The organism is Fontibacter flavus, assembly GCF_042432905.1.
GTDB classification, from domain to species: Bacteria; Bacteroidota; Bacteroidia; order Cytophagales; family Cyclobacteriaceae; genus Fontibacter; species Fontibacter flavus.
Map to the genome: position 1 here is coordinate 1 of NZ_JBHLWI010000083.1, position 115,343 is coordinate 115,343.

Sequence of the window (115,343 nt, forward strand, 5' to 3'; positions counted from 1 at the left end):
GTAACGTTCTTACTCCTTCTGCTTTTGCCTGGTAGCAGCGCCCTGCTTACCTGACAAACCAAATAATATCCTGACAATTATGCAACAGTTTACATTTGCCAAACTTAGTATGACAAGGAAAAGCCTAATTAAGTAGCAAGCATTAATTTTTGCTTCAGCATTTTAGAAACAAAAAAACAGAAAATCATGACCTTCCAAGAACAATTATCCCAAGGCATACCCTCCACCTTACCTTCCAAAAAACAGCCGAACCCTGATTTTTCCCATGCTCCTAGGAGAAAGGATATTTTGAGCATAGAGGAGAAGAAGTTGGCGGTTAGGAATGCGCTGCGTTATTTCCCTAAGGCCTGGCATGCGGAATTGGCGAGAGAGTTTTTTGAAGAATTGCAGGAATACGGGAGGATTTACATGTATCGCTTTTTGCCGGATTATGCGATGTACGCCAGGCCGATTTCGGAATATCCTGCCAAAAGCCAACAGGCGGCGGCCATTATGCTCATGATCCAAAACAACCTGGACCCTGCCGTGGCTCAACATCCACAAGAGCTCATTACCTACGGTGGCAATGGCGCCGTTTTCCAAAACTGGGCCCAGTACCTGCTCACCATGCAATACTTATCCGAAATGACGGACGAACAAACCCTCCACATGTACTCCGGACATCCCATGGGGCTTTTCCCTTCCTCCAAGGATGCGCCTCGAGTTGTGGTTACTAACGGCATGATGATTCCCAACTATTCCAAGCCTGATGATTGGGAGAAATACAACGCACTAGGCGTCACCCAATACGGACAAATGACTGCAGGTTCCTACATGTACATCGGCCCACAGGGAATTGTTCACGGTACGACCATCACGGTGATGAATGCTTTCAGAAAAAAATTGGGTGCAGGTACCAATCCCAAAGGAAAGGTTTTCCTGACCGCTGGTTTGGGAGGCATGTCTGGCGCCCAACCAAAAGCCGGAAATATCGCAGGCTGCATCACTGTCTGTGCAGAGGTTAACCCCAAAGCCGCTCACAAAAGACATGAACAAGGTTGGGTTGATGAATTGGTAGAAGATTTGGATGCATTGGTCACAAGGGTAAGAAAAGCCCAGGAAAATCAAGAGATCGTATCCATCGCCTATTTAGGAAATATAGTGGATGTATGGGAGAAGTTTGACGAGGAAAATATCACCGTAGAACTCGGTTCGGATCAGACTTCCCTTCACAATCCATGGGCGGGCGGGTATTATCCTGTAGGTTTGAGTTTCGAGGAAGCCAATGAGCTCATGGCCAAGGATCCTGAAAATTTCAAAACCAAGGTTCAGGAATCCCTCCGTCGCCATGCAGCTGCAGTCAACCGCCACGCGGCCAAGGGTATGTATTTCTTTGACTATGGCAATGCTTTCCTTTTGGAAGCTTCCCGTGCCGGGGCCGAGGTAATGGCAGAAAACGGCATAGACTTCCGCTATCCTTCCTATGTGCAGGACATCTTAGGTCCCATGTGTTTTGATTATGGTTTTGGCCCATTCCGCTGGGTATGTACTTCGGGAAAGGCAGAAGACCTGGAAAAAACCGATCAGATTGCACTCGAAGTTATGAAAGAGATTAAAGCCACCGCTCCTACAGAAATCCAACAGCAGATGCAGGACAATATCCAATGGATAGAAGAAGCTGGCAAAAATAAACTGGTGGTGGGTTCACAGGCCCGTATCCTCTACGCTGATGCAGAAGGTCGGATCAAAATCGCTGAAGCCTTCAACAAAGCCGTCCAAGCAGGAGAAATCTCGGCAGCTGTTGTTTTGGGCAGGGATCATCATGATGTCAGCGGTACGGATTCGCCTTTCAGGGAAACCAGCAACATTTATGATGGCAGTAAGTTTACTGCAGACATGGCCATCCACAATGTGATCGGTGACAGTTTCCGTGGGGCTACTTGGGTTTCCATCCACAATGGCGGTGGCGTGGGCTGGGGTGAGGTGATCAATGGAGGTTTTGGCATGCTGCTCGATGGTACCGAAGAAGCCAATCGCAGACTCCAATCCATGTTATTCTATGATGTCAACAATGGCATTTCCCGAAGGGCTTGGGCCAGAAATGAGGAGGCTTTATTTGCGATAAAAAGGGAAATGGAGAGAACACCTGGACTGAAGGTGACAATTCCGGAGATGGTGGATGAGGATCTCTTGGAGTTTACGTAAGAAATTTTTAAATTTACACGTAAATTCTGATATCAAATGAACACCAAACTCACCTTAAGCCTGAATCAACAAATTATAGAAAAGGCCAAAGCATACGCCAAAAGCCAGGACATGAGCCTTTCTAACTTAATTGAAAATTATTTGCATAGCTTAACCCAAACAACGGAAAAAGAGCCCAAAATAAGTTCGCTGGTAGAGAGTTTAACAGGTGTTATACCCAGCCAGAGCGACGAGATGGATAAGAAGGAATACTATGATTATTTAGAAAAAAAATATTCCTGATGGAAAGGTTATTTGTAGATACCAACATTGTCCTTGATCTGATCCAGAAGAGAGAAGATTTTTACAAGGATGCTCAAACACTTTTTACTTTAGCAGATGAAAGGAAGGTGGAGTTGTTTATTTCTTCACTCTCTATCACAACCACTAACTACTTGTTGTCCAAATATTACAATCCTTCTCAAGCAAGGAAAATTCTATTAAAATTTAAGGTTTTGGTAAATGTACTCTCGATAGATGATAAAATCATTGAGCTTGCACTAAGCTCTGATTTCAATGATTTTGAAGATGCCATACAATACCACACTGCCCTACAAAATCACATTGGACTTATTATTACAAGGAACAAAAGAGATTTCCAAAAAGCTGAAATACCTGTTTTGACAGCTAAAGAATATATAAAAAGTCTGGATGCAACTTGACTACAAAACCCATCAGCCTTTTTTATTCTATTAAAAAGCAAGTAATTCCTACGAATCAATTAAATCAGCACTATTTCCTAAATCCTTTTTTTCGATCAGTGGCTCACCTTTAACCCTCTTTTAAAATTTTCCCAATCCTTGAATATCGCTATTGAAATAATTAAGGAAACAATAAGTATTAAAAACAAAATGGTTTTCTTTTTCATCATACAACAAGTTTGTTCACCAAGTTTTTTGTTACGGAATATATTCTTTAAACTTTAAAAACCCATGATTTTCAGAACCCTTCGGAATTAAATAGATCATCAAAATAATCACCAAGCGTAGTAAAATCCCCAAAACACTTCCTTCAGGACCTTGATCGCCTCCATTAAAAAACATGTCGGGAACAATCTCAAGCTTTAGCAGCCCCTCCTGTTCCGTTCCGGAAACAGGAAAACCAAATACAGGTCCTTCGATAAAATTCCAGAAAAAATGGGTGGCTATGGGTACCCATACCGTCTGGAATTTCAAAAAAGCATAGCCATACATAATCCCTCCAAGAAAGTAGCTAAGCACTTCTATGTAATTATCAGGAAAATGGGCAAAGGAGAAAGGCAATGCAGTCAGTACTAAAGCAGCTGTTTGTTTATTAGTAAAATACAATAGACTGGAAAAAATAAAAACCCTGAAAAAAAGCTCCTCAAAAATTACCGCTGACAATTCAGATGGAACAGTTTTCAGCAAAGCACTGAGATCAAAAGCCTTTTCAATTGAAATCAGATTCCATTTGACATTCAACCAGGTCAATCCTGCAAAAAGAACAAAAACAAGCATCAAGAAGGCAGCAATGACCTTCAGGTGATATTTGTCGATAAACAAGCCGACAAAACCCATCAGGTTTTTCCTATAGGCTACAAGCACTGAAATCCCATGGATACTAAAAACTAAGGCCACCAAAATACTGAGGCCAAAAATCAATTCGATCATATTTTTTTGAGGTCTCAAATTTTAGAAATAGCATTCACTTTGCCAGACACTTAAAATACAAAAAGATTAAAAAACTCTATCCATCCATACCTTAAAAAATGGCACCAAATTCCATAAGGCATGGAAAAAATAGCTGCCAAAATCCCTCCATTTCGGAAATACAGATAGGTCCAAATTACTCCTGAAAGGACATGGGGAAGAGAACTAAAAAACTATTGCTTTTTTTCTCGTATTCTTATGACAAAAACAGAGATTATAGTTCCTATCAAAACTTTTAAAAAAAGATATAAAAAATCTAATGGCCCTCGCTGCTTATAATGTTCAACATCACTTAGAATTAAAACCAACATCATTACAATAATGAAAACAAAGAGATTTTTTAATGTATTATTCATGATTTAATTTTTTTAAAAAATGGAGGCATTAAGCCTCCATAACTAACATTCAACTTATTCACAAGGTCTATTCAGTCCATCTACTACTCCATCTATACACTGTGTAATAAACCAAACAATTACACCTCTTGCTAACCAAGGATTACCCCCTGTGATATTCTTAAGATCGATATCATTCAGATCTTCAAAATATTTCTTATGAGAATTCGCTTTCAAATGCTTACTATTTTTTTTAGATTTCAGGTCGCTTTAAAAGATTTAGGCCCCAGAGTTGCTGAATTAGCAAAATCTGTTTTTGGCCAACTCCAACTCCAATTACAATTACATTTGAAATAATGTACAATATCAGAAACTAATCCTGCAAGTCCACCTTCCCCTCCAGTTACTTGGAACTTCTCCTCAAAACTCAATTCTTCAAACTTTTCCATAATTTTAAACAATTTTCATTTTTTCTCCCAGCCTTTCTCCGGCATCAGGAGCTATCAATCTCGTTCTACAATAATTAGTGAATGCTCACAGACTAAAAGGCGGAGTAACTTACTTCCATAAATGCACTTCATCTTTAAATTTTCTATTTTCAAACTTTAAGCAAACAAAAAAACAAATTACTGATCCAAGAAAACTTGCAATTAAATCTTTAAAATCAAATGTTTGAATAGAAATAAATCGCTGAAATACTATTTCATAAAAAATTAAGCCTAATAAAATACTTAAAATTAAGAAAATACTAGAACGATGATTAGCGAATCTCCATTTATGATAAAAAACATATACAAAAACTGATAAAAAATTAGGTGAAGTATCGGCAACATAAAAATCAAAGATACCTTCTGAATAAATAAATGTTCGATAAGGAAATCTGAATAGAACAAATATCAAGATTGAAAGCAAAAAAAGGCTTAAATAATTTTTTTTCATAGACTAATTAAAAGGAATAGGGGAAATATTTCCCCTATATTCGTTAGACCTAATTAATAATTTGGATAATAAAGACCAGTAGGGCCATATATACGACTACTGGTTGTTGAATTATTTTTTTTCTTACAACTACAAAAATAATCCCCTATTTTACCAATTAGCCATGACCCAAAATCGGAAGTTCCACCAAAAATTGATTTAGACTCTTTAAGATTTAGTTCTTTCATATCTTTGTTGTTAACAATTTTTTAATTTATTATTTAGTTGGTCACTGTAGCTTTTAAAATTAAGTATAATATCACCAGCTAATAAAGCACAGCCTGCACCAATTGCAGCGCCGCAGAGTTCAACTGCTCCTGCAAGCAAAAGTAATGGGACCGCCCCTCCATCTGCCTCCTGCATCTCCTCAAAACTCAATTCTCTAAACTTTTCCATAATTTAAACAATTTTCATTTTTTCCCCAACCTTTACCGGGCGCTGGGTTTTCCCAATCTCAGCCTACCGGATTCTTAGCTAGCATACTTCCCGTCAACTGATCATAGTCCTAAATTACCCTCACTCCGTGCATAAAAACAGCACAGAAAAAATATTTTAAAATTTTATGGTTCGTAAAAATAAATTGCTGGAATAAAAACCACAGCATTATATAGCCCATGGAAAATAATCGCCCATTTTATCCCATGGTTCAAGCGGATATAGCTTAAGACTAAACCTATGACAAACTGTGCCGAAACCAACAAAGGCACCAAATAAAAATAATTTCCATAATCAAAATCAGTAAAATTACCCATATGGACCAAGGCAAACATCGCCGCAGAAAAATATACTACAAACTTTAGATTAGGCGTCTGTCCTTGCTTGACTTTCACATAAAGGAAAATCAAATACATCCAAAATAGGACCAATGGGAACCATATACTGTTAATCAACAAAAGCGATAAACCCAAACTCCAAAGGATAGAGGATTTTTTCAGGTCCAAATGTAACATGTATACCGGTTCTTCCAGAATTGGAGCAAAAAATATAGCAAGCACCGCAACCAACCATTTATTCTTTTCCAAAATCTCCATGATTTTATGATCAAAGTGATCCATTCCAGCCCAATTTAAAATAAAGGCATAAGGTATCACCATCACAACGGCCAGCGTAATCAATAAAAGATAAAACAAATCATTGGTCTTTAAATGAGTATATGATGCTGCAGGGTAAGGTGTATTTAAGAAGATTAAAAGTTTTTCCAACGTCTTCATATATTTTAAAATTTAAGTTTTAGTAAAACAGTTTAAACATGAAATAATTTAAAACATGTCACAAAAGCTCTGTATTTATGCTACTTTCTGACTATAAAGGTGTTCATGAAATTCTATAAACAGTCTGGTTAGGTTCGACACGTCTCCCAAAATTTCATCATCTTCCAACCCTTCTACAGGCTTAGGACATCGCCTTTGTGGTAGGTGAGTTTATCGAAACTCATATAAATTCTAAAATAGAGTCCATAATATTCTGTACCGATGTTTTCTCCAATTTAGAAAACGTGAACCACCTTTTACCTAAGTCCTTTAACGAAGCGCCCAAGTGGTACACATCTTTTTCATCAATGATCAAAAAACGGTCATGGCTTTGGTTAAATCCCTTTGCCGTAAAATTGCCATATTGCTGGTTGGCTTTTCGTAAATCCAGTTCCAATTGTTTACTAATTGTTTTCGTAAGTAAAAGGGCTTTTACCTTACTGCCTTTTTTGGCTACATGAGTCAGGGTGGTTTCGTCTATATAATTATCTATAAGCACAATGCTTTCCTTTGCTGATCGGATAATTCGGGATGCTAATTCGTAGGCATCAAAAATTTGTCCGTCAAAGAAGATCCCTTGGGTGGGGATAAGGTGGGTATTTATTTGAAGTTCAATTTGATCAACCTTGCTTTTCAAGTTTTCAAAATTATCCTCTAATCGATTCATCCGGTTATTGATGGCATAACCTTTTAGGAGATAATCATTTAAAACACGGGTCGCCCAAATTCGGAACTGGGTACCCTGCTTGGAATTGACACGATAGCCAACAGATAAAATAGCGTCAAGATTATAAAACTTCACCTTTTTTGTCTGCGTTTTCCCCTTTATAGCGCCATGTTGAGTGGTTTGTGCAAAAAATGCACTGACCACTTTTTCATCCAATTCCTCTTCTTTAAAAATATTTTTTAGGTGTTTGGTGATAACGCTTCTATCCCTTCCAAACAGTTGAGCAATCTGATCTTGGGTTAGCCAAAGTGTTTCCTTATCTTCATCAATCCTTACTTCTATATGCTCGGCAACTTCATTGGGATGGTATAAAATAATTTCGTTTTTCATTTTTATAGAAGGCCCTTTATGCCTAAAAGATAAAACAAATCAATGGCCTTCAGATTAGTATATGATTCAGCACGGTAAGGTGCTTTTAAGAAGGTTAAAAGTTTTTCAAGTGTCATCATGTTTTAAAATTTAGTATTAGCAAAATAGTTAAAATTTGATACATAGTAAAAACCCCGCAACCATCAGTAATTTGAGAAAAATAAAACAGGGATAGCCGTTAAAAGCCTAGCCCCTCCCATTGCCTTTCTCATTTCAGCAGGTTCCAAAATTTCAAACCGCCAATCAATATAAACCTGCTTTTCACACGCAAATACAAAGCTGTTTAATCTCCTGGAAAATTGAATATCTACCCCCATATCCTTAAGGTACTCCAAATACACATACAATTGTCTTCTGCTCACCCCTAGCCTCTCTGCAAGATCTTCAGGACTTCCAGTCCTTTGTTCCCTTATAAGTTTGTTCATTAACTGTAGCCTTTCAATTTGTCTGATAAATTCCATAATAGTTTTAGTTATAAGTTAATGGTTAATTAAGTTTAATTGTAATTGGTTTATTGAGTTAGTTGTTGATTGGATCATTCTTTGTCCCTTGTACTAAGTACCTGGTACATAGTACTTGGTACAATACTAAAGCAAGACCAACTGCTTCCTGATCATCTCAAAATATTTCCCTTCCTGCGTCAATAACTCCGCATGGGTACCTTCTTCGATCAGTTTGCCTTTATCCAAAACATAGAGTCTGTCAAAGTCCTGTACAGCAGCTAACCGGTGTGTAATAAAAATGATCGTTTTTCCTTCGCTCGCCAATATCCTGATGGTCTGCTGCACAAAATGCTCCGAGTCAGGATCCAAAGAAGCAGTAGCCTCGTCCAAAATCAGGATTTCCGGATCACGGTAAAGTGCCCTGGCAATAGCTATCCGTTGTTTTTGGCCTCCAGAGAGAGATGCCCCATTTTCTCCCAAATAAGTCCCAAAACCATTGGGAAGGCTTTCGATAAAACCCATCATGCCCAATTTGTTGCAGACACCCACAATCTTCTGCATATCCGGTTGGTAATCTCCCAAAGCAATATTCTCCAATACATTCCCCGCAAAAAGATCAATACGCTGGGGAACTACCGATACGATTTGCCTCAAACTGGCATTATTGATAAACTTGATATCATGCTCTCCAATGTAAATGTTCCCAGACTGTAAGGGGTATAAGTTTTGAAGCAAGGAGACCAAGGTGCTTTTTCCCGAACCGCTTTCTCCCACTACGCCTGATATCTTCCCTTTTGGAAAAACCAAACTCAGGTTATCAAAGACATTTGCCCTGGAACCATATCGGAAGCTTACTTTTTTAAATTGGACATCACCCACAGCCTCCTTCTTTAAAGGAAATGTTTCGTCCGCACTTTCCACTTCCAAATCCATAATCTCAAATAACCTGTCTGCAGCAATCAAGGCATTCTGAATGGTTTTGTTCATGCCAATCAGACTGGAAACCGGCCCAGTGAGGTAACCTGTTAAAGCATAAAATGACATCAGTTCTCCTGGTGTAATTTCATTTTTTAACACGTAGCCCGCACCTACCCACAAAAGGATGATAGTGAACAACCTGGACACTGTTTCGGAGGAAGTTCCTGAAAATATATTGTTCATGCCAGACTGATAAACTGTCCTCAACAAGGACACGAACCTGATTTCGGTTTTGATATTGGCGTGATCCTCTGCAAAAAAGCGCTTGATGGTGCCCGCTGCGGTGATGGACTCAACCAATTGGGATTCCAATTCGGCAGATTCTTCCATCAACTTCCTTTCAATCTTTTTATTCAGGCGATTGGTGATCCAATAGATCAATGCATATAAAGGGACTACCAAAAGCATTACCAGAGCCAGTTTCCAATAAAAAGTGAACATCAATGCAAAAGAGAAAAGCACTATGAAAATATTCACCAAGAACCCTATGGACACATCATTGATAAATGCCCTGATTTTTACGGCATCATTGATCCTTGAAATAATTTCCCCTACCCGCATGGTATCAAAAAACTGCTGGGGTAAGGTCAATAGGTGCTTATAATAGCCCAAAATCAGACGTGCATCGATCCGCTGGCCTATTTTGATGATAAACAAGGTTTTAAAAACCCCAATGACAATCTGCAAAATCAGCAAAACGATCATGGCCACCGAAAGCAGGTTGAGGAGATTCACATTTCTACCTATAAATACATGGTCGATGATTTTTTGTACATAAATAGAAGTGGATAAACCCAAAATGGTGTAGATGATCGCACCTATCAAAGACTGAAACATGACGCCTCGGTGCGGACGGACTAAGTACCAAAACCTGCTCCATGTGCTCACCTTTTGGTTAATGGCCTTGAACTCATCATTAGGCATCAACAGCACCAATACTCCGGTCCACATTTCTTTGAATGTATCAGGACTAACGTTATGGATTTGCCCATCTCCAGGATCCATGTATTCTACTGCTTTGTCAGTCACTTTATACAGTACCACAAAGTGGTGCAGTACCTTCTTCACAATGACATGGGCAATTACCGGCATCGGCACCTCTTTCAATGCGTCAAATTCTCCCCTGACCCCTTTAGCAGAGAAACCCATTTTCGTAGCCGCTTCGATGAGCCCCAGAATATTCGTTCCTTTTTGATCTGTGGAAGCCATCTGCCTGATTTTAGCTAAAGGCATATGCAATTTATAATGTGCCGCAACTGATGCCAGGCATGCCGCCCCACAGTCGGTTATATCCCGTTGTTTGATTTTAATTCCCATGATGATAAAAATTAAGATGGTTGTTGAATTTGAGGGTTGAGCCAGTTATCTACCTTATCATAAAGCAACTGAAATAATGATCTTCTTGCCACCACAAATCGTGCATTGAAAGTCATCCCCTTTTTGATATATCCTTCCTGACCACTAGACAAAGTTAAAAATGGTGTATCCAGTGCGCAGGTCACCAAAAAACCTGCTTCCCGTTCATTAAGCAAAGTAAGGTCATCTGCAATATCTATGACCTTCCCCATCGCAAGCCCCCATTGATTGTAATTATACGCATCCACTTGAAATGCCACTTCCTGGCCTTTCTCTATAAAAGCAATATCCACTGGAGAAATATAGGTCACCGCAATTAAAGTGGTATCAGGAGAGATTTCAGCCAACTTTTGCTGAGGGTGTATAAAATCCCCCACATTCAGATTCAGGACATTGATCAAAGTACCATTGGTTCCGGCAATGATTTTATATTGGTCCATTTGCTCTGAGTAAACCTCCATTTGGTTTTTTAACCTTAGTTTTTCATTCTGATGGTTGATCAGCTCCTGTTCCCATTGGTTAACCTGCTGCTTTTTGAGTAATTCCAATTGAGTAAATGCCTGCTTGTATTGGACCTCTGTGTTATCGTAATCAGCAAATGCGATGGATTTACTATTGTAAAGTATTTGGGCACGGTCAAAATCACGTTCCAATTTTTCGAGCAATGCTGCTTGATTGTGGATTTTGGTCTGAAATTCTAAGAGTGAGGCCTGATAATATTTGGATTTGAGGGGTAATAAAGAAATCAATTGACCTTCTAAATTCAGATTGAGTAAGCTCCCTAAATCGGAAATAAAATCATCCAAAAGCGTCAATCTTTCGGCTACTCCATTTATCTCCAACTGAACCACTTCAGCCCTTACAATGGCTAAAACATCCCCTTTTTTGACCTTTTGGTTTTCAGCAAGGCTCCATTTCTCTAAGCGACCCCCCATCGAACTCATCAGGGAATTGCGCTGAAGCGCTGACTGAAAAGTACCTCTAGACTGAACAGCCACGTCGACATAGATTAAAGGCAAAGCTGCTACTGCAGCAACCAATCCGCCCAACAAAATCAGATAAATCAACCTGGATCTGACGCTGATTCTGGAATCATATACCTCAACAGTTTGCTGCGTAATAGCAGCAGGGAAAATTTTTGTTTCCATCATGAAAAATTTTAACATCAAAAACTCCGATAAAAATAAAACTGTAACTAGAAGAATTTATATCTGTATCATCAGTTAAACGGATAATTAATCGGATAAATAAGTTTCCTCAAATTTCAAAAAACATCCTTATCTTAAGAGTAAAACCAAATCCCACCTCATGAAGCCAGTTTTATTATTGATATTGATATTGACCATTTCACTTCTGTCTTGTTCGCAAAATAAAGGAGACCAAGAAGATACACCTTTTACCAAAGGCGTCTATGGCCATCCAGCCGCCTTACTGGATATGGGTTACCGGTTTGATTCTCTTGGGATCAATGCGGTTTTTGTCAGAAGCATTTCACTCAACCCAAATTTTTATGCTACTGCCAAAGAACAGGGCGCATCAGTGTACGTGGAATTCCCCACACTCAATGGCAAGGGCTATATCGAAGCACATCCAGATGCCTGGCCAATTGACGAAAAAGGACTGCCGGCTTCTCCGGCAGACTGGTTTATGGGGGTATGCCCTACCCATCCCGGTTTCAAGGAATTCCGCTCCCAACAGCTTCGGGGGATTTTGAAGGAGTATCCCGTTGACGGAATCTTTTTGGATTATGTCCATTGGCATGCACAGTTTGAAACCAAAGATCCGATATTACCCGAAACCTGTTTCTGCGAGCGCTGTACCGGTATTTTTGGCAAGGAAATCAACCAAGAAATTCCAGGGGAAAGTATAGGTGAAAAAGCAGATTGGATCCTTAGCCATGAAGACAAGGCCTGGAGAAAATGGAGGGCAGATATTTTAAATGGCTGGGTGGAAGATATGGGCAAGATTGTCAAAGCAGAACAGCCTCAGGTCAAGTTGGGTGTTTTTTATTGTTCTTGGTACCCCGCTGATTATGATTCGGCTTTGTACAAAACCTTAGGCATTGACCCTATGGCTTTTGCCCAAAGGGCTGATGTGCTATCTCCTATGCTTTTTCACAGCATGAAGGAAAGGCCAACATCCTGGGTGGGGGAATATGTGGCCTGGTTGGGGGAAAGTTTAGGGTCTAAAGACAGGTCTAAGTTTGAAGAATGGTTCAAGTCTGAAGGGTCCAAGTCTGAAGACTTGAACCAGCTCGTGGAAATCTGGCCCATAGTACAGGCCCATAACAATCCCGGAACGGTCAGTTCGAAGGAATTCCATCAGGTATTGATGGAAGGGTCCAAAAGCCCCGCTTCAGGAATCATGATGTTTTCTGCGGAGTCCATTGCCCAGGAACCAGCAAAAATCGAGGTGCTTAAGAAATTTTACCGTAATAAAAATTCAAAATGAAAGACCTCAAATACCTGCTCGCCTACTCCATACCGCTCTCAGCAGTACTGGCCCTGCTATGGCAGGGATGGTGGTCCTGGGCCACAGTGATTTTGGCCTTTGGCATATTCCCTCTGCTTGATGCTATCTTTCCGGCCTCCACGGCCAACTACTCCGAAAGTGAAGAAAAAAGCAGGTTGTCCAACCACTTTTTTGATATGCTCCTTTACCTCTGTGCGCCCATCTGTTTTGTATTGGTTTATTTCTATTTTAAAACCATACAAACCGGTGGTTTGGCCACTTACGAATGGCTTGGGCTGACTTTCAGTATAGGTGTAGTCTTAGGCGCACTGGGTATCAATGTGGCCCACGAATTAGGACATCGGGCCAATAAATGGGAGCAGTTTTGGGCAAAGGCGGGTTTACTGACCGTACTTTACCAACACTTTTTCATCGAACACAACAGGGGTCACCACAAACATGTTTCAACAGACAAGGACCCAGCCACTGCCAGAAAAAATGAATGGGTTTATGCTTTTTTCTTCCGTTCTATTGCTGGACAGTATATCAGTGCCTGGCAATTGGAAAATGATCGCTTGCGCAAAAAAGGGCTTTCTCTTTTCTCTTGGGAAAATGAAATGATCCGTTTCACAGTTTACCAAACAGCTTATCTGCTTGTTGTTGTCGGAATATTCGGTTGGGGCATGCTGCCCTATGCCTTGGCCATTGCTTTAATTGGGGTATTGCTATTGGAAACCATCAATTACATCGAGCACTATGGTTTAAGAAGGAAAATGCTGCCCAGCGGAAGGCCTGAACGGGTACTGCCTAAACATTCCTGGAATTCTGACCATGAAATGGGCAGGATTGTGCTTTTTGAACTGACCAGACACTCAGATCATCACTATTTGGCATCCAGAAAATATCAAATTCTCCGGCACATGGAGGAAAGTCCACAATTGCCCACCGGATATCCCGGCAGCATGCTGATGGCCTTGGCGCCTCCACTTTGGTTTTGGGTTATGAATAAAAGACTACCTTCTGCAGGTAATTAGTAGAGAGAGAGACTTATAGCAAAAAGTAATTGGTTTTATTTAGGGTTTTGTTTCTCCAAAAATGCAACCAATCCCTGCATTTGCGCTTTCAATTTTTCCAATGCTTCCAAATCCACTTCACCGGGGGTAACCGATTGCATCAAGGCTTCAGGAATTCCGGCGGCGGCTGCTTCCATTTCTTTGCCTTTTTGCGTCAATGTCACCAGCACCTTGCGTTCATCCTCTTTACTTTTTTCTCTTTGGATCAATCCCATAGTCTCCATACGTTTCAGTAAGGGCGTAACCGTATTGGTATTAAGAATAAGCTTCTGCGCAATATCATTCACGGGAAGTCTATCCTGTTCCCATAATACCAGCATTACCAAATACTGGGGATAGGTAATCCCCAATTTATCCAAATGCGGTTGATAAGCACGAATAATCAAGCGCGAAGCCGCATAAAATGGAAAACAAATCTGATTATCTAATTTTAATTGCTCCATGTGCATCATTACTTAATCCAATTTCGGGAGGTGGACCTGAACAAAGTTAACCAAAAGAAAACCTGTAAGATCCATCTCTTCTATTATAACTTCAATTCTAATTTGAATTCCTGCTTTCTTTCTTAGTGTAAAAAGGAAATCCTCATATCTTTTTCCTGAGCAATTTCACGATATCCTTTTCCAATGCTTCCGGCTTTGTTATTGGAGCAAATCTTTTTACAGGACGTCCTTGGTCATCAATTAAAAACTTGGTGAAATTCCATTTAATCTTTGAACCCAAAAGACCCCCAAGCTTACTCTTTAAGTACTTGAATAATGGATGAGCAGTATCCCCATTGACATCAACTTTGGAAAACATCGGAAAAGTTACCCCGTAGTTAACCAAACAGCCTTCAGAAATGGATTTCTCATCCCCCGGTTCCTGATTTCCAAATTGATTACAGGGAAAACCCAATATCACCAAGCCATCATCCTTGTATTTTTCATAGAGCTTTTCCAAACCCTCATATTGGGGAGTGAGACCGCATTGACTTGCTGTATTAACAACCAATACTGTTTTCCCCTTAAACTCTTCCATGGACATTTCTTTGCCCTGCAAAGTGTTGGCTTTGAAATTGTAAAATGTACTTGCCATAATTAAATCAAATTAATATTTACTTCCACATTTCCCTTTAAAGCCCTGGAATAAGGACATCCTTTATGAGCCATTTCCATAAGTTTGTTGGCCACTTCAGGCTCTACCCCATTGATCTCTACATCCAGGTTGACTGCTAAATCAAATCCACCATCTCCATTGATTAAAGCAACATGGGCGGTCACTTTGGAGGAAATCGGAAGCCTTTCCTGCTTGGCCATGTAGTTCAGGGCATTGTCAAAACATGCAGCATAACCGGCAGCAAATAATTGTTCCGGATTGGTATAGCCGGTAGCATTGCCTCCCATTGACTTGGGAAGCCTTACCTCTAAATCCAAAATTCCATCAGAGGTCTTCACTTTTCCATTTCTACCGCCTACTGCAGTGGCTGATGTTTCATATAAAGCTTTCATAGATTTTCTTTTTATATCGTTCGCGATACAAATGTAGGAAAAATAATTTATATCGTAAGCGATATATTAAAAAAATCTGAACTGAGATGGTTTTTAAAAGATGGCTTCTTTAAAATAAAATAGAAACAAAGTTGACCTACAGCAAATGGACAGCTACTCAAATAAGCTTCCCCTTGTCATTTTCCTGCCCGCCGTGGCGGGGACGACGAGGTACGAGGAGGAGAAATCTAACAGTTTTGTTACATGCTATTTAGATTTCTTCCCGCAATGCTGCGGGACAGGCTCCTGCGTTCGAAACAAGGTGAAGGCTTTGACAATAGTCCCCCATCTAAACGGGGATAACTTTTTTTCTTAATCAAAAAATCAATGCCTCCAATCATAACCATCCATATCTTCCAGGCAGGCTTTTAGCAAAAGTATACTGTTGGCAATATCTTCTTTATGCGCCATCTCAATCACCTGATGCAAATGCCTGGTGGGAATCGAAATTGCCCCGGCAATGGAACCGTTTTTACCATTTCTCTGCACACCGGCAGTGTCAGTACCTCCAGCAGTCAAAATTTCAGGCTGCCATTTGATCTGATGCTGATCTGCTGTCTTTTTCATAAAGGCCACCATCCTGTAATCACAGATAGTTGATGCATCCATAATTTTAATCGCTGTTCCTTTACCCAATTCGGTAATCCTTTCATGTGGCTGGGCACCAGGCACGTCAAACGAAATCGTGGTATCCAAGGCAATCCCAAAATCCGGATTGATACCATGTGCAGCAACATTGGCTCCTCTTATCCCAACTTCTTCCTGAACCGTAAAAGTAGCGTACACATCATAAGCAGGATTCTGCAACACCCTGAGTGTTTCCAATAAGATAAATACCGCAACACGGTTGTCTATGGACTTACAGTTGACACAATCTCCCATCTCGATCAATTCCCTGTCCCTCGTGATCGGATCGCCCACAGAAATGTACTTTTCAACTTCCTCCTTAGGCATTCCCAAGTCAATGAAATAGTCTGTAAGTTGTGGCAACTTATTCCTTTCTTCGGGACTCATCACGTGTATAGGCTTGCTCCCCATTACCCCAATCAAATCCTTCTTACCATGAATAATCACTCTTTGGGCAGTCAAGGTTTTCGGATCAAAGCCTCCCAGTGTGTGGAACCTGACAAATCCTTTATCATCAATGTGTGTAACTATAAATCCAATTTCATCCATATGGGCAGCCACCATCACTTTTTTACCATCTGGATTTATTTTAGATTTTTTAACAGCAATAACATTCCCCATATTGTCCGTTTTGACCTCATCCACCATTGGACTAACCAATTGAATAACCAAATCCCTGATTCTTTTCTCATATCCTGGCGCACCGGCTATTTCACATATCTGTTTCAGTAAAGGCACATTGATTTCCATAACTATTACTTGATTTATTATACTCAATTTTTCCCCAATTTGGGGAATTTTTCCCGATTTTAAGGCTTTTTGAAAGATTTACAAAAGGATTTGATCTTCGTTTTTGGCATGAATATTTCTTCAAAGAGGGCAAATCAAACAATAGTGAAATTCTTTTATGCAATTAATTCTTATTCTCATCGGTGCCTTCATCGTCTTTATATTAAGTACACTTACCGGCGGGGGCGCGAGCCTTTTATTAATGCCTTTAGTCGCTGCTGTGGTCGGTGTCAAAGCTGTAGCGCCCGTCATGGCAATCAGCATTGGCATGAGCAGCACCTCCAAAGTCTTTTTCTTTTATAAGTATATTGACTGGAAGCTTTTTGCCTGGCTCTTCCCTTCTACCATTATAGGATCTATACTGGGAGCCAAAATGTTTGCAGAACTCTCTTCTGACTATCTCCAAATTCTGATCGGAATCTTACTTATTTCAACTGTTTTCCAATTCAACAAAATCGAAAAAAGGACAGGTTATCAAGTCAAAGCTTGGCATTTTGCCCCTATGGGTCTTGTTGTAGCGTTTCTCTCCGGTTTGATTGGGGGTGTAGGCCCACTGATGAATTCTGCCTATCTCAATTATGGTATCAACAAAGAATCACTGCTAGGCACAAGAAGTGCCAATGCTATCTTACTCCATCTCACAAAAATCATCAGTTATGCCTATTTCGGCTATGTGACAGGTGAGGTGCTGAAATACGGTATCCTGATAGGTCTTTCATCTATGATTGCCGTCTATTTCGGAAAGTTGATACTTTCCAAAATGTCAGAGGTGTTCTTCCGGAAAATAGTAGTGGGAAGCATGGTTTTAAGTGGTGCCTTAATGCTTTGGAAAAACAGAGAATTCATCAGTGACCTTGTCGCTACAATCTAAGATGCTCATAATTCTATAAAAGTCTATTGAGGCAAAAATCCAACAGAAACAAACCGCATAGATCGTAAAATAATCTCTTTCAACAATTTAGAACTGAATAAAAAATCGATATTATGAAATTATCCATTTCAAAAAATGTGCATTTGGTAGAACCAGGTGATTTTGAACCCACAGATCATTGGTATCCCAGAGTACTGAATTCGAATATCCATCCATTGGTTGCCTATTTCCTCAACCTAAGTCATGATCAGATGGTGGAAAGGTACCACAGACTCCACCCTTCTTCAGATGCATCAGCCATTAAAGAAATCCTACAATATCAGCCTCAATACTTCAGATGGGCAGGCACAGACCTCATGCATGTCACCAACCATGAAGGAAACAGAAAATTGGCTGTAATTGAAACCAACAGTTGTCCTTCAGGCCAAAAATCCATGCCCCTGTTGGATCTCAATGTAGAACAGGGCGGATATCGCCGATTGATTGAAAAAACTTTCAAACCAATGGTAGATGCGCACAAAGAAGAAGGACGGCTTGCTGTTATTTATGACAAAAACCCTATGGAAAACATTGGTTATGCTGCTACCATAGCGGATGTGTTTGGGGAAAATGTATTGTTGGCAAAATTTGAAAAAGAAGATCAGGACCCGCCTGCTAAATTTGTAGACGGAAAACTTTTCATTAGAAATGAAAAAGAGGAATGGACTGAAATCAGAGCTGCTTTCCGGTATGTGACCCAAGAACCTTGGAACAGATTGCCGAAAGGTTCAAAAACCCTATTATTGAATCCAATAGAAGCTTGCTTGGCAGGAGGCCGAAACAAGGAAGTGGCAAGCAGGGCGTACGATTCCTTTAATGAAAAGTTTGCTGATAAAGGCATTGGAATTTTCACCCCAAAAACATTTACCAATGTCCCTTATCAAGAGCTGGAAAAATATTTCGATCTTTTGGGAGGAAGTATGGTCATCAAAGTTCCGGATTCCAATGCAGGACAGGGAGTGTACACGGTAATCAATCCTACAGAGTTGGATTACACCATGAGTAAGATCAGCCCTGATGACCTTTACCTCGTACAGCAACTAATCCATAGCAATTACAGCAAAGGACTTGATTCCAGCCAAGCGTGGTACCATGTTGGGACCATCCCGGATAACAAGGGCAGAAGCTATGCCTTCGATCTACGATTGATGATGCATGCTACTGAAGAAGGCCTGAGACCATTGGCTGTTTATTCACGAAGATCAGGTCATCCTTTGAACCAAGAGCTCTCTGAAAATATGAACTCCTGGGAAGTTTACGGCACCAACCTCTCTATCAAAGGTGAGGATGGCTGGACTTATGCTGACGAGAGACTGATGCTGTTTGACATCCGTAATTTCGGGCAATTGGGTCTTGGCATAGATGAGTTGATCAAAGGTTTCGTGCAGTCAGCCATGGCAGTTTTTGCCATTGATCAAAATGCTATCAAAACCTTTGGTGACAAAGTTGCTAATCTTTAATTTACCACTTTAACAGAAAAACCATGAATAAGAAAATATTGATAGTTGAGGATGATGTGGTCTTCTGCAAACTGCTCACAAGGTATCTGACAAAAAATAATTTTGAAGTAATGGATGCCCAAAACGGAAAGGATGCTTTAGAGCTGATCAACCTTAACAATTTTGAACTCGCTATTCTTGATTATAGATTACCGGATATCACAGGCATTGAGATTCTAGAAAAAGTTAAATCAAAAAACCCGCAAGCAAAGGTTATTTTAATTACCAGATATGGGGACCAGGATGTCGCTGTAAAAGCCATAGATTCAGGTGCTGATGCATTTATTTCGAAACCGATCAATCCTGACGAATTACTTGAAGTAATTCAGGGCTTTGAATAAAAAAACGCTCACGATTTGTGAGCGTTTTTTTTTAGAGTAGATCGGGGGGATATTAATATGCTCTAACAGATTTACCTTCCATATAGTTGACAAATGCATTATTGACCACCCTCATTCCTCCTGAAGTCGGGAAATCACCTGTAAAATACCAGTCACCTGAATGATCAGGAATACATTTATGGAGATTTTCGACTGTTTGATAGATTACTTTAACCTCAGCTTTGATTTCATCTGTGGTGATGATTTCAGCTATTTTGTCTGAAATTTCCTGATCGGAAAAAGGAGTATACAACTCTTTCACGTAGTTTTCTGTCAACACCTGTTGGGTAGTACATTTTTGATATACCTCATCCATCAAGTGAGACATTCCCCTCTCTTTCAACAATTCAACAGTAGCCCTGAAGGCTATGAATTCTTTCATTTTGGACATGTCAATACCATAACAATCCGGAAACCTGATCTGTGGCGCAGATGATACGATCACAATTTTTTTCGGCTTCAGCCTGTCCAAGGTAGTCAGGATACTTTTCTCTAAAGTAGTGCCCCTGACTATACTGTCATCAATGACTACTAAGGTATCAATGCCTGCTCTGACTACTTCATAGGTGGTATCGTAAACATTGGCCACCATCGCATCACGGTCCGAATCGTTGGTGATAAAGGTTCTTAACTTCACATCCTTACTGACCAATTTTTCAACCCTAGGTCTGAAGCTTAGCAAAGCTTCAAGGTCCTCCAAATGAGGTTTGCCTTCCAGCAATACTTCTTTTCTCTTGGCAAAAAGATAATCCTCCAACCCTTCAATCAAACCCAAAAATGCTGTTTCTGCAGTATTAGGAATATAAGAAAAAACTGTATTTTTAAGATCAAAATCAATAGCCTTAAGAATCTGTGGGATAAGCGCCTTTCCTAAAAGTTTCCTCTCTCTATAAATATCAGGATCTGTTCCCCTTGAGAAGTAAATTCTCTCAAAGCTGCAGGATTTCTTTTCCCTGGCTGGAAGGATTTCATGTTCTCCATATGAGCCATCCTTGTTGATTACCAAGGCATGGCCAGGCTGTATTTCCTTGATCTCTTTGAATTCGATATTGAAAGCTGATTTAATCGCTGGTTTTTCGGATGCCACCACTACAATCTCATCATCTGCATAATAATAAGCAGGCCTGATACCAGAAGGATCACGAACTACAAAACTAGAGCCATTCCCAATGATTCCGGCCATAGCGTAACCGCCATCAAAATCACGGCAAGATCTTCTCAATATTCTGGCAACATCAAGTTCATTCTCTATGACAGCAGTAATCTGTTCATTGGAATATTGATGCTTGTATTTGTCAAAAATGCGTTGATTTTCCTCATCTAAAAAATGTCCGATTTTCTCCATTACGGTCACAGTATCCGTCTTTTCCTTGGGATGTTGACCTAGTTCTACGAGTTTACCGAACAACTCTTCAACATTGGTCATGTTGAAGTTTCCTGCCATTACCAAATTCCGACTCCTCCAGTTATTCTGTTTCAGAAAAGGATGGCAGGTCTCAATAGAGTTTTCACCATGTGTCCCATACCTTAGGTGTCCCAGCCAAACTTCACCGGTAAAAGCAATATTTTCTTTCAACCATTCCGCATCAAGTACAGCCTTTTCACCTCCCAGCTTCTTGGCTTTTTTGTATTTTTTCTGAATCTTATCAAAGATAAAATTCACAGCTTGCGGTTCCACTGATCTATATCTACTGATATATCGGGTACCTGGCTTTGTATTGATTTTAATATTGGCCAATCCAGCACCATCCTGTCCTCTATTGATCTGCTTCTGCATCAATACATAGAGTCTATTAGGAATATAAAGGGGGGAACCGTATTTATCAATGTAGTACTGTGGCTCTTTCCTAAGCCTCACCATTGCAATACCACATTCATGTTTGATTTGGTCACTCATTGGGTTTGGGGTGAAATATTCTGACGCTGCAAAGTTAGCTCTTTTTTAGAAGTTTATAGAAGTAAATAAAATTTGGTTTACATTTTATTTCGATGTTCTAAAACACCAACTGCCTACTCCCCAAAAAACTTGACATTATCAAGTATAGATAAGATCTCAAATTCTGGGGAATTTTTCCACACCTGAGGAATTATTCCCCATCCCCCCCTTGAAAAAGAAGTTCTCAGGGCCATAAAACAGACATTTCCCATTTGGCACAGCAGATGCAATAGGACTAGCATGAGAAAAAACATCTTAATTATTTTGATGGGGATTTACCTGATAGTAATAGGAGCCAAGACTTATGAAAATTATCAGATCAACTCCACTTCCCATACAGAACAAAAAGTTCATCAGTTCTATGCTTTAGAATTAGAAAGAAAATTCTACACACCATAATCCATTTATAAACCTAAATACAAATTACCATGAAAAAGCAACTGTTCATCCCCGCAATTTTAGCCTTTGGAATATCCGTATCTCCATTGATGGCTTCATCTATGATTTCATTTTATGAAAGCACTGAGATGATCATAGATCAGGAAAAAGTCAAATTAGACCCCAACCATCTCCCTGATCCTGTGAAAAACGCCATTCAGAATGATGCCACGATCAAAGAGCTGACCATCACGGAAGCTTGGCAGATTATCGAAGAAGATGGGACTACCCACTTCAAAGTCAAATTCGATAAGGCAGGAGAAATTATAGCCAAAAAATACGACCCTGAAGGTAAAGAAATCAACGACTAAGCCAACCTGCTCTATTTTAAGGCATCGGGAATATCCCTTTGCCTTATTTTTTATTAGCTTAGTAGAAAATTTTGGAAGAGCAGATGGCTAAAATACTTTTAATAGAAGACGATATCAGTTATTCTAGAATCATCAGAAATTTTCTTGAAAAAAACGGTTATACTATCATCTCAACAAATAAAGTTGCTGAAGGTCTTTCTTTGCTCAAGTCCCATAATCCGGATTTGGTGATCACGGATTACAGATTGCCTGACGGCAACGGTATGCAGATACTGGAAGCTGCTTTACAAGACGCCAATAGTACAAAAACTATCCTGATTACCTCCTATTCAGATATAAGGATTGCAGTTAAATCCATTAAAATGGGAGCCGTAGACTATATCACCAAGCCTATCAATCCTGAAGAACTGCTGGAATCAGTCAAAGATGCATTGGAGACACCGGCCACAAAGCAGGAAAAATGGACAGTACAGCCTCCCATTTCCGCACAATATGTTGAAGGAAAAGGCCCTGCTTCCAAAGAAATGGAAGAATTGATCAAATTGGTGGCTCCAACTGATCTGAATGTGCTTATTCTCGGCGAGACAGGTTCGGGAAAAGAATTTGTAGCAAAGAAATTGCATTTACTTTCTAAGCGCCAGAACAATGTCTTTATTGCTATTGACTGTGGTGCTATCCCTAAGGAGCTGGCAGGAAGTGAGCTATTTGGCCATATAAAAGGATCATTTACAGGTGCAGTTGACAATAAAACCGGACATTTCGAAAGTGCAAAAGGAGGAACAATTTTCCTTGATGAAGTGGGAAATCTCAGCTCTGATGTACAGATGATGTTATTACGAGCTATACAGGAAAGAAAAATCAGAAAAATAGGCTCAAATACTGAAGTCCCTATTGATGTACGGATTATAGCAGCGACCAACGAGAAACTCAATTCTCCGGATAAAGACACCTCATTCAGAGAAGACCTGTACCATAGACTGAACGAATTTTCTATTCTTGTCCCCTCTCTAAAAGACCGAAAAGAAGACCTTGAACTGTTTATTCATCAGTTTATTCAATCGAGCAATATAAGATTGGGCAAAAACGTTGAAAACATTGATCAGGAAGTCCAGGATATTTTCAACCACTATTCCTGGCCAGGAAACCTGAGGGAATTGAAAAATGTAATCAGAAGGGCTGTTTTACTTTCAAAAGGGCCAGTCATCACAGCTGATTTACTACCACCGGAAATAAGAGAGAATTTGGATCCGACTGTGGAATCTAATGCTCCAGAGATCTTTAAAACCAGTCTTGAAAATCAGGAAAAAGAAATCATTCAAAAAGCCCTGTTGGAAACAAAATACAATAAGTCAAAAACAGCAAAACTTTTGGGAATAGACCGAAAAACACTGTATAATAAAATGGAAATATACGGCCTAAATTAAGCGATACTCAATTTGAAGTCCTCATCGATTTTTTTCAACAGAACTTTGGTATCTTCAATCAAAGCCAAAATCTCTTTTTCCAAACCTTCGGTCTTGCCTGCCTTGATGCTGAATTCAATATCTTTTGCCATTGCCCCTTCTTTGGCTTTTATTTGTGCCAGCCTGCTGGACAATTGGTGGGTTATTTCTCTGATTTTTGAAAAGTCCGTCAATCGCACCGCCTCTCCTAAGTCAGCAATATTACCTTGGGTCACCTGAATGATGTCAGCGATCACCTCGATCAGCATATCTTCGTCTCCCATACAAAATTTCTTTAAATCAGCTACATCATAACTAGAAACCTGTGGCTGAATATTATGTATGGTTTCAACATTTGAATCAATCTTTTTCTTCTTCAATTTTAGAAGATCGCCAATTTTAGAAATAAGCTGCTTATCACTGAAGGGTTTCAACAATAACCTGTCAAATCCCTGGTTCTTCAATTTATCTTGCTCATCGGCAAAAACATTGGCAGTCATGGCCATGACGGGTAAATTTTTATACAAATCTCTTGACCTCAACATTTTCAAAACCTCAATCCCACTTATATCCGGCATTTGGATATCAAGAATAGCCAGATCAAAAGATCCCTCTTTAAATGTATCCCTAAATTCAATTCCTCCATGGAAAACAGTCACATTTGCTCTTTCAGATTCCAGCAATAACTTGATCAATTTTAGCCCAATAGCGTCATCATCAACCACCAAGACATTCAAACCCGCTAGAGAATATTCAGCAGTTGCCCCCTCTTCTTCCTGCTCAGCAGAGACTGTAACATCCATGGGGAGTATCACTTCCATTTTAGTTCCCTTTCCAAGTGTACTTTCCGCAGAGATACTGCCTCCTTGAAGATCAATGAGTTTTTTGATGATGGCCAAACCCAGACCAGTGCCTCCAAACCTTCGGGTGATAGAGGTATCCCCTTGATTAAACTCTTCAAAAATCTGAACCAACATCTCCTTGGACATTCCGATACCTGTATCTTCAATGCTGATTTTAAGCGTCTGATCACTATACTGAATAGCTACATCTATGGTGCCTTGATGGGTGAATTTCATCGCGTTACTCAGCAGATTATTCAAAATCTGATTGATGCGAAGCTGATCACCTATCAACCATTTATCTTTGGGTAAATCTATATCCCAATTGAACCCAACACCTTTTTCCTCAGCTTTAAAGGAATAAAAACTCTTAATGGAAAGAAATAGTCTTAGTGGGTCAAAAGCCTCCTTTTCAATCTGAACTTTCCCAGCTTCCAGCTTAGAGAAATCCAAAATATCATTGACAATCCCGATTAAGGTTTCCGATGCAAATCCTATCATACCAACAAATTCTTTTTGCTCTGCATTGAGGTCTGATTTATTCAATGCCTGTTGATATCCCTGAATGGCATGAAGAGGGTTACGGATCTCATGACTCATATTGGCCAAAAAATCCTGCTTGGCTTTCGCTAATTTATCTGACTCTTTCTTGGCCTCTTCCAGTCGGCTTCTATAAAGGTTGGCTTTCTTGACCTCATTAAGAATGCTATTGACAAAACCCAATGATCCGACAACTCCTAAAAAAACCATTATCGCCAAAACAATCGACACATTATAGGTCAGTGCATATGCAGATTGGTTTTTCTCATCGTAATTTTCCAATAAGTTCCTTTGCATGCTGGAAATCAACCCTTGAATCTGTGAAAAGACTTCTTTGTTTTTGTCTATAAGCCTTGTTTCAAGATCGACAAAGTCCCTTTGCAGCCTCTGCTCGTCCTCAAACATTTCTGTCATAAAACTTTTCAGGGCTTCAAGAGCCCCTTCAGTTGTCTCTTGCTTCAAATCTGCTGAGCCACCCTGCAAATCTCCAATGTCCCTGAATATTTCCATCAGCTCTTCCCTGTAATCTATTTCACCTTGGGAGAGCAAGGTCTTTTCCCCTTCCAGTTCATCTACTCGAGACCCCCTATTATTACGGCCGGAAATTTCGGACATGATATCCCTATTTCTGATCTTTCCCAAAAATTGCATTTCACTGAGCTCCTGTTGCCGCTTGATTCTCGTCTCTATATTCTTGAGCGCTTCTTCACTAAAAGTCCTATTGGTCAAATTATACCTCACTTCTTCCAAACCCGCGAAAACAACCATCAATTCACTGATATTCAGGCTGATTTTTTCAAAACTTTCCTCTTCTTCTGAATCCTGTGAATGCATTTTCAGCCAATCCAAACGACCCTTTACTCTAGCTAAAGTTTCATCGAGCACCGAATCTTTGTCTGAAGTTCTTTCTGTTTTGGACATATCCAGGAGGTACACATCAGCCAATAAACCATTGAGTTGGGTCAGTTTTTCATTGGGTTCTGTTAAATTCTCAACAGTATCCAAAAGTTTGGAGATACTGAAATACGTCACCACACTCACCGTGACCACTAAAAATGCCGCAAGGATAAACCCAATGACTACTTTACTGCCTACCTGATATTTTTTTTTGCTTTTAAACAAGGTGCTTTGATCTTTAAATTTATGTAGACAATTATTGTTCCATTTGATAATCCTTTGGCAATGTTTATGCAGTTCTGAGATCTAGAAAAGGAATCCATTCTTCAGCATTCCTTTCTGCATACTCTGCAATAAAAAATCCCAAGGAGGGTTTAAAAGGCTTTGACTTTAATTGCATACCTGCCTGTTCCGGGGTCTTATCTCCTTTGTACACATTACACCGGTTACAGGCAGCTACGAGATTTAACCAGTTGGTTTTGCCTCCTTTTGATTTTGGCACCACATGATCAATGGTCAATTGCTTTTTGGAACCACAATACTGGCATTCATTTGAATCCCTCCTAAAAATATTGGCTCTATTGAGCATGACTCCTTTGTAAGGAATGTGTTTGTAATCATTTAGTCGGATTACTGCCGGATACCTAAACTCTCTATCTACAGTCCGGATTACTAATGATTCGTAGTGGGTCAAACAGCTCACTTTTTCCAGTATGGTCAATACAAGTGCTTTCTGAACAGTCACAATTGCCACCGGAGAATGATCCAAATTCAAAACCAAAACACGCTTTTCCATAATCCTCTAATATAAAATCTTTGGATGGAAAAACCTGTTGTTCAGACAGATTGTTTCTAAAATTTCATTCTGTCCAACTCCCTTTTGACATCTTTTTCCTTAATGTCCTGGCGCTTGTCATGAAGTTTCTTGCCTCTAGCAAGAGCGATTTCCATTTTGGCCAATCCTTTATCATTGATAAAAATCCTAACTGGAATGATCGATAATCCCTTCTCAGCAAACTTGGACTCAAGCTTTTCCAGTTCCTTTTTGTTTAAGAGCAATTTCCTCTCTCTGACAGCATCATGGTTGTAGCTAGCCGCCATTGAATAAGGCGCAATATGCATTTGCTTGATAAATAACTCCCCTCTCTTAAAGTAACAATACGCTTCAGTCAAAGACACTTTGCCTTCTCTGATGGACTTGATCTCTGTACCTGTAAGCATCAATCCAGCAATAAAAGTATCCAGGAATTCAAATTCAAAACCTGCCTTTTTATTACGGATATTGATGATTTTACTGAATCTATTGTTTTTATCTTTTGACATAAGTTATGAGTCTTCGCTTGTGTTAATTTCCCTTAGAATGGAATCAAAATTTCATTCTGGCCTCCGGGGTCACATCAAGCCCACAGAAATCCCCCTTCAGAAATTTAAAATGGGCTGCCATGGCAATCATTGCCGCATTATCCGTGCAGTATTCAAATTTAGGTATGAATACATTCCAACCATGCTTTGACGCCAAATCCTTCAATTCTTTTCTTAATCCTGAATTAGCTGACACACCTCCTGCAATGGCTATATTGTTGATTTTATATTCCTTGGCAGCTTTTTTCAATTTTAACATAAGCATTTTAATCAAGGTAAATTGCACTGATGCGCAAATATCCTTAAGATTTTCTTCTATAAAATTGGGACTATTTTTGAGATTGTCCCTCAAAAAATATAAGACAGCTGTCTTGATCCCAGAAAAAGAAAAATTCAATCCAGGAATATCAGAAATTGGGAATTGGAAGGCGCTGGGATCACCTTCTTTGGCATATCTATCAATCAAAGGACCTCCAGGATAAGGCAATCCAAGCAGTTTGGCCGTCTTATCAAAGGCCTCCCCAACTGCATCGTCAGTTGTCTCCCCTATTACACTCATATCCAAATAATCCTTCACCAATACCAATTGTGTATGCCCTCCACTTACAGTCAGACAGATAAAAGGAAAATTAGGTTTCGGATCTTCTATAAAATGCGCCAGAATATGGGCCTGCATATGATTGACATCAATCAAAGGAATCCCCAAAGCATAGGCAAAAGATTTGGCAAAAGAAACACCTACCATCAATGAACCCATCAAACCTGGTCCTCTTGTGAATGCCACAGCGGAAAGTTCCTTTTTATCTATACCAGAAGTCAGTATGGCTTCGTTTATAACAGGAATCAGATGCTGCTGATGTGCCCTAGAAGCAAGTTCAGGAACGACCCCGCCATATTTTTCGTGTACTGATTGTGTGGCGATTATATTATTAAGTATTTTGCCGTCAGAAATTACTGCTGCAGAAGTTTCATCGCAGGATGACTCTATGGCTAGAATATTGATCTTCATTTCGCTTATTCCTTGGAAAAGAACCCGAAAGTTACGGAAAAATTACTGAAAGCCTTTAAGGTTATCTTCAGGCTTGTGCTTTTCCTTTTCCTTGGGGTTTTGCTAATTGCTGTTTTATTACAAATACCGGCTATCCAAACATTAGTAACCAATGGACTGACCAGCTATATTTCTAAAAATACCGGCTTCAAAACTGATATCTCAAAAGTTAGAATCAGATGGTGGGACGCCATCAGTCTCAATGACCTCATTATTTATGATCTGAATGATAGCCTTATGGTCGATTTGGAAGAAGTTTATATAGACTTCTCCATACAAGGGCTGTTTGATAAGGCTAACCCTTCGATTGATCAGATCAAAATGGAACATGGAAATGTAAGGTTGATTTTCCATGAAGACCAAACCAACCTCAATATCACTGATTTTTTTTCAGGTATCAACAAAATTCTTCCCGGCAAAAAGGACCCCAATAAACCTTCCGGTAAATTTTCCATCAATAATATCTATTTCAAAGAAACTTCACTGGACATCCTGAACTACCAAGGAGTACCTGTAGAGTCTGGATTTGATTTCAACCACCTTAGATTCAGAGAACTGATTGCAGATGCTGACAACTTCTACACCGAGGGACCCAAATTAGGTTTACAAGTGAATTACTTGAGGGGAATTGAATCTACTTCGGGTATGGTATTCCAGCAGCTGAAAACAAATTTTACTTACTCTCCAAAATTCATGGAGTTTGATGAACTGTTTGTCCGCTCCAATAAAACTGAAATCAAGGATTACCTCCGCTTTGATTTTGATTCTACGAAGTCTCTGTCCAACTTTACTGAAGAAGTTAGGATTTTAGCAAGACTCGACGAAGCCGCACTTGACATTCAAGACCTTGCCTACTTTACTGATCAATTTCCGAACATTGAAGACAGGATTTTCCTCAGTGGTGAAATAAGAGGAACTGTTGCGGATTTCTCATCAGAACAGTTATTGATCAGATTTGGACAAAGAAGTGCACTTTTCGGAAAGTTTCAGATTGATGGCTTACCTAGTCTGGACAATACCTTTTTCCAGATGTCCTTACAAAATTCCGTCCTGAATAGTAATGACTTATCCCCTTATATCTCAAATGAAGCAAGAAGGGAGATCAACAAATTCCGTGACATCCGGTTTGACACCGATTTCTCAGGATACCTCCATTTTTTTACTGCAAATGGAAATTTTAGAACTGGAATAGGCAACTTAATCGGCAGGCTCAGCTATAAATCCGAAGGGGAAACACCCACTTATTCCGGAAAGCTGGAACTTCAAAACCTGGATTTAGGGATTTTATTGGAAGACAAAGAAAGGTTCCAAAAAGTCACCATGTCAGGAAATATCAGAGGCACGGGATTAACTCTACAAACAGCGCTTTTAGAGATTGACGCGGATATCAAAAGCGCCGGTGTAAATGGATACAATTACACCAATATTATCACAGACGCTACTTATGGAAAGGATTTGTTCAGAGGCAAATTGATTATCCATGATCCAAACCTCACCGGGGAAGCTCAAGGGGTTTTAGATGTCAGAGACGGTAAAGATTCTATTCGGTTGAATGTTCAATTGGATACTGCTTATCTCCATCAACTGGGATTTTTGGAAAAAGAAACATTTGTGAGCGGTAAAATTGCTATGGACACCAAAGGAGTGACGCTTGATGATATTGAGGGAATAGCAAGATTCAGTGATGTCAACTTAAGTTATGAAGGAAGAAACCTTTTCGTTGACAATTTCTTTTTCCAATCCCTATTCACAGATGAATCCAGGTTAATTTCTTTAAATTCAGATTTATTGGTTGCTGGAATTTCGGGAAAATTCAAGGTTAACCAATTGCTCAATGATGTTGAAACCCTCAGCAAAGAATACCTTGCCATCCTCACCAACTCTGAAAAGCCGGAACCCCTTAAAATCGGCAATGACCATGAGCCCTACAATATCGATATAAACCTAAATTTTATTGATATCAACCCCATCATCAACCTCTTTGAACCCCAGGCTTCCATTTCTAAAAACACTATCATTGAAGGTGCTTTTTACCAAACTCCCGACAATACCATTTTGAACTTTTTCTCCAGTATAGATTCAATTTACTATAAGGGAAGCTTTTTGTTTAACACAAACTTGGATTTCAACACCTCTAAACTTACAGCTAATGATGATGTACTGGCGTCATTCTATGTGTTTTCCAAAAAGCAGGTGTTGAATTCAGGACTAACCTTCAATAACTTGGCCATGGAGGCCATTTGGGATGAATCCAACATTGACCTCACCTATGAACAGGATCAGCTTGAAACAGGAAGTTTCATCAGGATCAAAAACGAAATCACCATTTATCCTGATCATACTACGATAGTATTTGACCCTTCAGCATTGAAAATACTGGATAAAACCTGGCAATTTGACCCTGAAAACCAAATCTATATTACCGGCAAATCATTTCTATTTGACAATGTCAAACTCTTTAATGAAAACCAATTCATCGCTTTTAATGGCAGCATTACTGAAGACCCTAATGACGTACTTGGACTGGAGATCCATGAATTAAACCTCGATTTCTTCAACACCTTAAGCATGAAGGAGTTTGAAGGGTCTGCCAATGGGCAGTTTGGCTTGAATAATTTTTACGACAAACTAGGTATTAATGGCCAATTGAACATCAGCGATCTCTATATTAACAATTTCCTAATTGGTGATATAGATGCTGCTACTTACTTTTCCAACCGACTGATCAACGTGGAACTGAACAATGAGAGGGAGGGTAAAAAAGTCATTGCTGTAAAAGGTTTTTTGGACAGCGATGATGATGAGCTTGCCCTGAAAGCTGAATTAAATGATGCGGACTTATCCATTCTGGAACCCTTCCTGTCAGACTATCTTACCCGCATGGGAGGAACGGTTTCAGGAGATTTGATTATTGAGGGAACAGTGAATTTCCCTGTAGTTTTGGGTACTGGGAAGGTTAGCGGAGGGAGAGTCCTGATCAACTACCTCAACACTTTCTATACCATAGACGGAAATCTGATTTTTGAGCCAAATGAAATCAATTTCCGAGAACTGACCCTTAGAGATGTGAATGGCAATCTTGCCAGAATGAGGGGCGGTATTGTCCATGATTATTTTAGAGATTTCATTTTGGATATATCTACCAACCTGGATAACTTTCAGGTACTGAATACCTCCATCAGGGATAATGACCTCTTCTACGGATCTGCTTTTGTGACGGGCAGTTTAAATATTTTCGGAGCAGCTAATAATCTGGACATTACAGCCAGAGCGACTTCCCAGCCCAACACCCGGATTTATATCCCATTTGGAAGCAGCAATGTGCAAGCACAGGAAGATTTCATCAATATCATCAACGTCAGGGATACCAGTAGGGTGGTGAGTTTTGAGGAATCAATTGAAAAATTGGCAATCAATAATGTCCGGATGAACTTTAATTTGGATGTAACGCCTGATGCCTATGTCGAAATCCAGATTGATCCAAGAACAGGCGAGAACATTCAGGGAAGAGGAAGAGGTGTCTTAAACCTCAACATTGATACTCAGGGAAACTTTTCGATGTTGGGTAATTATGAGATTTCTGAAGCGAAATACAACTTCTCATTATACAATGTAATAAGGCGCGAGTTTTCGGTGCAACCGGGCGGAAGAATCTCCTGGTTTGGCGATCCTTATGAGGGCATAATGGATATTCGTGCTTATTATCAGGAAAGTGTCTCGCTCCAAAACCTGCAAAACACACAAGTTGGAGGAATAGATGACCCTCAATTACGAAGACGCTATCCACTTAAAGTCATCATGGATTTGAAAGGAAACCTCCTTTCCCCTGATATCACTTTCAATTTTGATTTTGCCGAGTTTCCAACCGAAGGAAATGTCCAAACCTATATTTCTGCATTTCAAAATAGGATCGCCAATGACGAACAAGAGAAAAACCGACAGGTTTTCTCTGTCATTATGATGCGCTCCCTTTCTCCTGAAGGCCAGTTCAGTGGTGTCAGCAATATCGCCACCTCTAATCTGAGCCAGCTTCTCTCTTCTCAGCTGAACAGTTTCATCGCTCAGGTGGACCAAAATTTGGAAGTGGACATTGACCTGGCTAATTTAGATCAAAATGCGCTGGAAACTTTTCAGTTGAGGGTTGCATATACTTTTTTGGACGGGAGATTAAGAGTAACCAGAGATGGCGGCTTTACAGACTTACAAGGAAATGCTGATCTAAACAGTATTGCAGGTGACTGGAATGCGGAATACCTGATTACGGAAGATGGCAGATATAGGCTTCGTATATACAACCGTAATAATTTCAATACCTTTACCTCGCTTTCCCTTGCTAGAAATGTCGCTACTTATGGCGTTTCTGTTTCCCAAAACCTTTCCTTCAATTCTTTTGGGGAACTATGGGATAAAATCAGAAGAAAAGAAAAAGAAAAACTACGCATTAATGACACCGATGATTTTTTGAGGTACCAATTTGAAGAAAATATCGAACAAAACTGGCAACGTATCCCTTTGGACAATCTAGACAAAAGAGTAAGCCCATTGGATTATCAAATGGATGCACCTATTAAAAATTTCAGAAAAGAGGACGAAGATTGAAACAATTCCCTCTTGGGTGAATTTTTAAAGAAAAATGAAACAATATGAATAAAGTTAGCATCTTTTGGTTCAGAAGAGACCTCCGGCTGGAAGACAACACGGGATTATATTATGCCTACAATCAGGAAAAAGACGTTTTGCCTCTTTTTATTTTCGATAAAAATATTTTAGACGCTCTGGAAGACAGACATGATGCCAGGGTATCATTCATCCATGAGCAAATCAAACAACTAAGCGAAAAATTAAAAGGGTTTGAATCCAGTATCCTCGTCAAATACGGCAAACCATTAGAAGTCTGGAAAGAGCTTCTAGACACCTACAATATTCAAAACGTATATACTAATAGAGATTACGAGCCCCATGCCCATGAAAGGGACAGAGAAGTAAAAAAACTTTTGAATGCGAATGGAATTCAGTTTTTGGATTTCAAGGACCAGGTAATCTTTGAGAAGGGAGAAATCGTCAATGGAAGCGGAGACTTTTATAAAGTATTTACCCCTTATAGCAAAGTATGGCTGGAGAAATTCAAAAATTCCAATATCCAAACAGTCACTTTGGACCGAAAAAAAAACAACTTCTTCAAAACAAGCCCCTTACCTGTCCCTTCATTAGAACAAATGGGTTTTTCACCATCTGAGATTAAAATCCCGGCACTTGAGATCGACCGAAAAATCATTCAGGGATATGACAAAACCAGAAATTTTCCTGCTGTAAAAGGAACCACTAGACTGGGAGTACACCTACGCTTTGGAACGATTAGTGTCCGTCAACTGGCTTTAGAAGCCGCCAAACTGAATGGCACCTACCTAAACGAACTTATCTGGCGGGAATTTTACATGATGATTCTATATCACAATCCTCATGTGGTCAATAAAGCCTTCAAACCACAATACGACCAAATCCGCTGGAGAACAGATGAAGAAGACTTTAAAAAATGGTGTGAAGGAAAAACCGGTTATCCCATAGTGGATGCTGGGATGCGTGAACTCAACAGCACCGGCTACATGCATAATAGGGTAAGAATGATAGTTGCAAGTTTCCTTACCAAACACCTTTTAATTGACTGGAGATGGGGAGAAGCTTATTTTGCAAAAAAATTACTGGACTTTGAACTGTCTTCCAATAATGGTGGTTGGCAATGGGCGGCAGGAACCGGAACTGATGCTCAGCCCTATTTCAGGGTTTTCAATCCGGAATCCCAAACCGAAAAGTTTGACAAAGAATTAAAATATATCAAAAAATGGGTTCCTGAATTTGGCACTCCTGCTTACCCTAAACCCATGGTAGACCATAAATTTGCCAGAGAAAGAGCCATTAACACATACAAAACAGCATTGAATTCATGAATATAGGAGACAAAGTACGATTACTTCACGGCAACGAAGAGGGTGTCATTACAAAAATTTCACCAGGCGGTCGTGTGGAAATTGAAATTGAAGATGGATTCCGAATTCCGGCTATGAAGAATGAAGTGGTGGTCATCTCTTCGGTAGAGAGGCAACATTTCGGTGAAAACAGGCATGATATTGAACATTTCCCGATAACGGGCCCAATAAAGGAAAGTGAAAGCGATCTTAAGGCTGTTTTTATCGCCTACATTCCACTCAATGACAAGGATCACAGCATTTACCTTTGTAACAATTCGCAAAGAGATTATATGGTCATGGCCTCAGAGGTCTACGGGGAAAACAGTCAGACCATTCTAGCCGAAAGACTCAACGCTAAATCAAGCAAAAAACTGGGGGAAAAATCCATCCAAAATTTTGAGGATTGGCCAGCACTTCTGGTTCAGTTTTTCCCAGTTCATCCTAAAATTGAGAAAACCCAAAGCTCTTTTGAACGAAAACTGAAATTCAAAGCTTCTTCTTTTTTCAAAAGTAAAGGACTCGCTCCTGTTTTGAACAAAAAAGGATATGTGTTCAAGTTATCTGAACAGACCAAGGAAATAGATATCCAACAATTGAATGAACAGCTTAATGGAGATAAGCCTACTGCTATCACCCCAAAGCAATTTCAACGACCTCCAAAAGAAATTGATCTTCATATTGAAAAGCTTACAAAAGACTATCCTTTCATGAGTAATTCTGAAATGCTCAGATTACAAATGGATACCTTTGAAAAAAATCTCAATTATGCTATTGCATCGGGAATGGATGAAATCACTTTTATCCATGGAATAGGAAATGGTGTATTGAAAAAAGAAATCCACAAGTATCTAAGTCATTTGGGAAATATTAAGTATTTTCAAGACACACAGAAGAGCCGTTTTGGATACGGTGCCACTTTGGTTAGAATTTCTTAAGCCATGCAAAGCAAAATATCTCCGATTTTTCGGCTTTTTCAACAGCACTTTGATGGTGCGAAATCCGCCTATTCCTCATTAAGCAAGCAGTATAGAGGGAAAAAGGCCATAGAACTGGAAACCCGTTTTATTTTCCTGGAAATTTACATTGACCTGCTTTCCAGAATTCACTTCAAAGAAGATGAACTCAAGTTCCGTTTATTTTCACCCTTTAAGAAAATTTTCAAAGGGCTCAAAAAAACGAAACATATCAAAATGATTATGGGACAGGTGGAAGCAATCAAGCTAAAGGATAACGTTGTTTTCAACGCCTATACCAAATCACTGGAAGCTGAAAAAAACAACCTTTACGCTGAAGTTTATGACCTGATTGTATCAGCACCACTTCAGGTTTGGGACAACCTCTACGAAGAGGCCTTCCAATACAGCAAAGGACTCAAACCGCTGATGATCAATACAGCCACTACACAGATCATCAATGAAGAGTTGGTTTTTTTTAATCTTGACAACGGTAAGCTTGACAGTAAGTCGCTAAAGGATATTTATGAAGGGATACGGGTGATCACCGCACTCGAAAACCTGAGGATTGAATCAGGCTTCAATCCTATTTTTGTGGAGGAAGTTCACGAAAGGATGAAAGAACTTCAAAAATCCATGCTCCTTTGGTATGAGAACCATTTGTTCATGCAGCATCTAACAGGTTTTTTAGCTGAAAAACCTGAGGTATCAAAAAAATATCTGGACCTTTTGGCTTCCTTACATGCCAACAAAAAGCTGCATACCAAAAAAGTGGAAGTTCAGGTCAAGGAATTATTTGACAGAATTTTAGAATAAAAAAACCTCTCTAAATTAGGCTATTTCAAAGGCCGGTAACTTTTATAAGATGCTACACTGACCACGGAATAACCTACCGCAAGCATCAAGTGAAAGACAATCATGCCATAAGTTTCAGTGAAAATGGAAATCGTTGTCATAAAAATAAATACCAGAGCCAATAAACCTTCAAAGTAGGTAGTTACCGGTATTTTAAACTGATTGTATATATTTTTCGTCCAAGTTTCCTCCCTTTGAAGGTTATACTTTGGGGTACGGATAAAAGGTGATTTTTTCCCTGTTAATCCTTCCCAAACTGCCTGGGTATTGTGCAAGGCCAAGCCCATTGAAACTGATAGAAACAGTGGCAATTCCCAAATAAAACGGCCAATTCCTTTCCAGGAATATTCTACCAAACTCAAATTAGCGAAGAAATAGACCAATCCGATCACTATAAATCCCACAAAAAAAACTACCGCAGCCTGAAAGTAAAAATCAGGCATCCAACCATTGTGAAATGCCCACCAAACGGGTATGCTGCACAAACTGACAATAAACACGGCGATGAAAATGACCGAATTGAGCAAGTGTGCAGAAGCATGGATTTTTTTTCGCAGCGAAAAGGGCTTGCGCAATACATCCCCAAGATGTTTGGATGCACACTCCGCACCACCTTTGGTCCACCTAAACTGTTGGGATTTGATCGCTGACATGACAGGAGGTAATTCAGCGGGTGATTCGATGTCCGGTCTGTAGATAAACTTCCATCCTTTTTGTTGTGCCCGATAACTCAGGTCCAAATCTTCCGTCAGGGTATCATCCTGCCAGTTGCCTGCATCCAAAATACAGTCTTTTCTCCATACCCCTCCAGTTCCATTAAAGTTAATGAAGGCTCCCTGCTCATTTCTGCCGATTTGTTCTACCATAAAATGAGCATCTAGGGCAAAAGCCTGCAAACGGGTTAAAATAGAAAAATTCTCATTCAGATGTGTCCACCTGCTTTGGACCATTCCTACTTGATCATCCTTGAAGTGTCCCATTATTTTGAGCAGAAAATCAGGATCAGGAACAAAGTCTGCGTCAAAAATTGCAATAAAATCCCCTTCTGCTACCATGAGGCCTTCTCGAAGTGCCCCAGCTTTGAAACCTTGCCTATCGGTTCTGTGAAGGTACCTGAAATTAATTTCAGGATATTTCAGAATATGATTTTTGATGATGGTTGAAGTCTGATCAGTACTGTCATCCAATACCTGTATTTCAAGTCTGTCTAATGGATAATGGAATTTTGCCACTGCATCAAGTAGTCTTTCTACCACATACAATTCATTGAATATCGGCAGCTGCACAGTCACTTTCGGTAATTCTTTCCAATCTGGAACCGAAACTGTTTTTACATTTTTCTTAAACTTTAAAAAGTGAAATAGAAGATCTGCCTGCGCAAAACTGTAAAACAGGATGAATAGCATGGCAAAGACATAAATACCCAAAAAGAAATAGATCAGGAACATTACGGTTTAACGCTAATTGATTTATTACCGATTATAATTGGCAATTCATTGATTCTTCCTGACTCTTCCCCATTTTCCAACTTCAATACTCCTCTTGGGCATACCGCAGAACACACTCCACAACCCACACAGGAAGATCGAACAATATTCTGTCCCCGCTGCGCGTACCACCTGACATCAATCCCCATTTCACAATAAGTGGAACAGTTCCCACAGGAGATACATTGACCGCCATTGGTGGTGATTCGAAATCGTGATTTAAATCGTTGCACTATCCCCAAATATGCTGCCAAAGGACATCCAAACCTACACCAGACCCTGTTACCCATAAAAGGGTAAAACCCTGTCCCGATCACTCCTGCGAAAGCAGAACCTATGGCAAATCCATAAATAGCATGTAACTGATCTGTAGCCTGACCAAGCAGGCCAAATTCCATGAAGTAATTGATAATCGTCAATAAAGTCATCACCACTGCAAAGACCAAAACACCATGAATCATGTAACGTTCAATTTTCCAAGATTTGAGCGACTTATCCGAAAGCTGCCGATAAGGGTCTCCCAAAGTTTCTGCAAGCCCACCGCAGCCACAAACCCAAGAGCAATACCACCTTTTCCCATAAAAATACGTAATGATCGGCACCGCCAAAACGATCAATAAGATTCCCCAGACCAGCATAAACATACCAATCGCCCCGGAGCTTAACATCCCGTCAATCCTGTAATCAAAAAAGAAAGAATAATCTAATGGCCAGATATTTTTGAAGTCATACCAAGGTTTGTTCAGCAACACCAGGATTTCAGGAATCAAGAATGCAAAGGCCACCTGAAAAAACATGACTGAAGCAGTACGGACGGTTTGATATGCATTTCCTTGATATTTCCTAAACATCCTGATTCCCATCACCAAGATGGCAAGGGTATACACCAATCCGTATAAAAACCATTGGCTGGCTTCTCCTCCTGACAAAAACTTACTGATTGGATCCACCATGATGACCAAGTTGGTCATGTATTCGGGATACCAGTATAAGATGATATAGAAAAGGATAAGATAGGTACCCGTAAGGATTCCCAACAATCCCCTTGACTTCATCGAAGAAAAAAAGATTCCATTGTTTTTTATTCCTTCAGGCTCTTTTCTATAAAGAGGTAGGATATACATCAAGCCACCAACCACCGCCACCAGGATTGACGCGGCCAAATACAGATATGGATAATCATTGACTTCTCCTGTTGACGAAGCTTTTGTCAAACTGAATGCGTAATTGTCCCAGATGACCAAATCCCATTCTTGCCGGGTCTTCAAATCATCATTGTATTCATTAAAAATTCCCTTGAAATCCCTAATAAAAGCGAAATTTGTTGTATAAACCTTATCCATCATAGGCTGCAGAATCCTGAGCATTACCTCTTGATGCTCAGGCTTCACTTTCTCCTCGACAATCTCCCCGCTTAACTGGTAAGTACCTATGAAAGGAATATAGGTAAATATCAATAGGCCCAGAACGAAAAGTGCCAACCCGAATTTTTGAATGCTTTTCATGATCTTGATCCGATTAATCTTTTTAAGAAAGAAACCTTTTGAACACGGATTTCTTTCCCCGTCAATTGCTGATAATGGTCCAAAACAGCCCTATGGTAAGGTTTGTAAAATTCAGGGTTGAAATTCGCCTGATCGAGTTTGGACAATACCTTCTCCAAGGTCCAAGATTCATTAATGGCCTTATCGAAAAACTCATGCCTCAATCTCCAACCAAAAGCGTTCACCCCAAGGATTTTCTGATCTACTTTGCTGTAAACAATTCTCAAACATACTTTTCCTCCTTCATGCTCCCAATAGAAACTCTCTATTTCTTCACTGAAATTTGGTGGGACTTGTCCATAAGTTTGGTATTCTATATCAAAGAATTTGGCGGAATTAAACCAAATTCCAGGTCTATATGGAACAGGATTTTCTGATGTCAGGTTATGGGCAAGCGTTTCCCCATGCATCCTTCCTGTATACCAAACTTGCTCAATTTTTCTTCTGTCTGCTGCCGGTGCCTGTTTGAATTCCGCACAGTCTCCAATGGCATACATACCAGGAAAGTTTGTCCTGAAATATTCATCGACCACAATCCCGATATTGGTTTCAAGAGGGGTCTCCTTCAAGAATTTTATGTTTGGGCTCACTCCTACAGTCAAGCCTACAAACTGACAGTCAATCACTTCCCCGGACTTAGTTTTAACAGCACGTACTCTTCCTTCTTCATTTCCAATAATCTGCTCCAGTTCGGTTTCTAACCTGAGGTCTATATGATGCTCCAGAATATGGCGGTTGATCATCTGCGCTTCGTCTAGAGGAAGCACATTGTCCCAAAAATTCTTTTCCCTCACTAAAAAGGTAACCGGAATTTTTCGACTGGCAAGCATTTCCGCCATCTCAATACCAATCAATCCCCCTCCCACAACCACTGCATGCTTGACGTCCAAGGTGTTTTGTTCCATCAATTCGAGATCTTGTTTGGAATAAAGACCTTGAACACCCATTAAATCCTGACCCGGCCAACCAAACTTATTGGGCCTTGACCCAGTGGCGAAAATCAAAACATCAAACCTGATGCCTTTTCCATTGCTGCAAAAGATTTTTTTCTGCTCAAAATCCACAATTTCGACCCACAGCTTTTTGAGCTTTATCCTATTTTTCTCCCAGAACCAGTCTTCATAAGGCTTGGTGTGTTCATACTTCATATGCCCCATATAGATATACATCAGGGCAGTTCTGGAAAAAAAATGAGTGGATTCTCCTGAAATCACCAAAACATCTGCCTCAGCATCTTTTTTCCTGATGTTTCTGGCACAGGTAATTCCAGAGATCCCATTACCTATGATGACAATTTTTCTTTTGGATTTACTCATTGAGTGACCAATCGTAGTTAAGGTAGGTTACCTTCGCGTTGGGGATGATTTTAGTTTTAGAATATCGGTTAAGATAATCAATTAAAGATCCTTTTTTAGTAAAATCCTCTTTGAACCAAGAAAAAATCTGTGAAATTTCAATTTTATCCTTTTGGATTTTATTCCTGACAGGGTCATTGATGAAATTTCTTGTCACACTTTCCAGTTGATCTTCAATCTTTTCGGCAACAAATGCTTCATTTAGTAAAGGCGGACAGGAAAAAGAAGCACAGTTTATCGCAAAATGGATTCTGGGTTCATTGAACTCTTTCCTTAAGATCTTGTGCTCAATTTCATCCAAAGAAGCATCCTTTCCTCCTATTTGAAAAAATTTCACCTGCCAAATGGTATTCACTAGCGGAAGACTCAGTTTGGGATTCAGGTCTTTGATACTTTTGACAGGATAATGATCAATAATCAGCTTCAGGGTAAAAGCATTATAGGCATTGATCCAATAAGCCAACTGTTCGTCTCTAGACCAGGTTGATCTATCTGGTGGGTTTTGATCCAACAGCTTCAGGTATGCTTCTAATTTTGTTTTATCCTTAATCAGGCCTGGATAATCTACTTTCCCTTTTTCATCTACATATTTGATCAGCAGCTCATGAAAAAGTTGATGTGAAGGCGGCGATGAACCTATTTGTCCCAAATCAGAATTCCCGCAGGAAAAATTAAACAGAAATACTGAAACAATCAGCCAATGCAAATACATAGATCGAAGATGTTTAAAGAATTTTGGTGGGTTATCAATACACTTTTTGGCCCTTTCTCAGCCACACTCCCCATTTCCGGTCAAATGCATGGACTTTTTCTGTATGGACATCCCCAACAAAGACCTTGTGATCTTCATTCACCCAGTGAAATATACCTCCATATAAATTATATACTTCCTTAAAACCGGCATCTTTTAATTTTTTTCCAATATCCTGACTTCTTGCACCGATAGAACAATACACAACTATCTTTTGCTCCTTAGGTATGTCATCCAGACTTTTGATATCGAAAGTTTCATAGCCAACCCATTTGGCACCAGCTAGGTGACTTACTTCAAATTCTTCTCTCTCTCTTGTATCTAGAAAAAGCGCTTGGTTCAAGATATTTTGCTGTTCCGGATAAACCAACGGGAAATCATTGTCATATATCCCATTCAACAGGCTTTTAAATGCCAGACTTTGGGCATCTGTCTCACAGCTGAACTGGATTAAAGAAATAAAAAGAAGAATTGTGAATTTTAACCTCATTAGATGATTCCCGGCATTCTAAACTAATCCTAGGAATGACAAATCAACTCCAATAAAACACAAAGTAAAACTGATCAAACCTGATACGATCCGATAACCCCATTTCGAATTCAAATGTTCATTACTGAACCCAAGAAATCCGATTTTAACTTAAGATTTAAATCCTTGCTCTTTCAATTTAGGATAGTATCTTACCCGTAAAAGTCAGATAGGCGTGCTAACCCCTTTTTATCTAAAACAATGATCTTTTTACCCTCAAAATCGATCAATTCATCTTTTTTGAATTCTGACAATAAACGAATCACTGTTTCCGTAGCAGTTCCCACAAGACCAGCAATCTCCTCTCTGGTCAATACGATATCAATCTTATCCCCCTCTTTCCCATCTATGCCATATGTCTCACTTAACTTCAGTAAAGTAAAAGCCAATCGCTCCCGGATAGATTTCTGTGTGGCATCAGTAAGCTTACTTTCCATCACCCCAAGGTCATGACAAAGTGCTTTGGTTACCCTTCGGTGAAACTCTGTATCTTCCGCCAATACTTTCAAAAATGCCTCTCTAGGGATAAAACAAATATTCGCATCTTCTACAATAGTCGCTGAATTTGAATAGGCTTCCTCTCCCAATAAAGAGACATAACCTAAAAAATCCCCTTTTTTGGCTAATCGGATAATTTGTTCTTTCCCGTTTGAGGCTGTTTTGTAAACTTTTACAATACCATCACTGATACAGAATATACCGAGAGGTTTAGTCCCTTCGTAAAAAAGTATTTGACCCTTTTTATGGGTTATGTAATTTTTACTGTCAGATAATTGACATAGATGTGGCTCTGACACATCTGAAAATAATGAAAATTTTCTGCTCATACATAACTCGCAAGGCGTGTTTTTCTGCTGAACTTTCATATTTGATAGTGGATTTAATTTATTCTACCTAATTCTTAAAGATACACAAAAACATGATAAAAATCATAATGTCAATTATGGAAATTTTGGAAGCGCTCCTACCTGAACATATTGATCAATTACATTATCGAAAGTTAAAAACAAATGTTTCAAACCATTGGTAATGCCGATGTGGGGCGCTTGGATACTTTTGTTGTAAACACAAACCTGTTCTACTGTTTTTTGTGAAAGTATAATATCTGGCGCCTTACATTCAATCAACAAAAATGGAGAGCCTGTCCTATTCAATACTAGAATATCAGACCTTTTCTGTACCTGATTATACACCAATCCTTTTTCCAAAGAGAACAAACTCTTTGGATATCCCTCATAATGGATTAAAAAAAGAATCATGTGCTGCCTCACCCACTCCTCTGGAGTCAATATCAGAAACTTCTTTCTCAGCGAATCGAAAATGCTTAATTTTCCCGCATCTTCCTGAATCCTAAAGTCAAACTCGGGAAAATTGAGACTTGTCTGCAAATAGGCATATCGGTCCGCTATCATGACACAAATATGAAGGCTTTTCCTTAACAAACATCAAGATAATCTGCTAAAATGAAGAAAATAATTCTTTTAAATCTCCTTGTTGTCTATACCGGTCTTCTGAATTCCTGTGGGAATGGAAAGGAACAAGTGGATCTTATTGTCCACAATGCCATTGTTTATACTGTAAATGCAGATTTTACCATTACTCAGGCATTGGCCATAAAAGACGGACTGTTTGTGGAAATCGGTTCTAACTCAAAAATTCTTTCAAAATACAAGGCCGATGAAGTCCTTGATCTTAAAGGTGCTGCAGTTTACCCTGGCCTAATTGATGCCCATGCGCACTTTTTCAGATATGGCCTAGGGCTTCAAACAGCTGACTTATTGGGCGCTGAATCTGAAGAAGAACTGGTACAAAGAGTTAAAGAGCATTACAGAAGAAATCCTGAAGTAACATGGATTTTGGGAAAAGGATGGGATCAAAACCTTTGGGAAGACAAGGAATTCCCTACAAAAGACGCATTGGACGAATTCTTTCCGGACATACCAGTTTTATTGACCAGAATAGATGGCCATGCTGCACTTGCCAATCAAAAAGCATTGGATCTTGGTGGAATTACTGCCAGAACAGAAATGGTCGGAGGAAAAGTCATTCTCATTGATGGTAAGCCTTCTGGCGTATTGATTGATAATGCCATCAAGCTGGTTTCTTCAAAAATTCCTGCCCCAAGCGAAGAGGAAGCGCGATCAGCATTAATCGCTGCTCAGGAAAACTGTTTTGCAGTCGGCCTAACCTCAATTGTGGATGCTGGATTGGAAAAAGAAATGATCCACCTGATCACCAAAATGCATACGGATGGCTCACTTAAAATGAGAATTTATGCAATGGTTAATCCTACAGAGGCCAATATGAAGCATTATTTTGAAGTGGGACCATATCAGGACGATTTCCTGACAGTTCGAAGTTTCAAAATCTATGGAGACGGAGCATTGGGTTCCAGAGGGGCTGCATTACTTAAGCCTTACCATGACCATGCGGACAATTATGGTTTCCTGCTCAAAACCCCGGAAGAATTTGATAGACTGGCAAAAATGATGTACGAACATGGGTTTCAAATGAATACACACTGTATCGGAGACTCTGCAAACAGAACCTTATTGGACATCTATGCCAAATATCTGAAGGGGAAAAACGATTTAAGATGGAGGATTGAACACGCTCAAATTGTCAGCAAAGAGGATATGCCAAAGTTTGCTGAATACAGCATCATTCCTTCCATTCAGCCAACACATGCTACTTCTGACATGAATTGGGCAGGTCAGCGACTTGGCCCCTTTAGAATTAAGACGGCTTATGCCTATAAGGATCTTTTGGACCAGAATGGCCTGATAGCTTTGGGCTCTGACTTCCCGGTCGAACACATTAATCCAATGTATGGATTTCATGCCGCAGTAGTCAGGAAAGATGCCAAAAACTTACCTGAAAGTGGCTTCCAGCCCGAAAACAAAATCACAAGGGAGCAGGCACTGAAAGGAATGACCATATGGGCAGCATATGCAAACTTTGAAGAAAACAAAAAAGGCAGCATAGAAAAGGGAAAACTTGCCGATTTTATTGTCCTGGAGAAAGATATGATGACTGCTCCTGAAACCGAACTTAGAAACCTTAAGGTATTGCACACTTATCTTGGAGGACATAAAGTATATTAAACACGATCAGTGACTTAACTACCTAAGATTGATTACCAGGTAGGCAGTTTTTGTATTCTCTTTTTTCCAGTAAAAGTTCTAATGTTAATTCTAAAACTGTAAATAAGGCTTAAGTCTTTCCACCCATTCTTCGTTGAAAATCTTGATTTTCAGGAGGTCTTCAGCTGAAGCATAAGGACCATGCTGCTCCCTATATGCCACAATGACTTTTGCGGCTCCATAGTTGATGTAGGGATGTTTTGCCAAGGCTTGCACATCAAGAGCATTTACCTCTAACTTTCTGAAGATTCCCGGACTGAATTCAAAATAATCAAAGACCCTTTCCATCAGTTCTTCATTCATTCCAAAGACATCCAAAAGCTGCTCCATTTGATGAAGTCCACCGATATTTTCACGGAATTTAACCACTCTTCCTGCCATTGCCGAACCAATACCCGGAACAATTTGTAATACGACAGAGTCCGCTTCATTAAAAGCCAAACGGTTTAACTGAGGGGAACCTCTCCTTTGGGTAGTGGAACGGCGCCGAGTAGAATCTGCAGCTACAAATCCTACAGGAGAAGAGTTGGGCTGATACGCTTCCCAACCGGCATTGATCAGACTGTCTACCCGCTCCAAATAAGCATCATAAACAGGCGCATGCTTTCTTTCTAGCATCCAACTGTAAACTGATGGAATGAAATAAAGGAGGCTCAATGCGGGAATGACAAAAACAAATCCCCTGGATTCTCTGGCCGTAAAACCAAAATAGGTCTTCAATAAATAGAAAAGTCTGGACTTCATAAAAAAACAGTTTAAAAGCTTAATCCAAAATCATAGATCATATCTATGAAAGATAAATTTATACAATTGGGTTTATTCCTCCAAATTAATCAAATTTGCAGCCGATCCACCCAATGCCACAGAACAAAGTTATTTAGATTAAATATAAATTATAGTCACGGTAAGGAAAATTTTCTTTTGACCCACAAAGAAGATTAAATTTGGATGTTAAAAGTATCAGTAATGGAAAACAAGTTTAGAGCTATAAGTTTATCCTACAAAAACGCCCCTGTGGAAATCAGGGAAGTAATTGCCTTGGATGAAGGTTCTATTCATTCATTATTAGTGAAATTAAAGGATTTTTTTAGCGTAACTGACACTTTAATACTTTCTACCTGCAATAGAACGGAGGTTTATTATTCCCATGATCTTGACATCAGTGCAGAAATCATCAAATTAATAGGCCTGGAAAAAGGTCTTCCAAATGTGGTGGATTTCATGGAGTATTTCAGTATCCTCAATGATGACAGATCAGCTATTGACCATCTTTTCAAAGTAGCTGTAGGATTAGAGGCTCAGGTGGTGGGTGATATGCAAATCGCCAACCAGGTAAAAAGAGCTTACCAAGCTTCTGCTGATTTGGATATGGCAGGTCCATTCCTGCACAGGTTGATGCATACGGTATTCTACACCAATAAAAGAGTGGTACAAGAAACAGCCTTTAGAGATGGTGCAGCTTCTGTGTCCTACGCAGCGGTGGAATTGATCGAAGAGCTGACTTCCAATACTTACCAGCCAAGAGTTCTGCTCATCGGTGTAGGGGAAATCGGAGAGGATGTAGCCAAAAACATGGTACATGTACCTGATGCCAAGGTAACCATTACCAACAGAACTTTCGACAGGGCCAAAGCTTTGGCTGATGAACTCGGTTTTGACGTAATTCCTTTTGAACAATGCTTTGAGGCCATGAAAGAAGCTGACGTGGTAGTTTCTTCTATCATGAAGTCTGAGCCTTTTATTACCAAGGGCCTTGTACAGTCTATGGAAATTCCTAGCTATAAGTTGTTTATCGACTTATCAGTACCGAGAAGCATAGAAACGACCATTGAAGAAGTACCAGGTGTCCTGCTTTACAATGTGGACAATATCCGCAGTAAAGCAACAGAAACGCTGGAAAGAAGATTAGCCTCTATCCCTCAGGTTGAAAACATCATTGCTGAAACCATCGATGAGTTTTATAACTGGAAAAAGGAAATGATGGTATCACCTACCATCAACAAATTGAAGAATGCACTGGAACAAATCCGTCAAGAGGAAATGTCCAGATTTTTGAAAAATGCTGACGACAAGCAAATTGCGATGATTGACAAAATCACCAAGAGCATGATGCAAAAGATCTTGAAAGTTCCGGTAGTTCAACTGCGTGCTGCCTGCCAAAGAGATGATGCAGATAAAATGATCGACATCATATCCGATCTATTCGATCTGGAGAAAGTGAGTGAAAATAAAGAGCAGTAAAATCAATAGTTAAGGTTCAGCTCTTTCCTTAGAAATTCATCCTCTACGCGGTTTCTTTTCCAATAATCCACTATTTTCAAACCTTTCCGTTTGGCAGAAGTAATTTCCTTATTGCCATCCGGGCGGACATGAATTTCTTCCCAGGCCAATATTTGGTAAGGGAATTCCTTCTCAAAATTTATAGTCAGCACCCTTTTTCCTGAACTATAGCTCAGTTCAAGCTGCTTTCTATTATCACTCAGGTCCTGAATCCGGATAAATGCCTCCTCCGCAACAAATTCCCGATGACTCAGCCTTTGGTACAACAAGGATGGCAAGATATTGACACTACCTAAAGGCACTTGATTGGGATTGATCCGTATCAAATTCCACAGGTCGTCTTCCATTATTCCAGAAACTGAGAAAGATTCATCCCCCTCTTTCTCAAAATAGGAGAAAAGTTTGCCGCTGTATTTATCCCCGCTGTTGAGATTCATTTGGGTAAAAGTCTGACCGCACCATTCCTGGGAGCTTGCTGTAAACTTCAAACCGTTAGATTTTTCTTTTGTAGGTGTAAAGGCAGAAAGCATCATGTGATAAGGATAAATTCCAGTCACAAAATCCCTGGTCTGATTCATCTTCAAAATACTCACCTTATCACTTCCGGCTTTATCAGGCTCATCAAGTTTCACATGCCTTTTCCTTGAAAAATCTTCCGTGACAAAAATCAGGACTGCTTCACCTGAGCGCTCTTCTCCATATCGGTTTTGGATCAGTTCGAAGCTGCTGATTTCCGCTTGACCTTGAAACCAATAATCCCCCCATTTATCAAAATCAATTTCTTCTCTTTCAGCTTTTCCACAGGAAAAAATAATAAGTGATAGGAAGGTCAGTAATATCCAGTTATTCTTCATGAGATTATTGCTTTAAATATCTACACTTACAGGATTGAGATTGGAGATAGTGAGCCATGTCTTTGTCATGCAGACACTAGAAGCCTTTCATTTCAAACTTACTCCTGATTTCTTAAAGATACTGATTTTTATACTTACAAATCACCTCCCTCCAAGTTGGAAGTGAACAGGCTGAGTCCATGGTAATGTTGTAGGGTGTTTGTTTTTTTATTTAGTATACGGCCATATCCAAATCGGCAAAATCCTTAATTTCTGATAGTTTAATAAGTACATTTAAAGGTATCTCTTTCCAAGTTTCTTTAAATATTTCTTGGCCCTCTGCTGCTACTTTTATTATTTCTTTTTATATTTTCCGTGAAATGGACATCTCATTCCATGTAAATCACAATTAGTCTCGGATACTGTCAATTCATTGGTTGAAATTATCAATCCCAATAAAATCAACTTTATGTACCTCATTGTCTGTAGTGTCTTTTAGGGTGGGGCATAACTTGTAAATAAACGAAGTTGACCCCCAAAATATTTAAATCCTTTTAAAAAAGCTCTTAACTACCAGTACTTCCAGATAGTCCACAGAATCTTATAACCTGCACCGAATACGCCTTTTACTGTGCCGCTCACCTTGGATACACCTATCCGCTTCCGGTAATCCACAGGCACTTCTGTGGTTTTCAAACCGGATTTTGCTGCTTTGATCTGCATTTCGATCGTCCAGCCATAATTCTGGTCAACCATTCCTAAGCCGACCAATTTATCCCACTTAATCGCCCTAAAGGGACCCAGATCAGAATAATTGACGTTATAAATCCATCCCATTAGAGTAGTGGAAAGCCAATTCCCAAAAACCTGTGGCAAGGTCATAGAGCCACGCTCTCTGTTCCCCAATGCTCTAGAACCGATGACCATATCAAAATCATCTTTGAGAATCGGTGCTATGACATCTAAAAGTTGTCCGGGATAATCACTGTAATCCCCATCTAAAAATACCAAAATCTGAGGCGGCGTTGACAGGGATGACAAATAAGCCATCCCCGTCAAACATGCTTTTCCATAACCCATCTGAGGTTCATCCAAGACAATCGCCCCCGCTTCCTGAGCCACTTTGGCGGTATTGTCTGTGGAATTATTGTTCACCACTACTACATTTCGGACAACAGATGGGATATCCTTGACCACCTTCCCTATAGAACCTTCTTCGTTATAGGCGGGTATCAGGACATCAATAATGATATTTTTGGACATATAGCTCAAACCTTTGACAAGGCTGCATCCAGATCGCCTTTGAGATCCTCCACATCTTCTATCCCAACACTGAGACGGATCAAAGAATCCAAAAGTCCAACTTTTTCCCTTTCTTCTTTAGGAATACTGGCATGGGTCATGCTGGCCGGATGACCACATAATGATTCTACGCCGCCTAATGATTCCGCAAGTGAGAAATAATGCAGATTTTCCAATACCGTTTTGGCATCTTCCACTTTATTGCCCTTGATAGTGAAGGATATCATGCCACCAAAATCCCTCATTTGCTTTTTGGCTATAGCATGGTTGGGATGGCTTTCGAATCCCGGCCAGTAGACTTTATCCACTTTTGGATGTGATTTAAGAAAATGGGCTATTTCCCTACCGTTTTGACAATGTCTTTCCATCCTGATATGCAAGGTCTTGATTCCCCTCAATACCAGGAAACAGTCCTGAGGTCCTGGAGTGGCGCCACAGGCATTCTGAATAAAGGCTAATTTTTCGGCAAGTTGGTCATCATTGACAATAATGGCGCCCATGACCACATCGGAATGACCCCCAAGGTATTTTGTAACAGAGTGCATGACAATATCAGCTCCCAGATCCAAAGGATTTTGAAGAAAAGGAGTGGCAAAAGTATTGTCTACAGCAAATAGCAGATGATGCTTCTTCGCTACTTTTCCGATTTCTTCTATGTCGATGATATTCATCATCGGATTGGTCGGCGTTTCTGCCCAGATCAATTTTGTACGTTCATTGATATAGTTTTCGATCACCTGAGGCTCTTCCATGGAAATGAAATGAAATTTGATCCCATATCTTTCGAATACCTTGGTGAAAATCCTGTAGGAACCACCATAAAGATCATTCGTACTGATTACCTCATCACCAGGGTTCAACAATTTGATAATCGCGTCAATTGCTCCCAAGCCAGAAGAAAAACACAAACCATGCTTGCCGTTTTCCAGTGCGGCAAGGTTATTTTGAAGTGCAGTCCTTGTAGGATTATGGGTTCTGGAGTATTCATATCCCAAATGATCACCTGGTGAACGCTGTACATAGGTTGAAGTCTGAAAAATAGGGGTCATGATAGCACCTGTAGATGGATCTGGCTCAACCCCTGCATGAATTGCTTTGGTTCCGAATTTCATATTTTAAAATTTATTGGATTTATATTCTGGTTAAATTCATTTCCTTTGCGACTAAGCAACCCAAAGATGGAAAAAAAGCGAAGTATTTTCAAGGAATTCAAGGATACAAGTAGGAATAATCCCCTTATTGCCTTCGCTGTCTTATGGGTCAGCCTGATGCCATCCATTGGAAGTCTGGTATTCGTGCCATGGGCATTACATCAATCCAATTGGATATCAAGCCTCGATTTTTCCTCCCCATTAATTGCTTTTACAGCAATGTTTATTGCCGTACTACTTATGGGCTTAGCATTAATCCCCACCACACTTATTGCTGCTTTATCAGGCTTTTTACTGGGGTGGAAAGCCTTTATCTGGCTCGTTATTGCTTATTCCATTGCTACCTTACTCGGATATGCCTGGGGCAAAAAACTTGGGGGAAGCAGCTTGGAATACCTTCTAGGCAAATATCCCAAGGCCAAAAACCTCTTAGAAGAGAAGAAAGAAAAGATTGGAGAATTGATCTTTTTCGTCCGGTTAAGCCCTGTCATTCCATTTGCCCTTTCCAATTTACTGTTTGCCCTTCTCAAATCGGGATGGATAAAACTCCTGGTTTTTGGTACAATTGGAATGCTTCCCAGAACTACGCTCGTTTTTCTGTCAGGGACACTGGTTTCTGACATTTATGCAGCCATCAGCACAGATGGCATTTCAGGAAAAGGATGGATTTTCATCGCATTTTTAGCTTTGAGCATATGGGGAATCTTGAAATATTTCAAACCCAAAAAGCTAACCAACCCAAATTAACCTTGTTTTTAACACTTTTCTATCAAAAAATGTATTTACCTACCATACCATTAATGAAACAAGTCAAGCGATGTAAATATCGTAAATAATTGGCACGGTTTTTATGCTATAAATATTTGTCCACGTGACATTAAACACATCTAAATCATGAAAAAAAGCATCTTTGCATTGATGATTGCCGCTACAGCCTTTTTGGCATCTTGCGAATCCAAAACTTCAGAAGAAGTATCTACTGAAGAAATTGAAACAGCAGTAGAAGAAACTGAAGTAGAAGAAGTTCCTCAACTCGAAGAAATCGAAGAGGAAGCTGTAGATTCTACAGAAGTAACTGAAACCAATCAATAAGAATTTGAAATGGCTTTGAAAATTCAATTTCCCAAAGCCATTTCTGCTGATTCTTAAAACTAAATACCCTGGAAAAAAAGATTCCGGGGTATTTTTATTTTTTTTCTATTTGTATTTCAAAAAGCTTCAAAGGTCTCTCCTGACCTGGAAAAAGTTGCAAACCCAAATCCTTCATCCCCAATTTTTCCAAAAGCTGAATGGATTTTTTGTTTTCTTCCATGACAATAGCCTGAATGCGGTCAATACCTATATACTTCATTGCATAGTGAAGTACAGCAGAAGCACTTTCAAAAGCAAAACCTTTTCCTTCATATTCGGGCAACAAGGCGAAACCTATATCCGGATAACCTAAATAATCTCTTTTTATAAGTCCAGATATACCGATTTTCTGACCGGATTTGAGCTGCACCAAAAATAGTCCGTACCCATGGAGGACATAACTCCTCATTGGGCCCTCCTTAAGATAATGAATTGCATCATGAACTGAATGAACACCTCTATCACCTATATATTTTTTCCACCCTGGAGATTGCTGCAATTGGTACACAAACTCGGCATCATCAAAAGTCAGCTTCCTGATCAGTGTTCTTTCAGTTTGGATCAAAAATGGTTCGCCCATGGATTTTTCTCTTTTCCCCTGGTATAAAACTACCGTAGCAGATACATCTTCCCATACCCTTGTTTGAAGGCTTTATCCCCTGCTGTGGCCCTTGGTTCCACAAAAGCTCCATTTTTCCTGACCAAAACCCTGTAGATATAAACCCCATTAGCCAATTGATCTCCAAATTCATCCTTGCCATCCCAAGCATATTCGGAAAGGTTATTTCCGATTCTGATCGGACCAAGTTCATCCTGCAGGATCTCTTTGACTACCCTACCTGTCACTGTCATGATCTGAATTTTAATCTGATCGGGTACTTCAGACCCGGTAACTGTAAATACAAACCTGACAGAACTACTGAAAGGATTGGGGTATGGATAGAAATTGGAAATAGTAGCCTCATTAATCACCTCAAAATTGATTTCATAAGGTTTCTCAACCCCCAATTCTTCTGTCACCACCCTGAAAGTATACATACCATCCTCCAATGGCCCAGGGCGTAGTTCTACTTTAAAACTACTGTTTTCTGTAGCTTCTGACCAGGAAATCTTTGGACTTGAGAAACTCATCCGTTCAAACTGACAGCCATCACATTGCTTTTTAAGGTATAATTCAAGGCCTAATGTGTCTTTTTTCAGAATTAGGGATTTTTCGTTCTTCAGCATAGTGTTGATCATTACCGTTGGAGAAACAATATCCCCATCCATAATATACACTCCGTCAAAATTTACATCCAAAATAGAGGAGGTATTATCAGGATTGACTACAAAATAGATCCCCAGGTCTATAATGTTATTTCTGAAAGTCTGCTCCATGATGATGCGTGGATTGGCAAAAACCTCTACATCAATATTCCCCCCTCTTCCGATTGAATTAAAAGGAATAACAAATTCCTGGCTTTCCCCGGCCTTTACCGCGGGGATTTTTTTGTTGAATTTTTCCACTGTTCTTTTTGTCGTGTTGACAAATGTCCATTCCACCAAAATCGAATCAAGGAAGTCAAATTTGGAAATATTCATGAATTCAAAATTCATAGCCGACTGCTCTCCCTCCTGTAAGTTGATCTGTTCTTCCTTGTTTTTGAAAATCAGAACCCCTTCTGGAACCCCTGTATAATTCACCTGCCACTTATTCAATTGTGATGGTGCCGTTGATTCCGGGTCATCCATCGCATATCTCAATCTCAAAAATGGGAATTGAACGGGATTGACTTGTGAAAGATCTAATTGACCTGCTTGTACCGATGAAAATAAGACCTGCTCATCTCCTGCCAGATTCACACCAAAAACATCAAAATGGGAAAACTCCTCATTGAACCAATCCCGTTGCTTGATTTCATTAAAAAACTGCTTCCATTCAGAGGCTGGTCCTATTCTAGGAGTCAAAATGCTTCCAGAGGTGAAATAACCTTCTAGCGTGGTTTCAAAATCAATCACCTGTTGATTGGATTCCAATTCAAAGTCGGCTTTGGCTACTACTTCAACAGATTCCCCTGGTCTCATTCCTTTACGTCCAAAAAGAATGTATGGATCACCATTCTTTAGATTCCTTAAAACAGCCTCATTCGCGCCCAATTCTTTCATTTTCTCAATGACGTTATCCGACCATTGTTGAAAATTCACACTTCCAATAGAAAATATTACTACATAATCTCCTTCTTTCACCCCATCCACATAATCCGGAATCCCAAAACCTGGCCTCTCAATCCAGGCATTTCGGATACTTTGAATAATCTGAGGCACTTTCCCACAGCTCCTGCCATCCAAAATATCAAAACCTGGTACAGGTATAGCCAAATATGGCGTCAATGACTTTTGATCAAATGCTACTAAACCAAGGGAACCATTCACACATAACCTGGCACTTCCATCCACAAAGTTGTCTATAATCTGAGGAACCCCATCGACTACAAATTGGGCATTTCTAAAGGTGAGACTGTCTGCCTCATTACCAAAAGTAAATACTTCGATATCCAGGTTAATATCCGGGTATTTCCAAATCCTTTGAACAGGATCAATTTCCAGGTTAGTCAACAAATTGCTTTCCATTTGAGGCATTACGCGCTGCGTCCAACCCTCAGGTCCTTCTTGGATAAAACTGAAGCTACTTACCGTCCAATCATTACTTTCCCCCTCCCTTGGTTCTAAAAAGCGCGTTCTCCAATAAAACGTAACGGAATCATCTTTTGTGAAATTCTGAAAAAGATCAACTTCCCACTTGGCTATATTGCTGGTTGTAACCCGCAATTCTCTTCTCCTTGCTGAAGAAAATTTTGAATCGGTGTCAATCTGAATAACAAGGTTTCTAGGTTCTAACGATTTTCCTGGAATTTGGGTCACCAACTCCACCTTTTCCTCATTGACTATGGCAAAATTATAGGGAAGCAAATTGATGGTACCACTTAACGGAATGAATTTACCCACTGTGACCACGTTATTGGCATAAGTCATTTCCGGGATTGTTCTTCCAGGGTTGATCTCAATAGTAAAGAAATTTTCCCCGAATGCATTGACTCCTGTATTAGGTACTAAAAACTCAATGGTATCCCTTCGGTAAACAGGTGCAATTAATTTATTCGGGTAATTGACCACAGAACCATCCGGCAATCTTCTACTTACTTTGAATTCCACTGAATCCAGATCTACTCTTCCAAGGTTTCTAAGCACAAATGAAAGGTTCAATGTTTCTGAAGACGCATTAAAAGGTTCTCCCTCTAGACCTCCCAGTTCAACATCAGATTCCCTAATAGCGTAATCTGCTTTGTTGGCAGGGAATATCCTCAAAGCAGGATCTCCCAGCATGACCAACTGTTCAGCATGAGAGCGGTTTACCACAGAAGTGCCGTACCTAAGATAAAAAAGCTTTTCCGCTTCCCTTCTGACCAAACCAACGGGTTGGTAAATCATGGAAGAATCGGCAAAAGCCTTAGCATAAAATGATTCAGAATACCTTCGGAGATAAACATCAACTCCAATATTGGCGTGCGCCATGAAATTTGCTGCACCTTTTGAAGGTGTCAAAATCCAATCCTCCCCAAAAGTATAGACTCCTCCATATGAATTCCCTGCATCACAGCCATTCATCAAAACCATAGGATACTTCCCCCTATTGTTATATCCCATGGAAGGATCCGAAGCTAAGCCAATTTCAATATCGATCACAGTCGGAGCGGCATGACCGAAAAAAGTCAGTAAACTTACGCCATTATTAACGTCTGAGGAAACGTCAATCAGCTCAACTGTTGAATTGGAACGTTTTCTATAGGTCTTCACATTCCCCCCAAGAAACGGTCCCTCTGCAATATTTTTAAAACCATTCAGGAAATTGAAAAACCTTTCTAATTCAAAGGCACTGATCCCTCCACTCAGATGGACAATTTCTTTCTGCCAATCCTCTGTTGCCCCCAAAGCATCTTTTTCCCTTGCCTTTTCCAGATAATTGCTCACATCCTGTGGCGTTCTCGCAGGAATACGACCTATCGCCAAGGCGGGGACAAGAGGATTTGCCGGATCTAACCCTATTGCATAATTATTGTCCGCATAAGGATAACCCGCAGGTGGAATCAAGTCCTGAAAAACAAATGCTGAAGGATTATGACGGTAGAAATATGTCACATTATTCAGTCTCGTCGTACTGTACATCCCCATAGCCCTACCGATCAAGAAAAGATATTCGGGCCTATGTCTTGGATAATATTCCTTCAAAAAATCGTAAATTCCCAAAGGCGTTTTCTCACCAAACGAAAATTGATCATACAGTTCGTCAATATTGATGGAAAGGGTATCATAAGCCCCTCCATCATTAGATGCCCTATATTCAGCATAAGCTTTCACAGGATCGGGGTGTATATTGGATTGCCTTCTAAGGTTCCTATGGGTAAGGATAAGGTAGTCAGCAGGAATATTAAGCAGATTCCTAAATCTAACGGACTGAATCCCTGTGACCTCTTTGATGTTCAAGCGGTTTTCAAACCAAACTTTGCTATTCCCAGACCCAACACCAGCCTTGAATCGTACCCTATTCCCTGTTTTTTCAACTGGTATTCGAATGGGGTTAGCCGGGTCAGTAATTTCATAAGCCACATAGTTGGACAGCATATTATCCATCTGAATGGTTGATTCCCCCTGATCAATCATGAAGATTTCTGAATCTATGTCTCCATTACTCACTTTCCTTGGATAAGTGATCCTGACGTAAGCTACAGAAATATTATCAACATTCTCGGGCCCCACAGAAGATACCCTTACACTGATACTGCCCTGAGGATTAAAATCAGTTAAATCAATCAGAATCTCCTCATCCAAAACCTCATAGTTACGGTATTCATATCGCGCGACCTCCCGCAAACTTCCGATGGTAGCACCCACTGAAACCACGGTCACATGCGGGTTTTCAGACCTTCCCGTCAAACCTATTTCCAGTTTGGCTTGCCCTGTATTCGAGATTTCTCCCAAAGAAGTGAAAGGGACTGTTCTAGGGGAAGCTTTGGTAACTGGTGGACTCATCCAACCCTGCCCCTGCTCAAACTCTGCCAGCCTTACCCCAGGGAAATATACCATTCCAAGGTTGTACTGATCTGAAAATACGGTCAATCTTTCAGTTTGGTAATTTTCAACGACTGGGTCATTTTCTAAAGAACTCCCTCTTGCTGCCATCCTCTTTCCATTCACACCAGGGGTAATCGTCAGAAAAAATGCAGTAGTGTCATTGTGTTGGTTGTACATTTTATTGCCAACATGCGAGGGGTTCCTGAATAATTTGGAATCTAGTGTCCCATCATTTCTCTTTCCATAGAAATCAATGAAGTCATTGACATCAAACTTCCCATCTTGTTCGCCTTCTACATGAATGGCAACTTCCTCTCCCCTATGATACATCCGGATATTTCTTGGATCCAAGGTGTTTGGATTGATGCCAGCAGATGACAATGCCGCAAAATTAATCCTATGAACACCATCTGTCGCTGTTGGAATTTTATAATAAGTGCGGCTATAATCTATCCATCCTGCCTGTCCATAAGCAAGAAACCCTATAAGGCTTAGCACTAACGATATGGTAAGTTTTTTTCCCATTTAATACTCCCAACCTTTGTTCAATCTAAACTTTGCATCATTTTCCTGTAGACTCACTTTCACACTGATCACGTGAGAATAAGGTGTCTGGGACACGCCACCGATATCAGATAAAGCATAATCAATATGAAATTTTTCATTCAGGAAAACCCCTACCCCAAAACTTGGTTTCCAAGCCATCTGAAAGGTATTATCAAAATCCCTAATTCTTTGAACATTACTACCCCCAGCTCTTAAAAACACTAAATTTTTATATCCTGCCTCCAATCCCAGCCGGGGATCAAAACTGACTATATTGGTTCTTAAGATTGTATTTCTTTTCCCATCAAATGTGAAATCAAGATCCAACACACCCTGCACCCTTATATTCTCCCCGAACTCCACATCTCTTGTAACGCTGAAGATGGCCCTTGGCAATGTGAGCTCAATAGAATTGACCGGGATTTGATTATTGGTCTGGGCATAAATATCCCTTACCATCTCCGCATTATGAAACCAGGCATTGAAAGTACTGGTCACATCTCTCAACATAAACCCAAACCTCCATTCGTCCAATAGGTAAATGCCACCCAAATCTAATCCAAATCCCCAAGCTTGGGCAAATTTACCCACGTTCCTGTGTATGATTTTTGCATTGCCACCGATCTTAAAGTTATCACTGACGTCTTTTGCGTAGGAAAGCAATAAGGCATAATCTGCTGCATTGAAAAACTGAATATTATTATAATTCAAAGCGCCATTCGCATCATAAAGAAACCTTGTGTCCGGAATATCATCTACCCCAAATCGGATCAAGGAAACCCCAATCTGATTATCCGCATCAATACTGGTTGTGTACCCCAGATAATCAAACTTGGCAATTCCGGCAAAATACTCGGCATGCATCAGGGAGAATTCATGTTTGTGCTTGACTGCTAAAAGTCCTGCCGGATTCCAATAGGCTGCGGTCACATCCTTTACTGAGGAAACCTGCGCACCACCCATAGCCAAAGCCCGCGCTCCGATTCCAATATTGAGAAATTCATTGGAATACTTGGGCGCAATGGTTTGGGCACTAAGACCAAAACTTAGTGAGAAAAAAATAAAACCGACAAAAACCCTGAAAATGAACATGTACTATGCTTAATTCACCAATGCAAAGTAAAAATAATTACTTAAGTATTTACCAGATTTTCTAAAAAATGAGGAGTTAAATACTGTACTCCTATGTACACTTCCGAACAGTTATCTGTCCATTCGGATCACATATCACATTTCCAAAAAGGTTAAATGCATGTTGGTTTTAAAAAAAATCCTTTTGCCACAAAATCTTGTAAAATGGCTTTATTTGAAAAAAAACAAAGATTTTAAAAAAAAATCATCAGATTAAGGTACCTTTTTATATCTACAATGCTTGTAATACAAGGTAGCTTTTTAGACTTTGGTATAGTTTTTCTTTAAATCTGGTATAACAGGGTCTGGATTTAGACCTGAAGAAGTAGCAGAAACAAGATAAACACTAAAAAATATGAATGCTTCAAACACCCAAGTGCAGATGCGGAAAGGCCTTTTGGAATTTTGCATTTTGCACATCATCGCCAGAGGAGAAGTGTATGCCTCTGACATGATCGATGAACTGACCGAAGCCAAAATGATTGTTGTAGAGGGAACTCTATATCCCTTATTGCAAAGGTTGAAAAATGCCTCTTTGGTTTCTTATAGATGGGCCGAATCAGAATCCGGTCCTCCTAGAAAGTACTACACTATCACAGAGGAAGGGAAAGAATTCCTGAACACGTTGAACGAAACATGGGAATCTCTTGTGAAATCCACCCAATTGATCACCTCTAAGAAATAAAAACATGAAAAAGACCATCAGTATCAATATCAGCGGCATCCTTTTTCACATTGAAGAGGATGGCTACGCTACCCTGAAAAAATACCTTGAATCTATCAACAGGCATTTTTCACATTATGAAGATAACCAGGAGATCATTTCTGATATAGAAAATAGAATTGCTGAAATATTCCTCAGCAACCTTAAAAACAATAAGCAGGTAATCACTGCCGAAAACGTCAACAGCCTGATAGAGAAAATGGGCACCATTGCAGATTTCAAAGCTGTTGAGCAGGATGATGAGCCAATTCAGGAAGAAAATGCAGGAAAAGACCCTGACTATTATAAATACATAACCCCTCCTGGACAAGATATCAAAGGCTACAAAAAGCTGACAAGACTGGAGAGCAGAAAAATCTTAGGAGGTGTTTGCGCGGGTCTGGCACATTACCTAGCTATTGACCCTCTGTGGACAAGGCTTGTTGCTTTGTTACTCCTTTTCAGTGGCAAATTGAATTTCGGAAAAGCGCCTTGGGAGTTTTTGCCTTGGAATTTGGATTTCTCTTTCTCTCTAGGTATCTGGGCATTGATTGCCTATATAGTGCTATGGGTAATTTTACCAGTCTCTTATGAGGAGCCTGAAGATAAAAACATCAAAAAGCTCTATAGAAACCCAGATGACAAGACCTTGGGAGGAGTTGCAAGCGGACTAGCTGCTTATTTTAATGTGGAAGTGATCTGGGTGAGGCTCTTGTTCATCGGGTTGATCTTCGCCGGCGGAGCAGGTTTTGTGATCTATCTTATCTTATGGATCATCACTCCTCAGGCAAAATCTATAACAGAAAGAATCCAAATGAAAGGTGGCGCAATCACTTTGGACAATATTGAAACCACTATAAAAGAAAACATGAACCCTTTACCTGCAAAGGAGGAAAGTCAGGCAAGGAAAATCTTATTGGCCCCTTTCAGATTTCTGGGAAAAGTCATTGACAGTTTGGGTACCGCATTAGGACCATTTGGGTTGTTCTTATTGGCAGTCATCCGGGTGTTCTTCGGTCTGATCGTTTCCTTGGTGGGCATGTCCCTCACCATAGCGCCTATACTTATGTTGGGGGTGTACTTCGGGATGTTACCATCCAATATGGGTGAAGCGGCTGTAGTATTTGACAATATCCCTGCTGATTGGATCAGTGATATCATGCCAAGTTGGTTGGCCATTGCTATAGCTGCCGCAATCATGATTCCCGGTTTGGTTATTCTCCTTTTGGGTATCAGTGTGATCATCAAAAAAAGTATCATTGACGGAAGATTCGGATTGGTCATTTTGGGCTTATGGTTACTGAGCATCGGTGTGGCAGCATTCCAAGTACCTAAAGTAGTCTCTCAATTCAAGACAGAAGCAGTTCATACAGTTGATGAAACGCTTGGCCTCTCTCAAGGAACCATGATATTGAAATCAGAAGCCAACATCCCCTCTAATCAAGGCGTGTTTGACATGGTAAGCCTGGAACTAACAGGTATTGACGGAGAAGAGGTTATCTTGGTCCAAAATTTCAAATCTAGAGGAAAAGGCCATGCAGAGGCCATGAAAAATGCACAGGGCATATCCTACAGTTATACAGTGACTGATTCCATCCTAACCTTCGACAGAAGTATTGACCTTAGCCAAATGGAAAAATTCAGGGGACAAAACCTTAACCTCAGCCTTGAAATTCCATACAACAGACCTTTCGTCTTGGACAAGTCAATTCTACCGATTATCCGAAATACCCTTTATAAAAACGGTTACAAAACCAGGGATGTTAACTCCAAAAACCACTGGGTATTCAATGAAGACGGCTTATTCTGTCTGACTTGTACCTCTTTGGAAGAGCTATCTAAAGCAGATAGCCTATCTAGGCAAATGTTCGAAACTTATTACTTCATGAAATAAGTAAGTCTCCTTTATACTCAATTCCAGGCAGGCATAGAAAATTATGCCTGCCTTCTTTTTTTATCCAAGACTAAAATATAATAGTATACAATTAAGTTGTATTTTTAATTAGAAATAAATCCAAAATGACATGCAAGTAAAAGTTAAATTTTTGGGAGGGGCTAAGACTGTAACAGGTTCCAGGTATTTATTGGAATTTGACCATCAAAAAATCCTGGTTGACTGTGGCCTTTTCCAAGGTTTGAAAGAGTATAGACTTCGAAATTGGGACAAATTCCCGATCGATCCATCAGAAATCGATCTCATCGTCCTCACCCACGCACATATCGACCATAGCGGATACTTACCCAAGTTGGTAAAAGAAGGATTCGATGGACCAATATATTGCACCTTCCCAACTGAAGAACTGGTCCGTATTTTATTATTGGATTCAGGAAAATTGCAGGAAGAAGAGGCTGCTTATGCCCAAAAGAAAGGTTATTCAAGACACGAAAAACCTTTGCCGCTTTACACTATTGAAGATGCAGAAAGGGTCTTTCCTCTCCTTAATCCTATCGAAATGGAGGAGGAATTCAAACTGAATGAAAACCTATCACTTACTTTCTACAATGCAGGCCATATTCTTGGGGCAGCAATTGCCAAAATCAAAGTAAAAGGACATAATCAGGAGAAGAAACTCATATTCTCTGGTGATTTGGGAAGATACAAAGACCCCATAATGCACGCTCCCGTCAGAATCCCATTTGCGGATGTACTGTTTATGGAATCTACTTATGGCAACAGGAAGCAAAGCCAACAAAATCCAATGGAAGAATTGGCACGAGCGATCAGGGAAACATTTCGCAATGGCGGTGTTTCTATCATCCCAGCATTTGCTGTGGGAAGAACCCAAATGATCCTGTATTACCTACACCTTTTACTCCAAAAAGGAAAAATTCCGGACATCCCTATTTACGTCGATAGCCCAATGGCCATAGATGTCACCAAACTTTACAAAAGATTCCACCCCTACCACAGGCTTGGACCTGTGATTGACGAGGAAGGCAGTAACCCATTCCAACATCCAAAACTGCACTATTACCAAACGCAGGAAGCTTCTATGTCCCTTAATGCTTTAAGAGGAGATGCCATCATCATTTCTGCAAGCGGCATGGCTACTGGGGGAAGGGTTTTGCACCATCTTTACAACCGACTACCCAATGAACAGGACAGCTTTATTTTTGTTGGTTACCAAGCTGAAGGGACAAGGGGACGAAAACTGATTGACGGCGATCCCATTTCAAGAATGTACGGCATCGATATTCAGGTCAAATCAAAAATCTATTATATAGAGGGCATGTCGGCCCATGCTGACCAGGATGAATTGATGGAATGGGCTGAAGGTTTCGCTTCCAAACCTAAATTAGCTTTCATGATACATGGAGAAAAGGAAGCATCAGAAGGCCTTTCTAACCGACTTGAGCAGGAGCTTGGTTGGCATACAATCATACCGGAATACCTAGAAAGCTTTGTACTTTTTGATGGTATTTAATCAAAAAACATCTTTCAAAAATGACGCGAAACATTCTCAAATTTAAAAGCTCCGTTAAGATTAAAACCTAAGTACCCAAAATAATCCTCCCTGATCTTGGATGGCTTCTGCCTTTTCAAAATCAGGGAGTTTCCTTAATATCTTAAACATTGATCACAATTTTCAGATAAGCGCATCCCACAATATCTCCACCGGATGCTTGGCTTTTTTACCTGTCCCGTCTGCTATTTGATGCCTGCAGGAAGTACCCGGAGCCGCGATGAGGCAACTTTCCTTAGCCTCTCTGACAGCTGGAAAAAGTACCATTTCCCCAATCTGCATACTCAGGTCATAATGCTCTTCTTCATATCCAAAAGATCCGGCCATTCCGCAACATCCGGATGGAATGATGTCAACTGAGTAATGCGCTGGCAGACTTAGCATTTTCTGTGTCCAAGTCAATGAAGAAAGTGCTTTCTGATGACAATGCCCATGAAGTTTAATATGTTTACTCTCTTTTGTAAAAGACTCAGGTGTAATATTGCCTGCAGCTATTTCTCTTCCAAGAAACTCATCAATCAAAAGTGTGTGAAATTTAAGCTTCTTCGCCGCATCAACAAGGTCTTGACTGACAAGTCGGGGGTATTCATCCCTGAAACTTAAGATTGCAGATGGTTCAATTCCTACAAGAGGAGTATTCCCATCGATGATATCCTTGAAAATCTTCACATTGGCATCCGCATGTTTCTTAGTTTTTTCCAATAGCCCTTTGGAAAGTGCAGATCTTCCACTCTCCTGATGGTCTACCAATTTCACCTCATAACCAAGCTTTCGGAGAAGCTTGATAGCTTTAATGCCGATTTCTGTGTCGTTAAAGTTGGTAAATTCATCCACAAAGAGATAGAGGCTTTTAATAACAGGCTTTTGAACCGGATATTTATCACTGTTCTTTTTAAACCATGACACCAAACTCTCTTTACTTACTTCAGGAAGATTTCTTTTTGAGGCAACACCTAAAACAGCCTTCATAAGACCACTTGTCAGGCTATTCCCCAAGGCAAAATTTGAAAGTCCCGGCGCCAAAGACGCAAGCTTATTCAGGTCATTGATATGGGCAAAAGCTTTGGATCTTAATGGAACACCATTCGTCTTCTGGTATTGGTAAAGAAACTCTGCCTTCATTGAGGCCATGTCAACATTTGAAGGGCACTCTGCAGTACAGCCTTTACAAGAAAGGCACAAATCCAGCGCTTCCTTGATTTCAGGATGGTCAAAGGCGTTTGGTTGTTGGTTTTTGGTCAAAAATTCCCTCAACACATTTGCCCTACCCCTAGTGGTATCCCTTTCATTTCTTGATGCCTGATAGCTGGGACACATCGTACCACCTGAGGCAGGTAATTTTCTACAATCTCCCGAACCATTGCATTTTTCCGCCAAACGGAGAATACCTCCTACATGTGAAAAATCCATCAGGGTGTCCTGTTCAGGGGTAACCATATCCGCTTCGTAACGAAGGGAAGAATTCATTGGAGCTGTGTCTACGATTTTTCCAGGATTAAAAATATTGTTGGGATCCCAGGTATATTTAATCCTTCGAAATAACTGATAATTCTCCTCTCCCACCATCAATGGAATAAACGGGGCACGCACACGCCCATCCCCATGTTCACCACTTAAAGACCCATTGTATTTCTTGACAAGTTTGGCCACATCTAGGGAAATCTTATAAAATTCTTCTTGATCTTCTTTCTTTTTCAAATCCAAAATAGGCCTTAGATGTATCTCTCCTGCACCGGCATGGGCATAATGAACAGGCTCCTGACCATAAGCCTCCATCATTTTATCAAATTCATCAATATAATCAGCCAAATCTTCAATATCCACAGCTGTATCTTCGATACAGGCCACTGCCTTTCTGTCTCCCGGAATATTGGCTAATAAACCTAATCCCGCGCTCCTTAAAGCCCAGGCAGATTTTGTCTTATCCGGTCCAATAACAGGATACGCATATCCCAATCCCGCCTCTTTTAGATCAGCTATTAACCTTTCCCCTTTTTCCCTTGCTATTGCTTCCGTTTTACCGGTAAACTCAATCATTAGCAAAGCCATAGGATCTCCTTCTACAAAATATCTGTTTTTGTTGTATTCCAGACTTTCTTTTGTACAGTCCAGAATTATTTTATCCATCAGCTCCACCGCAGTAGCAGGGTGCTTCATCGCAACCTGAGCTGCCTTCATGCTTTGGTGGATAGACTCAAAATGTGCTGCAACAACTATCTCTACCGGATCTGGGAGAGGATCAAGCGCTATTTTGATTTCAGTTGTAAATGCCAAAGTCCCTTCCGATCCTGACAAAAGCTTGCAAAAATTAAACTTCCCTCCCCCTTCTGTGAAAATTTCAGACTCCAGCATTGCATCTACAGCATATCCGGTATTCCTACGATGAATGGATTTCTTGGGGAAATTTTCACGGATCTGATCTTGGTTCTCCGGAACAGACAGCTCATTTTTCAGGTGACGGTAAACATTACCTTCTAAGGAGTCAAGCAAACATTTCTTCTCGAATTCTCTTTTTGTAAGCTCCCCAAATACCACTTCCGAGCCGTCGCTCAAAAAAGTTTTTAACTCTAGTACCTTATCCCTAGTCGTTCCATAAACTATAGATGTTGTTCCGGAAGAATTATTTCCTACCATCCCTCCGATCATAGCCCTGTTTGCAGTAGAGGTAATGGGACTAAAAAAAAGTCCATGAGGTTTCAAATACCTGTTGAGTTCATCCCGTATAACTCCTGGTTGCACCCTGACCCATCGCTCTTCCTTGTTGAATTCTATGATCTCCGTAAAAGATCTGGACACATCCACCACAATACCATTACCGACACACTGACCTGCCAAGGAGGTACCAGCTGTTCTGGGAATCAATGAAGTGCCATAATCTCTAGCGAAAAAAATCAGTTTTTGAATATCACGCCCATTTTTGGGGAAAGCAACCGCCAATGGCATTTCCCTGTAAACTGAAGCATCTGTAGCATATAGGGTTTTGGTGAGAGAATCATATTTTAATTCTCCTTCCAACTCTTTTGCTAAATTCTGCAAATAAGGCAATAGGTTAGGTTGAGTTGAGGTCATAAGACAAAAATAAAGATTAGAACCAAGCTTTGAACAGCATTGGAAAAATAATTAACAACTATGACCGCTTAAACCCAATTTGAGACTTTCGAAATCAAAAAGACTGTTATTCAATCGCATTTTAATAAAGTGTCGGTTTTGTTGATAAAAACGCAAATCAGAATACAAAATATTCACAAAGCCTATTATCACATCTCAGACTTTTTAAGTTGCACATAAGAAAATTATAATAACCATATTTTGTAATAAATATAATTATCGCTATTTTAGTTGTATGGCAGGTGGAACTTCAGGTTTTAATATGATTCAATCATCCAAAGACAATCGGAGCATCAGGACTAGCAGGTCCATGATGGCTGATAACCCCTATCTGACTCCAAATTCCCCTATATTAAATAGAAATCCAGAACATTACGATGAAATGATTGCCGAAAGATTCGATAGAAAAGAACAATACAACCAAAGCAATAAACTGGTTTTGTTTATTTTCGGCGTGATGGTGGTTTTGGCGATTTCATTATTTTTTATCTAATCCGAACTTTTCAAAAAAAAAATACAACCTGAAAGGTATTCCCTATATCGGTCACTTTTTCCTCTTATTCTTTCAATTCAAAAAATCATCCTAAGTTTCCTAAGCACTACTTAGAAGGCCAATCTCTCTGAAACATCCCAATTCATTATATTGCGGAAAATTTAAGTCCTATGTTCTTCTATCTCTCGCAATTTCTGAGTTTTTTGATGATGCCATTGACCATTGTAATGGTTTTGATCATAGGAGGGTTCTTTTTGTCCAAAAAACCTCTCGGAAAACGATTGATGTTGGCAGGAATTATATTGCTGCTATTTTTCTCCAATCAATTCATCTCTAACCTAGCTATGAAGCTATGGGAACCCGATTTCAAAATCATCAAGGATCTTCCGAATTACGAAGTGGGAATTGTACTGACCGGAGTCACAAACTTGAGCAAGACTGCCTATGACCGTACCTTTTTCAACAAAGGCGCAGATCGAGCCACACATGCAGTCCAGCTTTATAAACTTGGAAAGATCCAAAAGATCCTGATCACTGGAGGGCAGGGTCTCGACCCGGTCAATCCCAATACAGAAGCGGAATTATTACGTGATTTTATGATGATCGCTGGCGTTGAGGAAAATGATATTATTGTAGAAAACCAAGCGAAAAACACTTATCAAAATGCTGTTTTTTCACTTAAAACATTGAATGATAAAGGTTACAGCTCTGAAAATGAAAAATACCTGCTCATTACCTCAGCATTTCACATGAAAAGAGCAAAAGGCTGCTTTAACAAAGTAGGCCTAGACACCGACACCTTTCCTGTAGACTACTATGCTGAAGATATTAAGTTCAACATTCCTCTGCTTCTGTATCCAGACCCAAATGCCATCTTTTTATGGCACAAATTATTTAAGGAATGGATCGGTATCGTTATGTATAAACTTGCAGGCTATCTATAACCTTCAACAAAAAAGTGCTGATTGATTTTCAGCACTTTCTTCTATTTACCAGGTAGTCGATTTTAATTTCGGAAATGCTCTGATAATATCAGACAAACTGATCTGCCCTATAAGTCGGCCATCCTTCAACACTGGAAATCTTCTTATTTTCAGCTCAAGAAATTTTTGCGCTGCATCAAAAATTGACATTTCAGGAGATAAAGTGATGACATCTTCAGTCATATGTTCTGCTACTTTTCCTGGGAATTTGGGTGTATTGGAATATTTTCCCTTGATGATTTCCTTTAGACAATCCACCTCTGAAATAATCCCTACCAATTGTCCATCTCCATTGACGACAGGAGCTCCGGAAATTTTCCTTTGTGTAAGCATATCCAATACATGGTCGATAGAATCCTCCGGCCTAAAAACAATCAGGTTTGTACTCATATGGTCTTTGACCAAGACCGGGGAAGCTGTTTTTTTGGGTTCTACAACCCTAACTCCTTGAAAACTTTTCACCATAGCAATTTTGATTTAACATGAGCTTAATAATTTAGCCAAAAATAAAATGAAATCAAAATTTTACATCAACACTATTGAATTAACCACATGATTTTTATCGATAAAACAAATAAAAGCAAACTTTAAATAATGAATTAAATCAATTTTCAAAATCATTCTCCAAAATCAAAAATGGAACCCAATCCACGGGAGGAAAAGCATACCTTGTTTTAAAGTCAAAACTCCCCAAAACCAAATCCTTTTTTCCATCCCCATTCACATCTCCTTTGTTGATTGTCAGTAAAGACCATTTCCCTAATTCTGGAAACCTCTTAACTTTAAAGTCGAATTCGGACAATTGTTCAAAAAACAAGAAATTCTCCAAGAGTTCATTTTGCTTGTCAGGGAAATGTGAGATAACAGCGATATCATTTTTATTTTCTCCTGAAAATGAACCTGCCACCAATGCGCTTGCACCGTACATCGGATAAAAATAAGTCTCCTCAAATTGATTTTTCCCATTATTCTTAAAAATGCGAACACCGTGATAAGGCTTCAAAATCGGAGAAAGGTCGGCATTATCCCCATTTACTAAAACAATATCCTTAAACCCATCTCCATCAATATCAATCCACTCAAAATCGGAACTTCCGAAAACAGGATGAAAAGACAACCACGTATTTTCTTTAAAATTACCATTGCCCTGATTCAGATAAGCAAATACGCCTTCCTTCGCCTGGGTCATCAACACAATAATATCCAATAAACCGTCCCCGTTGACGTCGTCTAAAAAAGTCTTTCTGGCACCGGGCCTATTGTTCAGAACATGTTCCTTATATCCTGAGGTGGTCTTTTCAAACCAAACCAAACTACCTATGTGATGACCGAAATTGCAAACCACAATATCTTCTTCTCCATTCCCACTTAAATCCCCAAAAGAAAAATGCACAGGTCTCCTCAAACTATCAAGCATTATAGACTCTGAGGCTTCGGCTGAGAAAGCATTCATCTGACCAATAGCAAAATTAGAAGGATCCATAAACCCCATGGTCAACAGATCAAAAGCTCCATTATGCCTAAATCTAATACTTGAGGCAGGTGAGGGAATTCGAAGGGAATCCAAAATTTTAAAAGATTTTGAATCAATCTTAAACAATTGGTTATGCCTGTCTCCAACAAAAATCACTTGTGAATCCTCATGAACTTCAGTCAGAGTAGTTAAACTCGGTCTTTTTTCCCCATAATCAGGCACTCTCAGAGAAAATTCATCCAAATTCAATAAATCTTGACTGGAAAGATCTATCACCGGTAATTTTTCCGGCGCATGCGAAAGGTAAAAATCCTCAATCAAATCCCATTCTGATTGATTGATCAACGTTTCTGAAGCATATATACCCTCAGGCGCATCATTATCCTCCCCCACAGCAACGCCAAAATCTTCGGCATTGATCAAGCCTAAGCGTCTTCTCATATCAGGCAAAACGGAAGTTTTCCATGTGATTTGATCTAATAAGGAAGGGTCGGGTTTAATGTGGCAGACAGCACAATAGGCATTTGAAAGAGCTTCACCCGTCAATTCCAATGAACTGACATTCAATTGTTTAATTTGCTCAAAATCATCTTTAGTCTCTTGGGAACTAGAAGCACACCCAATAAAAAAAAGAAAAGCCAAAAGGCTGATAAAAATTCGAAAATACATATCAAACAGATTTAATCTTGTTGACAATATTACGAATTCTTCATTGTGTGAGTTTTACATTTTGATAAAAGGAAAAATACCACTTTGAATGCATTAAATCAACTTATTCAACTAATCTTTTCGAAATTATTTGATACACATTCACCTAAGTATACTCACATATATTTCAAAAACTCCTGTACGGAATCTGCATCAATGGTGAGCACTTGCCTGAACGCATTCGGATCATTAGAGAGTGATACTTTTTCATGAAAATACTGACTTGCAGTAGGCCTGAATGACTTACAACTTGCATGCACCTCCTTCAGCAATCCTGTTTGTTTTAAAACAGGTAAATGCCTTGCCATCAGCCCTGCTCCTGGCATGATAATAATCCTTCCAGCCACTTGCTTCAAATACGTAACAATTTTGCCAATACCAAGATCCACATTATTTTCTCCTCCTGAAGTTAAGATCCTTTTAAACCCACAGGCAATAATATCTTCCAATGCTTGTGCCTTATCCACAGCAATATCGAATGCCCGGTGAAAAGTACATGGTAAATCCCCCGCTTCACTGATCAATTTTTTACAAGCCTCCAAGTCCACCTGACCTTGAGGATTCAAAACCCCAAAAACAAAGCCATCCGCTCCAAGAGATTTCAAAATGCTGATATCCATCCTCATGACTTCCAGCTCTTCAGGTGTATATACAAAGTCCCCTCCTCGTGGTCTGATCATGACAAAAACAGGAATCTTAAGACTCTCTTTTAAATACTGAAGGGCACCAGCTGAGGGGGTCTCTCCTCCTTCTCCAAAATCTGAACATAATTCCAGGCGATGCACCCCAAACTTTTCAGCCTGAATCGCTGCTTCAATCGTAAATACCGGAGCCTCAAGAATCATGGTGACTTATAATTTGTAGGTAGCGTTTAACAAATTTCCACCACCGCTATGGTGCATTGCGTAAGTAAAACCCTGTTGAACAGCATAAGCCCCATATTCACCCTCCTTGTTAATGGCTAAAAATCCAGCTTGAATATCTTTGATATCCTTAGAATTCTTGGCTATCAATCTTATCACCGCCTCCTCACATGCTTCCTGAGGTGTACGGCCTTGGCGCATCAATTCTACAATCAGAAAACTCCCGCAAATCCTGATAATCGACTCGCCCAATCCCGTTGCGGTTGCAGCACCTACTTCATCATCTACATAGAGACCTGCCCCAATTATTGGACTGTCCCCAACCCTTCCGTGCATTTTATAAGCCAATCCTGAGGTGGTGCAGGATCCTGCTAATTTGCCATCAGGACCCAATGCGATCATGCCAATGGTATCATGGTTTTCAATATTCACAATCGGCTTGTACCTGGATTCCACTTTCCACTCTTCATACAATTCTTTGGCTTTAGGACTTAACTCCTCTTTCTCCATTGGAAAACCTTGCTCAATGGCAAACTGCCTCGCACCTTCACCAGCCAACATCACATGCGGTGTCTCTTCCATCACTTTTCTGGCCAGAGAAATAGGATGCCTGACCTGTCTGACAAACGCCACAGACCCACAGGAACCATCACCCTTCATGATAGATGCATCCAAGGTAGGGATTCCTTCTCTATCCGGTAAACCCTGAAGGCCAACCGACAAATTATCCATGTCCAACTCAGTTACTTTCACACCTTCTTCAACGGCTGAAACCAGATTACCTGTCTCCATCAACACTTCCCAAGCCTTATCATTTGCCGGCATCCCGTGATCCCAAGTGGAAAGGATTAAGGGTTTGAATTTTTCACCGGAATTTTTTTGCCCAGGCTCGGCACAGGAAGTAATGATACTGCCCGGCAATAGCAAGGTGGTGGAAGCAAGTGTCTTCTTCAGAAAAGAACGTCTATTAGACATTTCGATCAAATTTGGGTCAAACATATGGAAAGGATAATTCAATGATTCAATATTCAAAAAAAATCGCAGATTAGGGTTTTCTTTTCTTAATTTTTTACAAAAGTCGAAAAACAAAACTAAATTCAGGGATTGATAATTTTACCTTCTACGCAAATGAGACCATATATTTTAGCTGAAAACAACTGGAAAAACCTCAAGGACGAAAGATTTGAACTGGCGGTATTGCCTTGGGGAGCCACGGAAGCGCACAATTACCACATGCCTTATGGTACGGATATTTTCGAAGCAGATGCCATTGCTGCAGGTGCTGGAAAGTTTGCTTGGGAAAAAGGAAGTAAGGTCATCATTTTACCTACTATCCCTTTTGGGGTAAACACCGGTCAAAGTGATATTTACCTGGATATCAACATGAATCCAAGCACCCAATTTGCTATCCTTAAAGATATCCTGACTGTACTTGATAGACAGGGGGTCAAAAAATTCCTCATCGTCAACAGTCATGGGGGAAATGATTTCAAAACAATGTTAAGGGAACTAGGCATCATATTTCCGGAAATGCTCCTAATGACCTGCAACTGGTTCCAGGCTTTGGACAAAAAACTTTATTTCGAAGAAGAAGGAGATCATGCAGATGAAATGGAAACGAGTTTGATCATGTATCTTCATCCCCAATTGATCCTCCCTCTTGAAGAAGCTGGTGATGGCAAGGAAAAAAAGTCGGTAATTCCAGGTTTACAGGAAAAATGGGCTTGGGCAGAAAGAAAATGGTCACAAGTCACTGAAGACACAGGGATCGGAAACCCTAAAAAATCCAACCCCGATAAAGGCAAGAAATACTTTGAAGATGTCTGCAAGAAAGTAGGGCAGTTGATGGTGGATATTTGCAATGCAGACACGACCCAGCTTTACAAGTAAGTCACCAACAATGATAGAATAGCTCCTGTATAAAAACCCCTCTATACAGGAGCTATTCAAATTAATAAGCTAAGTCAACTACATTACCGCTATAATCCACTCCTTTCAGACTTTGGATGTTGGCAGGCAACACCACTGAAGCTTTTGAATTTGAAATAAAACCTGACCGGTTATTTACTTCCAGCCTGTGGGTTTTACCATCCGGTGACCCTATCAACAAGGTATGAATATGTGGTTCGGGTTGGTAGACTTTTCCAACCTTGCCAGAAGTTGCTTGATGCATCAATAGCCTACCTCTATTCTGTGTTGAAAGAAAAATAGGCTTTCCATTTGATCCCATTATAACAGCCATTGATTTTGCATCTCCGGAAACCACAAATCCACTATCAACAGACCTAACAGGATCAAAATTCCCGTCTCCCTGTCCTAAAAGGACAAGTCCTGTAAATGCATCATATCTACCTGAAAAGACCTCATTGCCATAATCATTGCCCAGCATCATTATGTCCAAATTACCATCTCCATTAATATCTTCTACAACCATCCCATTCACAGGTGCTATTTGGGCCAATAAAGGCAATGCATGAACTTTAAACTTTCCTCCTCCAAGATTTTCCACATAACTTGTCCTGTCATAATTCCCCTTCAACTTCAGGGCTCCTTCCAATTCCGCAGGAGTAAATAAGGATTCCTCAGTAATCCTGGCAAACTCTTTATATCGGGAAAACTTCCTCCTGAACAAGGTGCTTTGACCATAAAGGTCATCCCAATAATGTGCAGGAACAGAAATATATTGGCCTGCATTATCTTTGAAATAGGTAAATATAACAGGATCTATACTCTTATTTCCGTCAAAGTCTTTTCCATAAACTGTCACGGGCCTTTCTGCTGAAGGATGGTAATAATTGTTTGCTCCCAAATTCCCTACGACATAATCCATGTCACCATCTCCATCAAAATCCCCCGACACGACACTGTTCCACCAACCTAAATAGTTTTCCAAACCTGAATTTGATGATCTTTCAAACCTCCCTCCAGTATTTCGGAAAATGGTTATCGGCATCAACTCCCCTACGACCATCAAATCCACCAATCCATCATTATCTACATCAGTCCAAAGCGCATCCATCACCATACCAACATTCCTTAAGCCAGGGGCTATCTCATCTGTGATATCCTCCAACTTTCCATTGTTGTTTTTAAAAATCACCGACTGTTCAGGCATAGGATACTGGGCAATAGGAGTTCTACCTCCCACAAACAAATCAACAAAACCATCTCCATCAAAGTCCGCTGCCCTGACCACAGTACCACTGGCCTTCAATTCAGACATCAAGCCTTCCCCTTTGGTAAAATTACCTTTCCCATCATTGAGGTAAATACGGTCTACATATTCATCTGCACCGGGGGCAAATTCAGCACTCCCTGACACCAAATAAAGATCTAAGTCTCCATCATTATCCAAGTCAAAAAGAACCATCCCCATTTCTTCAAAGCGCTTTTCTGCTTGGTTACTGAACATTTCTTTTCCTGCAAACTGCCCATTACTTTGCTGCATGTAGAGCATTGGGGAATTGCCAGCTGAACTTCCCACTATAAAATCTTCCAATCCATCCCCATTGATATCTCCCACAGTCAGACTTGGGCCAAACTGGGTCAGTTTATGAGGAAGCGTCCTTTGGACATTATAATCTATCTTATCCTCTTCCTGGTGCACATAATCCACCCCTAAATCAGAAGATATTTCTGCGATCATTGGCGTTGTTTTTCTTGGAGTGAATGGAAACTGCAGACTTGACAAGGATTGATCTTTGGCCTCCTTATAATCAATAGTTAAAACCTGATTGATCCCAATATCTTGTTTTTGTTGGTATTTGCCATCCTGCCAAAAAACTTCTATTGACTGCACTGCTTGATCACCCAATCCAAAATGAATCACATCCTCCACAGCTGACATATACCCTCTGGATACCTGTTGCTCATGGTAAAGAAATTCACCGTTGTCTAGCCTTAATGCCACCTTTGCGCCAATCCCCATCGGATTATTGGAATGCCCCTTCAATTTCACTCTCAAATAGTTAGGTACTGCTTTCCTCTGATTCAATTTATTCTCAAAAACAAAGGCAGGATCATTGATATTATTGACCACATAATCCAAGTCTCCATCACCATCTAAGTCAACAAAAACTGCTCCATTTGAAAAGGATGGTTTGTTCAATCCCCATTTATCCCCAATGTCATCAAAAGTCCAATCACCCTTATTTTGGTAAGCATAATTAGGGATTTTTACAATCGGAATTGAATCCAATAATTGTCTCACACTTGCCACGCTACCCACATCTGCCCTGTAATTCGCAAAGTCCTTATCCGTAATATCACGCGGGAATCCATTCGTGATCAACAAGTCCCTTTGACCATCATTGTCCATATCTACAAACAAGGGTGACCAAGACCAGTCGGTCTGGTAAACCCCAGCCAAGAAGCCGATTTCACTTGATGGAATACCAGGTCCATTTCCTACATGAAGCATATTCCTCACATGCTGGTACTCATAACCCCATTGTTCATTATTGATATAAGTCTGATAGGAGTTTTTGGAAATAGTAGTTTTTTTCCTAAAATTATTCTCTCCCAACATATCCAATGTGATGATATCCAAATACCCGTCATTATTGTAATCAGATATATCAGAACCCATGGAGAACATACTTTGGTGTCTGATATATTCCTTGGTTTTATTGGAAAAAGTACCGTCCTGATTATTGATATAAAGGATATCATTTGGGGTATAATCATTGGACACATAAATATCTAACCAACCATCCTGATTGATATCGGCCACAGCAAGGCCCAAACCAAAACCTTCAATGGTAATGCCTGCTTCAATTGTCACATTGGTAAAGGTACCGTCTCCATTGTTCTTATAAAGCCTATCATTATTGATGGCAGAACCATCCGTGATTTTCCCCCTGAAATTGGAAGGTGTTCCTTTGTACTGTTCATTATTAAGGACATACAGGTCTAAAAACCCATCATTATTATAATCAAAAAATGAAGCCATCATACTATTCCCGTCTTCAGCAATACCATATTGAGCTGCCAACTCTTTAAAATAAGGATGACCATCAGCATCAAGACCTTGATTCACAAAAAGCATATTGGCTCTTTTCGCTTTGTCCATATACATCGCAGCGCTGACATAAATATCAAGCCATCCGTCGCCATTAATATCAACTACGGTCACTCCTGTACTCCAGCGATCAGCTGATCCTGTACCAGAAGATTCCGTAATATCTTCAAACTTCAGATTTCCTTTATTGATATAAAGTTTATTGGAAACCTGATTACCGGTAAAATAGAGATCAGGTAAGCCGTCATTATTAAAATCACCAACAGCAACTCCTCCTCCATTAAAAATATATTCATCAGTCAAAATGTTAAAAGTATCTGTTTCGATAATTAAATTATTGAAAGAAATACCAGTATCATCTGGTGATCTAAGTTCAAATAGGGTATCGCTTTTTTTTGAACAGGAAAGAAAAGACAGCAATATGATCAGGGATAAACTGATAGATATCAGGGAAATTCTCATGGTTTATTAGTTCGATAGTAATGGGCTAAATTCAGCTCAAATTAAGACTAAATGGAAGAAAATAGAATTCTTTTGATGCAATTTTTTGGAGAAATTGAACTACGTTAAAAATACCTACTGCTATAAAAAAACAAAGAGATGGTTTTCACCATCTCTTTGAATTCATTTATATGATATTTTAGAAAATTAGAAACCAGGATTTTGGATCAATCTTCCACCCATCAAGTCAATTTGATTTTGAGGCAATGGAAGAAACTCATCTTTATTTGGTGTGAAAGAGGCTCCACCACCAAGTGCTGCCTGTAATATTGAACCATCCAAAGCAAAGTAGAAATCCAACTCAGCTTTAACAGTTCCCCATCTTACCAAATCATAGAATCTATGACCTTCCATACCCAATTCAAGCTTACGCTCAAATCTAACTGCATCTCTTGCTACATTAGCATCGGTCCAGGCGGTATTATAAGTGTCTACTACATAATTCGCTGCAGGAGTTCCATTAGCTCTCAACAAAGCAGAATTTTTTGCCCTTGTTCTCACCCTGTTCACCAATGTTCTGGCTGCTTCTAAGTTACCCAATTCAACTTCCGCTTCAGCAGCCATCAACAGTACATCTGCAAAGCGGATAATCATAAAGTTGATACCGGTGTAACCAGGAGTCCAAGAAGAGTTATCTAAGAAACCTCCATCTCTCTCTGCTAAACTCCAAACGTATTTCTTGGGAGCATAAGGACCTCCATTTGGTTGGTTACGGATCCAAGCAGCGCCTGGGTGATTACCATGATCCAAATAAGGAATCCCTCTTCTTCCAACAGTATGGTCCAATCTAGGATCCAAGTTTCCAGCATCTGGAGTAAATGCTGCATCCGCAGGAATACCTTGATCATTGGCAACCCTATTGGCAACTTGATTATAAGAACCATCCAACAAAGGCAAACCTTGCGCATTTGTTCTGAATGAGTTTACGAAAGTAAAACTTGGCTGGAAGAACCCACAACACCCAGCTGGACCTCCATTGTAAGGGAAGTTCAGGTCAAATTCAGGGTTTGCATTGTTCACGGAACCAGTTCCAGCAGCAGATTGATAAGCCCAGATTGACTCTTGGTGGTTATCATTAGCGCCACGGAACATATCATCATAATAAGGCACCAAACCGTATTGCAGGTTATTACTTGTCCTTCCGTTTGCAATCACATCATCAAAAACCTGCTTTGCTTCAGCATATTTCTTAGCGTAAAGCAAAACTTTACCCAAGTATGCTTTAGCAGCCCAAGAATTTACCCTACCTACCTGAGGTTGGGTGTTTGGCAAGTTAGCAGCAGCAAATCTGAATTCTGCCTCAATGTAAGGTAGCATCTCCTGATCATTGGTAATAGTCGCAAAAGCTTCTGTTCCATAGTCAACATCCTTATCCAAAATAGGAACTTTATTGAAATTCCTGTACAGTTGGAAATAGTAGTGTGCTTTTAGAAATCTTGCCTGAGCCTCAATTCCCAATGCTACAGCATCTGATACATCAGGACCTTTCTTATCTAATAATCTCAGAACATTATTCGCTCTCGCAACACCTTCGAAGTTACCATTCCAGTTTTCTTCGATAACATCAATGGTAGAGTTTGCTTCAAACCTTTGAATAGGGTTGATTGTCGCAAAGTCACCTGGGTCAGTACCCTTATTGGCATCACCACCTCTGATACTTCCCCAAACCCAGTTGGACGGAGATGCCATTCTTTGCGCTCTACCGTTTACCTGAGAATACGCAGCGATTAATGCTGCATCCAAGCCAGCTTGTGTTGTCAACTGAGCTTCTGACAACTGACCTACAGCCGGTACGTCTAGAAAATCATCACAACTTGTCGCAAACAGCATCATACTTGCTGTAAGAGTTGCTGCAATTTGAATTTTAAATCTTTTCATATTTCAATTATAACTTTATGAAATTTATGCACATAACATATTGTTTGATAGATTGTTTGCTTAGAAGCTCAGGTTAACACCGAACGTATAACTTCTAGTAACAGGGTAGTTACCCACATCTATACCGAAGGCCAAATCAACGTCACCACCTACACCTGGATCAAGTCCATCATAACCTGTAATCGTGAACAAGTTGTTTGCAGCAGCAAACACTCTCAACCTTTCCAACTTCCATCTTTGCAACAAGCTGTTTGGCATGGTATAACCCAATGTCAAGTTTTGCAATCTCAAGTAAGAACCATCTACTACATAGTAGCTATTACCTACGTTTGAAGTACTGAAGTTAGCTGTTCTTTCTACTTGTGGAATAGTGGAAGTCGGGTTCTCAGGAGTCCAAGCATCCAATAAACGTCTGGAAATAGCCGCTCCTTCAAATGTTTGGAAGAAGTCAGTAAACCATCTCCATTGTGCCCAGATTTTGTTACCTGCAGTTCCTGCCATATAAGCAGACAAATCAAAGTTTTTGTAACCAACAGTGAAGTTCAAACCACCGGAGAATTTAGGCACTGGAGAACCTAACCATGTTCTATCATCTGGTGTAATTTCACCATCACCATCAATATCTCTGAATTTGAATCTACCTGGAGCAGCACCGTCCTGAGTAGCGTGGCTTGCCACATCTTCATCTGATTGGAACAAACCGTCCTGAATGTAACCGAAGAAAGAAGACAATGGTCTGTTCAATTGGTTCCTGATTGGCTGAATACCTCTAAATGCAGGGTTAGCGTTACCTGAAGTAATGAAATCCAAACCTGGAGCTAAGTAAACAATCTCGTTCTTCAAGAAACCACCGTTCACTTGAAGTTCGTAAGTCCAATCATTGGAAAGGTTACCTCTTGTAGCCACCAAGATATCAATACCTCGGTTCATCATCTCCCCGATGTTAACAGAAGGAGGTGCAGCGTTGAAACCTGCAATAGAAGGGATTGGTACCTGGAACAACAAGTCTTTGGTATCTTTTTGCCACAAATCCACAATCACATCCAGTCTACCTCCGAAAGCGGTACCGTCAAAACCAATGTTCTTCGTAACGGCTGTTTCCCAACGGGCATTTGGGTTACCAATTCTTGATCTTCTGAAACCGATCAAAGCGGAACTGTTTGAACCTGTGATGTCATAGGAAGAAGAACCTAAATCACCACCAAATAAGGAAAATTGGTTGTTAGGGTCCACGTTGTTAGAGTTACCCATTTGTCCCCAACCACCACGGATTTTCAAATCATCCAACCAAGTGGCAGAAGCCATAAACTGCTCTGAAGAAACCCTCCATGCAGCGGAGAAGGCAGGGAATACACCCCATCTTGAATTAGGTCCGAATCTGGAAGAGCCATCACGACGAACCACAGCAGAGAAAATATACTTGTCATTGTAAGTATAGTTTACCCTACTGAAGTATGAGAGGAAGTTCACACCTAAGAACTGACCAGAGTTAGCAATTCTACTTGAAAATGGCAAGTTAGAAATGGTAACGAAGTTAGGGTCAGTAGAGAAAGGATTCTGACCTGTAGTGTTCATATTTCTACCAGCACCGGTATTCAATGCTTCCTGACCTACCAAAACATCCAATGAGTGTCTATCAAAAGTCTTTTTCCATTGAGCGGTGTTGGTGAATACCCATCTCCATACATAGCCTGAGAATTCATTGTAACCAAATGCAGAGTTGTTTTCAGAGTTTTCATATTGCAACCTAGAATAACCTACACCATAGTTGTTATCATATTGTCCACCTATTGAAGATCTGAAAACCAAACCTTGAATTGGTTCAAATTCTGCATAGACGTTACCAAAAGCATTGGCATTGAAGTTTTTGTTGTTTGCCAAAGCATCTCTTTCAGCTACTGGGTTTCTACCATTGTTGAAACCCCTTGCAGCTGTACCGGCATAACCTCCAAATTCATCATATACTGGAATGATGGATGGCATACGGAAGGCACCCAAGATGGAGTTTTCATCCTGAGCAACTCGCTGACCACCACCTGCACCAGTCTGACCCAACACCTGACGGTAAGTAGCCTGGAAATTTTGTCCAATCCTTACTTTAGAACCTAAGTCATGTTCAGAATTGGCACGAAGGGAAATTCTTCTGAAGTTATTGTTCAAAAGGATACCAGCTTGTTCCTGAACACCTAGTCCAAAGAAGAATCTGCTTGTTTCAGTTCCGCCACTGAAGCCCAATGAATGTCTTTGGATTGGCGCAGTTCTGGTAATGGCATCAAACCAATCCGTACCTTCTCCTGTAGCAGCTCTCACCAATTGGTGGACAGGTCCTCTATTACGATCCACGTTATATAGTGCTCTTTGCTCCTCCAATTGTGCTGGAGTCAATGGACCGGCAACACCGGCAGCACCTCCAACATTAATGTAATATGGCAACACCGGGCTAGTACCATTTCCAAACTGAGGATGGATACCGGTAAAGTTAGGCTGTCTTCCATCCAGTCTAGCTTGGTTTCTTTCTGCCAACCAGGTCAAGTCTGCATATTCCTGAGGGTTGGTCATATCCAAACCTCTTCCTGGAACAGTGAAACCCATCATTCCATTGTAGTCAAATCTTAGTTTTTGAGCTCTTTTGCTACCTTTCTTAGTGGTATAAACGATTACACCGTTAGCCGCTCTAGCACCGTAGATAGAAGCCGCTGCTGCATCTTTCAATACAGTGGTAGATTCAATATCATCTGGGTTAAGAAAGTCAGTATTTTCAACAGGTACACCATCTACAATGTACAAAGGCTGGTTACCACCAAATGCGCCAAAACCACGGACCCTGATCTGAGACTGGGTACCTGGCTGACCGTTGGTAACTACAGTAACACCGGCTATCCTACCTTGTAATGTCTGCTCAACGTTACCAGTTGGAACGATCGTCAAATCTCTAGGATTAACCGTAGAAATGGATCCTGTAGTTTCACGACGGCTATCAATGGTATAACCTGTAATAACCAATTCTGTCAATTGTCTCTCATCAGGAGCCATTGTCAGATCAATAACTGAACGGTTACCAACTACCTGCTCGACAGTTTTGTAACCAATAAAAGAGAATACCAACACGGCATCATTGCTAGGGACATTCAAGGAATATTTTCCGTCAATGTCCGTAGCCGTACCTGTGGTGGTTCCCTTAACCAAAACAGTAACTCCCGGAAGACCATCTCCGAATTCATCCAGGATGGTCCCTGTCACTGTCCTTTGTGCCATCGCCGTGGCACTCGAAAGCACTAAGAGCAACACGAGTACACTTAGACTTTTGTAAAGTTTTTCCATAAACATAGATTGATTGGGTAATAATTATTAATTGATAAGGTTTGAAAGCAATTAATTTTTTGATAATCATGCAATCGTTTGCAAACATCTGCAAAATAATTGCAATAGTTTGCACAGTTACTTTCCTGTTTGTCCTATTGCTGATTATACCTTTGAGGCTTTTGCCGTCAATACTACTGTTTCAATGATGATCAAAGAAACGTCTTTTTTGTACTGCTAAAACGATTTTGTTATCCTGAATAAAAAGAAGGGGATTTGGTCATAGGCATTGAGATTTAGGTTTATTGTCATTTTTCAATGTTAATTTGCTTGAAACTGAAAGCCTAGCATATTAAAATTTGGCTAAAACAGCTCAGAATAGTGAATAATAATGTTTATCCAGTATACAGCTTCTAATTTAAGAGAATAAACATTAATACAAAAATTTTTTTCCAAAATCAATTTTTAATTTTTTTAAAAAAGTTCCTTTTGAAAAGTTAAATTATTTTAAATCAATTTTATCTGAAAACATTCATAAATTCAGGATCACTATGATAAGGCTTAAATAAAAGATCCCTAAGGGCTCTTTCTTTCAAGTATTCAGATCTTTCAGTTGCTTTCCTCAAGTTTTCAAATAAAATCTGCCTATCTCCGCTAATAGCGGCAATTACTGCCAGGCCATAAAAACCATAACCATACTCTCTATTCAATTGTACACTTTCTTCAAATGCAATGGCAGCTGCCCCCAAATCATCTGCCAAGAGATATGCCAACCCTTTGTTGAATAAGTTCAGCGAAGTTTCCGGAGCACGGTTTAATCTAATGACGGCCAATTTATAGTCTCCATTCATGATATCAAGGGCTCCCCGGACACCTTCATTGAATCTCAGAAACTCATTTGACTCGTTTCTCTCAAGTGCAGACGCTTCAGAAATCGCTACATAAGCATCAAAATAGTCGCCTCTCAAAATCAAGGCTCTTCCAAGATTATGCATAGAAATGGAACTCGTCCTGATCTTATTTACCTCTCTAAACATTGAGATGGCATTTTGGATATACATGTTTTTCTCATTCACTCCAAGGGAACGTTGGGCTTGATTCAAATAGACTACGCCCAGGTTATTGTAAGAAAGTTCTGAGGGATGAATTTCCACTAGCTTCTTGTAAATCGCCTCTTTTTCATGCAATCTTGTGGCTTTATGCCCCGCATAGATTAAATGCTCCCGGGTAAATCCATCCAATGGCTGACCTGCATGAAGCAACCTATAAACACTTGCGGCAATTTCTGGATCCGTATAACGGATATTCTCCAACAAGGCCTGAACTTTTGCTGCCCTTAATCTGGGAAAAATATCCCTGTACACCTTATTATATGTAGGTAACTGCCGCATCTTCCTCAATTGTGATTCAAAATCCGTCCGATCCAAAAGAATAGAATAGTACTGATCTTTATCAGATGGAGAAATCCCCTCATATTCCCCAAGCAAAATCCTAAAATCAAACCAGTCATTCCTACGATATGTACTTTCAATGGAAATCTCTTTTACCGCATTAATTTGCTGAATACTCCCCTTAACACTTTCAGCCCTTTTGAAGGCCAGGTTATGATCTGCCAATTCTTGGTTTTCTGGAGAAACAAGACCTGTAATAGTTATTTTCCTTATTGCCATCCCACTTTTCCCTCTTCTCAAGAAATCCTGCAAATTAGCCGGTAGCCCACGTCCCAGTTGTTCACTTTTCCCTAAAGCAAAGGGAACGACAAAATCTCTTGTCTCTTGGGTATTAATACCTGAAAAATCCACTGTCATAAAAACCCCAACATCAGGAATAGGTTCATCCGGTGTGATTTGTCCTACTCTGGCAAGCAAAGGAAGCGTATTCAAGCCTTTTGCAAGTGTCTTTTCAGGAACAGAATAAGTATTGCCTTTAAAATCAACTTGGGCTTTCAGGACAAACTCCCCTTCATCCATACCCGGCAGGTAAGGAAAAACAATAGACTCATTTAACCGCACCTCCATATTGCTCAACACATATTCGCCATCGAAGGGCACAAATTCACCTAACCTTAAAGCCCCCTCTCCATATCGGTACTCTGGAAAGATGTATATTTTAGTGTCTTTGTTTAAAAACCTAAGCGGTAGAGCTCCTTGTAACTGCACTCTTACGGAATCCCTATGCATGACCAAAAATTCCGGTTTGGCAGTAACCCTATCCAAAAGATTTTCATATTGGACTAGGTTTGGACTACAGGCTAACAAGCCAAATAAGAGAAAAAGAAAATTTAATATCCTGAATCTATACATCTGGCACACAAATAGATTGTTGAAAATATTGGAATTTATTTGTTACATTTAAAACTTCTAACCTCACCAACTATTATGAATAAGATCAAATTGTTTTTCGAAGAAAGGGCATTCGGTGTCTGTTCAAAACTTGGGGAAAAACTCAACTTCCCGATAGACAGCATCCGTTTGTTTTTTATTTACAGTTCTTTCATCACACTAGGTTCGCCTGTAATCCTATATGTCAGCATGGCAATGATGATGAAAGTTAGGAAATATCTAAGAAAGATGAACAATCCTGTCCTTTTTGATTAGGAATTAAGGTATTTTCTTGAACCCAGAAAGTAATACCTCCAAAGAAGGAATTTGATTTTCCCTTTGGTATGAACCATGGGGCCAAAGTATTTATCAAACCCTTTGGCAATTTTTCTAAAATCTCTATGCGCCTTCCAAATCATCATGGAATGATCTCCCTTGCCCTGAATCAAAAAAACTATTGCCGCCAACAAATCCAATAAACATCTCATTAGATAAACTGACCTCCATTTAAACGGAGACATGTTATTCTTGAGGGCGGCTAAATTATTTCTGAAATTCAAATACGTTTTCCTTGGACTGGTCCTGGACAATGTAGCTCCTCCTACATGATAAACCTTCACTGCACCTGTATAATATAAGGCGTACCCCATCCTCCTCAGCTTCCAACAAAGATCAATCTCTTCCATATGAGCAAAATAAGCAGGATCAAATCCCTGCCCTCGATGAAAAGCTTCCGAACGGATGGCCATACAGGCACCTGAGGTCCAATCAACTTCCACTTCATCATCATATTGTCCCTGATCTTTTTCAATGGTTTCAAAAAATCTCCCCCTGCAATATGGATACCCCAAATTATCCATATATCCACCTGCAGCTCCTGCATAATCAAAAAAATCAGGATTCTGATAGGACAATATTTTAGGCTGCACCGCTGCAACATCTTTTCTTTTCTCCAGCCATGCAATCATATTTTCATCCCAATGAGGAGTAACCTCCACATCCGAATTCAGAAGAATATAATACTCAAACTCACCTCTAATAGTATTAAGGGCTCTAGTGTAACCTCCCGCAAACCCAAAATTATCCTCCATTTGGATGATGGAAATCTGCGGGTAATGAGATCTTAAAAAATCAACAGAAGAATCTGTACTCGCGTTATCAGCTACTATGACGGGATAAGAAGAATGATTAACGACGGAAGGAAGAAACTTTCTAAGTGTTTCTTCCCCATTGAAATTCAATATGACAATAGCTGCTTGCTGCATCAAAACATATTGCCAAAATCCATCCCCGGAATATTTGGCATCATACCTTCAGTAGCAGACTTCAACTCCTCTTTGATCTTGACTTCTATTTCCTCCAACGCTTTATTGGTGGCTGCCACAATGAGATCCCCCAACATTTCTTTGTCAGTGACATTGACAAGAGAATCGTCCATCTCTATGGACATCACTTTCCTGTTGCCATTGACAACTACTTTTACCATTCCGGCACCGGATTCTCCTTCGGCACTCAAATGAACAAGCTTTGACTGGGCCTCTTTGATTTTAGCCTGTGCCTCCTTTACCTTGTTCATGATATTCATGATATCAAACATATGCTCGCTAGTTAATACCTGCAAATATACATTTTTTGTTTTCAGAAAATTCCCAATTCAAGCCCTATACTTTAACGCTTCACTTACCGTTTAAAAGAACAAAAAGCCATTAATGGGAATAATTAAAAAATTTAATAACTCAATCGAAACTTTTTACCAAATTTTACGATCAACATTAAACAAATACCAAAACAATTAACCGAACCTATTTATGAAAACCGTGGAAATCATTGAAAAGGAGCAAATAAAAAACCTGAAGTTCTGCAGAAAAGAGGTTTTAACAGACGAACAATCCAAAAAAAGAAGAGGATTTGATTTGATGAGAGCACAGGCATTGGGAAATCTGCTGAAAAACAAAGTGAACATCACTTTCAGGACAGAGGATGAAAAATTATATCAGGTCAATACAACAGTTTGGGCTGTAGGCACTGATTTTGTCAGTTTAAAATCAGATACCCATATCCCAATCAATGCCATATTGGAAGTGGACTAAATGTTGATCGCAAGCTCAAAAACTGATTTGAAATTGTTCACTTCTACACATTAAAAAAGGCTGTCCTTCAAAAAGACAGCCTAGTCATGTTTTATTTACCCACCCTTTCTATGAGGCCTTCAATCGTCAAGATTTCCTGCTTACCTGTTTGAAGATCTTTCAAACTCACTTTTTCTTCAGCAATTTCAGTATCTCCTAAAATCACCACAAAAGGTATCTGCTTTTTGTCAGCATAAGTAAACTGCTTCTTGATTTTGGCATCATCGGGATACAATTCAGACGATATTCCTGCTTCTCTAAGTTTATGGAGCACTTTTAGGCCATAGGTAAATCCTTGTTGGTCAAAATAAGTGATCAACACTTTGGTTTTATCTAAATTCCTTTCAGGGAAAAGCCCCAACTCATCCATTACGTCATAAATCCTATCTACGCCAAAAGAAAAACCCACTCCTGACACACCTTCCAAACCAAATACGCCTGTAAGGTTATCATATCTTCCACCTCCACTGACTGAACCTATTGAAACATTATTGACTTTGACTTCAAAAATAGCCCCTGTATAGTAAGACAAGCCCCTTGCCAGTACCACATCAAAGTCAACATGTTCTTGATTTTCTCCATACGAAGCCAATAATTCAAATACCTCTTCTAACTCTCCTATCCCTTTCATACCTATTTCGGATGAAGATAGATAAGTCTTCAAAAACTCCAGTTTTCCTTTATTTCCTTCTTTCAAGTCAATGATGGGACTTAATTGGGCAATTGCATTTTCGGTGAAATTTCTCTGTGTCAGCTCTTCCTGTACTTTCTCCCAACCAATTTTATCCAGCTTATCAATGGCGACACAAAGCTCTCCTTCTCTCCCCTTCTCACCTATTACCTCGGCCAGACCAGTTAAAATTTTCCTGTTGTTAACTTTGATGCTATAATCAGTAATTCCAAGTTTGGCAAATGCACGCTTGATCATCAACAAGATCTCCAACTCACAGATAAGACTATCCGTTCCCACCACATCTGCATCGCATTGGTAAAATTCGCGGTACCTGCCTTTCTGAGGGCGGTCTGCCCGCCACACGGGCTGTATCTGAAACCTTTTAAAAGGAAACGTAATCTCGTTCCTATTCATCACCACATAGCGTGCAAAAGGCACCGTCAAATCATACCGAAGTCCTTTTTCAGCTACTTTTGGTAAGACAGTAGCAACACCCCCCTGCACATCCTGTGGGCTGACATTTTTTAAAAAATCGCCACTATTGAGAATCTTAAACAACAACTGGTCACCTTCATCTCCATATTTACCGGTAAGGGTGCTCAGGTTTTCCATCGCTGGAGTTTCTAGTTGCTGAAAGCCAAAGAGCTTAAATGTTTCCTTGATGGTATCCAGGATGAAATTCCTTCTGGCCATTTGAATCGGACCGAAATCTCTTGTTCCTTTTGGCAAACTTGGTTTTTGAATGGACATGTTTAATTTTAATTTTGCCCAAAGTTAAGTAAAATCAAAATTTTATTTTAATTTTGCGCTTCATTTGAGTTCATATAAACAGATAAGACGATGGCTGTTACTACTTTAAAAAGAAAATTGAGAAGAAAGAGACAAGGTCAAAATACAAGAGTTATCAAAATCAAACAATTGAGTGCCCAGCCGGTAATCAAGAATGTAGATGTTGAAGAGCTTAAAAAAAGTTTTGAAAAATAATTCTTGACCTTTCTAGAAAGAAATAAGAAGGGCAACATGGAGATGTTGCCTTTTTTATTTTCATTATTTTTTGACCAGGTCGGAACACTTTATCTTCCTCGTTTTCCGAGTTCTACCACACGTAAGTTTTGAATTTTGGCATTTTCGATTTCAAAAAGCAACATGGTCCTCAACAGATGAAATCCATGCTGACCAATAGCTCCAGGGTTCATATAAAGACAGTTCAAATTTTTATCAAAAACCACTTGACAGATGTGAGAGTGACCGCATACAAACAGCTGTGAGGCAGTTTCCTTAATTCTGTTTTTTATCCCTTTGGCATATCCCGGAGGCTTCCCACCAATATGAACCATCAAAACTTTAATACCTTCTATTTCAAACAGGAGTTCCTCTGGCAAAAAACTTCTAGCGTCCAGCCCATCTATATTTCCAGTCACGATCCTACGCAAAGGTTTAGCAGGCAACTGTTCTAAAACAGCCAAATCCCCAATGTCCCCAGCATGCCAGATTTCATCCACATCCCGTAAATGTTTGACAGTACTTTCATCGATATAACCATGAGAATCCGAAATCAGACCGATTTTTACCATTAGCTTGAAAATGGAATTGATTAATGATTAGATTTGTTAAGCACATAAATACATTACCATCTTTACAAAACCAATTAATCATGGAATTCTATCTAACCAACATCAGAAGAGTTTTCATTTTAGCCACTTTTATCCTTATCGCAGGATTGGGACAACAAGCTTATGCACAGGAAGGAGCCCCAAAACTTTCTCCTGAAAAATTTGAAATGGAGGCCAAAAAGAAAAAAAAGAATGTCATCCTTGATGTAAGAACGCCTGAAGAGGTGGAAGAAGGATATATTGAAGGAGCCGAGTTTGCCAATTTTCTTGGAGAGGATTTTGAAAAGGAATTAAGTAAACTGAATAAAAAAAGAACGTATTACGTCTATTGCCGATCTGCCAAAAGGACTATACCTGCTACTGAAAAAATGAAGGAAATGGGCTTCAAAAAAGTGTATATGCTTGAAGGCGGTCTTAACAATTGGATTGAATCTGGCCGACCAATTACAAAACCAAAAAATTAACGGAAACAAACCGTTTAAACCTTCCTTTCTATCAAAAAGTAAAATAAGTTGCCAATACCAAGTCTGGTTTTGGATTTGAGGGATTAGTTCCTATTTTTACGCCCGAAAACATTGTTTATAATGAGAGTTATTCAATTCAGAGAAGCATTAAGAGAAGCCATGTCAGAAGAAATGAGACGCGACAAAAACGTGTTTCTCATGGGAGAAGAAGTGGCTGAATATAACGGAGCTTATAAAGTTTCCCAAGGCATGTTGGACGAATTCGGTCCTGACAGAGTTTATGACACCCCTATCGCTGAACTTGGCTTTGCCGGCTTGGGAGTTGGTGCTGCCATGAACGGTCTTAGACCAATCATCGAATTCATGACCTTCAATTTCTCACTTGTAGCCATTGACCAAGTGATCAATTCTGCAGCGAAGATGTACTCCATGTCAGGAGGTGCTTACAGTGTTCCAATTGTTTTTAGAGGCCCTACCGGAAATGCCGGACAACTAGGTGCAACTCACTCTTCTAACTTTGAAAACTGGTTTGCCAACACCCCTGGTTTGAAAGTGGTGGTTCCTTCTAATCCTTATGACGCCAAAGGTCTTTTAAAAGCTTCCATCAGGGATAATGACCCAGTGATTTTCATGGAGTCTGAGTTGATGTACAGTGACAAAGGCGAAGTTCCGGAAAGTGAATACCTCTTGCCTATTGGTGTTGCCGACATAAAGAGAAAAGGAAAGGATGTAACCATCGTTTCTTTTGGTAAAATGATGAAAGTAGCTTTGGAAGCTGCTGAAGAACTTGCCAAAGACGGCATTGAAGCAGAGGTCATTGACCTGAGAACCGTTAGACCAATTGATTATGCTGCTGTAGTGGAGTCCGTTAAAAAAACAAACAGATGTGTGGTAGTAGAAGAAGCAAATCCTTTGGCGGCAATTTCTTCAGAGATCGCTTACCATCTTCAAAGAAATGCCTTTGATTACCTCGATGCTCCAGTGGTTAGGGTAAACTCTATGGACGTACCATTGTCTTATGCTCCAACTTACATTGATGCGACTATACCTAATGTAAAAAGGACACTTGACGCAGTCAAACAAGTAATGTATAAATAATAACAAATATATTATCAGACAAAAGCCTCTTGGATTCGTTTCCAAGAGGCTTTTTCTTTTCTAAGACCATTTAATACCTACAAACCTTTACCCACTAAGTCATAGCATCAAAACCCTTGTAAGAAGAGTTTCAAAAAATCAAAGATCTTATCAACACACAATTGCACCCACACTGAGCAAAAAAACCGATGACAATGCCATCGGTTTTTACCTAATTAGTAAACAAACAACTATATATTAAATCAATTATTATTCATCACTGCACCGCCTGAAGCACCTTCTCCGCCTTCCTTGATATCATCATTCGTAACGCTTCTTTTTTTCCTTCTAGATGGCTCCATGCTTAACTTTCCTATCCTGTAATTGAAATTGATCTTGAAGTTCATATTACGCATCCCAACAGTACTCTGCTGCATGATGGTAGGAGTCTGAAGTTCATTGTTGATCCTGAATACACTGGTAAAGAAATTTTCTGCTCCAAATCCGATACTTCCTCTTTTCTCGTTGAACTGTTTGTTCAAATTCAAGCTGTACATTGCAAACCCGCCGGAAGTACCCTGAAGTTGCACCTGTCTTCCCCTGATAAATCCAAAGGCTTGAATCTGCCAGTTGTTAGGAAGAGAATAATTTCCGAACAACCTACCGCTTAAGACAAAACCCTGATTGGATGCTGCATACAATGGATCTTCCAATCCGTTATCAAGATCTGCAAAATACCCATCAATACTTCCGTTTAGGGAGAATTTACCGGATAGATTGATGTTGGAGAATACTGAAAAACCATATGCTCTTTCCTGACCGATATTTTCATATGTGGTAAAGATGACATCATCATCCATCACTGTACGCACAGGCTGAATAGATCCCGTCGTATTCCTGAAATAAGAAGTGAAATTCAAGGTCATCCCTTTTGTAAAGGTACTGTAGGAGATTTCATAATTATCAGTCAATTCAGGATCCAACAATGGATTTCCTTGCGTGATCTGCTGAGGGTTAGCAGCATTGATGTTAGGATTCAGAAAGTTAAGGAAAGGCCTTTGAACCCTTCTGTTATAGGCCGCCTTGATCATGTTGCCATTCGCCAATTTCCTGCTAAGATTCAAACTAGGCACGAACAAACCATAAGAAGGTATATTGGCAGCCAACTCGTTATTTCTGAAGTCCGCTTGAATACTGGTATACTCATATCTTAAACCACCTTTGAAAGAATAGTTTTTCAAGAAGTTAGTGGTATAAGAAGCATAACCTGCCGTTACATTCTGGTCATAAATAAATTCGTTAGAGAATGCAATGTCATCGATTTGGGTAAATTCACCTGTTGAACCCTCTGCTGTGAAATATGCAAAATCACTTGATGCTTTTCTCATGATGTTTTTAGCACCGTATTCCAGAATATGATTTTTACCGGACCCTATAGGGTTCACATAATCCAACTGCACTGTAAATTCCTGGTTTCTGCCAAGGTTATTGTTTTTGATTCTGCTGGCCACATCATCGAAAGTCCCATTATAAAGGCTATTGATGAAGTCATTATTTTGGGTGTTTTGACTATACAAAGAAGAAATACTGAATTCCTTCAATGGCTTTTCGTATGTCTTGGTATAGTTAAAGTTCACATCGACGTTGTTTGAAGTATTGCTTACGTTCACATCTCTAAGCAAAGCACTTAACAACTGATCCCCCATGAAAGTCTCTGTAAACAATCCATCCTGATCATTTTTCATGTTTCGCACACCAAAACTTACAGAAGCGGTCAAGAAGTTAAACTTGTCAATCTCGTAATCCCAACCAAGGTTATAGCGACCGAACAACATATTACTTTTCGTATCTGCCGACTGAAGGATCCTTAAGGTTGACATATTACCCGCATTGGTAACCAGCTGTTCATTATCAAAGAATCCTAAGATGTTGTAACCTGATCTACCAAACCCTCCTAAAGACCAGCCCATTTTACCTTGTTTCAGGTTGGCGTTCAGTCCAAGGTTTGAACCCCGGTAACCGGCACTACTGTTAATGTTCAAAGTTGCTCCTTGGAGGTTATTCTTTTTGGTAACAATATTAATTACCCCTCCTGTACCTTCAGCGTCATATTTTGCAGAAGGAGATGTGATTACTTCAATGGATTTGATTTCTTCAGCCGGTATTTGTTTCAAAGCTTCAGCCACGTTATTGGCAACGATAGCAGATTGCTTGCCGTTGATCAGTACCAATAGATTGGAACTACCTCTCATTGATACATTGCCGTCCATATCCACTGAAAGCATCGGCACTCTCCTCATAACATCTGTTGCATCACCTCCGATTAAAGTCTTATCGTTTTCAGCATTGTAGATTGTCCTATCCACTTTTTCTTCAATCAGGTCTCTTTGTCCCATTACTGTCACTTCCTGCAAAGCAACAGCATCAGATTCGATAACAAGGTTTCCAAGGTCAATAACACTGTTTTGCTCCGAAATGGACAATACCGGAGAAGTATAGCTCTGATAACCCATAAAAGAAACCTGTACTTGATACTTACCATTTCCGAAATTCGTGATCACAAATTCCCCTCCGAAATCTGCAACAGCACCAACCACATTTTTTCCGCTTTCTACTTCGATCAAAGCCACTGCGGCATAAGGAATAGGTTCATCAGAACCTTTTTCAAGGATTTTACCTGTGATTTGATATGCAGGTTTTTCTTCTACTACATTCTGGCCAAAAGCATTATGCGACAAGAATGTCAACATGATGAAGCCTATTAATAATAATTGGTTTAAAGTTTTCATTTCAGTATGTATTACTTTCATGTGGATAGTTTACGGTAACAAAGGAATATCAAGCATTAATCAAAAAAAAACTGAATAGACCGTACGGTCGATCACGTCGACCAAATGGCAGGAATATCGGATGAGCGTCCTACACCTTATTTAAAACCGAATTTTATCTGATTTCACCATGATTTCGTCGGCCCAATCTGCCATTTCGTAGATTATTTTATGTAAACCGCAAAATTTTATTTTAGTTTACAATTAAATCACCTAATTTATTGTGATGCCTGAAACCACCATCAAAAAAAACATTTCTATCTTGACCCATATCTTGGGATGGGGGCTTATAGGTTCTGTGCTGTTCGTATTTTCCCCTTTATCCGCAGGAGTTGAAAGACCCATCGAGTTTTGGATTAAGCAAGGAGTCATGTTTTCTCTGCTTATCAGCATCTTTTATATTAACTTCTTCTATTTAGTACCGAAAATATTGCTCAGCAACAGAATCCGTACATTCCTTTTAATCAACTTTTTGGCAGGCTTGGCTTTTGTAGGAATCCTGATCCTGTATGACGAATGGATGAACATGGCTGAATTAATGCATAAAACATATAGACCTAATGTTCCTTATGTCAAAAGACCCAGAAATTTTTACTGGGATATTTCCAGTCTATTAATATTTTATGTCTCTGTCGGAATCAGCACCAGTATTGCAGTGGTTCTAAAGTGGCAGTCAGATGAAAAGGTCAGGTTTGAACTTGAAAGACAGAGGACAAATTCTGAATTATCTTACCTCAAAGCTCAGATCAACCCACATTTCTTTTTCAATACCCTAAACAACATTTATGCTTTGACCAATATTGATGTGGAAAAAGCAAAAACCGCATTATTGAAATTGAGCAGGATGATGCGTTATGTCCTCTACGAGACAGAGAAAAACCATACTTTGCTCACCAAAGAACTTGATTTCATCCGGGACTACATTGAATTGATGAGGATGAGACTCTCTTCTAAAGTCAAGCTTGAGATCAATATCCCTGAAAAAATCGAAGAAGCAGAAATTGCCCCCATGCTATTACTTCCTTTTATTGAAAACTGTTTCAAACACGGAATCAGTTCACAAAAAGAAAGTTTCATTCAAGTCTCTATCGAAAAAAAGGGGAAAGAACTTACTTTAATCACCCAGAATAAGGTTTTTAATTCCACTGAAAACACCCCTGAAGGCAATGCAAGCGGAATTGGACTAAGCAATACCACACGAAGATTGGACCTGTTGTATTCAGGTAAGTTCTATTTGGAAATAGACGACAAAAATGAAGATAATGAATATAGGGTACGGCTTAACCTGACTTTGAAATGAAAATTAAATGCATAGCTGTTGATGACGAACCTTTGGCTTTAGAACTTGTGGCCAAATTTATTGATCAAACTTCCTTTCTTTCATTGGAGGAAAAATTTGACAATGCCATTCAGGCATTAGGTTATCTCAATCAACACGATGTCGACCTTGTATTTTTAGATATTCAGATGCCGGATTTGAGCGGCATGGAATTGGCCAGAATTCTTGATGGCAAAAACTCTGTCAAGAAACCCAGAATTATTTTCACCACAGCATACAATCAATTTGCCATAGAAGGGTATAAAGTAGATGCCTTGGATTACCTTTTGAAACCATTTAGCTATGAAGAATTTTTAAAAGCCTCCACCAAGGCTTATCAATTTTTTGAAAATTTCAGGAATCCTAATAATGAAAAGAAAGATCCTGAGAATCAAAATGATTACATATTTCTAAAAGTTGAATACCAATTGGTCAAAGTCATGCTCAAAGACATCACACATGTAGAAGCATACAAAGACTATGTCAAGGTACACTTGCTGGATAAACCCAATCCACTTTTATCCCTGACCAGCATGAAAAACATGGAAGAGATCCTTCCAAAAGATAAATTCATGCGGATCCATCGGTCCTTTATCATCAATTTGGAACACATAGACTCAGTGTCCAGAAACGTGGTGAAAATCGGCAATCATCAGATTGCTGTGAGTGAAAACTACAAGGAAGTATTCCTGGAATTTATGAACAAATGGATGGGTTAAACAATTTCTATTCTTAAGAATATGAAGAACTTTTGTGAATATTTTTAGAACTTCAATAGTATAAAATTCTAAATTCCATCACATCTCCTTCAAATTCAGGTATAAATTCTGAAATCCATAACTTTTATATCTCGAATCCGTATAAATGCTAACGGCTTATCTTTGTAACCTCATCACACGTATTGTTTCAAATGACTCAAGAGCAAAAAGCCTTTATGCAAATGGCCATTGATTTGTCCCGTACGGGTATGAATTCAAACATGGGCGGTCCCTTTGGTTGCGTAATCGTAAAAGACGGGAAAGTGATCGGTTCTGGATCAAATGCCGTCCTGTCGACCAATGATCCCACTGCCCATGCTGAAATTGTAGCGATAAGGAATGCCTGCCAAACAATAGGTGATTTTCAACTTGACGGCTGTGAACTCTATACATCCTGCGAGCCTTGCCCCATGTGTTTGGGAGCCATTTATTGGGCGAGACCTGACAGGGTATTTTATGCCAATACAAAAAAGGATGCGGCAAAGGCAGGTTTTGATGACCAATTCATTTATGAGGAACTTGAACTTCCTTATCATAAGAGAAAAATACCATTTATTCAAGGCATGAGGGAAGATGCAGAAAAAGTATTTCAAGAATGGATATTAAAAGAAAATAAAACTTTGTACTAAAAAACACCAACAACGATGAAAAAGACTATCCTATTACTATTGAGTATTGCATTTCTAAGTTCATGTAAGCAAGAAAAGTCTGTAGAAGAGCGATATCTTTATCAGGAAGATAAAATTGTGGACGTTGAAACAGGTGATGCGTACCTGATGGAAGAAGATCAACGGATTACTGTTGTACATACTGACGGCAGCAAGGAAAAAATCGCCATTGAGGAGGCGCCATTTTATGGCAGTACCTTATCAGATGAGTATATCAAATCTCTTGAAGCAAAATTTGCTGAAAGAAAAGAAGCACTTCTCGAAGAGAAAAAAAACCAACTGAAAGAAGCAAGAAGATCAAGATATGTTGATTTTTCGGATGAAGAATTATTGAAAAGGTTTCAACAGGCTCACAAAGATGGCTTGGACATGAGTAGACAAATGGACATGATCGCAGAGCTCGTAGATAGAGGAGTTGTGTCTTCGGAAGACGCCCCAGACCTGTTGGAAATTTCACCTGATATGGTCAATTTTGAGATAGAAATTGATGAAAATCCAGAAAATTAATTTTTAAAAAGCCTTGTTTTTAACTGAACAGGGCTTTTTTGGTTTTTGTGATGAATATCACCTTTTTCTAATATGAAAGACTGTATTTTTATCATATTCAAACGATAACTTATAAGACCATGAGCCACTATAAAATTTTAATTATTGGGGGAGGCACTGCAGGTATAACAGTTGCTGCCCAACTTAAAAGAAAAGACAAATCCTTAAAAATTGGCTTGATCGAACCTTCCGAAAAGCATTATTATCAACCTGCCTGGACGCTTGTTGGCGCGGGTACATTCAATTTTGACAAGACCGAAAGAAAAGAAGCTGACTACATTCCCAAAGGCGTTGATTGGATAAAAGATTATGCAGAAGCCATAAACCCTGAAAAGAACACAGTAGCAACAAGATCCAGCGGAGATATCACCTATGACTATTTGATAGTAGCACCTGGATTGGTTATGAACTTTGATCTGCTTCCGGGATTAAAAGAAGCTATGCAGACAGATTATGTCGGTTCTGTATATACAGATCCAAAAAAAGTCTGGAAAATGCTTCAAAACTTCAAAGGAGGAAATGCCATCTTCACCCAAGCCAATACTCCGATAAAATGCGGGGGAGCCCCTCAAAAAATCATGTATTTGACTGAACACTTTTTAAGAAAACAAGGAGTCAGAGATAAATCAAACGTGATTTTTGCCACGCCTGGCACTGTGATATTTGGAGTAAAAGAATTTGCTGAAACACTTACCAAAATTATCAAGGAAAGAAATATTCATTTCAAACCTTTCTATGCACCAATCAAAATAGATGGCAAGAAAAGAGAAATCACATTCAAATACATTAAACCTGACCCGGAAAATCTAGAGGCTCTTATTGATGGAAAGTTGAATGAAAGTCTTAGCGGTGAAAATGAAATCACCATTAAATATGACCTCCTTCACTTGGCACCACCTCAACAGGCTCCGGACTTCGTAAGAAATTCGACTTTGGTCTACCAAGAAGGACCTCATAAAGGCTGGCTGGAAGTAGACATCAATACCCTACAGCATATGAAATACCCGAACATCTTTGGTTTAGGGGATGTAGTCGGTCTTCCTACAGCTAAAACAGGCGCAGCTGTTAGAAAGCAAGCGCCGGTTGTAGTGAATAACATCTTATCTTTGCTCAAAGAACAACAATTGGGTAGCAAAATATATGAAGGTTACTCTTCCTGCCCACTTGTGACCGGTTATGGATCTATGGTTCTGGCTGAGTTTAAATACAACAATGTTCGAGACAGTGACCCAATGATCTCTACATTTGTGGACACTTCCAAAGAACAATATTCTATGTGGCTCTTGAAAAAATACGGATTGCCATTTATGTATTGGAACTTGATGCTAAGAGGAAAGGCATAAAGGAAAACAATAGACTGGATTAGTCTTTCTCCTCAGTAAAATTCCTGCAGATTTTATAAATTACCCGAACGGTTTTTTAGTAATCTGCAGGATTTTTTTCTTTTTGGTGATGCCGATATTTAACCTCAAATACGAGAGCAGGCTTTTTCAGACAACAATGATTTCATAAAATTTAAAAAATGACTGCAAATAAAATAAGGCATCCGATGGCGTAATTTTTTTTCATGACCTAAAAGTATTTTTGCTTATTTACAAGCAACTACTGCGTCAGGAAAATCAATGAGGTTTTTAATCCCATATTTACTCTATCTTTTCTGTTTATCTGTCTCTGCTCAAACATTGACCATAAAGGATATCGAGACGCAGAAACCATTGGAATTTGTCAATGTGTATAGCCCAAACCCGTACCTGGCTAAAACTTCCGACATCAATGGAAAAGTCGACATCAGTCCTTTCAAAGGATTAGCTAAAATTGAAATTAGGCTTTACGGTTACAAAACCCTAATCCAAAGTTATCAACAGTTAGAAAGTGAGAATTTCACAGTTTCCCTCAGTCCTACTACCCTTTTCCTTCAACAGGCTGTAGTTTCAGCCACAAAATGGAGCCAATCTCGACAGGAAATCCCTTCGAGAATTTCAACAATTAGACCGGAAGAAAGAGAATTGCTCAATCCCCAAACAGCTGCTGATTTGCTAGGGATATCAGGTGATGTATTTATCCAAAAGAGCCAACAAGGAGGGGGAAGCCCTATGATCCGAGGCTTTTCTACCAACAGGCTGCTTTATACCATTGATGGGGTAAGGATGAATACGGCCATTTTTAGAAGCGGGAATCTTCACAATGTGATTTCCCTTGACCCATTCGCCATAGAAGGTACTGAGGTGTTTTTTGGGCCTGGTGCTATTGTCTATGGAAGTGATGCCATAGGAGCAGTGATGAGTTTCCGAACCCTGAAACCGGAATTTATCACTAAAGGGGAAAACAATTTAAAGGGAAGTGCGACATTAAGAAGTAATACGTCCAATAATGAACGTACAGGACATGTACATGTAAAGTATGGGGGCAAAAAATGGGCAGGTATCAGCAGTTTTAGTAAAAACAGTTTCGGAGATCTGAAAATGGGAAAAAATGGACCTACAGAATACTTAAGAAGGAGCTTTGTGGTAAGTGAAAATGGCCTCGATGTCCTCAGGGAAAATCCTAATCCTAGGATTCAAAACCCAACAGGATATGAACAGTTTAACGTCATGCAGAAGTTACGGTATGCAGTCCATGATAAATGGGAGGTCCAATACGCCTTCCACTATTCCGAAACGACGCCTTTCTCAAGATATGATCGATTGATCAGGTTTAGGCCTAACGGCACGCCTAGATCAGCAGAATGGATGTATGGCCCACAGACTTGGATGATGAACCATCTGTCGGTGAACCATACCTCAAATTCAAAATTTTTCGATCAAACGTCAGTCCATTTAGCCTACCAAAAATTTGAAGAAAGCAGAATCGATAGAAATTTCAATGATATAACCCGACGCATCAGGGTAGAGCAGGTAGATGCCTATTCGGCCAATCTGGATTTCATGAAATCCTTTCCAAAGAGTCAGGCTAAACTTTTTTATGGAATGGAAGGGGTGTTGAACAAAGTCCTTTCATCAGGGCAAGACGAAAATATCGTCACCAACACCAGTACAACAGGAGCCTCCAGATACCCCGATGCCAAATGGAGTTCTTATGCCATCTACACTACCTATCAGCAAAAACTCAATCCTAAATCATTAATTCAAGGAGGTCTAAGGTATAACCGTTTTGGACTTGAGGCTGATTTCAGTAAAAACAGGGAATTTTACCCTCTACCATTTGAGCAAAGTGAAAATCAGGAAGGCGCTATTAATGCCAGTGCAGGATGGGTATTCACTCCTGATGATAGCTGGATTTTGCATATCAATACCTCCACAGGATTTCGGGCTCCTAATGTGGATGATATAGGGAAGATTTTTGATTCAGAACCCGGTACTGTCATGGTGCCTAACCCAAATTTAAAAGCTGAATATGCCTACAACCTGGAAGTAAATGCTGGAAAGGTGATCAATGAAAAGATCATGATGGACCTGACTGCTTATTACACCAAACTGGACAATGCATTGGTAAGAAGGGAATCAACATTGAATGGTATGGACAGCATCCTGTATGATGGTGAAATGAGCAAGGTGCTCTCCTTACAAAATGCTGCTTTCGTTAGAATTTTAGGGATTCAGGCTGCAATGGAAATCAAATTCAATCAAAACTTATCTTTTTCAACCAAAATCAATTTCCAAAAAGGAACTGAAGAAATGGAGGATGGCGCACAAAGCCCTTCTAGACATGCGCCCCCTACCTTTGGTGTCTCAAGACTTGAATACCAAAAAGAAAAACTCAAAGTCCAACTTTACGCTGAATACTCAGGCGGTTTCACCTTTGAGCAACTCCCTTTGGAAGAAAGAGGAAAACCTGAGCTTTATGCAATTGATGCAAACGGCAACCCGTATAGCCCCTCTTGGGCAACCGTTAATATGAAAGCCATCTATAAAGCAAATAAATTTCTCTCCATCAGTTCAGGGTTAGAGAATATCAATAATGCCAGATACAGGTCCTATAGTTCGGGAATAGCTGCACCGGGAAGAAACTTCATCATTTCCTTGATTGGAAACTTTTGAGTACCTTTTAGATGAGTTTAGTGATCTAAATCACGAAATCTAACCTGAATTCACCGTAAATTTTCAAATTAAAAGCCATGAGAAACATCTTTGCTCTTCTGCCACTCTTTTTCTTATTTCAAGCTGCACAAGCCCAGGTGGTGTCTGAAGCTGAGCATAAAATCATATTCCAATTGACAGAAGGTGACAGTGAGGTGCATAAAAAATTCATCCGTCAGATCAACAACATCCTTAGTGCTGCCCCAAATGCACATATAGAAGTGGTGACCCATGGAATGGGTATTGACCTGCTCAAGATTGAAAACAACCCTTATGAAAAAGATTTGAGTTTATTGACAGAGCAAGGAGTAAAATTTGTTATCTGTGAAAACACCCTCAAGCAACGTCAGCTGTCAAAAGATAAATTCCTTTCCCTTGCAGGTTTTGTACCCTCTGCAGTTTTGGAACTTGTCATAAAACAGGAACAAGGTTGGGTGTATATTAAGGCTGGAGGCTGAAACTGAATTGAAATACCTGTATATTTGACCGTTATGTTCACATAAACCTGAACATTTTTCACTTTAGCCAAATATATGCTGGAATACATCGAAAATTTCGCAACAGAAATTGGCCCGGTCAAAGCTGCTCTAGTAGCAACATTGTTTACATGGCTGTTAACAGCTCTGGGGGCCTCACTTGTCTTTTTCTTTAAAACAATCAAGCGTTCAGTTTTTGATACCATGTTGGGCTTTACCGGCGGGGTAATGATTGCCGCTAGTTTTTGGTCATTATTAGCTCCAAGCATTAAAAACTCTGAAGCATTATACCCAGACCATCCTTGGATTCCTGCATCAATTGGTTTCTTGGCGGGAGGCTTATTTATTTTCGGATTGGACAAACTCATGCCCCACCTTCATATCAACTTCAATAAAGAAGAAACAGAGGGGGTTGCTACCAAATGGCACAAATCAACCTTACTCCTATTAGCCATAACCCTTCATAATATTCCGGAAGGATTAGCAGTTGGCATTCTCTTTGGAGCTGCAGCAAATGGTATGGAAGGGGCCAGTATTTCTGCTGCCATCGCTTTAGCTATAGGTATTGGTGTCCAAAATTTTCCAGAGGGACTTGCTGTCGCAATGCCGCTAAGAAGGCAGGGAGTAAGCAGAAGAAGAAGCTTTTGGTTCGGTCAGCTTTCTGCAGTTGTTGAACCCATAGCAGGTGTCATTGGTGCTATTGCTGTCATTCATATGCAAAGCATTTTACCGTATGCACTATCATTTGCCGCGGGAGCAATGATATTCGTAGTAGTTGAAGAGGTAATCCCTGAAACCCAAAGGGATAAATACACAGACTTGGCCGTACTTGGATTTATGGGTGGATTTACTTTAATGATGATTTTGGATGTAGCATTGGGCTAGAAAAAAACAAATCCATGGAACTTTATATAGTCTTCGGGACCCTCATTTTAGCGCTTATACTTTTTGTTTGGGGCAAATTCAGGCATGACTTGGTTGCTGTTTTTTGTCTTCTGATTTTAACTATCTGCAAAATAATACCTTTTGAGGAGGCTTTTTTGGGATTTGCTCACCCTGCTGTCATCACTGTTGCAGTCATCCTGGTAGTCAGTAAGGCACTTCAGGATTCCGGCTTAATTGAGATCCTAGGTCAAAAAGTCATCCAACTGGGCAATAACCTGACACTTCAAATTTCACTTTTATCAATCATCGTATGTGTGGCATCTGCCTTTATGAATAATGTGGGTGCATTGGCCATCATGATGCCGGTCGCAATACATATTGCCCAAAAAAGCGGACATTCCCCCTCATCCATCCTGATGCCCATTTCATTTGCCTCTCTTTTAGGAGGAATGACTACTTTAATTGGCACACCTCCAAATATTATCATTGCAAGCTTCAGGGCCAATGAAGTAGGTGAAAGTTTTAGCATGTTTGATTTCGCTCCTGTAGGCCTATCCTTATCTGTATTAGGGCTTCTTTTTATCATTTTTATAGGTTGGCGGATCTTGCCAAAACGAGTCAGCAGCGAGGAAGGTGCCAATATGTTCAACATTGAAGACTATATCACTGAAATAGAAATAGATGAGGACTCCAAACTTGTTGATAAGCCACTTTATGAGCTTACTAAGATCATTGATGGAGATATTCAGATTTTGAGCGTGGTACGCAACAAATACCTGATGCATGCTCCTGACATAAGGATGAAAATCAAAACCGGGGACATCATATCCATAGAAAGTGATGCAGAAGATCTAAAAGCTTTTTTGGAAAAAAGTAACTCTAAACTAATTGCCAAAAAAGAAGATCTTCCAGAAATCATTGGAGGTGAGGAAATCTCTAATGTGGAAGCTGTAGTAATGGCTGACGCTCCCATTATCAATCAAACTGCAGTCGGGCTGAACATGAGAAACCGGTACGGCGTCAATTTATTAGCCATATCAAGGCAAAATAAGAAGATCCGAAAAAGACTGGACCATGTAAAATTTAAAGTTGGGGATGTTTTACTCCTACAAGGTGGTGCCCTAAAAATGGGAGAAATTCTGCAAAACATAGGCTGCCTACCTTTAGCAGACAGAGGCTTTGAACTTGGAAAACCCAGAAAGTTAATCCTAGCCCTGAGCATTTTCCTCATGTCAATAGGCATAATCATCCTTGACTGGCTACCAGTTCAGATCGCATTTACCCTTGCAGCGTTGGCCTTAGTGGTGACCAAAACCATTAATATCAAAGATCTTTACAACAGCATTGATTGGCCTGTAATTGTATTGTTGGGCGCCATGTTGCCAGTAGGTACAGCATTGGAAAAATCCGGAGGGGCAGAACTTATCGCTTCTTATATCCTAAACCTTGGCAATTCTTACCCGGCAGCTGCTATTCTATCCGTGATTTTTGTCATCACTATGCTCCTATCCAATGTGATCAACAATGCAGCTACCGTAGTCTTGATGGCACCTATTGGATTAGGCATTGCACATGGGCTTGGAACTTCTTCTGATCCTTTTCTAATGGCAATTGCCGTTGCATCCTCCGCTGCATTTCTTACCCCTATTGGACATCAATCCAACACACTGGTAATGGGGCCAGGAGGGTACATGTTTAAGGATTACTTCAAATTCGGCTTACCTGTATCCATATTGGTAACCGTAATTGGAATCCCACTCATTATATATTTCTGGCCGTTTTAAAGGAAACAACCTTAAGCCCTGACCCCATCCTCTCCTAAGATCGGCACTGGTTTTAGGTCTTTTCTTCTTTTCAAACCAAATCCCTTAATAGCATATTGATGGATATGTGCCTCCATTTCTTCCACCGAGTCTGTCAATAAAAATAAATCTAGGTCTTTTTTGTCGATGGTGCCATATTCCGCCAAATGATGAAGATATTTGTAAAGATCTTGATGGAAATCACTGCACATTAACACAACAGGAAACCTCCTCATCACTTTTGTCTGTATTAATGTCAATGCCTCAAAAAACTCATCCAATGTGCCAAACCCTCCTGGCATTACCACAAATGCATAACTATACTTGGACAAAAGCACTTTTCTGACAAAAAAGTACTTGAAATTCATCCACTTGTCAAGGTAAGGGTTCGGGTGCTGTTCGAACGGAAGTATAATATTACATCCTATAGATTTACCGCCTATATTTTTTGCTCCCTTATTGGCTGCCTCCATAATTCCCGGACCTCCACCTGTCATGACTGCAAAGCCCATTCTACTGACAGTCTCTCCAACTCTAACAGCAAGCTTGTAGAACTTATCCTCCTCTTCAAATCTTGCGGAACCAAATACTGTCACACAAGGACCGATAAAGTGAAGCATTCTGAAGCCCCTGATAAATTCCAGCATCACCTTAACCACAAATTTAAATTCTTTCCACCTCGACTGAGGACCGGCAAAAAACTCTTCTTCTTCCGGATTGACTAAAGGCGAAAATGACCTTCGTTTTCCTTTTAACATATCACTTTATTTAAAATCAATGCATAAAAGTAACGGATTACATTGAAAAAGGTATGTATTTAAGCAATTGAATGATATGTGAAAAAATAAAATCCCTTTAAATTCTAAAAAAATGCAACCAAGGGAGTCTTTATATAACCTAAAACCTGATTATATGAGATATTTCTACAAACCAGCTCCAAATAATGCCCTTCATTCATTACAAAACACGTTTTAATTGGTAAACCCATGTTGAAATAAACCAAATTTTCCCAAAAAATCACTTTTTTAAAAATATGGATTGATTTTGAATCACTTTTTCTATTCTCAACATAACTTTCAATAAAACAGGTTTAAATTTTAAGCATAAAAAAAGGAGTCTTTGCAAAAGACTCCAAACATGGGTTTATTTGTAACTGACTACAGCCGTATAAACTTTGGTGTTTTTTAAACTTTCTATGTTTTTTTACTACCAAAATTTTCTAAACATATAAAATTCAATTGAAAATGCCATAAAACCTATAAAATATTTTTTAATAATTTGATAATCGGATATTAATCATTTGCCAACATCAAATCCATTGTTTGGCTTAAAGCTTGGGATTGTAAAATTTTTTTCATTTGGATAAACCATTAGAAGTAGGAAGTTTTCTACTGTTGTTAAAACCCTAAGCCCCTAAAGACCCTTGAAAGACCTTTGGTGTCATTCCAAATTCAGATTTGAAAGCACGGATAAAATACGTGATGTTATTGAATCCCGCCATAAAGCATACCTCTTGTATCTGATAGCTTCCTATTTTGAGATATTGCCTGGCAAGTTTAAGCCTTTCTTTCAGAATAAATTCCATTGGAGATAATCCCAGTTCACTTTTGAAAGTCCTGGAGAAATGAGCTTTACTCATGCATGCCTTTTCACTGAGCTGATCCAAAGTGAAATTTTCTCTGATATTTTCTTTGATGAAATCGACAATGTATGCCAGACGGTTAGAACCTGCCAAAGTTATATAGGTCTTTTCCAGCATTTCCCTTGCCTGGGTTTGGGTAAGCCTGATAAGCAATTCTTTCAAGGCAAATGAAGCAATTAGATCTTTTTCTTTTGACCTCTCCTTTACTCCTATTTTGATAAACCTATTGATGATTTCTGAAAGGTCATTGGTATTGATCAAATGGAAATAAGAAAGGTCCAGCCCCCACTCTTTTGTCAGCTCCTTATTCGGCAATCGCTCATTGAGAAGATTAAAAGTATTCTCTATCATTTCCTTCGAAATAGAGAGCGCAATACATTGGGTTGGATTATCCATTTTTGCTTCCGGAAAATCAATCTTCATGACTTCATTGGGAGGAACAATGACAGACTCCCCAGGCAAATAGTCAAAACCGGGCTTATCGAATAAGTGCATCACCTTTTTACCTTTCAACATAGTCGTCAGGACAAGGTCTCCAAAACAAAGATTGACTGCTTTAGCTTCTTGGTGTGTTTCAAAAATATTCAATTCGCAGTCATGTAAGGTATAGGTAGTCCTGTTCTCCACCAAGGTTTTAAGGTCCTTTTCATTCCTCCACGGTACACCTGCTATAAATTCACGCTGCATTTTAATTATTTTGGGTTTCGTATAAAGTTACTAATAATGAGGGATTTAGTAAAATCCACACTTATCTAAACGAATATTTCTTCATAATAAACGTAAAAAAAACGAATGGTTTGTCACCCAAACAAAAAATTAACTTTATCAACACAGGTGGATGACTTGATCTTTCAGGTGGATTTAATCTAATATTTAATTTGGAAATTTGAACAAATCCAAAATTAACCATTTTATGACAACATTGACATTATCCCAATCCAAGCCGGTTGAAAGACCTAAAATCAAAGAAAAATATGACCATTTTATCGGTGGAAAATGGGTAGCCCCTTCTTCTGGAGAATATTTTGACAATATCTCACCTATAGACGGAAAGGCATTCTCAAAGGCAGCTAGAGGAAACAAGGCCGACATCGAAAAAGCGCTGGACGCTGCCCATGAGGCCTTCCCTAAGTGGTCCAAAACATCTGTAGCAGAAAGAAGTAAAGTCCTCAATAAAATTGCTGACATCATTGAAGAAAATTTGGAGATGTTGGCGAGGATTGAAACCATTGACAATGGGAAAGCACTTAGAGAAACGCGTGCTGCGGATTTGCCGCTCTGTATTGACCACTTTAGGTATTTCGCAGGTGTAATTCGAGCGGATGAAAGCAGTATTTCAGAACATGATGAGCATACGGTGAGCATCGCCTTACACGAACCATTAGGAGTAGTGGGTCAGATTATTCCTTGGAATTTCCCCCTGTTGATGGCAACCTGGAAAATCGCTCCTGCACTGGCTGCCGGCTGCTGTACCGTGGTAAAACCAGCGGAACAAACCCCCACCAGCATCATGGTCTTAATGGAATTGATCGCCGATGTAGTTCCTCCCGGCGTACTGAATGTGGTGACCGGGTTTGGACCTGAAGCGGGCAAACCACTGGCAACATCCCCAAGAGTGGCCAAAGTTGCTTTTACAGGAGAAACCACCACAGGGCGCCTCATCATGCAATATGCCTCTGAAAACCTTATTCCGGTAACCATGGAGCTTGGGGGTAAATCGCCCAATATTTTCATGAAATCTGTAGCAGATGCAGATGACGAGTTCTTTGACAAAGCGGTGGAAGGTGCTGTCCTGTTTGCGCTCAACCAGGGTGAGGTATGTACCTGTCCATCCAGAATATTGGTTCATGAAGATATCTACGACGTGTTTATGGAAAGAGTAGTGGAAAGAACCAAAGCCATCAAAATGGGACATCCATTAGCAGAAGACACCATGATGGGTGCCCAAGCCTCCAATGACCAATTTGAGAAAATCCTTTCCTATATGGATATCGGCAAACAGGAAGGCGCTGAAGTTTTATGCGGAGGCGACAAAGCATCTTTAAATTCCGGATTGGAAAACGGATATTATATCCAACCTACCATTTTCAAAGGCCATAACAAAATGAGGGTATTCCAAGAGGAAATCTTTGGACCGGTAACTTCCGTAACCACTTTCAAGACCACCGAAGAGGCCATTGCCATCGCTAATGATACCATGTACGGGCTTGGGGCTGGACTATGGTCTAGAGATGCCCACGAACTCTACCAGGTGCCTAGAGCCATTCAGGCGGGAAGGGTATGGGTCAACTGTTACCATGCGTATCCGGCACATGCTCCGTTCGGAGGATATAAGAAATCAGGATTTGGCAGAGAAAACCATCTGATGATGCTTAACCATTACCGTCAGACCAAAAACATGCTGATTTCCTACAATAAGAATAAATTAGGCTTTTTTTAAGTAGAAGCGAGAAGCAAGATGCGAGAGATTAGACTGTCTAATCTCTTGTTTCTAGCTTTTTGACTCTTGTTTCTTGTCTCTTGTTTCTTGTCCCTTGTTTTTAGCTTCTCCCATTTACCCTCAAAAACCCATGATTACCGACGAAAATAACTACGTAAGAAGAGTATTGATCACAGAAGCCGCCATGGAGGTAATTGACACCCTCCGAAAACGCTTTGGAACAGACCTGATGTTCCATCAAAGCGGCGGTTGTTGTGATGGCTCCTCCCCTATGTGTTTTGAAAAGGGTGATTTCAAAGTGGGTGGAAATGACATTTGGATGGATAAGGTGTATGGGTGTGATTTTTTCATGAGTGCTGATCAATTTGAATATTGGAAGCATACCCAACTGACATTGGACGTAACCCCAGGCAGAGGAAGCAGTTTTTCATTGGAAATACCTATGGGAATCCGGTTTATGATCCGTTCCCGACTATTTACAATGGAAGAAATTCAAAACCTTATCCCTACCAAAACCGGCGAAGAATATCTGCAAGCAGAATTGGAGAATTAGAAGCATTCAGACGTATCCTTTAATTTTATTTTTTTGACTATATTGATAGCAAATCCCATTTGCTATGAAGAAAGTCCTCATCATACTAATCGTCCTGTTCATTTTATATTGGCTTGGGACCATGACGGTGCCAAGCATGATCGAAAAAAGCAATAATCCAGTTAAAACCCCTTCACCCTACGAAGTCTCCCCACAGGCGCTAGAGCTTTATCAGTCATTGGATTTTGTGGCTGACCTCCACTGCGACGCCCTTTTGTGGGGCAGAAACTTAACAGAAAGGTCCGATTACGGACATGTGGATTTCCCAAGGATGCAGGAAGCCAATGTAGCCATGCAGGTATTCACTATTGTTTCCAAATCCCCTCGAGGACAAAATATGGATTTCAACACAGCTGACACCCAGGACAATATCACGCTGTTGAACATTGTGCAGGCAAGACCTATTTCCAATTGGTTTAGCCTCATCAACCGCACGCTTTATCAATCTTCCAAACTTCAGGAATTTGCAGACAATTATGGAAAAGAATTCATTCTGATCAAGTCAAAGTCAGACCTGGAAAAGCTCATTACCACAAGAGAGAATGACAAAAACGTAATTGGAGGCTTATTGGGAATTGAAGGAGCACATGCTTTGGAAGGGAATATGAAAAATCTGGAAAGAGTTTATGATGCAGGAGTTAGGCTGGTCGGCCCGGTACATTTTTTTGATAATGAATTAGGAGGATCCGCTCATGGCGAAAGCGGAGATGGATTGACTGAGTTTGGGAAAAGTGTGATCAGAAGAATGAATGAGCTCAATATGATCATTGACCTGGCACATGTCTCTCCCAAAATGTTTGACGATATCCTGGAAGTTTCAGAAAAACCAGTAATGGTTTCCCACACAGGAATCCGGGCTGTATTGAATTCCCCAAGAAACCTTAGTGACGAACAGATCAGAAAAGTAGCTGCAAAAGGAGGAATAATCGGAATTGCCTTTTTTGATATGGCTGTAGGGGATGATGAAATCAAAGGAATTGTAGCCAGCATGAAGAGGGTCAAAAACCTGGTTGGGTTCCAGCATGTAGCGCTGGGTTCAGACTATGACGGAAGTGTTGCCGTCCCCTTTGACATAACAGGGTTGCCTATCATCGTAGAGGCATTGCTGAAAGAAGGTTTTACGGAGGAAGAAATAAGGGCTATAATGGGCGAAAATGTCAAAAGGTTTTTATTGGAAAACTTAGGGTAATGGAAGAAAATAAGATTCATCAGGAAATTTCTTTTTTAGGCAGTTTCCAGAACTATTTAAGAGAATTTGTATACGGAGGAATTGATGGCGCGGTGACTACATTTGCAGTGGTTGCAGGTGCAGTAGGCGCCAATTTGGACCCTTCTATCATTATCATTCTAGGTTTTGCCAATCTTTTCGCAGATGGCTTCTCAATGTCTGTGGGAGCCTATCTTTCTGCCAAATCAGAAAAGGAACATTATAAAAAACACCGAAACATTGAATACTGGGAAATTGAGACCATTCCAGAAATAGAAAGAAAAGAAGTAGAGGATATTTACAGGGCTAAAGGATTTGAAGGAAAGCTGTTACAAGATGTGGTGGATGTCATTGTATCCGACAAAGACCGCTGGGTGGATGAGATGATGAAAAATGAACTGGAGATGATCCCCGATTCTAAAAGCCCTTTTAAAATCGGGCTGGCTACGTTGATTTCATTTATACTTGTTGGTTTCATACCCCTTATAGTTTATGTCTATGATTATTTCAGAGACTTAAACTATGACAAGTTTTTCTGGACAAGTCTATTTACTGGGCTGGCATTTCTACTTATCGGATGGATGAAATCCTATGTGAATCAAACCAATACCCTGAAAAGTATAACAGAAACCCTAGCACTTGGATTTATTGCTGCATTGGTCGCTTATTATGTGGGAGATATACTCGAAACCTTTGTGTTGAAATCAGGAATTTGATTAAAATCTACTCTTGAAACTGTATTCAGGGACTCATCTCCAATTTGCTCTCAAAATCCTTCTGACGCTTGGAACTCCCTTTTTCCAATTTGAAAGATTGTTCCTCAACAAAAACTGTAATCCCTTTTTCGCTCAATTCTAGCATTTCATCATAGGGTCCCCTCGGAACAATCAACTTGACAAATATCGGAGCCGTTTCTATTGCGACAAAAAGCAACAAAATAAAAAGGTTCGCCCATTTAATTGACTTACTTCCCTTGGACAATAAATCGAGCGCCTCCAACCTTGCTGCCAAACCGTCAAATCCCTCTATCCCCGGTTGCAATTTTTCAAATTCAGCCTGTCTCAATATTGTCCATTGCCTGATTTCTTCATCAATATGGTCAATTCTTTCCTGATGTGACACTCTTAATGCATCCAAAGCCTCTTGTGCGGCGTCCAATTGCTGCTCTTTTTTCTTCGCGTTGGTCCCCAAGCCCACTATACCGCTTGTTTGTCCTGATTTTGCACCAAACCTTTCATCATCATACTCTTGCTGTAATTTGTCTCTAAAAGCAATTGCTTGGCTGATTTCCTGCTTGAGACTGTCTTTCTGAAACTCCAGTACATCAATCTCTGAAAAACCTGCCTTCAAAGCATCTTTGCTTTCCGCAATCATTGCCGTTTTCTTTTCATCCAGCTTCCTGTTGATCTCCTTTTCAAAAATCTTTAACTCCAATGGCCTTGAAATAACAATGGCTAAAATTATCGCAAAAACCAACCTGGGGAATGCCATCTTCCACTCTGACCAGGCATTGTTTCTTTTTTTCATGCTGGACACAATAAATCTGTCCAAATTAAAAATCATCAAACCCCAAACCACGGCAAAGCCCAATGCATACCAAATGGAGTCAAAAACTGTGAATAGGGCATACCCTCCTGACAAGGATGCCAACAGGCCCGTAAAGAAGACAGTACCTCCTATTCCTACATATTTATGTGTCTCAGTAGGTGTCTTTTTCAATAAGGGGATGTAGGCTCCGGAACAAAACCAGAAAAAGCGGGTGATGCTATTCATGAAATTAGATTTGAGTTAGGCTCAATTACTCGCCTCAAAAAGTGATCTAAAATTTGCATAATGCAATTTAAATTGGACCTTAATACCCAATTATTTTAAAAACCTGCCCAATTTACCCTGTTAAGATGTTTTAAGAACGAAAATTCCTGTCCACTTTCTTCAAATAACTTAACTCCAGTTGTCCGATTAGGATACAAAGAATAAAAAAACCGAACAATTGATGTACGATTTTGGAGCAGCATATAAATCCTGTATTTTAGCATATCGTTTAGTTATTCAGCCATGAAAGCAATTATCCCTTTTCTAATAATTTTCCTGATCTTTAGTATTCAAGAGGCCAAAACTCAAACCAAACCTTTTGAACAAGAGGTAAATTCCTTGGTTGAAAAATATAACAAAACAACATGGCAAACAGGTGGTGCGGTATTTACCGGAAGTTCCAGCATCAGGATGTGGAGCACCTTGGAAAAAGACTTCCCCAAGAACGCCATAATCAACACAGGATTTGGGGGCTCACAAACACATGAGCTGTTGGAATACTTAGAGGAACTTGTCATCAATTTTTCCCCCTCAAAGGTTTTTATTTATGAGGGAGACAATGATGTGAATGCAGGAAAATCGAACAACAAAATACTGGAGGAACATCACGAAATCATTTCCAAAATAAAAGAAAGACTCCCTGAAACTGAACTTTATATTATCAGTGCTAAACCAAGCCCTTCGAGATGGTCATTGAAAGACACTTATTTAAAGTTGAATGAAGAAATGAGAAAATTCTGTTCCTCCCAAGAACAGGTTACCTTTATTGACATCTGGACTCCTATGCTGGACAAGACAGGAAACCCTAACCCCAAACTTTTTATCGAAGACAATCTCCACATGAATAGCAAAGGCTACAAAATATGGAAGAAGGCGGTCAAACCCCATCTAAAATAAATTAACATTTCAACAACCCTAATTTAATCCCAATGTCAAAATCAAATATCATTAATCTCGGTATTCAGATCGTCCCCAAAAGCAAGAGCTTGGATAGCTATACCCTGGTGGACAAAGCCATAGCAGTTATCCAGCAATCGGGAATCAAGCATGTGGTAACCCCATTTGAGACCGTTATGGAGGGGACCCAGGAAGAATTGATGGGCATCGCCCAAAGGGCGCAACAGGCGGTGCTGGATGGCGGAGCAGACGAAGTTTTGGTGTATTACAGGATGCAGATCAGGAAAAATATGGATGTGCAGATTGAGGATAAAATTGGGAAGTATAAATAACCCTACTTTGTTGTATTTAATAATTTAGGGTAAAAACCTGCCAGGTTTCTGGATTTTTAGATGCTATTTAAAGCAATTTTTGATTTTCAAACCTGGCAGGTCTAATCATTTCCATAAATTTGACAAGGAAGGAACAGTAATTCTCGACACTTCAATAAACCCTCCATTAGATCCATAACTCCAACTTCGATTCCATTCCCTATTTAAAATTTCCGGAAAGAAACTCAAATGTATTGGTAAACATGAACCTCTGAACAATTTCTTCTGGGCTGATCTCGCGGTTTTCCTTGATATTCATTAAATCCTTTTTCAAAAATTCATTGGCCAGGAATTCAAGTTCTGTCGCCAGAGGAGACAATCCCTCAGCTGTCAACACCCCCGGGAATGGAAAAATACTGCCGTCAAAATCAGTCCCGAGGCATGTATTCCCCCAAGCAAAAAGCCCATTTCTGTCACAGACCAGAGCAAAGTGCTGCAATTGGTTCCAAATTATCTGGGCTGATTTTCCCAACTGATTGGAATAATCCCTACTCGAAAAAAAGCCATTGATTTTTTTAAGGTCAGCATGGATATTCAAATCCATCTGAAGTGCAAAGAGCCCATTTGATTTCACTAATTGGATGACCTCTTCATCATAAAAGTTCAAATCATTTTCATTGAAAATATCCATCATAGGACTGAAATTACGGCTTTGGGCAATTGACGTTCCAGTCAATGCGCCATGGCTGACGATCAAAGGGATATTCTCCTGCCCATATTCTTCTTCCAACATCTTATAGTATTCCAAACGGGATGCCAGACTCATATGCTTGAGGTCAATCAATATCCGCTTCCCCTTGCTTTGGCTTAAAAGTTCTCTGATGACATCCTTCCCCAAAGGCGCTAAACCTATGTCCAGATTTTTCTCTTGATTGACCAAATTTCCCAATCTTTGGAGACTTCTGGCATGCCCGCAGAGATCGTTGTTGAAATTGTGGGCTAAGCCAATAAATAAAGGAACATGTTCCCAGGTTTTCACTTATTGGATATTTGAAAACACCTCATCTTGATCAATCGGCCTTCCATAATCCTCCAGACCTGTATTAAAAACATGAGCGCCCTCTATGCTGAAAATAACGGCTATCCCATTATCCGCTTTCATTACATCCCCCAATTCCTGATTGCTTTTCACGGCCTTCCATTTCTGAAGTACTCCCTCTACCACCTGTTCCTTTTTGCCTTGGATAAAAAATTGGTATTCCTTTTTTAGATCCTCAAAATAATCCTTGTGCCCTTGAATATGCCTTATTCTCTTATAACCAATTTCAATTCCCCAATTTGCCAACTGTGCAGCCAAAACAGGCCAAACGTATGGATTATGGAAAAATCCTTTTTCAAAGGGATAAAGAGAAACGAAAGCAATTTTCCCCTTGGCCTTGGACATGGTGGTGAAATCAGTTTGGGAAAATTTAGTAACACCTGTTTTCTCGTAGATTTTTCTTGTGAAAGCATCGGGCTTTTTGGTGTACCAAAGGTCTGACTTCGGATCATCCTTCCCTGAAAATGATTGTCCAAATGTTTTCAGATTAGGGTGGCAATGAAGATCTGCATATTGAAATTTCGTCATATGAAAAGGGTTTACATATCTTCCTGCCAAATATTGAATTGTTTGTTCCGGTTGTTTCTAATCAGCTTATAATGATCCGATAAGGTCTTCCAGATCGAATAGGACTTATAGGGTAATTTATTTTCCGCACAAAAGCCTTTAATTTCCTCCGTAACCTCTTTGGCGTAGAGGTAGCTTACTTTAGGAAAGAGGTGGTGCGCAATATGAAAATTAAAATTACCCATAACATGCCTGGTAAACCAATTTTCCTGATTAACATCATTGGCGGTATACAACTGATGCAAAAACCAGCTATTGGGCAACTCATTGTCTGCTCCAACCTCAGGGAATTGGTTATTAATGTTGACATGGGGAGGCAACAAAACAAACAGGGCAAAAACTCCTGCGACCAAGAACATGGCAACACCGGCCCAGATGATCTGAAACACTGAAAAAGAGGTCAGAAACACTGGGACAATAAAAATATATCCGATAAAAATCAGCTTAAACAGAAAGAGTTTGACATACTCCTCTCTAGGGATGGCACCAATCTTTGAAACGATCGGGTTTTTGCCAAAATAATCCTTAAAGTCCCTCACCAAAAACCAATTCAATAGGAAAAAGGGATATAGTACGATGATGAAATGCTGGTATTTTGTCAACCATTTTCCCTTTTCACTGGGATGCACTTTCAAAAACTTGCTCTTTTCAATATCACTGTCCCAACCGCTGACATTGGGAAAGTTGTGATGAAAAATCACATGTCTTTTTTGCCACATGTAACTATTGGCCCCGATGAGATCAAACAAATACATGTAAACTTGATTGAAAGACCCGTTTTCAAAAAGATTTTCATGGCAAACTTCATGGATAAGGTTTAAAAAAATGACAACCATCAAAAGCCCCAAAAAAGCATAGCCTGATAAAAAGCCAAAATAACTTAAGCTGTTTAATGAAAGCGCATAAACCAAAAAGAATACCAAGGGCAACAATGCGGCTTTGAGCTTCAATTGCCAATCCCTGTTTTTAATTCCTTTTAGTCGGTGATAAACCCTTGCCCTTAGGGCAGATGCCAAGTGTAAATCCTGTTGATTTGCATGATATTGGGGCTGTAATTTACTTAGCCCGACAAGGCCTTTTAGCATAAATAATTTATTTATGAATCAGAAAGTAAGCATTAAAAACAACTCCGTTAAGAAGAGAATCCTCTACCGAGCCTATTAGACAAAACCCCCATAAAAGGCCCAAATGGAAAATAACATGGCCGATAATTGGCTTGACATTCAAATTGCAAGGCATTAATGAAATATAGCCATTCTTACTTAGACTGCAAAAATGTTTTTTTTACAAAATAAAAAATTATAGAAATTTATATTACAATATTAAAAACCTGTTTTTTATTTTTTCGCACAAACATAAAATCATTATAGATTTTAGAATCCCGTTATCTTCCAAATGTATGCCATTGCAGAATAGGAATAATTGAGAAAGCTTAAAATGAAGAATGCAGCTCGTTAATACAATTGATTTATTTTAAGATGAAATTTAAATAAATTAATTTTATTGTGTCATTTTTTACAATATGAATCCAAATACTCATAAATAAAATGACCTTTTACCAATCTTTTCCACTCAAATTTTGTTATATTGATACATATCTAATTTTAATCCTGATGAAAAAAATTTACTTTATCGCCTTTTTGTTTTTTGTGTTGATCAATTCCACAAATGCACAGATTAAATCCATTAGTTATAACGTCATTAATAATGAATTGAACAGCAGCAATCCTTTACCATCAGAAGAAGTATTCTTTATCAAAGGGACTCTTCCAGACCAGATAGAATTTATAAGAGTGTCGATCAACAAAGCAGGTAAAAATGAAAATCGGGCAAAATCATATGAATGGAAAAAAGCGTTTGATTTCCCGGTTTCTGAATTTGAGGTTTTCGTTTCTGACCCATTAAGAAATAACGAACAATTTGACCTTGAATTTTTATATTATGCTAGAGCAGATCAGTCTCAGATGCTATCTGTCCAAAATGCCATCAACAAAAACCTAGAGTCCTACATCAGGGCCAACTTTGAAGTAACTGGGAGCGGAATAAAAGCGAAGCATTCAGATGCTGTGATGATGAGCCAAATGAGCCAAATATTATCAGATGGCATACAGGATTACAGACATTTCTTAGGCAGGGATTTTAAAGGTTTCAGCGAAATCGTACGCCAGAAACTTGATC

Annotated in this window: 100 protein-coding genes (1 of these 100 running past the window's edge); 46 read left to right on the forward strand and 54 right to left on the reverse strand. The window is 39.7% G+C overall.

Annotated features, from left to right (window positions below; translation table 11 throughout):
• Positions 1-186: 186 nt before the first annotated feature.
• Genes hutU through ACFFIP_RS18110 form a run of 3 tightly spaced genes read left to right on the forward strand, consistent with a single transcriptional unit; the run spans position 187 to position 2,885 of the window.
• Entirely contained in the window at positions 187-2,184 is a 1,998-nt protein-coding gene (gene hutU, locus ACFFIP_RS18100; RefSeq protein WP_382389174.1) for a urocanate hydratase, read from the forward strand.
• Between the two features lie 36 nt (positions 2,185-2,220).
• Entirely contained in the window at positions 2,221-2,466 is a 246-nt protein-coding gene (locus ACFFIP_RS18105; protein WP_382389175.1) for a DUF6364 family protein, read from the forward strand.
• Positions 2,466-2,885, forward strand: a complete 420-nt coding sequence (locus ACFFIP_RS18110) for a type II toxin-antitoxin system VapC family toxin (RefSeq protein ID WP_382389176.1) — start codon at positions 2,466-2,468, stop codon at positions 2,883-2,885. The genes ACFFIP_RS18105 and ACFFIP_RS18110 overlap by 1 nt, the downstream gene beginning before the upstream one ends.
• A 237-nt stretch (positions 2,886-3,122) precedes the next feature.
• On the opposite strand, the gene ACFFIP_RS18115 is transcribed toward ACFFIP_RS18110, so the two are convergent.
• The 11 genes from ACFFIP_RS18115 to ACFFIP_RS18165 all read right to left on the reverse strand — a co-directional run bounded on the left by ACFFIP_RS18115 (position 3,123) and on the right by ACFFIP_RS18165 (position 11,480).
• Positions 3,123-3,854: a CPBP family intramembrane glutamic endopeptidase gene (locus ACFFIP_RS18115; protein ID WP_382389177.1), complete on the reverse strand. Its 732-nt coding sequence runs from the start codon at positions 3,852-3,854 to the stop codon at positions 3,123-3,125.
• Positions 3,855-4,303: 449 nt separating this feature from the next.
• A complete protein-coding gene (locus tag ACFFIP_RS18120; RefSeq protein ID WP_382389178.1) occupies positions 4,304-4,465 on the reverse strand; it encodes a hypothetical protein in 162 nt (53 codons plus the stop codon).
• A 23-nt stretch (positions 4,466-4,488) separates the two neighbouring features.
• Positions 4,489-4,677: a hypothetical protein gene (locus tag ACFFIP_RS18125; protein WP_382389179.1), complete on the reverse strand. Its 189-nt coding sequence runs from the start codon at positions 4,675-4,677 to the stop codon at positions 4,489-4,491.
• Positions 4,678-4,786: 109 nt separating this feature from the next.
• Positions 4,787-5,167 carry a hypothetical protein gene (locus ACFFIP_RS18130; RefSeq protein ID WP_382389180.1) on the reverse strand — a complete coding sequence of 127 codons (381 nt, stop codon included), beginning with the start codon at positions 5,165-5,167 and terminating at the stop codon, positions 4,787-4,789.
• A gap of 53 nt (positions 5,168-5,220) precedes the next feature.
• Positions 5,221-5,394 carry a hypothetical protein gene (locus tag ACFFIP_RS18135; RefSeq protein WP_382389181.1) on the reverse strand — a complete coding sequence of 58 codons (174 nt, stop codon included), beginning with the start codon at positions 5,392-5,394 and terminating at the stop codon, positions 5,221-5,223.
• A gap of 10 nt (positions 5,395-5,404) precedes the next feature.
• Positions 5,405-5,602 carry a class IIb bacteriocin, lactobin A/cerein 7B family gene (locus ACFFIP_RS18140; protein ID WP_382389183.1) on the reverse strand — a complete coding sequence of 66 codons (198 nt, stop codon included), beginning with the start codon at positions 5,600-5,602 and terminating at the stop codon, positions 5,405-5,407.
• A gap of 164 nt (positions 5,603-5,766) precedes the next feature.
• Complete coding sequence (locus tag ACFFIP_RS18145; protein ID WP_382389184.1) at positions 5,767-6,417, reverse strand: CPBP family intramembrane glutamate endopeptidase; 651 nt, start codon at positions 6,415-6,417, stop codon at positions 5,767-5,769.
• 220 nt (positions 6,418-6,637) lie between these two features.
• Positions 6,638-7,513, reverse strand: coding sequence for a RhuM family protein (locus tag ACFFIP_RS18150; RefSeq protein ID WP_382389185.1), 876 nt, complete (start codon positions 7,511-7,513; stop codon positions 6,638-6,640).
• A 182-nt stretch (positions 7,514-7,695) separates the two neighbouring features.
• Entirely contained in the window at positions 7,696-7,977 is a 282-nt protein-coding gene (locus ACFFIP_RS18155; protein ID WP_382389186.1) for an HTH domain-containing protein, read from the reverse strand.
• A 162-nt stretch (positions 7,978-8,139) separates the two neighbouring features.
• Positions 8,140-10,290 carry a peptidase domain-containing ABC transporter gene (locus ACFFIP_RS18160; RefSeq protein WP_382389187.1) on the reverse strand — a complete coding sequence of 717 codons (2,151 nt, stop codon included), beginning with the start codon at positions 10,288-10,290 and terminating at the stop codon, positions 8,140-8,142.
• Positions 10,291-10,301: 11 nt separating this feature from the next.
• A complete protein-coding gene (locus ACFFIP_RS18165; protein ID WP_382389189.1) occupies positions 10,302-11,480 on the reverse strand; it encodes an HlyD family secretion protein in 1,179 nt (392 codons plus the stop codon).
• Between the two features lie 157 nt (positions 11,481-11,637).
• On the opposite strand from ACFFIP_RS18165, the gene ACFFIP_RS18170 reads away from it, so the two are divergent.
• Both ACFFIP_RS18170 and ACFFIP_RS18175 read left to right on the forward strand, forming a co-directional pair.
• Positions 11,638-12,780 carry a family 10 glycosylhydrolase gene (locus ACFFIP_RS18170; protein ID WP_382389190.1) on the forward strand — a complete coding sequence of 381 codons (1,143 nt, stop codon included), beginning with the start codon at positions 11,638-11,640 and terminating at the stop codon, positions 12,778-12,780.
• The gene (locus tag ACFFIP_RS18175) at positions 12,777-13,814 is read left to right on the forward strand and encodes an alkane 1-monooxygenase (RefSeq protein ID WP_382389191.1); all 1,038 of its coding nucleotides are present in this window, start codon (positions 12,777-12,779) and stop codon (positions 13,812-13,814) included. The genes ACFFIP_RS18170 and ACFFIP_RS18175 overlap by 4 nt, the downstream gene beginning before the upstream one ends.
• A 35-nt stretch (positions 13,815-13,849) precedes the next feature.
• Here ACFFIP_RS18175 and ACFFIP_RS18180 read toward each other — a convergent pair whose 3' ends face one another.
• The 4 genes from ACFFIP_RS18180 to ACFFIP_RS18195 form a co-directional block, all read right to left on the reverse strand.
• On the reverse strand, positions 13,850-14,296 hold the full coding sequence (locus tag ACFFIP_RS18180) for a MarR family winged helix-turn-helix transcriptional regulator (protein ID WP_382389192.1): 447 nt from the start codon (positions 14,294-14,296) through the stop codon (positions 13,850-13,852).
• Positions 14,297-14,438: 142 nt separating this feature from the next.
• Entirely contained in the window at positions 14,439-14,930 is a 492-nt protein-coding gene (locus tag ACFFIP_RS18185) for a glutathione peroxidase (protein ID WP_382389193.1), read from the reverse strand.
• 2 nt (positions 14,931-14,932) lie between these two features.
• Positions 14,933-15,343, reverse strand: coding sequence for an organic hydroperoxide resistance protein (locus ACFFIP_RS18190; protein ID WP_382389194.1), 411 nt, complete (start codon positions 15,341-15,343; stop codon positions 14,933-14,935).
• Between the two features lie 363 nt (positions 15,344-15,706).
• The gene (locus tag ACFFIP_RS18195; RefSeq protein WP_382389195.1) at positions 15,707-16,759 is read right to left on the reverse strand and encodes a M42 family metallopeptidase; all 1,053 of its coding nucleotides are present in this window, start codon (positions 16,757-16,759) and stop codon (positions 15,707-15,709) included.
• A gap of 157 nt (positions 16,760-16,916) precedes the next feature.
• On the opposite strand from ACFFIP_RS18195, the gene ACFFIP_RS18200 reads away from it, so the two are divergent.
• The 3 genes from ACFFIP_RS18200 to ACFFIP_RS18210 all read left to right on the forward strand — a co-directional run bounded on the left by ACFFIP_RS18200 (position 16,917) and on the right by ACFFIP_RS18210 (position 19,548).
• Complete coding sequence (locus tag ACFFIP_RS18200; protein ID WP_382389196.1) at positions 16,917-17,669, forward strand: sulfite exporter TauE/SafE family protein; 753 nt, start codon at positions 16,917-16,919, stop codon at positions 17,667-17,669.
• Positions 17,670-17,782: 113 nt separating this feature from the next.
• On the forward strand, positions 17,783-19,168 hold the full coding sequence (locus ACFFIP_RS18205; protein ID WP_382389197.1) for an ATP-grasp domain-containing protein: 1,386 nt from the start codon (positions 17,783-17,785) through the stop codon (positions 19,166-19,168).
• Positions 19,169-19,191: 23 nt separating this feature from the next.
• Complete coding sequence (locus ACFFIP_RS18210; RefSeq protein ID WP_382389198.1) at positions 19,192-19,548, forward strand: response regulator; 357 nt, start codon at positions 19,192-19,194, stop codon at positions 19,546-19,548.
• A gap of 52 nt (positions 19,549-19,600) precedes the next feature.
• On the opposite strand, the gene ACFFIP_RS18215 is transcribed toward ACFFIP_RS18210, so the two are convergent.
• Positions 19,601-21,484 carry an amidophosphoribosyltransferase gene (locus tag ACFFIP_RS18215; protein ID WP_382389199.1) on the reverse strand — a complete coding sequence of 628 codons (1,884 nt, stop codon included), beginning with the start codon at positions 21,482-21,484 and terminating at the stop codon, positions 19,601-19,603.
• A 279-nt stretch (positions 21,485-21,763) separates the two neighbouring features.
• Here ACFFIP_RS18215 and ACFFIP_RS18220 point away from each other — a divergent pair, with 279 nt between their 5' ends.
• The 3 genes from ACFFIP_RS18220 (at position 21,764) to ACFFIP_RS18230 (ending at position 23,696) form a co-directional block, all read left to right on the forward strand.
• Positions 21,764-21,922 carry a hypothetical protein gene (locus ACFFIP_RS18220; protein WP_382389200.1) on the forward strand — a complete coding sequence of 53 codons (159 nt, stop codon included), beginning with the start codon at positions 21,764-21,766 and terminating at the stop codon, positions 21,920-21,922.
• Between the two features lie 29 nt (positions 21,923-21,951).
• A complete protein-coding gene (locus ACFFIP_RS18225; protein WP_382389201.1) occupies positions 21,952-22,272 on the forward strand; it encodes a hypothetical protein in 321 nt (106 codons plus the stop codon).
• 83 nt (positions 22,273-22,355) lie between these two features.
• Positions 22,356-23,696, forward strand: coding sequence for a sigma-54-dependent transcriptional regulator (locus tag ACFFIP_RS18230; protein ID WP_382389202.1), 1,341 nt, complete (start codon positions 22,356-22,358; stop codon positions 23,694-23,696).
• Here ACFFIP_RS18230 and ACFFIP_RS18235 read toward each other — a convergent pair.
• The 4 genes from ACFFIP_RS18235 to tsaD all read right to left on the reverse strand — a co-directional run bounded on the left by ACFFIP_RS18235 (position 23,693) and on the right by tsaD (position 28,364).
• Entirely contained in the window at positions 23,693-26,218 is a 2,526-nt protein-coding gene (locus ACFFIP_RS18235; RefSeq protein WP_382389204.1) for a hybrid sensor histidine kinase/response regulator, read from the reverse strand. The genes ACFFIP_RS18230 and ACFFIP_RS18235 overlap by 4 nt on opposite strands.
• Before the next feature lie 64 nt (positions 26,219-26,282).
• Positions 26,283-26,789 (reverse strand): HNH endonuclease, encoded by a 507-nt coding sequence (locus tag ACFFIP_RS18240; protein WP_382389206.1) that lies wholly within the window; start codon positions 26,787-26,789, stop codon positions 26,283-26,285.
• Between the two features lie 56 nt (positions 26,790-26,845).
• Positions 26,846-27,316, reverse strand: a complete 471-nt coding sequence (smpB, locus tag ACFFIP_RS18245) for an SsrA-binding protein (RefSeq protein ID WP_382389207.1) — start codon at positions 27,314-27,316, stop codon at positions 26,846-26,848.
• 43 nt (positions 27,317-27,359) lie between these two features.
• A complete protein-coding gene (gene tsaD, locus ACFFIP_RS18250; protein ID WP_382389208.1) occupies positions 27,360-28,364 on the reverse strand; it encodes a tRNA (adenosine(37)-N6)-threonylcarbamoyltransferase complex transferase subunit TsaD in 1,005 nt (334 codons plus the stop codon).
• A gap of 12 nt (positions 28,365-28,376) precedes the next feature.
• On the opposite strand from tsaD, the gene ACFFIP_RS18255 reads away from it, so the two are divergent.
• Genes ACFFIP_RS18255 through ACFFIP_RS18270 form a run of 4 tightly spaced genes read left to right on the forward strand, consistent with a single transcriptional unit; the run spans position 28,377 to position 36,138 of the window.
• On the forward strand, positions 28,377-33,002 hold the full coding sequence (locus ACFFIP_RS18255; protein WP_382389209.1) for a translocation/assembly module TamB domain-containing protein: 4,626 nt from the start codon (positions 28,377-28,379) through the stop codon (positions 33,000-33,002).
• A gap of 44 nt (positions 33,003-33,046) precedes the next feature.
• On the forward strand, positions 33,047-34,348 hold the full coding sequence (locus tag ACFFIP_RS18260; RefSeq protein ID WP_382389210.1) for a cryptochrome/photolyase family protein: 1,302 nt from the start codon (positions 33,047-33,049) through the stop codon (positions 34,346-34,348).
• Positions 34,345-35,304, forward strand: coding sequence for a Smr/MutS family protein (locus tag ACFFIP_RS18265; protein WP_382389211.1), 960 nt, complete (start codon positions 34,345-34,347; stop codon positions 35,302-35,304). The genes ACFFIP_RS18260 and ACFFIP_RS18265 overlap by 4 nt, the downstream gene beginning before the upstream one ends.
• Positions 35,305-35,307: 3 nt before the next feature.
• The gene (locus ACFFIP_RS18270; protein ID WP_382389213.1) at positions 35,308-36,138 is read left to right on the forward strand and encodes a hypothetical protein; all 831 of its coding nucleotides are present in this window, start codon (positions 35,308-35,310) and stop codon (positions 36,136-36,138) included.
• Between the two features lie 20 nt (positions 36,139-36,158).
• On the opposite strand, the gene ACFFIP_RS18275 is transcribed toward ACFFIP_RS18270, so the two are convergent.
• The 7 genes from ACFFIP_RS18275 to ACFFIP_RS18305 all read right to left on the reverse strand — a co-directional run bounded on the left by ACFFIP_RS18275 (position 36,159) and on the right by ACFFIP_RS18305 (position 43,255).
• Positions 36,159-37,625 carry a cellulose synthase family protein gene (locus ACFFIP_RS18275; protein ID WP_382389214.1) on the reverse strand — a complete coding sequence of 489 codons (1,467 nt, stop codon included), beginning with the start codon at positions 37,623-37,625 and terminating at the stop codon, positions 36,159-36,161.
• Positions 37,625-39,169: a 4Fe-4S binding protein gene (locus ACFFIP_RS18280; protein ID WP_382389215.1), complete on the reverse strand. Its 1,545-nt coding sequence runs from the start codon at positions 39,167-39,169 to the stop codon at positions 37,625-37,627. Before ACFFIP_RS18280 ends, ACFFIP_RS18275 begins: the two co-directional genes overlap by 1 nt.
• Positions 39,166-40,524: an NAD(P)/FAD-dependent oxidoreductase gene (locus ACFFIP_RS18285; protein ID WP_382389216.1), complete on the reverse strand. Its 1,359-nt coding sequence runs from the start codon at positions 40,522-40,524 to the stop codon at positions 39,166-39,168. The genes ACFFIP_RS18280 and ACFFIP_RS18285 overlap by 4 nt, the downstream gene beginning before the upstream one ends.
• Complete coding sequence (locus ACFFIP_RS18290; protein WP_382389217.1) at positions 40,517-41,275, reverse strand: DUF547 domain-containing protein; 759 nt, start codon at positions 41,273-41,275, stop codon at positions 40,517-40,519. The genes ACFFIP_RS18285 and ACFFIP_RS18290 overlap by 8 nt, the downstream gene beginning before the upstream one ends.
• 34 nt (positions 41,276-41,309) lie before the next feature.
• Positions 41,310-41,804: a rhodanese-like domain-containing protein gene (locus ACFFIP_RS18295; RefSeq protein ID WP_382389218.1), complete on the reverse strand. Its 495-nt coding sequence runs from the start codon at positions 41,802-41,804 to the stop codon at positions 41,310-41,312.
• 191 nt (positions 41,805-41,995) lie between these two features.
• Positions 41,996-42,709 carry a Crp/Fnr family transcriptional regulator gene (locus ACFFIP_RS18300; RefSeq protein ID WP_382389219.1) on the reverse strand — a complete coding sequence of 238 codons (714 nt, stop codon included), beginning with the start codon at positions 42,707-42,709 and terminating at the stop codon, positions 41,996-41,998.
• Between the two features lie 75 nt (positions 42,710-42,784).
• A complete protein-coding gene (locus ACFFIP_RS18305) occupies positions 42,785-43,255 on the reverse strand; it encodes a type I restriction enzyme HsdR N-terminal domain-containing protein (RefSeq protein ID WP_382389220.1) in 471 nt (156 codons plus the stop codon).
• A 51-nt stretch (positions 43,256-43,306) separates the two neighbouring features.
• Between ACFFIP_RS18305 and ACFFIP_RS18310 the strand changes: the two genes are divergently transcribed.
• Positions 43,307-44,947 carry an amidohydrolase gene (locus ACFFIP_RS18310; protein WP_382389221.1) on the forward strand — a complete coding sequence of 547 codons (1,641 nt, stop codon included), beginning with the start codon at positions 43,307-43,309 and terminating at the stop codon, positions 44,945-44,947.
• Positions 44,948-45,037: 90 nt separating this feature from the next.
• Here ACFFIP_RS18310 and ACFFIP_RS18315 read toward each other — a convergent pair whose 3' ends face one another.
• Positions 45,038-45,730: a ComEA family DNA-binding protein gene (locus ACFFIP_RS18315; protein WP_382389222.1), complete on the reverse strand. Its 693-nt coding sequence runs from the start codon at positions 45,728-45,730 to the stop codon at positions 45,038-45,040.
• Positions 45,731-45,952: 222 nt separating this feature from the next.
• On the opposite strand from ACFFIP_RS18315, the gene hemA reads away from it, so the two are divergent.
• The gene (gene hemA / locus ACFFIP_RS18320) at positions 45,953-47,227 is read left to right on the forward strand and encodes a glutamyl-tRNA reductase (RefSeq protein ID WP_382389223.1); all 1,275 of its coding nucleotides are present in this window, start codon (positions 45,953-45,955) and stop codon (positions 47,225-47,227) included.
• A 2-nt stretch (positions 47,228-47,229) separates the two neighbouring features.
• Here hemA and ACFFIP_RS18325 read toward each other — a convergent pair whose 3' ends face one another.
• From ACFFIP_RS18325 to ACFFIP_RS18335, 3 genes are all read right to left on the reverse strand, one after another.
• Positions 47,230-48,120, reverse strand: coding sequence for a hypothetical protein (locus ACFFIP_RS18325; RefSeq protein ID WP_382389224.1), 891 nt, complete (start codon positions 48,118-48,120; stop codon positions 47,230-47,232).
• 549 nt (positions 48,121-48,669) lie between these two features.
• The gene (locus ACFFIP_RS18330) at positions 48,670-49,362 is read right to left on the reverse strand and encodes a glycosyltransferase family 2 protein (RefSeq protein ID WP_382389225.1); all 693 of its coding nucleotides are present in this window, start codon (positions 49,360-49,362) and stop codon (positions 48,670-48,672) included.
• A 5-nt stretch (positions 49,363-49,367) separates the two neighbouring features.
• Positions 49,368-50,513 (reverse strand): cystathionine gamma-synthase, encoded by a 1,146-nt coding sequence (locus tag ACFFIP_RS18335; RefSeq protein WP_382389226.1) that lies wholly within the window; start codon positions 50,511-50,513, stop codon positions 49,368-49,370.
• A gap of 66 nt (positions 50,514-50,579) precedes the next feature.
• Between ACFFIP_RS18335 and ACFFIP_RS18340 the strand changes: the two genes are divergently transcribed.
• Together ACFFIP_RS18340 and ACFFIP_RS18345 are read left to right on the forward strand one after the other, a co-directional pair.
• Positions 50,580-51,299 (forward strand): TVP38/TMEM64 family protein, encoded by a 720-nt coding sequence (locus ACFFIP_RS18340; protein WP_382389227.1) that lies wholly within the window; start codon positions 50,580-50,582, stop codon positions 51,297-51,299.
• Between the two features lie 147 nt (positions 51,300-51,446).
• Complete coding sequence (locus ACFFIP_RS18345; protein ID WP_382389228.1) at positions 51,447-51,644, forward strand: hypothetical protein; 198 nt, start codon at positions 51,447-51,449, stop codon at positions 51,642-51,644.
• Between the two features lie 94 nt (positions 51,645-51,738).
• Here ACFFIP_RS18345 and ACFFIP_RS18350 read toward each other — a convergent pair whose 3' ends face one another.
• Genes ACFFIP_RS18350 through ACFFIP_RS18360 form a run of 3 tightly spaced genes read right to left on the reverse strand, consistent with a single transcriptional unit; the run spans position 51,739 to position 58,430 of the window.
• Positions 51,739-52,263 carry a GNAT family N-acetyltransferase gene (locus ACFFIP_RS18350; RefSeq protein WP_382389229.1) on the reverse strand — a complete coding sequence of 175 codons (525 nt, stop codon included), beginning with the start codon at positions 52,261-52,263 and terminating at the stop codon, positions 51,739-51,741.
• 29 nt (positions 52,264-52,292) lie between these two features.
• Positions 52,293-57,317, reverse strand: coding sequence for a putative type IX secretion system sortase PorU2 (gene porU2 / locus ACFFIP_RS18355; RefSeq protein ID WP_382389230.1), 5,025 nt, complete (start codon positions 57,315-57,317; stop codon positions 52,293-52,295).
• Positions 57,318-58,430: a putative type IX sorting system protein PorV2 gene (locus ACFFIP_RS18360; RefSeq protein ID WP_382389232.1), complete on the reverse strand. Its 1,113-nt coding sequence runs from the start codon at positions 58,428-58,430 to the stop codon at positions 57,318-57,320.
• 394 nt (positions 58,431-58,824) lie between these two features.
• Here ACFFIP_RS18360 and ACFFIP_RS18365 point away from each other — a divergent pair, with 394 nt between their 5' ends.
• The 3 genes from ACFFIP_RS18365 to ACFFIP_RS18375 all read left to right on the forward strand — a co-directional run bounded on the left by ACFFIP_RS18365 (position 58,825) and on the right by ACFFIP_RS18375 (position 62,597).
• On the forward strand, positions 58,825-59,154 hold the full coding sequence (locus ACFFIP_RS18365) for a PadR family transcriptional regulator (protein ID WP_382389233.1): 330 nt from the start codon (positions 58,825-58,827) through the stop codon (positions 59,152-59,154).
• A gap of 4 nt (positions 59,155-59,158) precedes the next feature.
• Positions 59,159-61,066 (forward strand): PspC domain-containing protein, encoded by a 1,908-nt coding sequence (locus ACFFIP_RS18370; protein ID WP_382389234.1) that lies wholly within the window; start codon positions 59,159-59,161, stop codon positions 61,064-61,066.
• A 130-nt stretch (positions 61,067-61,196) separates the two neighbouring features.
• Positions 61,197-62,597 carry an MBL fold metallo-hydrolase RNA specificity domain-containing protein gene (locus ACFFIP_RS18375; protein WP_382389235.1) on the forward strand — a complete coding sequence of 467 codons (1,401 nt, stop codon included), beginning with the start codon at positions 61,197-61,199 and terminating at the stop codon, positions 62,595-62,597.
• A 162-nt stretch (positions 62,598-62,759) separates the two neighbouring features.
• Here the strand turns inward: ACFFIP_RS18375 and ACFFIP_RS18380 are convergent, their stop codons facing one another.
• Positions 62,760-65,705 (reverse strand): FAD-binding and (Fe-S)-binding domain-containing protein, encoded by a 2,946-nt coding sequence (locus tag ACFFIP_RS18380; RefSeq protein WP_382389236.1) that lies wholly within the window; start codon positions 65,703-65,705, stop codon positions 62,760-62,762.
• 274 nt (positions 65,706-65,979) lie between these two features.
• Between ACFFIP_RS18380 and ACFFIP_RS18385 the strand changes: the two genes are divergently transcribed.
• Together ACFFIP_RS18385 and ACFFIP_RS18390 are read left to right on the forward strand one after the other, a co-directional pair.
• Complete coding sequence (locus ACFFIP_RS18385; protein ID WP_382389237.1) at positions 65,980-66,237, forward strand: hypothetical protein; 258 nt, start codon at positions 65,980-65,982, stop codon at positions 66,235-66,237.
• A 170-nt stretch (positions 66,238-66,407) separates the two neighbouring features.
• Complete coding sequence (locus ACFFIP_RS18390) at positions 66,408-67,181, forward strand: YdcF family protein (protein WP_382389238.1); 774 nt, start codon at positions 66,408-66,410, stop codon at positions 67,179-67,181.
• A 45-nt stretch (positions 67,182-67,226) separates the two neighbouring features.
• On the opposite strand, the gene ACFFIP_RS18395 is transcribed toward ACFFIP_RS18390, so the two are convergent.
• The 4 genes from ACFFIP_RS18395 to ACFFIP_RS18410 all read right to left on the reverse strand — a co-directional run bounded on the left by ACFFIP_RS18395 (position 67,227) and on the right by ACFFIP_RS18410 (position 71,240).
• The gene (locus ACFFIP_RS18395; RefSeq protein ID WP_382389239.1) at positions 67,227-67,685 is read right to left on the reverse strand and encodes a CBS domain-containing protein; all 459 of its coding nucleotides are present in this window, start codon (positions 67,683-67,685) and stop codon (positions 67,227-67,229) included.
• A gap of 139 nt (positions 67,686-67,824) precedes the next feature.
• A complete protein-coding gene (locus ACFFIP_RS18400) occupies positions 67,825-69,363 on the reverse strand; it encodes an FG-GAP repeat domain-containing protein (RefSeq protein WP_382389240.1) in 1,539 nt (512 codons plus the stop codon).
• A 155-nt stretch (positions 69,364-69,518) separates the two neighbouring features.
• On the reverse strand, positions 69,519-70,247 hold the full coding sequence (locus ACFFIP_RS18405; protein WP_382389241.1) for a copper homeostasis protein CutC: 729 nt from the start codon (positions 70,245-70,247) through the stop codon (positions 69,519-69,521).
• Between the two features lie 6 nt (positions 70,248-70,253).
• On the reverse strand, positions 70,254-71,240 hold the full coding sequence (locus tag ACFFIP_RS18410; RefSeq protein ID WP_382389242.1) for an isoaspartyl peptidase/L-asparaginase family protein: 987 nt from the start codon (positions 71,238-71,240) through the stop codon (positions 70,254-70,256).
• A gap of 153 nt (positions 71,241-71,393) precedes the next feature.
• Between ACFFIP_RS18410 and ACFFIP_RS18415 the strand changes: the two genes are divergently transcribed.
• The gene (locus tag ACFFIP_RS18415) at positions 71,394-72,155 is read left to right on the forward strand and encodes a creatininase family protein (RefSeq protein WP_382389244.1); all 762 of its coding nucleotides are present in this window, start codon (positions 71,394-71,396) and stop codon (positions 72,153-72,155) included.
• Between the two features lie 61 nt (positions 72,156-72,216).
• Here the strand turns inward: ACFFIP_RS18415 and ACFFIP_RS18420 are convergent, their stop codons facing one another.
• From ACFFIP_RS18420 to ACFFIP_RS18435, 4 genes are all read right to left on the reverse strand, one after another.
• The gene (locus ACFFIP_RS18420; RefSeq protein WP_382389245.1) at positions 72,217-75,747 is read right to left on the reverse strand and encodes a CRTAC1 family protein; all 3,531 of its coding nucleotides are present in this window, start codon (positions 75,745-75,747) and stop codon (positions 72,217-72,219) included.
• 186 nt (positions 75,748-75,933) lie between these two features.
• Positions 75,934-77,664 carry a RagB/SusD family nutrient uptake outer membrane protein gene (locus ACFFIP_RS18425; RefSeq protein WP_382389247.1) on the reverse strand — a complete coding sequence of 577 codons (1,731 nt, stop codon included), beginning with the start codon at positions 77,662-77,664 and terminating at the stop codon, positions 75,934-75,936.
• Positions 77,665-77,724: 60 nt separating this feature from the next.
• Complete coding sequence (locus ACFFIP_RS18430) at positions 77,725-80,991, reverse strand: SusC/RagA family TonB-linked outer membrane protein (protein WP_382389248.1); 3,267 nt, start codon at positions 80,989-80,991, stop codon at positions 77,725-77,727.
• A 491-nt stretch (positions 80,992-81,482) separates the two neighbouring features.
• Positions 81,483-83,144, reverse strand: coding sequence for a tetratricopeptide repeat protein (locus tag ACFFIP_RS18435; RefSeq protein ID WP_382389249.1), 1,662 nt, complete (start codon positions 83,142-83,144; stop codon positions 81,483-81,485).
• 198 nt (positions 83,145-83,342) lie between these two features.
• On the opposite strand from ACFFIP_RS18435, the gene ACFFIP_RS18440 reads away from it, so the two are divergent.
• Positions 83,343-83,561 (forward strand): PspC family transcriptional regulator, encoded by a 219-nt coding sequence (locus ACFFIP_RS18440; RefSeq protein ID WP_382389250.1) that lies wholly within the window; start codon positions 83,343-83,345, stop codon positions 83,559-83,561.
• Here ACFFIP_RS18440 and ACFFIP_RS18445 read toward each other — a convergent pair.
• Both ACFFIP_RS18445 and ACFFIP_RS18450 read right to left on the reverse strand, forming a co-directional pair.
• Positions 83,558-84,550, reverse strand: coding sequence for a glycosyltransferase family 2 protein (locus tag ACFFIP_RS18445; RefSeq protein ID WP_382389251.1), 993 nt, complete (start codon positions 84,548-84,550; stop codon positions 83,558-83,560). The two genes, ACFFIP_RS18440 and ACFFIP_RS18445, sit on opposite strands and share 4 nt — an antisense overlap.
• A complete protein-coding gene (locus tag ACFFIP_RS18450; protein WP_382389252.1) occupies positions 84,550-84,882 on the reverse strand; it encodes a YbaB/EbfC family nucleoid-associated protein in 333 nt (110 codons plus the stop codon). The genes ACFFIP_RS18445 and ACFFIP_RS18450 overlap by 1 nt, the downstream gene beginning before the upstream one ends.
• A gap of 211 nt (positions 84,883-85,093) precedes the next feature.
• Here ACFFIP_RS18450 and ACFFIP_RS18455 point away from each other — a divergent pair, with 211 nt between their 5' ends.
• A complete protein-coding gene (locus tag ACFFIP_RS18455) occupies positions 85,094-85,375 on the forward strand; it encodes a hypothetical protein (RefSeq protein ID WP_382389253.1) in 282 nt (93 codons plus the stop codon).
• Between the two features lie 91 nt (positions 85,376-85,466).
• On the opposite strand, the gene hisS is transcribed toward ACFFIP_RS18455, so the two are convergent.
• Complete coding sequence (gene hisS / locus ACFFIP_RS18460) at positions 85,467-86,837, reverse strand: histidine--tRNA ligase (RefSeq protein WP_382389254.1); 1,371 nt, start codon at positions 86,835-86,837, stop codon at positions 85,467-85,469.
• Between the two features lie 90 nt (positions 86,838-86,927).
• Here hisS and ACFFIP_RS18465 point away from each other — a divergent pair, with 90 nt between their 5' ends.
• On the forward strand, positions 86,928-87,071 hold the full coding sequence (locus tag ACFFIP_RS18465; protein WP_382389255.1) for a hypothetical protein: 144 nt from the start codon (positions 86,928-86,930) through the stop codon (positions 87,069-87,071).
• Between the two features lie 89 nt (positions 87,072-87,160).
• On the opposite strand, the gene ACFFIP_RS18470 is transcribed toward ACFFIP_RS18465, so the two are convergent.
• Entirely contained in the window at positions 87,161-87,661 is a 501-nt protein-coding gene (locus ACFFIP_RS18470) for a metallophosphoesterase family protein (protein ID WP_382389256.1), read from the reverse strand.
• A gap of 80 nt (positions 87,662-87,741) precedes the next feature.
• Here ACFFIP_RS18470 and ACFFIP_RS18475 point away from each other — a divergent pair, with 80 nt between their 5' ends.
• Together ACFFIP_RS18475 and ACFFIP_RS18480 are read left to right on the forward strand one after the other, a co-directional pair.
• Positions 87,742-88,164 (forward strand): rhodanese-like domain-containing protein, encoded by a 423-nt coding sequence (locus ACFFIP_RS18475; RefSeq protein ID WP_382389257.1) that lies wholly within the window; start codon positions 87,742-87,744, stop codon positions 88,162-88,164.
• Positions 88,165-88,284: 120 nt separating this feature from the next.
• Positions 88,285-89,262 carry a pyruvate dehydrogenase complex E1 component subunit beta gene (locus ACFFIP_RS18480; RefSeq protein ID WP_382389258.1) on the forward strand — a complete coding sequence of 326 codons (978 nt, stop codon included), beginning with the start codon at positions 88,285-88,287 and terminating at the stop codon, positions 89,260-89,262.
• A gap of 242 nt (positions 89,263-89,504) precedes the next feature.
• Here the strand turns inward: ACFFIP_RS18480 and ACFFIP_RS18485 are convergent, their stop codons facing one another.
• Positions 89,505-92,051 (reverse strand): TonB-dependent receptor, encoded by a 2,547-nt coding sequence (locus ACFFIP_RS18485; RefSeq protein WP_382389259.1) that lies wholly within the window; start codon positions 92,049-92,051, stop codon positions 89,505-89,507.
• Between the two features lie 244 nt (positions 92,052-92,295).
• Here ACFFIP_RS18485 and ACFFIP_RS18490 point away from each other — a divergent pair, with 244 nt between their 5' ends.
• The 9 genes from ACFFIP_RS18490 (at position 92,296) to ACFFIP_RS18530 (ending at position 102,580) form a co-directional block, all read left to right on the forward strand.
• Complete coding sequence (locus tag ACFFIP_RS18490; RefSeq protein WP_382389260.1) at positions 92,296-93,369, forward strand: sensor histidine kinase; 1,074 nt, start codon at positions 92,296-92,298, stop codon at positions 93,367-93,369.
• Positions 93,366-94,106, forward strand: a complete 741-nt coding sequence (locus tag ACFFIP_RS18495; protein WP_382389261.1) for a LytR/AlgR family response regulator transcription factor — start codon at positions 93,366-93,368, stop codon at positions 94,104-94,106. The genes ACFFIP_RS18490 and ACFFIP_RS18495 overlap by 4 nt, the downstream gene beginning before the upstream one ends.
• Before the next feature lie 191 nt (positions 94,107-94,297).
• Positions 94,298-94,774, forward strand: coding sequence for a nucleoside deaminase (locus ACFFIP_RS18500; protein WP_382389262.1), 477 nt, complete (start codon positions 94,298-94,300; stop codon positions 94,772-94,774).
• Between the two features lie 15 nt (positions 94,775-94,789).
• Positions 94,790-95,320 (forward strand): hypothetical protein, encoded by a 531-nt coding sequence (locus tag ACFFIP_RS18505; RefSeq protein WP_382389264.1) that lies wholly within the window; start codon positions 94,790-94,792, stop codon positions 95,318-95,320.
• A 119-nt stretch (positions 95,321-95,439) separates the two neighbouring features.
• Positions 95,440-96,702, forward strand: a complete 1,263-nt coding sequence (locus ACFFIP_RS18510) for an NAD(P)/FAD-dependent oxidoreductase (RefSeq protein WP_382389265.1) — start codon at positions 95,440-95,442, stop codon at positions 96,700-96,702.
• Between the two features lie 279 nt (positions 96,703-96,981).
• Positions 96,982-99,396 carry a TonB-dependent receptor gene (locus tag ACFFIP_RS18515; protein ID WP_382389266.1) on the forward strand — a complete coding sequence of 805 codons (2,415 nt, stop codon included), beginning with the start codon at positions 96,982-96,984 and terminating at the stop codon, positions 99,394-99,396.
• A gap of 77 nt (positions 99,397-99,473) precedes the next feature.
• Complete coding sequence (locus tag ACFFIP_RS18520; RefSeq protein WP_382389267.1) at positions 99,474-99,893, forward strand: DsrE family protein; 420 nt, start codon at positions 99,474-99,476, stop codon at positions 99,891-99,893.
• A 75-nt stretch (positions 99,894-99,968) separates the two neighbouring features.
• Positions 99,969-100,796, forward strand: a complete 828-nt coding sequence (locus ACFFIP_RS18525; RefSeq protein ID WP_382389269.1) for a ZIP family metal transporter — start codon at positions 99,969-99,971, stop codon at positions 100,794-100,796.
• 14 nt (positions 100,797-100,810) lie between these two features.
• On the forward strand, positions 100,811-102,580 hold the full coding sequence (locus tag ACFFIP_RS18530; RefSeq protein WP_382389270.1) for an SLC13 family permease: 1,770 nt from the start codon (positions 100,811-100,813) through the stop codon (positions 102,578-102,580).
• 11 nt (positions 102,581-102,591) lie between these two features.
• Here ACFFIP_RS18530 and ACFFIP_RS18535 read toward each other — a convergent pair whose 3' ends face one another.
• Together ACFFIP_RS18535 and ACFFIP_RS18540 are read right to left on the reverse strand one after the other, a co-directional pair.
• Positions 102,592-103,356, reverse strand: a complete 765-nt coding sequence (locus ACFFIP_RS18535) for an LOG family protein (RefSeq protein WP_382389271.1) — start codon at positions 103,354-103,356, stop codon at positions 102,592-102,594.
• Positions 103,357-104,003: 647 nt separating this feature from the next.
• The gene (locus tag ACFFIP_RS18540; protein ID WP_382389272.1) at positions 104,004-104,927 is read right to left on the reverse strand and encodes an AraC family transcriptional regulator; all 924 of its coding nucleotides are present in this window, start codon (positions 104,925-104,927) and stop codon (positions 104,004-104,006) included.
• A 226-nt stretch (positions 104,928-105,153) separates the two neighbouring features.
• On the opposite strand from ACFFIP_RS18540, the gene ACFFIP_RS18545 reads away from it, so the two are divergent.
• The 4 genes from ACFFIP_RS18545 (at position 105,154) to ACFFIP_RS18560 (ending at position 109,195) form a co-directional block, all read left to right on the forward strand.
• Positions 105,154-106,680, forward strand: coding sequence for an aldehyde dehydrogenase family protein (locus ACFFIP_RS18545; protein ID WP_382389273.1), 1,527 nt, complete (start codon positions 105,154-105,156; stop codon positions 106,678-106,680).
• A gap of 130 nt (positions 106,681-106,810) precedes the next feature.
• Entirely contained in the window at positions 106,811-107,233 is a 423-nt protein-coding gene (locus tag ACFFIP_RS18550; RefSeq protein WP_382389274.1) for a DUF779 domain-containing protein, read from the forward strand.
• Positions 107,234-107,297: 64 nt separating this feature from the next.
• Complete coding sequence (locus ACFFIP_RS18555) at positions 107,298-108,461, forward strand: dipeptidase (protein WP_382389275.1); 1,164 nt, start codon at positions 107,298-107,300, stop codon at positions 108,459-108,461.
• On the forward strand, positions 108,461-109,195 hold the full coding sequence (locus ACFFIP_RS18560; RefSeq protein WP_382389276.1) for a VIT1/CCC1 transporter family protein: 735 nt from the start codon (positions 108,461-108,463) through the stop codon (positions 109,193-109,195). Before ACFFIP_RS18555 ends, ACFFIP_RS18560 begins: the two co-directional genes overlap by 1 nt.
• A gap of 25 nt (positions 109,196-109,220) precedes the next feature.
• On the opposite strand, the gene ACFFIP_RS18565 is transcribed toward ACFFIP_RS18560, so the two are convergent.
• Positions 109,221-110,252 carry a DUF4407 domain-containing protein gene (locus ACFFIP_RS18565; RefSeq protein ID WP_382389277.1) on the reverse strand — a complete coding sequence of 344 codons (1,032 nt, stop codon included), beginning with the start codon at positions 110,250-110,252 and terminating at the stop codon, positions 109,221-109,223.
• A gap of 282 nt (positions 110,253-110,534) precedes the next feature.
• Here ACFFIP_RS18565 and ACFFIP_RS18570 point away from each other — a divergent pair, with 282 nt between their 5' ends.
• Together ACFFIP_RS18570 and ACFFIP_RS18575 are read left to right on the forward strand one after the other, a co-directional pair.
• Positions 110,535-111,188, forward strand: coding sequence for a GDSL-type esterase/lipase family protein (locus ACFFIP_RS18570; RefSeq protein ID WP_382389278.1), 654 nt, complete (start codon positions 110,535-110,537; stop codon positions 111,186-111,188).
• Between the two features lie 32 nt (positions 111,189-111,220).
• Positions 111,221-111,520, forward strand: a complete 300-nt coding sequence (locus tag ACFFIP_RS18575) for a thiamine-binding protein (protein WP_382389279.1) — start codon at positions 111,221-111,223, stop codon at positions 111,518-111,520.
• 199 nt (positions 111,521-111,719) lie between these two features.
• Here ACFFIP_RS18575 and ACFFIP_RS18580 read toward each other — a convergent pair whose 3' ends face one another.
• From ACFFIP_RS18580 to ACFFIP_RS18590, 3 genes are read right to left on the reverse strand one after another with little or no spacing between them, the layout of a single operon-like run.
• Positions 111,720-112,538, reverse strand: coding sequence for a hypothetical protein (locus ACFFIP_RS18580; RefSeq protein ID WP_382389280.1), 819 nt, complete (start codon positions 112,536-112,538; stop codon positions 111,720-111,722).
• Positions 112,539-113,126, reverse strand: coding sequence for a hypothetical protein (locus tag ACFFIP_RS18585; RefSeq protein ID WP_382389281.1), 588 nt, complete (start codon positions 113,124-113,126; stop codon positions 112,539-112,541).
• Positions 113,127-113,137: 11 nt separating this feature from the next.
• Entirely contained in the window at positions 113,138-114,250 is a 1,113-nt protein-coding gene (locus tag ACFFIP_RS18590) for a fatty acid desaturase family protein (RefSeq protein ID WP_382389282.1), read from the reverse strand.
• A gap of 528 nt (positions 114,251-114,778) precedes the next feature.
• Here ACFFIP_RS18590 and ACFFIP_RS18595 point away from each other — a divergent pair.
• Positions 114,779-115,343: the 5' end (the start) of a hypothetical protein gene (locus ACFFIP_RS18595; RefSeq protein WP_382389283.1), read on the forward strand. It continues 599 nt past the right edge of the window; 565 of the gene's 1,164 nt are visible here — the first part of the coding sequence; the start codon lies at positions 114,779-114,781; its stop codon lies off the right edge, out of view.

Bases quoted from the DNA above. Each gene is read 5' to 3' on its own strand.
- ACFFIP_RS18575 (WP_382389279.1), top strand. From the start codon at position 111,221: ATGTCAAAATCAAATATCATTAATCTCGGTATTCAGATCGTCCCCAAA.
- ACFFIP_RS18330 (WP_382389225.1), bottom strand. From the start codon at position 49,362: ATGTCCAAAAATATCATTATTGATGTCCTGATACCCGCCTATAACGAA.
- ACFFIP_RS18340 (WP_382389227.1), top strand. From the start codon at position 50,580: ATGGAAAAAAAGCGAAGTATTTTCAAGGAATTCAAGGATACAAGTAGG.
- ACFFIP_RS18500 (WP_382389262.1), top strand. From the start codon at position 94,298: ATGACTCAAGAGCAAAAAGCCTTTATGCAAATGGCCATTGATTTGTCC.
- ACFFIP_RS18190 (WP_382389194.1), bottom strand. From the start codon at position 15,343: ATGAAAGCTTTATATGAAACATCAGCCACTGCAGTAGGCGGTAGAAAT.
- ACFFIP_RS18545 (WP_382389273.1), top strand. From the start codon at position 105,154: ATGACAACATTGACATTATCCCAATCCAAGCCGGTTGAAAGACCTAAA.
- ACFFIP_RS18210 (WP_382389198.1), top strand. From the start codon at position 19,192: ATGAATAAGAAAATATTGATAGTTGAGGATGATGTGGTCTTCTGCAAA.
- hemA (WP_382389223.1), top strand. From the start codon at position 45,953: ATGGAAAACAAGTTTAGAGCTATAAGTTTATCCTACAAAAACGCCCCT.
- ACFFIP_RS18430 (WP_382389248.1), bottom strand. From the start codon at position 80,991: ATGTTTATGGAAAAACTTTACAAAAGTCTAAGTGTACTCGTGTTGCTC.
- hutU (WP_382389174.1), top strand. From the start codon at position 187: ATGACCTTCCAAGAACAATTATCCCAAGGCATACCCTCCACCTTACCT.
- ACFFIP_RS18160 (WP_382389187.1), bottom strand. From the start codon at position 10,290: ATGGGAATTAAAATCAAACAACGGGATATAACCGACTGTGGGGCGGCA.
- ACFFIP_RS18135 (WP_382389181.1), bottom strand. From the start codon at position 5,394: ATGAAAGAACTAAATCTTAAAGAGTCTAAATCAATTTTTGGTGGAACT.
- ACFFIP_RS18270 (WP_382389213.1), top strand. From the start codon at position 35,308: ATGCAAAGCAAAATATCTCCGATTTTTCGGCTTTTTCAACAGCACTTT.
- ACFFIP_RS18480 (WP_382389258.1), top strand. From the start codon at position 88,285: ATGAGAGTTATTCAATTCAGAGAAGCATTAAGAGAAGCCATGTCAGAA.
- ACFFIP_RS18150 (WP_382389185.1), bottom strand. From the start codon at position 7,513: ATGAAAAACGAAATTATTTTATACCATCCCAATGAAGTTGCCGAGCAT.
- ACFFIP_RS18180 (WP_382389192.1), bottom strand. From the start codon at position 14,296: ATGGAGCAATTAAAATTAGATAATCAGATTTGTTTTCCATTTTATGCG.
- ACFFIP_RS18515 (WP_382389266.1), top strand. From the start codon at position 96,982: ATGAGGTTTTTAATCCCATATTTACTCTATCTTTTCTGTTTATCTGTC.
- ACFFIP_RS18265 (WP_382389211.1), top strand. From the start codon at position 34,345: ATGAATATAGGAGACAAAGTACGATTACTTCACGGCAACGAAGAGGGT.
- ACFFIP_RS18520 (WP_382389267.1), top strand. From the start codon at position 99,474: ATGAGAAACATCTTTGCTCTTCTGCCACTCTTTTTCTTATTTCAAGCT.
- ACFFIP_RS18105 (WP_382389175.1), top strand. From the start codon at position 2,221: ATGAACACCAAACTCACCTTAAGCCTGAATCAACAAATTATAGAAAAG.
- ACFFIP_RS18495 (WP_382389261.1), top strand. From the start codon at position 93,366: ATGAAAATTAAATGCATAGCTGTTGATGACGAACCTTTGGCTTTAGAA.
- ACFFIP_RS18590 (WP_382389282.1), bottom strand. From the start codon at position 114,250: ATGCTAAAAGGCCTTGTCGGGCTAAGTAAATTACAGCCCCAATATCAT.
- ACFFIP_RS18200 (WP_382389196.1), top strand. From the start codon at position 16,917: ATGCAATTAATTCTTATTCTCATCGGTGCCTTCATCGTCTTTATATTA.
- ACFFIP_RS18215 (WP_382389199.1), bottom strand. From the start codon at position 21,484: ATGAGTGACCAAATCAAACATGAATGTGGTATTGCAATGGTGAGGCTT.
- ACFFIP_RS18465 (WP_382389255.1), top strand. From the start codon at position 86,928: ATGGCTGTTACTACTTTAAAAAGAAAATTGAGAAGAAAGAGACAAGGT.
- ACFFIP_RS18110 (WP_382389176.1), top strand. From the start codon at position 2,466: ATGGAAAGGTTATTTGTAGATACCAACATTGTCCTTGATCTGATCCAG.
- ACFFIP_RS18290 (WP_382389217.1), bottom strand. From the start codon at position 41,275: ATGTATTTGCATTGGCTGATTGTTTCAGTATTTCTGTTTAATTTTTCC.
- ACFFIP_RS18375 (WP_382389235.1), top strand. From the start codon at position 61,197: ATGCAAGTAAAAGTTAAATTTTTGGGAGGGGCTAAGACTGTAACAGGT.
- ACFFIP_RS18145 (WP_382389184.1), bottom strand. From the start codon at position 6,417: ATGAAGACGTTGGAAAAACTTTTAATCTTCTTAAATACACCTTACCCT.
- ACFFIP_RS18550 (WP_382389274.1), top strand. From the start codon at position 106,811: ATGATTACCGACGAAAATAACTACGTAAGAAGAGTATTGATCACAGAA.
- ACFFIP_RS18275 (WP_382389214.1), bottom strand. From the start codon at position 37,625: ATGTTCCTGATCTATTTCTTTTTGGGTATTTATGTCTTTGCCATGCTA.
- ACFFIP_RS18125 (WP_382389179.1), bottom strand. From the start codon at position 4,677: ATGGAAAAGTTTGAAGAATTGAGTTTTGAGGAGAAGTTCCAAGTAACT.
- ACFFIP_RS18565 (WP_382389277.1), bottom strand. From the start codon at position 110,252: ATGAATAGCATCACCCGCTTTTTCTGGTTTTGTTCCGGAGCCTACATC.
- ACFFIP_RS18535 (WP_382389271.1), bottom strand. From the start codon at position 103,356: ATGTTAAAAGGAAAACGAAGGTCATTTTCGCCTTTAGTCAATCCGGAA.
- ACFFIP_RS18300 (WP_382389219.1), bottom strand. From the start codon at position 42,709: ATGAAAGTTCAGCAGAAAAACACGCCTTGCGAGTTATGTATGAGCAGA.
- ACFFIP_RS18420 (WP_382389245.1), bottom strand. From the start codon at position 75,747: ATGAGAATTTCCCTGATATCTATCAGTTTATCCCTGATCATATTGCTG.
- ACFFIP_RS18365 (WP_382389233.1), top strand. From the start codon at position 58,825: ATGAATGCTTCAAACACCCAAGTGCAGATGCGGAAAGGCCTTTTGGAA.
- ACFFIP_RS18345 (WP_382389228.1), top strand. From the start codon at position 51,447: ATGAAAAAAAGCATCTTTGCATTGATGATTGCCGCTACAGCCTTTTTG.
- ACFFIP_RS18350 (WP_382389229.1), bottom strand. From the start codon at position 52,263: ATGGGCGAACCATTTTTGATCCAAACTGAAAGAACACTGATCAGGAAG.
- ACFFIP_RS18155 (WP_382389186.1), bottom strand. From the start codon at position 7,977: ATGAACAAACTTATAAGGGAACAAAGGACTGGAAGTCCTGAAGATCTT.
- ACFFIP_RS18175 (WP_382389191.1), top strand. From the start codon at position 12,777: ATGAAAGACCTCAAATACCTGCTCGCCTACTCCATACCGCTCTCAGCA.
- porU2 (WP_382389230.1), bottom strand. From the start codon at position 57,317: ATGGGAAAAAAACTTACCATATCGTTAGTGCTAAGCCTTATAGGGTTT.
- ACFFIP_RS18425 (WP_382389247.1), bottom strand. From the start codon at position 77,664: ATGAAAAGATTTAAAATTCAAATTGCAGCAACTCTTACAGCAAGTATG.
- ACFFIP_RS18445 (WP_382389251.1), bottom strand. From the start codon at position 84,550: ATGCAGCAAGCAGCTATTGTCATATTGAATTTCAATGGGGAAGAAACA.
- ACFFIP_RS18310 (WP_382389221.1), top strand. From the start codon at position 43,307: ATGAAGAAAATAATTCTTTTAAATCTCCTTGTTGTCTATACCGGTCTT.
- tsaD (WP_382389208.1), bottom strand. From the start codon at position 28,364: ATGAAGATCAATATTCTAGCCATAGAGTCATCCTGCGATGAAACTTCT.
- ACFFIP_RS18285 (WP_382389216.1), bottom strand. From the start codon at position 40,524: ATGAGTAAATCCAAAAGAAAAATTGTCATCATAGGTAATGGGATCTCT.
- ACFFIP_RS18380 (WP_382389236.1), bottom strand. From the start codon at position 65,705: ATGACCTCAACTCAACCTAACCTATTGCCTTATTTGCAGAATTTAGCA.
- ACFFIP_RS18555 (WP_382389275.1), top strand. From the start codon at position 107,298: ATGAAGAAAGTCCTCATCATACTAATCGTCCTGTTCATTTTATATTGG.
- ACFFIP_RS18165 (WP_382389189.1), bottom strand. From the start codon at position 11,480: ATGATGGAAACAAAAATTTTCCCTGCTGCTATTACGCAGCAAACTGTT.
- ACFFIP_RS18450 (WP_382389252.1), bottom strand. From the start codon at position 84,882: ATGTTTGATATCATGAATATCATGAACAAGGTAAAGGAGGCACAGGCT.
- ACFFIP_RS18360 (WP_382389232.1), bottom strand. From the start codon at position 58,430: ATGTTCATTTTCAGGGTTTTTGTCGGTTTTATTTTTTTCTCACTAAGT.
- ACFFIP_RS18130 (WP_382389180.1), bottom strand. From the start codon at position 5,167: ATGAAAAAAAATTATTTAAGCCTTTTTTTGCTTTCAATCTTGATATTT.
- ACFFIP_RS18510 (WP_382389265.1), top strand. From the start codon at position 95,440: ATGAGCCACTATAAAATTTTAATTATTGGGGGAGGCACTGCAGGTATA.
- ACFFIP_RS18470 (WP_382389256.1), bottom strand. From the start codon at position 87,661: ATGGTAAAAATCGGTCTGATTTCGGATTCTCATGGTTATATCGATGAA.
- ACFFIP_RS18530 (WP_382389270.1), top strand. From the start codon at position 100,811: ATGGAACTTTATATAGTCTTCGGGACCCTCATTTTAGCGCTTATACTT.
- ACFFIP_RS18540 (WP_382389272.1), bottom strand. From the start codon at position 104,927: ATGCAGCGTGAATTTATAGCAGGTGTACCGTGGAGGAATGAAAAGGAC.
- ACFFIP_RS18325 (WP_382389224.1), bottom strand. From the start codon at position 48,120: ATGAAGAATAACTGGATATTACTGACCTTCCTATCACTTATTATTTTT.
- smpB (WP_382389207.1), bottom strand. From the start codon at position 27,316: ATGTCAAAAGATAAAAACAATAGATTCAGTAAAATCATCAATATCCGT.
- ACFFIP_RS18305 (WP_382389220.1), bottom strand. From the start codon at position 43,255: ATGATAGCGGACCGATATGCCTATTTGCAGACAAGTCTCAATTTTCCC.
- ACFFIP_RS18280 (WP_382389215.1), bottom strand. From the start codon at position 39,169: ATGAAAAGCATTCAAAAATTCGGGTTGGCACTTTTCGTTCTGGGCCTA.
- ACFFIP_RS18185 (WP_382389193.1), bottom strand. From the start codon at position 14,930: ATGGCAAGTACATTTTACAATTTCAAAGCCAACACTTTGCAGGGCAAA.
- ACFFIP_RS18260 (WP_382389210.1), top strand. From the start codon at position 33,047: ATGAATAAAGTTAGCATCTTTTGGTTCAGAAGAGACCTCCGGCTGGAA.
- ACFFIP_RS18505 (WP_382389264.1), top strand. From the start codon at position 94,790: ATGAAAAAGACTATCCTATTACTATTGAGTATTGCATTTCTAAGTTCA.
- ACFFIP_RS18115 (WP_382389177.1), bottom strand. From the start codon at position 3,854: ATGATCGAATTGATTTTTGGCCTCAGTATTTTGGTGGCCTTAGTTTTT.
- ACFFIP_RS18220 (WP_382389200.1), top strand. From the start codon at position 21,764: ATGAGAAAAAACATCTTAATTATTTTGATGGGGATTTACCTGATAGTA.
- ACFFIP_RS18440 (WP_382389250.1), top strand. From the start codon at position 83,343: ATGAATAAGATCAAATTGTTTTTCGAAGAAAGGGCATTCGGTGTCTGT.
- ACFFIP_RS18415 (WP_382389244.1), top strand. From the start codon at position 71,394: ATGAGACCATATATTTTAGCTGAAAACAACTGGAAAAACCTCAAGGAC.
- ACFFIP_RS18585 (WP_382389281.1), bottom strand. From the start codon at position 113,126: ATGACGAAATTTCAATATGCAGATCTTCATTGCCACCCTAATCTGAAA.
- ACFFIP_RS18475 (WP_382389257.1), top strand. From the start codon at position 87,742: ATGGAATTCTATCTAACCAACATCAGAAGAGTTTTCATTTTAGCCACT.
- ACFFIP_RS18490 (WP_382389260.1), top strand. From the start codon at position 92,296: ATGCCTGAAACCACCATCAAAAAAAACATTTCTATCTTGACCCATATC.
- ACFFIP_RS18140 (WP_382389183.1), bottom strand. From the start codon at position 5,602: ATGGAAAAGTTTAGAGAATTGAGTTTTGAGGAGATGCAGGAGGCAGAT.
- ACFFIP_RS18385 (WP_382389237.1), top strand. From the start codon at position 65,980: ATGGCAGGTGGAACTTCAGGTTTTAATATGATTCAATCATCCAAAGAC.
- ACFFIP_RS18390 (WP_382389238.1), top strand. From the start codon at position 66,408: ATGTTCTTCTATCTCTCGCAATTTCTGAGTTTTTTGATGATGCCATTG.
- ACFFIP_RS18205 (WP_382389197.1), top strand. From the start codon at position 17,783: ATGAAATTATCCATTTCAAAAAATGTGCATTTGGTAGAACCAGGTGAT.
- ACFFIP_RS18295 (WP_382389218.1), bottom strand. From the start codon at position 41,804: ATGAGGTTAAAATTCACAATTCTTCTTTTTATTTCTTTAATCCAGTTC.
- ACFFIP_RS18560 (WP_382389276.1), top strand. From the start codon at position 108,461: ATGGAAGAAAATAAGATTCATCAGGAAATTTCTTTTTTAGGCAGTTTC.
- ACFFIP_RS18225 (WP_382389201.1), top strand. From the start codon at position 21,952: ATGAAAAAGCAACTGTTCATCCCCGCAATTTTAGCCTTTGGAATATCC.
- ACFFIP_RS18400 (WP_382389240.1), bottom strand. From the start codon at position 69,363: ATGTATTTTCGAATTTTTATCAGCCTTTTGGCTTTTCTTTTTTTTATT.
- ACFFIP_RS18335 (WP_382389226.1), bottom strand. From the start codon at position 50,513: ATGAAATTCGGAACCAAAGCAATTCATGCAGGGGTTGAGCCAGATCCA.
- ACFFIP_RS18485 (WP_382389259.1), bottom strand. From the start codon at position 92,051: ATGAAAGTAATACATACTGAAATGAAAACTTTAAACCAATTATTATTA.
- ACFFIP_RS18395 (WP_382389239.1), bottom strand. From the start codon at position 67,685: ATGGTGAAAAGTTTTCAAGGAGTTAGGGTTGTAGAACCCAAAAAAACA.
- ACFFIP_RS18170 (WP_382389190.1), top strand. From the start codon at position 11,638: ATGAAGCCAGTTTTATTATTGATATTGATATTGACCATTTCACTTCTG.
- ACFFIP_RS18405 (WP_382389241.1), bottom strand. From the start codon at position 70,247: ATGATTCTTGAGGCTCCGGTATTTACGATTGAAGCAGCGATTCAGGCT.
- ACFFIP_RS18525 (WP_382389269.1), top strand. From the start codon at position 99,969: ATGCTGGAATACATCGAAAATTTCGCAACAGAAATTGGCCCGGTCAAA.
- ACFFIP_RS18410 (WP_382389242.1), bottom strand. From the start codon at position 71,240: ATGTCTAATAGACGTTCTTTTCTGAAGAAGACACTTGCTTCCACCACC.
- ACFFIP_RS18435 (WP_382389249.1), bottom strand. From the start codon at position 83,144: ATGCATAGGGATTCCGTAAGAGTGCAGTTACAAGGAGCTCTACCGCTT.
- ACFFIP_RS18240 (WP_382389206.1), bottom strand. From the start codon at position 26,789: ATGGAAAAGCGTGTTTTGGTTTTGAATTTGGATCATTCTCCGGTGGCA.
- ACFFIP_RS18315 (WP_382389222.1), bottom strand. From the start codon at position 45,730: ATGAAGTCCAGACTTTTCTATTTATTGAAGACCTATTTTGGTTTTACG.
- ACFFIP_RS18230 (WP_382389202.1), top strand. From the start codon at position 22,356: ATGGCTAAAATACTTTTAATAGAAGACGATATCAGTTATTCTAGAATC.
- ACFFIP_RS18455 (WP_382389253.1), top strand. From the start codon at position 85,094: ATGAAAACCGTGGAAATCATTGAAAAGGAGCAAATAAAAAACCTGAAG.
- ACFFIP_RS18370 (WP_382389234.1), top strand. From the start codon at position 59,159: ATGAAAAAGACCATCAGTATCAATATCAGCGGCATCCTTTTTCACATT.
- ACFFIP_RS18195 (WP_382389195.1), bottom strand. From the start codon at position 16,759: ATGGAAATCAATGTGCCTTTACTGAAACAGATATGTGAAATAGCCGGT.
- hisS (WP_382389254.1), bottom strand. From the start codon at position 86,837: ATGTCCATTCAAAAACCAAGTTTGCCAAAAGGAACAAGAGATTTCGGT.
- ACFFIP_RS18570 (WP_382389278.1), top strand. From the start codon at position 110,535: ATGAAAGCAATTATCCCTTTTCTAATAATTTTCCTGATCTTTAGTATT.